The 115,343-nt window shown below is 60.1% G+C and carries 101 protein-coding genes and 1 riboswitch (1 of these 102 only partly in view); of the genes, 73 read left to right on the top strand and 28 right to left on the bottom strand.

Features of this window, described 5'->3' with window-relative positions:
- Positions 1-14: 14 nt before the first annotated feature.
- Positions 15-410, top strand: coding sequence for an oxidoreductase (locus CFAEC_RS09430; RefSeq protein ID WP_290276293.1), 396 nt, complete (start codon positions 15-17; stop codon positions 408-410).
- Positions 411-416: 6 nt separating this feature from the next.
- On the opposite strand, the gene CFAEC_RS09425 is transcribed toward CFAEC_RS09430, so the two are convergent.
- On the bottom strand, positions 417-1,970 hold the full coding sequence (locus CFAEC_RS09425; RefSeq protein ID WP_290276292.1) for a leucyl aminopeptidase: 1,554 nt from the start codon (positions 1,968-1,970) through the stop codon (positions 417-419).
- Between the two features lie 183 nt (positions 1,971-2,153).
- Here CFAEC_RS09425 and CFAEC_RS09420 point away from each other — a divergent pair, with 183 nt between their 5' ends.
- On the top strand, positions 2,154-3,257 hold the full coding sequence (locus CFAEC_RS09420; RefSeq protein ID WP_290276290.1) for a branched-chain amino acid aminotransferase: 1,104 nt from the start codon (positions 2,154-2,156) through the stop codon (positions 3,255-3,257).
- A gap of 221 nt (positions 3,258-3,478) precedes the next feature.
- A complete protein-coding gene (locus CFAEC_RS09415) occupies positions 3,479-4,219 on the top strand; it encodes an SDR family NAD(P)-dependent oxidoreductase (protein WP_290276288.1) in 741 nt (246 codons plus the stop codon).
- 8 nt (positions 4,220-4,227) lie between these two features.
- On the opposite strand, the gene CFAEC_RS09410 is transcribed toward CFAEC_RS09415, so the two are convergent.
- The 4 genes from CFAEC_RS09410 to CFAEC_RS09395 are packed head-to-tail and all read right to left on the bottom strand — an operon-like array spanning position 4,228 to position 7,492.
- Entirely contained in the window at positions 4,228-5,061 is an 834-nt protein-coding gene (locus CFAEC_RS09410) for an adenosylcobinamide-GDP ribazoletransferase (RefSeq protein ID WP_290276286.1), read from the bottom strand.
- Positions 5,062-6,189, bottom strand: coding sequence for a nicotinate-nucleotide--dimethylbenzimidazole phosphoribosyltransferase (cobT, locus tag CFAEC_RS09405; RefSeq protein WP_290276284.1), 1,128 nt, complete (start codon positions 6,187-6,189; stop codon positions 5,062-5,064).
- A gap of 28 nt (positions 6,190-6,217) precedes the next feature.
- A complete protein-coding gene (locus tag CFAEC_RS09400; protein ID WP_290276282.1) occupies positions 6,218-6,748 on the bottom strand; it encodes a bifunctional adenosylcobinamide kinase/adenosylcobinamide-phosphate guanylyltransferase in 531 nt (176 codons plus the stop codon).
- 3 nt (positions 6,749-6,751) lie between these two features.
- The gene (locus CFAEC_RS09395) at positions 6,752-7,492 is read right to left on the bottom strand and encodes a DUF3043 domain-containing protein (protein WP_435384227.1); all 741 of its coding nucleotides are present in this window, start codon (positions 7,490-7,492) and stop codon (positions 6,752-6,754) included.
- A gap of 343 nt (positions 7,493-7,835) precedes the next feature.
- On the opposite strand from CFAEC_RS09395, the gene erpA reads away from it, so the two are divergent.
- The gene (gene erpA / locus CFAEC_RS09390) at positions 7,836-8,180 is read left to right on the top strand and encodes an iron-sulfur cluster insertion protein ErpA (protein WP_290276279.1); all 345 of its coding nucleotides are present in this window, start codon (positions 7,836-7,838) and stop codon (positions 8,178-8,180) included.
- Between the two features lie 273 nt (positions 8,181-8,453).
- Here erpA and asnB read toward each other — a convergent pair whose 3' ends face one another.
- The gene (gene asnB, locus CFAEC_RS09385; protein WP_290276277.1) at positions 8,454-10,376 is read right to left on the bottom strand and encodes an asparagine synthase (glutamine-hydrolyzing); all 1,923 of its coding nucleotides are present in this window, start codon (positions 10,374-10,376) and stop codon (positions 8,454-8,456) included.
- A 629-nt stretch (positions 10,377-11,005) separates the two neighbouring features.
- Between asnB and ctaC the strand changes: the two genes are divergently transcribed.
- The 13 genes from ctaC (at position 11,006) to CFAEC_RS09320 (ending at position 25,764) form a co-directional block, all read left to right on the top strand.
- Complete coding sequence (gene ctaC, locus CFAEC_RS09380) at positions 11,006-12,085, top strand: aa3-type cytochrome oxidase subunit II (RefSeq protein WP_290276275.1); 1,080 nt, start codon at positions 11,006-11,008, stop codon at positions 12,083-12,085.
- Between the two features lie 18 nt (positions 12,086-12,103).
- The gene (gene ctaF / locus CFAEC_RS09375; protein WP_290276273.1) at positions 12,104-12,535 is read left to right on the top strand and encodes an aa3-type cytochrome oxidase subunit IV; all 432 of its coding nucleotides are present in this window, start codon (positions 12,104-12,106) and stop codon (positions 12,533-12,535) included.
- 747 nt (positions 12,536-13,282) lie between these two features.
- Positions 13,283-13,900, top strand: coding sequence for an aa3-type cytochrome oxidase subunit III (ctaE, locus tag CFAEC_RS09370; RefSeq protein WP_290276271.1), 618 nt, complete (start codon positions 13,283-13,285; stop codon positions 13,898-13,900).
- A gap of 86 nt (positions 13,901-13,986) precedes the next feature.
- The gene (gene qcrC, locus CFAEC_RS09365; RefSeq protein ID WP_290276270.1) at positions 13,987-14,877 is read left to right on the top strand and encodes a cytochrome bc1 complex diheme cytochrome c subunit; all 891 of its coding nucleotides are present in this window, start codon (positions 13,987-13,989) and stop codon (positions 14,875-14,877) included.
- Positions 14,874-16,100: a cytochrome bc1 complex Rieske iron-sulfur subunit gene (gene qcrA / locus CFAEC_RS09360; protein ID WP_290276268.1), complete on the top strand. Its 1,227-nt coding sequence runs from the start codon at positions 14,874-14,876 to the stop codon at positions 16,098-16,100. The genes qcrC and qcrA overlap by 4 nt, the downstream gene beginning before the upstream one ends.
- Positions 16,097-17,722, top strand: a complete 1,626-nt coding sequence (qcrB, locus tag CFAEC_RS09355; protein ID WP_290276267.1) for a cytochrome bc1 complex cytochrome b subunit — start codon at positions 16,097-16,099, stop codon at positions 17,720-17,722. Before qcrA ends, qcrB begins: the two co-directional genes overlap by 4 nt.
- Positions 17,723-18,881: 1,159 nt before the next feature.
- Positions 18,882-19,040, top strand: a riboswitch (cyclic di-AMP (ydaO/yuaA leader).
- Between the two features lie 12 nt (positions 19,041-19,052).
- Positions 19,053-19,685, top strand: coding sequence for a C40 family peptidase (locus CFAEC_RS09350; RefSeq protein ID WP_290276265.1), 633 nt, complete (start codon positions 19,053-19,055; stop codon positions 19,683-19,685).
- Between the two features lie 272 nt (positions 19,686-19,957).
- Positions 19,958-20,977, top strand: a complete 1,020-nt coding sequence (locus CFAEC_RS09345; RefSeq protein ID WP_290276262.1) for an NlpC/P60 family protein — start codon at positions 19,958-19,960, stop codon at positions 20,975-20,977.
- A 30-nt stretch (positions 20,978-21,007) separates the two neighbouring features.
- Positions 21,008-22,147: a glycosyltransferase family 4 protein gene (locus CFAEC_RS09340; protein ID WP_290276260.1), complete on the top strand. Its 1,140-nt coding sequence runs from the start codon at positions 21,008-21,010 to the stop codon at positions 22,145-22,147.
- A gap of 95 nt (positions 22,148-22,242) precedes the next feature.
- Complete coding sequence (locus CFAEC_RS09335) at positions 22,243-23,211, top strand: ROK family protein (protein WP_290276258.1); 969 nt, start codon at positions 22,243-22,245, stop codon at positions 23,209-23,211.
- Between the two features lie 154 nt (positions 23,212-23,365).
- On the top strand, positions 23,366-24,097 hold the full coding sequence (locus CFAEC_RS09330) for a lysophospholipid acyltransferase family protein (protein WP_290276256.1): 732 nt from the start codon (positions 23,366-23,368) through the stop codon (positions 24,095-24,097).
- 234 nt (positions 24,098-24,331) lie between these two features.
- Positions 24,332-25,519 (top strand): acyltransferase family protein, encoded by a 1,188-nt coding sequence (locus CFAEC_RS09325; protein WP_290279861.1) that lies wholly within the window; start codon positions 24,332-24,334, stop codon positions 25,517-25,519.
- A gap of 74 nt (positions 25,520-25,593) precedes the next feature.
- A complete protein-coding gene (locus CFAEC_RS09320) occupies positions 25,594-25,764 on the top strand; it encodes a hypothetical protein (protein WP_290276254.1) in 171 nt (56 codons plus the stop codon).
- 13 nt (positions 25,765-25,777) lie between these two features.
- Here CFAEC_RS09320 and CFAEC_RS09315 read toward each other — a convergent pair whose 3' ends face one another.
- Positions 25,778-28,099: a glycosyltransferase 87 family protein gene (locus CFAEC_RS09315; protein WP_290276252.1), complete on the bottom strand. Its 2,322-nt coding sequence runs from the start codon at positions 28,097-28,099 to the stop codon at positions 25,778-25,780.
- Between the two features lie 315 nt (positions 28,100-28,414).
- Between CFAEC_RS09315 and CFAEC_RS09310 the strand changes: the two genes are divergently transcribed.
- Positions 28,415-28,930, top strand: a complete 516-nt coding sequence (locus CFAEC_RS09310) for a polyadenylate-specific 3'-exoribonuclease AS (RefSeq protein WP_290276250.1) — start codon at positions 28,415-28,417, stop codon at positions 28,928-28,930.
- A gap of 158 nt (positions 28,931-29,088) precedes the next feature.
- On the top strand, positions 29,089-30,477 hold the full coding sequence (locus CFAEC_RS09305) for a class II 3-deoxy-7-phosphoheptulonate synthase (protein WP_290276249.1): 1,389 nt from the start codon (positions 29,089-29,091) through the stop codon (positions 30,475-30,477).
- Positions 30,478-30,570: 93 nt separating this feature from the next.
- Here the strand turns inward: CFAEC_RS09305 and CFAEC_RS09300 are convergent, their stop codons facing one another.
- Entirely contained in the window at positions 30,571-31,812 is a 1,242-nt protein-coding gene (locus CFAEC_RS09300; RefSeq protein WP_290276247.1) for a glycosyltransferase 87 family protein, read from the bottom strand.
- A gap of 6 nt (positions 31,813-31,818) precedes the next feature.
- A complete protein-coding gene (pknB, locus tag CFAEC_RS09295) occupies positions 31,819-34,044 on the bottom strand; it encodes a Stk1 family PASTA domain-containing Ser/Thr kinase (protein WP_290276244.1) in 2,226 nt (741 codons plus the stop codon).
- Positions 34,045-34,166: 122 nt separating this feature from the next.
- Here pknB and CFAEC_RS09290 point away from each other — a divergent pair, with 122 nt between their 5' ends.
- Complete coding sequence (locus CFAEC_RS09290; RefSeq protein ID WP_290276241.1) at positions 34,167-34,538, top strand: Rv2175c family DNA-binding protein; 372 nt, start codon at positions 34,167-34,169, stop codon at positions 34,536-34,538.
- A gap of 25 nt (positions 34,539-34,563) precedes the next feature.
- On the opposite strand, the gene CFAEC_RS09285 is transcribed toward CFAEC_RS09290, so the two are convergent.
- The gene (locus tag CFAEC_RS09285) at positions 34,564-36,102 is read right to left on the bottom strand and encodes an alpha-(1->6)-mannopyranosyltransferase A (RefSeq protein ID WP_290276238.1); all 1,539 of its coding nucleotides are present in this window, start codon (positions 36,100-36,102) and stop codon (positions 34,564-34,566) included.
- Between the two features lie 11 nt (positions 36,103-36,113).
- Positions 36,114-37,214 (bottom strand): polyprenyl synthetase family protein, encoded by a 1,101-nt coding sequence (locus tag CFAEC_RS09280; protein ID WP_290276236.1) that lies wholly within the window; start codon positions 37,212-37,214, stop codon positions 36,114-36,116.
- Between the two features lie 121 nt (positions 37,215-37,335).
- On the opposite strand from CFAEC_RS09280, the gene metF reads away from it, so the two are divergent.
- Entirely contained in the window at positions 37,336-38,316 is a 981-nt protein-coding gene (gene metF / locus CFAEC_RS09275; RefSeq protein WP_290276233.1) for a methylenetetrahydrofolate reductase [NAD(P)H], read from the top strand.
- 72 nt (positions 38,317-38,388) lie between these two features.
- On the opposite strand, the gene CFAEC_RS09270 is transcribed toward metF, so the two are convergent.
- The gene (locus tag CFAEC_RS09270; protein ID WP_290276231.1) at positions 38,389-38,994 is read right to left on the bottom strand and encodes a GNAT family N-acetyltransferase; all 606 of its coding nucleotides are present in this window, start codon (positions 38,992-38,994) and stop codon (positions 38,389-38,391) included.
- A 175-nt stretch (positions 38,995-39,169) separates the two neighbouring features.
- Here CFAEC_RS09270 and CFAEC_RS09265 point away from each other — a divergent pair, with 175 nt between their 5' ends.
- The 26 genes from CFAEC_RS09265 (at position 39,170) to CFAEC_RS09140 (ending at position 69,919) form a co-directional block, all read left to right on the top strand.
- Complete coding sequence (locus tag CFAEC_RS09265; RefSeq protein WP_290276230.1) at positions 39,170-39,595, top strand: SAV_6107 family HEPN domain-containing protein; 426 nt, start codon at positions 39,170-39,172, stop codon at positions 39,593-39,595.
- Between the two features lie 257 nt (positions 39,596-39,852).
- Complete coding sequence (locus CFAEC_RS09260; protein ID WP_290276228.1) at positions 39,853-40,242, top strand: DUF3040 domain-containing protein; 390 nt, start codon at positions 39,853-39,855, stop codon at positions 40,240-40,242.
- 524 nt (positions 40,243-40,766) lie between these two features.
- Positions 40,767-41,198, top strand: a complete 432-nt coding sequence (gene mraZ, locus CFAEC_RS09255; protein ID WP_290276226.1) for a division/cell wall cluster transcriptional repressor MraZ — start codon at positions 40,767-40,769, stop codon at positions 41,196-41,198.
- 249 nt (positions 41,199-41,447) lie between these two features.
- Positions 41,448-42,461 (top strand): 16S rRNA (cytosine(1402)-N(4))-methyltransferase RsmH, encoded by a 1,014-nt coding sequence (gene rsmH / locus CFAEC_RS09250; protein WP_290276224.1) that lies wholly within the window; start codon positions 41,448-41,450, stop codon positions 42,459-42,461.
- Positions 42,458-43,243 carry a cell division protein FtsL gene (gene ftsL / locus CFAEC_RS09245; RefSeq protein ID WP_290276222.1) on the top strand — a complete coding sequence of 262 codons (786 nt, stop codon included), beginning with the start codon at positions 42,458-42,460 and terminating at the stop codon, positions 43,241-43,243. The genes rsmH and ftsL overlap by 4 nt, the downstream gene beginning before the upstream one ends.
- Positions 43,240-45,369, top strand: a complete 2,130-nt coding sequence (locus CFAEC_RS09240) for a peptidoglycan D,D-transpeptidase FtsI family protein (RefSeq protein WP_435384226.1) — start codon at positions 43,240-43,242, stop codon at positions 45,367-45,369. Before ftsL ends, CFAEC_RS09240 begins: the two co-directional genes overlap by 4 nt.
- A 100-nt stretch (positions 45,370-45,469) precedes the next feature.
- A complete protein-coding gene (locus CFAEC_RS09235; protein ID WP_290276220.1) occupies positions 45,470-47,023 on the top strand; it encodes a UDP-N-acetylmuramoyl-L-alanyl-D-glutamate--2,6-diaminopimelate ligase in 1,554 nt (517 codons plus the stop codon).
- Between the two features lie 9 nt (positions 47,024-47,032).
- On the top strand, positions 47,033-48,547 hold the full coding sequence (locus tag CFAEC_RS09230; protein WP_290276219.1) for a UDP-N-acetylmuramoyl-tripeptide--D-alanyl-D-alanine ligase: 1,515 nt from the start codon (positions 47,033-47,035) through the stop codon (positions 48,545-48,547).
- Positions 48,548-48,553: 6 nt separating this feature from the next.
- Entirely contained in the window at positions 48,554-49,654 is a 1,101-nt protein-coding gene (mraY, locus tag CFAEC_RS09225) for a phospho-N-acetylmuramoyl-pentapeptide-transferase (RefSeq protein WP_290276216.1), read from the top strand.
- Positions 49,655-49,660: 6 nt separating this feature from the next.
- Complete coding sequence (gene murD / locus CFAEC_RS09220) at positions 49,661-51,079, top strand: UDP-N-acetylmuramoyl-L-alanine--D-glutamate ligase (RefSeq protein WP_290276214.1); 1,419 nt, start codon at positions 49,661-49,663, stop codon at positions 51,077-51,079.
- Between the two features lie 10 nt (positions 51,080-51,089).
- Positions 51,090-52,718 (top strand): peptidoglycan glycosyltransferase FtsW, encoded by a 1,629-nt coding sequence (locus tag CFAEC_RS09215; RefSeq protein WP_290276212.1) that lies wholly within the window; start codon positions 51,090-51,092, stop codon positions 52,716-52,718.
- A 30-nt stretch (positions 52,719-52,748) separates the two neighbouring features.
- Entirely contained in the window at positions 52,749-53,831 is a 1,083-nt protein-coding gene (murG, locus tag CFAEC_RS09210) for an undecaprenyldiphospho-muramoylpentapeptide beta-N-acetylglucosaminyltransferase (RefSeq protein WP_290276210.1), read from the top strand.
- A 135-nt stretch (positions 53,832-53,966) separates the two neighbouring features.
- A complete protein-coding gene (murC, locus tag CFAEC_RS09205) occupies positions 53,967-55,346 on the top strand; it encodes a UDP-N-acetylmuramate--L-alanine ligase (RefSeq protein WP_435384284.1) in 1,380 nt (459 codons plus the stop codon).
- Between the two features lie 5 nt (positions 55,347-55,351).
- Positions 55,352-56,020 (top strand): cell division protein FtsQ/DivIB, encoded by a 669-nt coding sequence (locus tag CFAEC_RS09200; protein ID WP_290276209.1) that lies wholly within the window; start codon positions 55,352-55,354, stop codon positions 56,018-56,020.
- A 230-nt stretch (positions 56,021-56,250) separates the two neighbouring features.
- On the top strand, positions 56,251-57,546 hold the full coding sequence (gene ftsZ, locus CFAEC_RS09195) for a cell division protein FtsZ (protein WP_290276207.1): 1,296 nt from the start codon (positions 56,251-56,253) through the stop codon (positions 57,544-57,546).
- 25 nt (positions 57,547-57,571) lie between these two features.
- Complete coding sequence (gene pgeF / locus CFAEC_RS09190) at positions 57,572-58,330, top strand: peptidoglycan editing factor PgeF (RefSeq protein WP_290276205.1); 759 nt, start codon at positions 57,572-57,574, stop codon at positions 58,328-58,330.
- Positions 58,327-59,031 (top strand): YggS family pyridoxal phosphate-dependent enzyme, encoded by a 705-nt coding sequence (locus tag CFAEC_RS09185; RefSeq protein WP_290276204.1) that lies wholly within the window; start codon positions 58,327-58,329, stop codon positions 59,029-59,031. The genes pgeF and CFAEC_RS09185 overlap by 4 nt, the downstream gene beginning before the upstream one ends.
- Positions 59,032-59,107: 76 nt before the next feature.
- Positions 59,108-59,572, top strand: coding sequence for a cell division protein SepF (locus CFAEC_RS09180; protein WP_290276202.1), 465 nt, complete (start codon positions 59,108-59,110; stop codon positions 59,570-59,572).
- 379 nt (positions 59,573-59,951) lie between these two features.
- Positions 59,952-60,242 carry a YggT family protein gene (locus CFAEC_RS09175; protein WP_290276200.1) on the top strand — a complete coding sequence of 97 codons (291 nt, stop codon included), beginning with the start codon at positions 59,952-59,954 and terminating at the stop codon, positions 60,240-60,242.
- A 562-nt stretch (positions 60,243-60,804) separates the two neighbouring features.
- The gene (locus tag CFAEC_RS09170; RefSeq protein WP_290276198.1) at positions 60,805-61,872 is read left to right on the top strand and encodes a DivIVA domain-containing protein; all 1,068 of its coding nucleotides are present in this window, start codon (positions 60,805-60,807) and stop codon (positions 61,870-61,872) included.
- Between the two features lie 193 nt (positions 61,873-62,065).
- Entirely contained in the window at positions 62,066-62,269 is a 204-nt protein-coding gene (locus CFAEC_RS09165) for a hypothetical protein (protein ID WP_290276197.1), read from the top strand.
- Positions 62,270-62,678: 409 nt separating this feature from the next.
- Entirely contained in the window at positions 62,679-65,843 is a 3,165-nt protein-coding gene (gene ileS, locus CFAEC_RS09160; RefSeq protein ID WP_290276196.1) for an isoleucine--tRNA ligase, read from the top strand.
- A 110-nt stretch (positions 65,844-65,953) separates the two neighbouring features.
- A complete protein-coding gene (locus CFAEC_RS09155) occupies positions 65,954-66,571 on the top strand; it encodes a HEAT repeat domain-containing protein (RefSeq protein ID WP_290276194.1) in 618 nt (205 codons plus the stop codon).
- Positions 66,572-66,575: 4 nt separating this feature from the next.
- Positions 66,576-67,559 carry a MerR family transcriptional regulator gene (locus tag CFAEC_RS09150; RefSeq protein ID WP_290276192.1) on the top strand — a complete coding sequence of 328 codons (984 nt, stop codon included), beginning with the start codon at positions 66,576-66,578 and terminating at the stop codon, positions 67,557-67,559.
- 69 nt (positions 67,560-67,628) lie between these two features.
- Positions 67,629-68,456 (top strand): EamA family transporter, encoded by an 828-nt coding sequence (locus CFAEC_RS09145; RefSeq protein ID WP_435384283.1) that lies wholly within the window; start codon positions 67,629-67,631, stop codon positions 68,454-68,456.
- A 56-nt stretch (positions 68,457-68,512) separates the two neighbouring features.
- Positions 68,513-69,919, top strand: coding sequence for a DNA polymerase IV (locus tag CFAEC_RS09140; protein ID WP_290276188.1), 1,407 nt, complete (start codon positions 68,513-68,515; stop codon positions 69,917-69,919).
- 29 nt (positions 69,920-69,948) lie between these two features.
- Here CFAEC_RS09140 and CFAEC_RS09135 read toward each other — a convergent pair whose 3' ends face one another.
- Entirely contained in the window at positions 69,949-70,902 is a 954-nt protein-coding gene (locus CFAEC_RS09135; RefSeq protein WP_290276187.1) for an asparaginase, read from the bottom strand.
- 414 nt (positions 70,903-71,316) lie between these two features.
- On the opposite strand from CFAEC_RS09135, the gene CFAEC_RS09130 reads away from it, so the two are divergent.
- Complete coding sequence (locus CFAEC_RS09130) at positions 71,317-71,913, top strand: WKL family lipoprotein (protein ID WP_290276185.1); 597 nt, start codon at positions 71,317-71,319, stop codon at positions 71,911-71,913.
- Positions 71,914-71,923: 10 nt separating this feature from the next.
- Here CFAEC_RS09130 and CFAEC_RS09125 read toward each other — a convergent pair whose 3' ends face one another.
- Together CFAEC_RS09125 and CFAEC_RS09120 are read right to left on the bottom strand one after the other, a co-directional pair.
- Positions 71,924-73,567 carry an ABC-F family ATP-binding cassette domain-containing protein gene (locus CFAEC_RS09125; RefSeq protein WP_290276183.1) on the bottom strand — a complete coding sequence of 548 codons (1,644 nt, stop codon included), beginning with the start codon at positions 73,565-73,567 and terminating at the stop codon, positions 71,924-71,926.
- Between the two features lie 132 nt (positions 73,568-73,699).
- Complete coding sequence (locus CFAEC_RS09120; RefSeq protein WP_290279858.1) at positions 73,700-74,767, bottom strand: hypothetical protein; 1,068 nt, start codon at positions 74,765-74,767, stop codon at positions 73,700-73,702.
- 105 nt (positions 74,768-74,872) lie between these two features.
- On the opposite strand from CFAEC_RS09120, the gene lspA reads away from it, so the two are divergent.
- Genes lspA through CFAEC_RS09105 form a run of 3 tightly spaced genes read left to right on the top strand, consistent with a single transcriptional unit; the run spans position 74,873 to position 76,995 of the window.
- Positions 74,873-75,469, top strand: a complete 597-nt coding sequence (gene lspA / locus CFAEC_RS09115) for a signal peptidase II (protein WP_290279857.1) — start codon at positions 74,873-74,875, stop codon at positions 75,467-75,469.
- Positions 75,470-76,399 carry an RluA family pseudouridine synthase gene (locus CFAEC_RS09110; RefSeq protein ID WP_290276182.1) on the top strand — a complete coding sequence of 310 codons (930 nt, stop codon included), beginning with the start codon at positions 75,470-75,472 and terminating at the stop codon, positions 76,397-76,399. It abuts the gene before it with no gap.
- Positions 76,396-76,995: a hypothetical protein gene (locus CFAEC_RS09105; RefSeq protein WP_290276181.1), complete on the top strand. Its 600-nt coding sequence runs from the start codon at positions 76,396-76,398 to the stop codon at positions 76,993-76,995. The genes CFAEC_RS09110 and CFAEC_RS09105 overlap by 4 nt, the downstream gene beginning before the upstream one ends.
- 33 nt (positions 76,996-77,028) lie before the next feature.
- Here the strand turns inward: CFAEC_RS09105 and rarD are convergent, their stop codons facing one another.
- A complete protein-coding gene (gene rarD / locus CFAEC_RS09100; RefSeq protein WP_290276179.1) occupies positions 77,029-77,922 on the bottom strand; it encodes an EamA family transporter RarD in 894 nt (297 codons plus the stop codon).
- A gap of 106 nt (positions 77,923-78,028) precedes the next feature.
- Between rarD and dnaE the strand changes: the two genes are divergently transcribed.
- Both dnaE and CFAEC_RS09090 read left to right on the top strand, forming a co-directional pair.
- Positions 78,029-81,595, top strand: a complete 3,567-nt coding sequence (gene dnaE / locus CFAEC_RS09095) for a DNA polymerase III subunit alpha (protein WP_290276177.1) — start codon at positions 78,029-78,031, stop codon at positions 81,593-81,595.
- Positions 81,596-81,710: 115 nt separating this feature from the next.
- Entirely contained in the window at positions 81,711-82,916 is a 1,206-nt protein-coding gene (locus CFAEC_RS09090; protein ID WP_290276174.1) for a cobalamin-independent methionine synthase II family protein, read from the top strand.
- Between the two features lie 90 nt (positions 82,917-83,006).
- On the opposite strand, the gene CFAEC_RS09085 is transcribed toward CFAEC_RS09090, so the two are convergent.
- Positions 83,007-83,486: a hypothetical protein gene (locus CFAEC_RS09085; protein WP_290276172.1), complete on the bottom strand. Its 480-nt coding sequence runs from the start codon at positions 83,484-83,486 to the stop codon at positions 83,007-83,009.
- 267 nt (positions 83,487-83,753) lie between these two features.
- On the opposite strand from CFAEC_RS09085, the gene ilvA reads away from it, so the two are divergent.
- Positions 83,754-85,064 carry a threonine ammonia-lyase IlvA gene (ilvA, locus tag CFAEC_RS09080; protein ID WP_290276170.1) on the top strand — a complete coding sequence of 437 codons (1,311 nt, stop codon included), beginning with the start codon at positions 83,754-83,756 and terminating at the stop codon, positions 85,062-85,064.
- Here ilvA and treZ read toward each other — a convergent pair.
- Positions 85,061-86,803 (bottom strand): malto-oligosyltrehalose trehalohydrolase, encoded by a 1,743-nt coding sequence (gene treZ / locus CFAEC_RS09075; RefSeq protein WP_290276168.1) that lies wholly within the window; start codon positions 86,801-86,803, stop codon positions 85,061-85,063. The genes ilvA and treZ overlap by 4 nt on opposite strands.
- Positions 86,804-86,907: 104 nt before the next feature.
- On the opposite strand from treZ, the gene CFAEC_RS09070 reads away from it, so the two are divergent.
- From CFAEC_RS09070 to CFAEC_RS09060, 3 genes are read left to right on the top strand one after another with little or no spacing between them, the layout of a single operon-like run.
- The gene (locus tag CFAEC_RS09070) at positions 86,908-87,558 is read left to right on the top strand and encodes a YigZ family protein (RefSeq protein ID WP_290279856.1); all 651 of its coding nucleotides are present in this window, start codon (positions 86,908-86,910) and stop codon (positions 87,556-87,558) included.
- A gap of 30 nt (positions 87,559-87,588) precedes the next feature.
- Positions 87,589-87,822 carry a hypothetical protein gene (locus CFAEC_RS09065; RefSeq protein ID WP_290276166.1) on the top strand — a complete coding sequence of 78 codons (234 nt, stop codon included), beginning with the start codon at positions 87,589-87,591 and terminating at the stop codon, positions 87,820-87,822.
- 13 nt (positions 87,823-87,835) lie between these two features.
- Positions 87,836-88,216: an RNA-binding S4 domain-containing protein gene (locus tag CFAEC_RS09060; protein ID WP_290276164.1), complete on the top strand. Its 381-nt coding sequence runs from the start codon at positions 87,836-87,838 to the stop codon at positions 88,214-88,216.
- 48 nt (positions 88,217-88,264) lie between these two features.
- Here the strand turns inward: CFAEC_RS09060 and CFAEC_RS09055 are convergent, their stop codons facing one another.
- The 6 genes from CFAEC_RS09055 to CFAEC_RS09030 all read right to left on the bottom strand — a co-directional run bounded on the left by CFAEC_RS09055 (position 88,265) and on the right by CFAEC_RS09030 (position 95,744).
- Complete coding sequence (locus CFAEC_RS09055; protein ID WP_290276162.1) at positions 88,265-89,341, bottom strand: LLM class flavin-dependent oxidoreductase; 1,077 nt, start codon at positions 89,339-89,341, stop codon at positions 88,265-88,267.
- Between the two features lie 247 nt (positions 89,342-89,588).
- Positions 89,589-89,720, bottom strand: coding sequence for a hypothetical protein (locus CFAEC_RS09050; protein WP_290276160.1), 132 nt, complete (start codon positions 89,718-89,720; stop codon positions 89,589-89,591).
- 70 nt (positions 89,721-89,790) lie between these two features.
- Positions 89,791-90,879: a GTP pyrophosphokinase gene (locus CFAEC_RS09045; RefSeq protein WP_290276158.1), complete on the bottom strand. Its 1,089-nt coding sequence runs from the start codon at positions 90,877-90,879 to the stop codon at positions 89,791-89,793.
- A 41-nt stretch (positions 90,880-90,920) separates the two neighbouring features.
- On the bottom strand, positions 90,921-93,362 hold the full coding sequence (gene treY, locus CFAEC_RS09040; RefSeq protein WP_290276156.1) for a malto-oligosyltrehalose synthase: 2,442 nt from the start codon (positions 93,360-93,362) through the stop codon (positions 90,921-90,923).
- Positions 93,363-93,457: 95 nt separating this feature from the next.
- Positions 93,458-94,165 (bottom strand): hypothetical protein, encoded by a 708-nt coding sequence (locus CFAEC_RS09035; RefSeq protein WP_290276154.1) that lies wholly within the window; start codon positions 94,163-94,165, stop codon positions 93,458-93,460.
- A 136-nt stretch (positions 94,166-94,301) separates the two neighbouring features.
- A complete protein-coding gene (locus tag CFAEC_RS09030; RefSeq protein ID WP_290276151.1) occupies positions 94,302-95,744 on the bottom strand; it encodes a 3'-5' exonuclease in 1,443 nt (480 codons plus the stop codon).
- A 283-nt stretch (positions 95,745-96,027) separates the two neighbouring features.
- Here CFAEC_RS09030 and CFAEC_RS09025 point away from each other — a divergent pair, with 283 nt between their 5' ends.
- Entirely contained in the window at positions 96,028-96,579 is a 552-nt protein-coding gene (locus CFAEC_RS09025) for a winged helix-turn-helix transcriptional regulator (protein ID WP_290276150.1), read from the top strand.
- Positions 96,580-96,598: 19 nt separating this feature from the next.
- On the opposite strand, the gene CFAEC_RS09020 is transcribed toward CFAEC_RS09025, so the two are convergent.
- Positions 96,599-97,447, bottom strand: a complete 849-nt coding sequence (locus CFAEC_RS09020) for an Ltp family lipoprotein (protein ID WP_290276147.1) — start codon at positions 97,445-97,447, stop codon at positions 96,599-96,601.
- A 504-nt stretch (positions 97,448-97,951) separates the two neighbouring features.
- Here CFAEC_RS09020 and CFAEC_RS09015 point away from each other — a divergent pair.
- From CFAEC_RS09015 to CFAEC_RS09005, 3 genes are all read left to right on the top strand, one after another.
- Complete coding sequence (locus tag CFAEC_RS09015) at positions 97,952-98,977, top strand: ABC transporter substrate-binding protein (RefSeq protein WP_290276145.1); 1,026 nt, start codon at positions 97,952-97,954, stop codon at positions 98,975-98,977.
- 78 nt (positions 98,978-99,055) lie between these two features.
- A complete protein-coding gene (locus CFAEC_RS09010; RefSeq protein WP_290279855.1) occupies positions 99,056-100,063 on the top strand; it encodes a FecCD family ABC transporter permease in 1,008 nt (335 codons plus the stop codon).
- A complete protein-coding gene (locus CFAEC_RS09005; protein ID WP_290276143.1) occupies positions 100,060-100,896 on the top strand; it encodes an ABC transporter ATP-binding protein in 837 nt (278 codons plus the stop codon). Before CFAEC_RS09010 ends, CFAEC_RS09005 begins: the two co-directional genes overlap by 4 nt.
- A gap of 7 nt (positions 100,897-100,903) precedes the next feature.
- Here the strand turns inward: CFAEC_RS09005 and glgX are convergent, their stop codons facing one another.
- Both glgX and CFAEC_RS08995 read right to left on the bottom strand, forming a co-directional pair.
- A complete protein-coding gene (gene glgX / locus CFAEC_RS09000) occupies positions 100,904-103,558 on the bottom strand; it encodes a glycogen debranching protein GlgX (RefSeq protein ID WP_290276142.1) in 2,655 nt (884 codons plus the stop codon).
- A 6-nt stretch (positions 103,559-103,564) separates the two neighbouring features.
- Entirely contained in the window at positions 103,565-104,116 is a 552-nt protein-coding gene (locus CFAEC_RS08995; protein ID WP_290276141.1) for a TetR family transcriptional regulator, read from the bottom strand.
- Between the two features lie 130 nt (positions 104,117-104,246).
- On the opposite strand from CFAEC_RS08995, the gene CFAEC_RS08990 reads away from it, so the two are divergent.
- Positions 104,247-104,933, top strand: coding sequence for a hypothetical protein (locus tag CFAEC_RS08990; protein ID WP_290276139.1), 687 nt, complete (start codon positions 104,247-104,249; stop codon positions 104,931-104,933).
- Between the two features lie 100 nt (positions 104,934-105,033).
- Positions 105,034-105,603 (top strand): hypothetical protein, encoded by a 570-nt coding sequence (locus CFAEC_RS08985; RefSeq protein WP_290276138.1) that lies wholly within the window; start codon positions 105,034-105,036, stop codon positions 105,601-105,603.
- A gap of 3 nt (positions 105,604-105,606) precedes the next feature.
- On the opposite strand, the gene CFAEC_RS08980 is transcribed toward CFAEC_RS08985, so the two are convergent.
- Entirely contained in the window at positions 105,607-107,160 is a 1,554-nt protein-coding gene (locus tag CFAEC_RS08980) for a YbjN domain-containing protein (protein WP_290276135.1), read from the bottom strand.
- 339 nt (positions 107,161-107,499) lie between these two features.
- Here CFAEC_RS08980 and hisD point away from each other — a divergent pair, with 339 nt between their 5' ends.
- The 10 genes in view from hisD to hisI are tightly spaced (at most 49 nt apart) and all read left to right on the top strand, a layout consistent with a single transcriptional unit that may run on beyond the window.
- Positions 107,500-108,831, top strand: coding sequence for a histidinol dehydrogenase (hisD, locus tag CFAEC_RS08975; protein ID WP_290276134.1), 1,332 nt, complete (start codon positions 107,500-107,502; stop codon positions 108,829-108,831).
- 21 nt (positions 108,832-108,852) lie between these two features.
- Positions 108,853-109,971, top strand: coding sequence for a histidinol-phosphate transaminase (locus CFAEC_RS08970; protein WP_290276132.1), 1,119 nt, complete (start codon positions 108,853-108,855; stop codon positions 109,969-109,971).
- Positions 109,972-110,017: 46 nt separating this feature from the next.
- Positions 110,018-110,626, top strand: a complete 609-nt coding sequence (hisB, locus tag CFAEC_RS08965; RefSeq protein WP_290276130.1) for an imidazoleglycerol-phosphate dehydratase HisB — start codon at positions 110,018-110,020, stop codon at positions 110,624-110,626.
- A 3-nt stretch (positions 110,627-110,629) separates the two neighbouring features.
- The gene (locus tag CFAEC_RS08960) at positions 110,630-110,857 is read left to right on the top strand and encodes a hypothetical protein (RefSeq protein WP_435384225.1); all 228 of its coding nucleotides are present in this window, start codon (positions 110,630-110,632) and stop codon (positions 110,855-110,857) included.
- Between the two features lie 49 nt (positions 110,858-110,906).
- Positions 110,907-112,268, top strand: a complete 1,362-nt coding sequence (locus CFAEC_RS08955) for an MFS transporter (RefSeq protein WP_290276128.1) — start codon at positions 110,907-110,909, stop codon at positions 112,266-112,268.
- Positions 112,269-112,312: 44 nt separating this feature from the next.
- On the top strand, positions 112,313-112,948 hold the full coding sequence (gene hisH / locus CFAEC_RS08950; protein WP_290276126.1) for an imidazole glycerol phosphate synthase subunit HisH: 636 nt from the start codon (positions 112,313-112,315) through the stop codon (positions 112,946-112,948).
- Positions 112,949-112,966: 18 nt separating this feature from the next.
- Entirely contained in the window at positions 112,967-113,707 is a 741-nt protein-coding gene (gene priA / locus CFAEC_RS08945; RefSeq protein WP_290276124.1) for a bifunctional 1-(5-phosphoribosyl)-5-((5-phosphoribosylamino)methylideneamino)imidazole-4-carboxamide isomerase/phosphoribosylanthranilate isomerase PriA, read from the top strand.
- Between the two features lie 5 nt (positions 113,708-113,712).
- On the top strand, positions 113,713-114,504 hold the full coding sequence (locus CFAEC_RS08940; RefSeq protein ID WP_290276122.1) for an inositol monophosphatase family protein: 792 nt from the start codon (positions 113,713-113,715) through the stop codon (positions 114,502-114,504).
- A gap of 29 nt (positions 114,505-114,533) precedes the next feature.
- Positions 114,534-115,310: an imidazole glycerol phosphate synthase subunit HisF gene (gene hisF, locus CFAEC_RS08935; protein WP_290276120.1), complete on the top strand. Its 777-nt coding sequence runs from the start codon at positions 114,534-114,536 to the stop codon at positions 115,308-115,310.
- A 17-nt stretch (positions 115,311-115,327) separates the two neighbouring features.
- Positions 115,328-115,343: the start of a phosphoribosyl-AMP cyclohydrolase gene (hisI, locus tag CFAEC_RS08930; protein WP_290279854.1), read on the top strand. The gene runs 353 nt beyond the window's last position; only the first 16 of its 369 coding nucleotides appear in the window; the start codon lies at positions 115,328-115,330; its stop codon lies off the right edge, out of view.

The raw sequence follows: 115,343 nt of genomic DNA, 5'->3' as shown, positions 1-115,343 counted from the left end.
CTACAATTGGATACGTGTTCAACTTATTCGGCCGGAAAAAGCCTCGTTCCAATCTTCGCCCCGCCCGCGGTCCCGGGGACACTGTCCGCCCTGAGGACCTTGCGTTCCTCCAGGAATGGCTCCGGGGCAGGCCGTTTGTGGAAGCCTTCGTTGAGCCAGAGACGCTGGTCAATGAAATGTCGGTAGTTTTGGTTGATGAAACAGGAAACTTTGTTCGTCGCCGCATCGGTGGACCGAAGGGTATCGATGTGATCATCAAGAAACTCGGCATTCCGGTGTACGACGTCGAAGAGACAGGTTACCCCCAACGGATGCGTGAAAGAATTGAGTATGAGCGCATCCTCCGCAAACGTGAAGAGCAGAAAGCCCGCCGCGAGAAGTTTGATCGCGGCGAGCATCCGGGCTTCTAAGGGAGTTTAGTTCTCCGCGATATCGCTGAGAACCTGAACAAAGGTGCGGACTGGTTGTCCGGTTGCCCTCTTGGGGGTGTAGCCATAGGGGGCAGCGGTGTTGAATGCTGGACCTGCAATATCGACGTGGGCCCACTCGATGCCCTCGCCGACGAACTCCTGAAGGTAGCGGCCTGCCGCGGACATGCCCGCGAAGCGGGAGTTGGTCACGTTTCGCAGGTCTGCAACGGGTGACTTGACCTCTTCATCAAGCTCCTCCGGCAGCGGCATGGCCCAGGCCTGTTCGCCGACGGCACGACCGGTGGCGGCCACCGAATCACGGAATTCTTCTGTACCCATGACACCGGAGGTGCGCCCTCCGAGTGCAACCAGCTGTGCACCTGTGAGGGTAGCGGCGTCGATGAGGTAATCCGGGTTGTCCTCCGACGCCAGGGCCATGGCATCAGCCAGGATCAGACGGCCCTCAGCATCGGTGTTGAGGATCTCAGAGGTGATGCCACCGTAGTGGGTGATCACGTCACCTGGTCGGAATGCATCACCGGATGGCATGTTCTCCGCCATGGGGACGGTGGCGGTGACATTGACCTTCAGGTTCAACCGGGCAGCGGCGATGATGGTGGCGATGACTGCGGCCGAACCACCCATGTCGGAGATCATGTTGTCCATGTTGGCACCCGGCTTGAGGGAGATACCACCGGTGTCAAAGGTGACACCCTTGCCCACCAGGGCGACATGCTTGGATGCCTTGCGGTGCTTCCAGGTCAGGCGCAGTAGTCGTGGTTTACGGGAGGATCCGTTGCCCACCGCGAGGATGCCGCCGAAGCCCTGGGCAAGAAGTTGCTTCTCATCGAGGATCTCAGTCTCCAGGCCGTAAGCGGCAGCCTCATTGGCAGCGATGACCGCGTAAGACTCTGGGTAGAGGTGGGAGGAAGGGGAGTTGACCAGATCGCGGGCCAGAACCACGGACTCAGCGATCACCTGGGCTGCGACGAACTGATCCTTGTCACCGCCCATGAAATGGATGGCCAGTGGCTTATCTGCGTTGTCGTCGCCGTTCTCCTCATCCTTAGCCTTGCGGAGGCCCTTGTAGGAATAGGAGCCGAGGGCGAAACCGGTGACAGCAGCCTCCAGGCCCAGGTCACCGACAGTGGTGGCGACGTTCTCGAAACCATTCAGTGCACGGGCTGAAGTTCCTGTGGCACGACGGAGCTTTTCGTCGTCAAGCTCCTCGGCCTTGCCGAGGCCGATTGCAACAACCGGCGCACTGTCCTCGGCACCGGGAATGCGGGTGACCTCGTTGGCTTTGCCTTTGGCGCCGATCGACTCCAGCTGCTTGAGGATGGCGGACTGCTGCTTGGTGTTGAAGATGGAGTCAAGCGCGGCACCCCCTGCGAGTTCGAGGGAACCACCTTCACCGGCGAACACAGCAACGATGACGGCATCGGTGTTCTTGGGGAGTTTCTTGGTCAGTTTGAGGTCGGCGACACGACCACGGACCGGAATGGTGGCATCCTTGGAAACCTTGGCAGGTGCTGCGGTGCTAACGGCGTTCTTTGCCATAAAAGTGTAAATCCTCTCAGATAAAGCGGAGAGCCGCGTGGGTGGCGGCCACTGATTCTATTCTCCCAGCCTAGCCATAATCCCAACTGTTGAGACGGCAGGGCAGGGGAGGAACCAGGGAATGGGCAAGGATTTAGAGACCATCTGCTGAAGCTCTTCAGACGGCGGTGTAACTTAAAGACCATGACGTCTATTGAGTTCACTGTGACCCGTACCGAAAATCCGACGTCACCCGATCGCCTGAAGGAAATTCTTGCCGCACCGACGTTTGGCAAGTTCTTCACCGACCACATGGTGACCATCGACTGGACTGAGGGAAAGGGCTGGCATGATGCCGAGGTAGTGCCTTATGCTCCGCTCCCGATGGATCCCGCCACCACGGTTTTCCACTACGGTCAGGCGATCTTCGAAGGCATCAAGGCCTACCGCCATGAGGATGGCTCCATCAAGACATTCCGTCCGGAGGAGAATGCGCTGCGCATGCAGCGTTCCGCAGCTCGGATGGCCATGCCTGAACTCCCGGTTGACACGTTCATCAAATCCCTGGAACTCCTGGTGGATATTGATCAGGACTGGGTCCCCGCTGCCGGCGGAGAGGCATCCCTCTACCTGCGGCCCTTCATGATCTCCACGGAGGTGTCACTGGGTGTCAGCCCGTCGAATGCCTACAAGTTCATCGTCATCGCCTCCCCGGTCGCCGCGTATTTCTCAGGTGGCATCAAGCCAGTCTCCGTCTGGCTGAGCGAGGATTATGTGCGCGCAGCTCCCGGTGGCACCGGTGCAGCTAAGTTCGCTGGCAACTACGCAGCCTCCCTTCTCGCGCAGGCCCAGGCCCAGGAGAAGGGCTGTGACCAGGTGGTCTGGCTCGATGCGATCGAACACCGCTACATCGAGGAAATGGGTGGCATGAACCTCGGGTTCATCTACCGCGACGGCGATAAGACCAAGCTGGTGACCCCGGAGCTGTCCGGATCTCTTCTTCCAGGTATCACCCGTGACTCCCTGCTCCAGGTTGCCCGCGACCTCGGATACGAGGTGGAGGAGCGTCGCATCAGCACCAAGGAGTGGGAGGAAGACGCCACCTCCGGTGCCATGATTGAAGCATTCGCCTGCGGCACGGCAGCTGTGATCACCCCGGTGGGTACCGTGAAGTCCAATCACGGTGATTTCACCGTGAACAATAACGAGGCTGGCGACGCCACCCTGACGCTGCGTGAAACCCTCACCGGTATCCAGCAGGGCAAGGTCGAGGATCAGCACGGCTGGTTGTACACCCTGGTTAAGTAGGTTTGGCTGAAACCTTCACCGGTTGCCTGCATCGGTGGGCCTGCATTGGTGGGCCTGAATAACCCCACCCAGGGGGTTTCTTGGAAACTCCCGGGTGGGGTTTCTTTAACCCTGTGAACTGGTGTTTTGTGGTTTCGAGGCCCCCTTGTCAGTCCTGTGAACAGGACCGATGCGGTTAAAATCTGTCAGCTGTGTCCACCCCTCATGGCATTGTGGTCAGCATGACTGAAAATGAAAGCAACTCTGTAGACGACTCTGCTCCCAAGACCGCACTGGTTACCGGTGCATCAAGTGGCATCGGTGCAGCGGCCGCCCGGGCCCTGGCCGCCGATGGATGGAACGTGATCGTGGCTGCCCGCCGCATGGACCGCCTGGAGGAGTTGGCCGCGGAGATCGGAGGGACCGCCCACGCGCTGGACGTGACATCAGATGAGTCGGTTTCTGACCTCGCACAAGCAGTCGGAACTCTGGATCTGCTGGTCAACAATGCTGGCGGGGCAAAGGGCCTGGACAGCATCAGAGATGCCACGCTGGAGGACTGGCAGTGGATGTATGACACCAATGTGCTGGGTACTTTGCGCGTGACACGGGCTTTTATGGATTCCCTCGCAGAGCGGGATGGTCTGATCATCAACATCGGATCAATCGCAGGCCACACCCCGTACGTGGGCGGTGCTGGTTATAACGCGGCCAAACACGGTGTGGCCGCCATGACCAGGGTTCTGCGTCTGGAAACCCACACCCAGCGTCTGCGTGTCACGGAGATCGATCCGGGACGTGTGGACACCGAGGAGTTCTCACTTGTCCGTTTCGGCGGAGATGAACAGCGCGCCCGGGCTGTGTACCAGGATGTCCTCAACCTCACTGCGGAGGATATCGCCGAAACCGTCCGATGGGTTGCCAGCCTGCCCGCACACATGAATATCGACACGATGAGGGTGGTGCCGCGCGATCAGGTGTAGCGCGCCGATCAGGTGAGCGCCAACCAGCCTGAGACCGCAACGGCAAAGAGCACAGCGCTGACGGCGGTGCCGAGGTGAATGCCCGCCCCGATGCAGTCACCGTTGATGCCCTGGAATCTACGGGAGAGGTGTCGCGCACCAACCTCGGTGATCAGACATGCCACCAGTCCTGTCATCCCGACCACCCAGGCCAACGAGGCAGCGCCTCCCGCCACGGCAGCCACCACGGCCAACACGGTGAAAATCAGCCACCACGCGATGATCCACCTTGGTTTGACCGTGCCCACGACCAGGGCCCCGAAACCGGTGGGGGACAGTGGAATTCTTCCTGAGCGTGCCACCACCTGGCCCGCCACCCGGCCCAGGGGCGGGAGGAAGAACACCAGCCAGGACACACCGTTGTCGATCAGGGACATCACGGCCGCAATCTGGAGCAGAAGAGAGAATGCCGCGGCGGAAAAGCCGAATAGCCCTGTGTGTGGATCGGCCAGAATCTCCCGTGCCCGCTCGGGGGCCGCGTAGGAGCCAAGCGCATCCGCCACGTCTGCTAAACCATCCAGGTGCATCAGACGGCTGAGCAACTCCCACATGATGACCACCAGCACCGCAGATAACAGCGGCGCCACACCCAACAGCCCCAGGAGCGATAACAACGCCACGGCGCAGAGCCCGAATACCACCCCCACGATGGGGGACGCGGCCATCATCCTCGCCCCGGTCACCCTGTCGAAAGCGGTGGCTCCGCGAAACGGCAACACGCTCAGCCAACTCAGGGCGGTAGTCACCCCTTCGATCACGGCCGGGCCGTGTTCACCCTCCTCAAAGGAGGCCTTACCCGACATCTAGGCGATCGGTGTTCCCGTGGCAGTGATGCTTGTCGACGCCCCGGCCTCTCCGATGGCCGCCGTCTCCCCGGTGTCATCTCCGGCATCAGTGCGGTCGTCGACGTTGGCGGATTCCATCGTGCTCATATCGATCATCAGATCAACAGCTGCCTTCACCAACGGCAGGGAGGCCGCAGCCCCTGACCCCTCACCGAGGCGCATGCCGAACTCCAGCAGGGGGGTCAGTCCGAGAGCGTCCAGTGCCACGCTATGCGAAGGCTCAGGGGAACGGTGGCCGGCGATGAACCAGCGGCGTGCTCCGGGGGCCAACTTGTTGGCCAGCAGTGCCGCAGAGGTGACCACCGCGCCGTCGAGGATGACAGGGGTCCGGCGGACAGCTGCCTGCGCGATGAAGGCAGCCATGGCGGCCAGGTCGGGGGAGGAGATCGTCCGGGCGACAGCAATCGGATCCTGACGCAGGTGGCGGGCACGGAACATGGCATCACGGATCGCGCTGACCTTCCGCTTCCATCCCTCATCGTCGATACCGGTGCCTCGACCAACCACCACCACCGGCTCAGCGAGGGTGAAGGTACCGATCAATGCTGCGGCCGGGGTGGTGTTGCCGATGCCGAGATCACCGGGAATGAGAAGATCAGCTCCGGAATCAATCTCCTGGTCCGCGATGCGCTTGCCGATCTCCAACGCATGGATGACCTGTTCTTCTGTCATCGCGTCCTCGACGTCGATGGAACCGCAGGAGCGGGAGACCCGTTCATCCCCGAAGGCCTCATGATCGAGTGAAATGTCTACAACACGCACCGAGGCACCCGCCGCCCGGGCAAGGACGTTGATCGCGGCGCCCCCGTTGTGCATGCTGTCCGCCATCTGCAGACTCACAGAGGACGGAAAGGCGGACACACCCCTGCTGGCCACACCATGATCACCGGCGAACACCACGATGCGTGCCCGTTCGATTCTCTTCGGTGGGACCTGCCCCTGACACGCCGCGATGAAACAACCGATCTCCTCCAGCCGCGACAGGGAACCCACCGGTTTGACCAGTGTGTTCTGATACTGCTGGGCCTCAGCAAGAACCTGCCGATCAGGGAACTCCACACGCGCAAAAAGTTCTGCCGGAACCATCACTAACTCCTCCACATCGGGCAAGATATTAAACCGTTTTCAACTCTAGTGGCAGGCCCGCTACCACGAGCACCACCCTCTCGCATACGGCCGCCAACCGCTGATTCAGGGTGCCGATCCGATCACGGAACACCCGCCCCGACCGGTGTTCCGGGATCACCGCCAGTCCGACCTCGGGACTGACGATCACGAGGTCCCCGCCGGAGTAGGTGGTAACCCGGTCCACCAGAGCGTCTATTCGGGCATCAAGCTCCGCGGAGTCCTGCTCCCAGGCTGCAGAGCCACAGTCATCCGTGGTGTGGGTCAGCCACGTGCCCAGGTCGTCGACAAGCATGGTTGTGGGCGTGGGAACGCCCAGAAGCGTGACCAGGTCGCGCCGGTCTTCGGTGATCCAGCTCGCCGGACGGCGGGCGGCGTGCAGGGCGATGCGTGCCGCGAAGTCCGCATCCCCCGGCCACGGTCGGGCTGTGGCCACATAAACGACGGGGCCGGGCCCGGCGATGTCTTCCGCGAAGACGGATTTTCCGGACCTGGCCCCACCGAGCACCAGTGTGCGCATTATCTAGACGTCAGCGCCCAGCTCAACACGCGGGCGCGGGGTGCGCCACTTGCGTGGCTGCACCGCGCGGGAATAGGAGTAGTAACCCAGGCCGAACCCGGTTTCCGTGGTGTCCGGGAACTTCGCACGCACCGCCTTATTCACACGACGGCCGATGTTGATGCCCTCGATGAGGAATACCAGCATCAGCAGCATCGCGAACATGGACGCCGTGGCGGCGAATTCTGGGAAGAAGTTTCCAACGAGCATGATCACCAGCAGGGCCAGCGCCACCGGCATCACGAAGTTGGCGACGAAACGACGCGCATCCACCCAGTCACGGGCGAAGCGACGTACCTCGCCCTTATCGCGGGCCATGAGGTAGGCATCTTCACCGCGGTCCATGGCCGCCTGGTGCTCACGCTGACGCTTGATCCGAGCGTCCTTTTCCTGCTGCTTATAGGCCTTGTATTCGTCCTTGGACATGGAGGCCTTGAACTCCTTGCGCTTCTGACGCGCCTGTCCGTAACTCTCTGCGGGGGCCAGCGACTGACCACCGATGATGCCGCGTTCCAACTCCACATCTCTACGCCTCGGAGTGGGACGTCCCTTGGGCGGGGTGTAGCCCTTGGGTAGCTTCTGCTCTCCGGCGCCCGGATCGGTGCCAGGACCGGTGGCTGCATCGACCTGGTCGGCTGAAGAAGCGGCGGAGGCATCGCCCTTCGTGCCTGATGACTGCTTGTTTTTATCCCACGGAAGTTTCACACACATCAGGCTACAAGGAAATGTGGTGAATCCGGGAATAGGGGTGTCATAAACGCTGTTGGAAGGAGACAAGGATCAAGGGATGCGCCGATCGAGGACATTATCCCCGACACCTATCGCAGTAATAATTAAATGCGGAGAAACTCTCATTTACTCTGCCCTGTGTGGTGGGTAGTCTGGGAGTCATCACAACTTCAATGGCCTGGTCTGCATGTTCTCAGCAGTCAACCTCGCCCACCGAAACGGTGGGCGGCGATGATACCCAGGCCGGGGGAGTAGACTGCATGCCAACAAAGATGTTCAGGCCCCGGAAGGGGTCAAAAAGTTTAAGGAGACTACAGCGATGACCGCTCCATCTACCAATACCGGCGTTATTATGACCGATGCTGCCGCTTCCAAGGCGAAGGCTCTCATCGACCAGGAGGGTCGCGATGATCTGGCTCTACGCATCGCCGTTCAGCCAGGTGGCTGCTCCGGTCTGCGTTACCAGCTCTACTTCGATGACCGTGCCCTTGATGGAGACAAGGAAGATGAGGTCGGTGGTGTCCGCCTGGTCGTAGACAAGATGAGCACCCCGTACCTGCTCGGTGCCCAGATCGATTTCTCCGACACGATCGAAGCACAGGGGTTCACCATTGACAACCCGAACGCCGGTTCCTCATGTGCCTGCGGTGACTCCTTCCACTAATTAAGAAGCCTCCCAGGTTCAGGTGGCTGCCTTCGCCGCCTGCCGGGAATGAAAAGACACTGCTCCTCCACCCAGTTTTCTCGACTATGGGTGGGGGAGCAGTGTCATTGGTACAGGGGCATTAGCGCAGTGTCATTGGTGCAGCGTCTGCCCGAGGTGTGCTGGGGTTGGTGCGCTGGGGTTGGTGCGCTGGGGTTGGTGCGCTGGGGTCGCCCCCGCGCGGTCCCAGCGGGCCGCGGGATTCGCGCACCACCTCAGGCGTGGGGCTGCGCGCTACAGCTCGACGGGGTAATCGCGTTCCTCGATCTGGGGATCGATACGGTTTTCCACGAAGATTCCATGCCAGACCATGAACGCCAGGACGGTCCACAGGCGGCGGGAATGGTCGGAGACGCCAGCACGGTGTTCGTTGAGCATCTCCAGGACAGCCTTCTTATTGAAGATGTCATCGGTCTGCGATTCATTGATGGTGTCCTGCGCCCAACCGAAGAGTTCATCACCGGCGAGCCAGTGACGCATCGGCACAGGGAAACCGAGCTTCTTACGGTGCAGAACATGTGGAGGGACGATCTGCTCAAGCGCCCGACGGAGAGCGTACTTGGTGGTTCCGTTGGCGATCTTCAGATCATGCGGGATGGTTTCGGCCACCTGGAACACTTCCTTGTCCAGGAAGGGAACACGCAACTCCAGGGAGTTGGCCATGTTGATCTTGTCAGCCTTGACCAGGATGTCACCGCGCATCCAGGTGAACAGATCCAGATGCTGCATGCGGGCGACAGGATCCATGTCCTTCGACTGGGCGTAGATCGGCGCAGTCACCTCACGGTGATCCCACTCCCTGCGCGCCCACGGAATGACCCGCTGCAGCTGCTCGAAGTTGAAGGAACGGGCATTGCCGTAATAGCGCTCCTCCATGGTCATGGATCCGCGCTCCAACAGTGATTTGCCCTTCATCCCATCAGGAAGAACACGTGAGAGGCGACCCAGGCCGCGACGCAACGGAGTGGGGATCTTCTCGAAAGGCGCGAGGGAGAGCGGTTCCTTGTAGATGGTGTAACCACCGAAGAGTTCATCTGCGCCTTCACCGGACAACACGACCTTGACGTGCTTGCGCGCTTCTGCTGCCACGAAATACAGCGGGACTAGTGAAGGGTCAGCTACCGGATCATCCAGATACCACATGATCTTCGGGATTGCGTCCGCGTATTCCTCGGGCGAGACAATCTTCACGATGTGCTCTGCGCCGATGGCCTCGGCGGACTCAGCGGCCACATCAACTTCCGAATAACCCTCGCGTTCGAAGCCTGTGGTGAAGGTGAGGAGGTTCGGGTTGTGCCGTTTGGCCAGGGCGGCGATGGCTGTGGAATCAATACCGCCTGACAGGAAGGAACCCACGGTGACATCTGCACGCATGTGCTTTTCTACAGAATCTTCAAGCACACGCGCGATCCGGTCGAAGAGATCCTGCTCCTTGCCCTTGGGGACAGCTTTCACTGGGAACCTGGGCTTGAAATAGCGCTTTTCGACGAGTTGCCCACCCGGAGTGATGGTGGCTGTACATCCCGACTCCAGCCGGCGGATTCCAGTGTGGAGGCTTTCAGGTTCAGGCACATACTGCAGATCCACATAATGCTCGATGGCCCGACGGTCAAGGCTCAGATCCAGACTCAGCTCTTCAGCCATCTCGAGGATGGACTTTTTTTCGGAGGCGAAGACGGTGCCGGCATCCGTTGTGGCATAAAACAAGGGCTTGATGCCAAACTGATCGCGCGCAAGGAAGAGCGAACGTTCCTTGGTGTCCCAGATGGCGATACCGAACATGCCACGGAGATGTTCAACAACATCTGGTCCCCAGTGGTGGAAACCAACCACGATTGGCTCTCCGTCACCTTCCGTGTTGAACGTATATCCCAGCTCCGTCAGGGTCTCACGCAGCTCAATGTAGTTGTAGATCTCACCGTTGAATGTCATCGCATATCGATCAGGCTCATCAACTGGACCCCAGCGAAGGGGCTGATGTGAATGCGCGATATCGATGATGGACAGCCGATTGAAACCAAATGCGGCATCGGCATCGTGCCAGGTGCCCGCATCGTCAGGCCCGCGATGACGCATGCACGGAAGTGCACGTTCGAGTGCGGGGACGAAGTCAGCTGCGTTCCCGTTAGCAGTCAGAATGCCTAAAAGGCCGCACATGTGTAAATGTCCTCCTGGGAGAGATAACGCACCGTATTTAATAGGGCGTGTCCGCGACTGCGAAACAGGGGCCGAGGGTGCATGGTGATCAACCTCTGCAACGATACTGGCGTGAGCGAGGTCCTGCGAAACCGGCTCGCCGGAAGTTTCTGCGAAATGGAAACGGGGAAGAACCCCGAACATTGACCTCAGGAAGAACTCGGGGCGCCGCAGCTGGCACGGTGGAGGGGCTGGCTGAGGGCCGGAACAGAGCCCGCACGGGTGGGTAAAGAGACCCCAGGTGGGGGCTGGGAAGCAGTTCCGGATGGGTAATGGACACTGAATATGCAGCTCATTCTCGAAACTCATGATGAAAGTGGGGGTAATGGCAGGCGGATTTCAAGGGCAACCAAAAGATTGATGGTGTGTGACGTGGGCAACAGGTGGGAAGGTGGCTTTGAGGCAAATGCTAGAAGAATCCCAGGTGTCCCTGCAGTTGAACGTCCTTTGAGACCCTTTCGTGAAGCTTTTCATCAGTAGGCTTCCGGGAAATGGAAGATATGGAAACGGCAGGCAAATAGGCTATTCTGCGTAGATAGAAATGACCGTAAGGTCTCTAGTTTTTGTGTGGACAGGAAGGCAGAACACACGTGGAACAGCAAAATAAGCGTGGTTTAAAGCGCAAGGCCCTGCTCGGCGGCGTCTTGGGCTTAGGTGGCCTCGCCATGGCAGGCTGTGATGTTGCCGCCCCAGGTGGCACTTTCGGCTATTTTCTCCGCATGGGTTGGCCAGACGGCATCACGCCCGAGGCGGTCTCCATGGGCAACTTCTGGTCATGGGTCTGGGTTGCTGCCTGGATCATCGGTATCATCATGTGGGCACTCATGCTCACCGCAATCTTCGCTTGGAATGCGAAGAAGGCCGAGAAGCGTGGAGACGGGGAATTCCCGAAGCAGCTCCAGTACAACGTTCCTCTCGAACTAGTCCTGACCATCGTGCCGATCTTCATCGTCATGATTCTGTTCTTCTTCACCATTCAGACCCAGGACAAGGTTACTGCCCTGGACAAGAACCCTGAGGTCACCGTTGACGTGACTGCGTATCAGTGGAACTGGAAGTTCGGTTACTCCACTGTTGCGGCAGACCTTTCTCCCGGCGGTCAGGAATACGTCGGTGTTGATGAGGCTCGTCAGGCGAATGCTGAAGCGTCCAAGGAAGACCCGGCTGGCAACAACCCGATTCACGGCAACTCCAAGTCGGACGTTTCCTACCTCCACTTCAACCAGATTGAAACCCTCGGTACCACCGACGAGGTGCCAGTCCTGGTTCTCCCAACCAACACCCCAATCGAGTTCAACCTGGCATCTGCTGACGTTGCGCACTCCTTCTGGGTTCCAGAGTTCCTGTTCAAGCGTGATGCATTTGCTCACCCTGAAGCGAACAAGTCTCAGCGTGTGTTCCAGATTGAAGAAATCTTCGAAGAAGGCGCCTTCGTCGGACGCTGTGCTGAAATGTGCGGTACCTACCACGCAATGATGAACTTCGAGATCCGCGCGGTTGACCGTGACTCTTTCGCTGAGTACCTCGACTTCCGTGACGCCAACCCTGAGGCAACCAACGCCCAGGCTCTTGAGCACATCGGTGAAGCTCCATATGCTACCTCCACCAGCCCGTTCGTCTCCGATCGCACCGGAACCCGCGACGGCGAGAACTTCCAGACTCCGGCATAAGAATAGGAAGAGCGAAAAATGAAGTCTTCATCAAAGGTCATGTACAGCCTGACCGTCTTCCTGGTGGCAATGGCAGTCATCTACATCGTCGCCACCATGCACGTGGATGACAGGGGCTCCGTCCCGGGACTCGAGTGGGCAGGTGCAACCGCATTGGTCCTTTCCGGCGGCCTCACCCTGATGCTCGGTGTCTATCTTCAGTTCACCGAACGACGCACCGATGTTCTCCCAGAGGATTGGGAAGAGGCAGAGGTTGCAGATAAGGCAGGAACCCTGGGTTTCTTCTCCCCAGGTTCCATCTGGCCGGCCGCTATGTCCGGTGCAGTCGGATTCCTCGCATTCGGTCTCATCTTCTTCCATTACTGGATGATTGCTGTTGGCGCTCTGCTCCTCATTTACACCGTGGCAAAGCTCAACTTCCAGTACGGTATTCCACGCGAAAAGCACTAGCCACTACTAGATAGTGCTGCCTGATTAAGCCGTGGGGCCGGGATGTTCATCATCCCGGCCCCACGGCTTTTCTTGTTCTCCAGCCGCACATGACTTAGTGGGGGAGCTGCCGCTTCCGGACAGGTGGTCAGGGACTCGGGGGCCTAAAGATCACTGTGACACTTCACGCGGCCACCCTGGGGGAGCGCGGTCCGGGGGACTCTGCGGGCTCGGTTAAGGGTGGGCTGTGGATATCCTGTGATGACTCGAGGGGCAGTGATGTCCGCGCCATAGGCGACTGGGACTGTCTCATCCGGTGATGTCGGTGGATGTGCCGAAAAGTTCCCGGCACTTCGAAGAAGTATGGAAACTGGGGGAGCGCGGTTTCAATTTGGGTCTGACACCATGCCGTTAAGCTGCAAAGACGCAGGATAACGGGGGTCAAACGAAAGTTGTAGTCAGTCAGGAAAGGGACTCAACCAAGCTGTGACTTGTCTCTCACAGGTTTTGCTGCGAAATGAAGAATCTTTGATCTCGCGACGTTGAATCCTGTGAAAAGCCGTGAAAAGGTGAAAATGTGGGCCAGCTGGGAGCCTAATGACCTGCGATTATGTACTAGTCGGATGCGACGCGGTTTAAGTTCCCGGAAAATTCAACAAATAAGTGAAATGTGGCAGCTGAAACCCCTAAAAAGACGGGGTTCAAACTTTCAATTGAAACGGGGGGCATGAAGTGACTTTGCCATTTCGACCGGCCATACTAGAGAGCGTGACGAGCGCAGTTGGAAATACAGGTATGGCAGCACCACAACGTGTTGCGGCACTGAACCGTCCGAATATGGTCAGTGTCGGCACCATTGTGTTCCTGTCTCAGGAATTAATGTTCTTCGCCGGACTTTTCGCGATGTACTTCGTGTCCCGGGCGAACGGACTGGCTAACGGATCTTGGGCTGAACAGACGGATTACCTCAATGTGCCTTATGCACTGGCAATCACGATCATTCTGGTCTCATCCTCCGTTACCTGCCAGTTCGGAGTTTTTGCGGCTGAAAGGGGTGACGTATACGGTCTCCGCAAGTGGTTCTTGATCACGACTATCCTTGGCTCAATCTTCGTGATTGGTCAGGCATATGAGTACATCACCCTGGTTGGACATGGACTGTCCATTCAGAGCAGTGTCTATGGCTCAGCTTTCTACATCACGACCGGCTTCCACGCCGCTCACGTTATCGCGGGTGTGATTGCATTCGTGGTTGTTCTCATGAGGATCCAGAAGGCGAAGTTTACGCCGGCGCAGGCAACAGCAGCAATGGTGGTGTCCTACTACTGGCACTTCGTTGACGTTGTCTGGATCGGCCTCTTCATCACGATCTATTTCATTCAGTAGGCCTCGGGATTGCCCGGTAGGTGAGAAATCATCTGCACACGGACAATCCAAAGCCCTTCACTTCCATAGTCGAGATTCAAAGGGAAATGATGGAAACCAATCCGCAGACCTCCGAGGCAGCCGGCAAGGCTCAAGCTTCGGCTAAGAAGGTCAAGAATCGCCGCAAAGTACGGCGCACTGTCGCTGGCGCGATGGCTCTCACCATCGGCTTGAGCGGTGCTGGAATCCTCGCTACCGCGATCACTCCAGATGCACAGATCGCTACAGCTCAGCGTGATGACCAGGCTCTCATCTCAGAGGGCAAGGACCTCTATGACGTTGCCTGCATCACCTGCCACGGAGTCAACCTCCAGGGTGTCCAGGACCGCGGTCCTTCACTCATCGGTGTTGGCGAAGGTGCAGTTTACTTCCAGGTTCACTCCGGTCGTATGCCAATGCTCCGTAACGAGGCACAGGCTTCTCGCAAGACCCCTCGCTACACCGAGGCACAGACTCTTGCAATCTCCGCCTATGTTGCCGCCAACGGCGGTGGACCAGGCCTCGTTTACAACGAGGACGGCACCCTCGCCATGGAAGAACTCCGTGGCGCCAACTTCGATGGCCAGATTGACCCGCTCGACGTCTCACGCGGTGGTGACCTCTTCCGCCTGAACTGCGCTTCCTGCCACAACTTCACCGGTCGTGGTGGCGCCCTGTCGTCCGGCAAGTACGCACCTGTCCTGGATCCTGCCAACGAGCAGGAGATCTACCAGGCAATGCTCACCGGTCCGCAGAACATGCCTAAGTTCTCCGATCGTCAGCTCTCCGCTGACGAGAAGAAGGACATCATCGCCTTCGTCAAGGCATCCAAAGAAACTCCGAGCCCCGGTGGTTACTCCCTCGGCGGCCTCGGCCCAGTTTCTGAAGGTCTCTTCATGTGGGGTATCGGCATCCTGGTTCTGATCGCTGCTGCTATGTGGATTGGATCGCGTTCATGAGTAACAATACGAATAAGCAGTACACCGCCCAGGAACTCAACTCGATGAGCAATGATGACCTCGCTCGTCTGGGTACTGAACTTGATGACGTTACCATTGCCTACCGCAAGGAACGTTTCCCAATTGAGAACGACCCAGCTGAGAAGCGTGCGGTTCGTGCAGTTGGAATCTGGGCAGCGCTCGGCATTATCGGTGGCATCGGTTTCCTCGCCACCTACCTGTTCTGGCCTTGGGAATACCAGGGTCACGGTGACGACGGCCTGATCTGGTACACCCTGTACACCCCGATGCTCGGCATCACCTCAGGTCTGTGCATTCTCGCTCTGGGAATCGCCGGCGTTCTCTATGTCAAGAAGTTCATCCCGGAAGAGATCGCAGTCCAGCGTCGTCACGACGGTCCTTCTGAGGAAGTTGATCGTCGTACCATCGTCGCCCTGCTGAATGATTCCTGGCAGACCTCCACCCTCGGCCGCCGCAAGGTGCTGCAGGGGCTGCTCGGCGGAGGCGCCGTGCTTGCAGGTCTGACGATCGTCGCTCCTCTCGGTGGCATGATCAAGAACCCTTGGAAGCCTAACGAAGGCCCAATGAGCGTCATGGGTGACGGCACCCTGTGGACCTCCGGCTGGACCCTTCAGGAGAGCGGTATCAAGCTCTACCTGGGGCGCGACACCGGTGCGATCGCTGAGTCCCACGTTGGCGAATCCGGTCAGCACTGGATCACCACTGGTGTGTCCCGTCTGGTCCGTATGCGTCCAGAGGACCTGGCTGCAGCGTCCATGGAAACCGTATTCCCACTGCCTGCTGAAGACGTCAACGATGGTGATCTCTACGATCCACAGCGCGATGTCTACACGAACCACATGCACTCTGTGCACGGCCCGCGTAACGCAGTTATGCTGATCCGTCTGCGTACTTCTGACGCAGAGAAGGTCATCGAACGTGAAGGCCAGGAGTCCTTCCACTACGGCGATTACTACGCATACTCCAAGATCTGCACGCACATTGGTTGCCCGACTTCACTGTACGAAGCTCAGACCAACCGAATCCTGTGCCCGTGCCACCAGTCGCAGTTCGATGCACTGCACTACGGTAAGCCAGTCTTCGGACCTGCCGCACGTGCTCTGCCACAGCTGCCGATCACTGTTGACGAAGAGGGTTACCTCGTCGCCGACGGCAACTTCATCGAGCCACTCGGCCCGGCATTCTGGGAGCGTAAGTCATGAGTAATAAAGCAGCAACAATCGGAAATAATCTCGATTCCCGCTACACCATGGCCGGCGGTATCCGCCGCCAGATCAATAAGGTTTTCCCTACCCACTGGTCATTCCTTCTCGGTGAAATCGCTCTCTACAGCTTCATCGTCCTGATCCTGACCGGTGTCTACCTGACCCTGTTCTTCGATCCTTCAATCACCAAGGTGATCTACGACGGCGCCTATCTGCCACTCAATGGTGTGGAGATGTCCCGTGCCTACGTGACCGCCCTGGATATTTCCTTCGAAGTTCGTGGTGGACTCTTCGTTCGCCAGATGCACCACTGGGCCGCACTGATGTTCATGGTTTCCATGATGGTCCACATGATGCGTATCTTCTTCACGGGTGCTTTCCGCCGCCCACGTGAGGCGAACTGGATCATCGGCTGTGTCCTTCTTATCCTCGGCATCGCCGAAGGCTTCATGGGTTACTCCCTCCCAGACGACCTGCTCTCCGGTGTGGGTCTGCGAATCATGTCCGCGATCATCGTTGGTCTCCCGATTATCGGAACCTGGATGCACTGGATGGTCTTCGGTGGCGACTTCCCATCCGAGATCATGCTGGATCGTTTCTACATCGCACACGTACTGATTCTGCCGGGCATCATCCTCGGCCTGGTTGCGGCTCACCTCGCTCTGGTCTGGTACCAGAAGCACACCCAGTTCCCGGGCGCAGGCCGAACTGAGAACAACGTCGTCGGTATCCGAATCATGCCGGTCTTCGCTGTGAAGTCCGTTGCATTCGGTGCGATCACCCTGGGCTTCCTGTCCCTGCTTGCCGGTGTCACCACCATTAACGCGATCTGGAACATTGGTCCTTATAACCCGTCGCAGGTCTCCGCTGGTTCCCAGCCGGATATCTACATGCTGTGGACAGACGGTGCAGCCCGTGTCATGCCGGCGTGGGAGCTGTACTTCGGTAACTACACAGTCCCGGCGGTATTCTGGGTAGCCATCATGCTCGGCGTTCTGGTTGTCCTACTGTTCGCATATCCGTTCATCGAAGCGAAACTGTCTGGAGATAAGGCACACCACAACCTCCTGCAGCGTCCTCGCGACGTTCCAGTGCGCACCTCTCTCGGTGTCATGGCGGTAGTGTTCTACATCCTGCTGACGGTTTCTGGTGGTAACGATATCTGGGCTTACCAGTTCGATGTCTCCCTGAACGCTATGACGTGGGTTGGACGTATCGGCCTGATCGTGCTCCCAGCGATCGCCTACTTCGTGACGTACCGTCTGTGCCTCGGCCTCCAGCGTTCCGATCGTGAAGTTCTGGAACATGGTATCGAGACCGGCGTGATCAAGCAGATGCCAAACGGCGCCTTCATTGAGGTTCACCAGCCACTCGGCCCAGTGGACGACCACGGTCACCCGATTCCACTGCCATACGGTGGTGCTGCAGTTCCTAAGCAGATGAATGAGCTTGGTTTCGCTGAAGTTGAGGCCCGTGGTGGATTCTTCGGTCCAGACCCGGATCACATTTCTGCAAAGGCTAAGCAGATCGCTCACGATAACCATGCTGAGGAGATCGCCACACTGGCTGCTCTTCAGGATGAGAACATCAAGCGCGATGAAGGACAGGGCAAGATCTAGAGTTTTTCCCTGAGCTTTCACAACCAGCCTTCCGCATCTGCGGAAGGCTTTTTGTGTCCTCTTTTTGAGTGGACTGATCTGTGTACAGCGAGGGAAACCCAGACGCTGGGCAACACCCACAGCAGGGGAGCGGTGTAACCGGTCCTTATCTACAGCGCCCCTCCAAGGGTGCTTCGACGGAGATGAGACCATGCGCCCAACCGCCAGGTTTGGTATCCATCTTCATGGTTATGCGTGCACGATGGCTCCACGGCCCGAAATCACGGCGCCTAATGCATAGAGTGCGATGTCTCCCTCCCGCCCGCGATAGGCATCAGAAGCATCCCCAATCCTCCGCCAGTCGGCTATGCTGCGCTGCGCGGGCCTTTAACCACAGCGCGTGAGATTGCTTGTCCTCTCAGCCCGAGGGGGACGCTACCGCGGACGAGGTGATCCCTTAAGTGTTCCCTCATGGTCTAAGCGCCCGGCAGGTATGCTTGTCCGCCCTCCTTGACTGTGGTTAAAGCTCTGAGCCTGTTCCCTCCGGAGTCGAAGGGGCACAACCCGATCAGCGGATCCAGAAGGGCAGGTATCAAGCCTTGTGGCTTCTGAGGATGCGCCTTTCCGGGGTGTTGGAGAATAAACAGGAGTATTTCCACGGTGAGGTCTAGGTAATCGTGGGTATCGCACTCTGTGGAGTCTCGGTTCCCGCCTGCGTGTTGAGACGCGGTGATGGAACCCTCCAAATTCGGGAAAACGCTATCGCTAGATGAAGAATTCGCCGGTGTTGAAGTGAATGTGAGCAACGTCATAACCGTGGTCCCGCGCTGAAGCGTCGACGGATTTCACGCCGGAACTTTTAACCTATCAATGGCTAAAGGTTAATCTTAAAACCTGTGGTGATAAGGGCTTTTTAAGCAATCATTCCGAAGGTCGCCCGGGGGTCTTTCCGCGGATGCCTCATTTGATTGCAGTAGTGATACCTGCCGATAACGGTTTAATAACGGCGTGCCCGTTCTTGCCGACTAGACATTCAATGATGCAGTTTCGTAACCTTATTGAGACCTTGCGGGGTCGGGGAGAACATTTCCAGAATGATCGCCTCGATCCACTGCAAAGAAACCAATAGAAAATGCTTAATCGCGAAGCAGCTTCTCGAACAAAGTCCCTCCCAAGGATTAAACACGAGAAGCTTCGCGAACCGGGGAACCACAGAGTTCCTGGGGTGAATTCTCCACAAGGGTCCGAACAGTTCAACGAATTGATCGGAAGGGAGTGGGGATAGGGGCCTTCCGCTCCGAATCCGACAGCTAACCCGGTAGGCCAACAGGAAGATTTGGAGTTTCATCACATGGGCAAGCACCGTCGCAGCAACACCCGCGTTACCCGCAATGCAGCTGCAGTTTCCGCAGCCGCACTCGGCGCCACCGCCGTCCTCACCAACCCGGCACAAGCTGCAGAGGTCTTCATCCCGAACACCGACATCTCTGTTGAGATCGCCGGAATTGAGAACACCCCGGGCCTGAACAACATCCCCGGCATTGACCAGTGGATCCCGGCTCTGTCCAGCCAGGCAGCTCCTGCGGCCTACGCTGCCGTCGTTGAGGCACCACCAGCTGTTGAGGCAGCTCCTGTTCAGAGCGGCGGACAGGCCATCGTGGACGCCGCGCGTTCCAAGATCGGTGCTCCATATGGCTGGGGTGCTGTCGGCCCTAACGCCTTTGACTGCTCCGGTCTGACTTCCTGGGCATACAGCCAGGTCGGCAAGTCCATCCCACGCACCTCGCAGGCACAGGCTTCCCAGGGAACTCCTGTTGCCTACTCCAACCTGCAGGCTGGTGACATCGTTGCGTTCTACTCCGGCGCCACCCACGTTGGCATCTACTCCGGTCACGGCACTGTCATCCACGCTCTGAACAGCTCCACCCCGCTGTCCGAGCATTCCCTCGATTACATGCCGTTCCACTCCGCGGTGCGTTTCTAGTTTCCAGGTTCTAGTTTCTGACGCATCACACCACGAGGTCCCCAGCAATATGCTGGGGACTTTTGTGATTCTGGGTCTCGCCGACCTCCGCCTCGACAGTCCTCGCGCATTTCCCTCCGGTCACAATCTCCAGCAGGGACGTGTGCCAAGGGAAACGACGGACCAGAACGAACCCCGACATGATTGACAATGATGCTGTTCGGGACGGTAAAGTTATCATTTCGTGAGGTTGTTCCTGGAGGTAGTGCGTCCGGGTGAAGAGGAGAGGTGCGATGGTTCTTCGACGTTGCTGCGCCAAAGTGGCATCAGTGATCCTGGGGGTGTCTATTCTCGGCACCCCGGCTGTCGCCACGGGGCAGGACATCGACGGCCTGATCGCTGAGATCGAGCAGGTGTCCCGTGAAGTTTCCGCACAGACCGAAGACGTCAAAGCCACCGAACTGGATATCCTCGAACGTGAATCCGCCATTGACCACATTCGTGATCAACAGGCTCATCACCGCCAGCTGGCCGACCAGGCGAAGATGACCGCGGATGCCCATCGGGGTGAAATCAATCAGATCGCGCAGGCCCGGTATCGTGGCACCGCGGTTGATCCGCTGACCGCAGCAATCTCCGGGGAGAATCCTCAGCATGTGATTGATCGCGTCAGCTATATCACCTCGCTGACTAAATCCACCGGTGAGGTGGTTGCAGGACTGCGCACGGCCACTGATCAAGCCGCGGAAAGTCTCGATGAAGCCAACCGGATGAAGGCTGAAGCCGAGTTCCAGCTCGGGCAGCTGCGTGTTCACCTCGGTGAGCAGCTCGGGGTGCAGGAGGACTTGGAGCGCCGGCAGGAAGAGATCAGGCGTCGGGTGGACAACCTGTCACCAGAACAGCGCCAGCTCTGGGTGGAGAAGAACGGCCCGCTGGATATTGATATCGCGAGTTTCCTCGGAGCATCCGGTGAAGCGGCCGGTGCCGTTCAGGCAGCACTAGGCAAGATCGGTTCGCCTTATGGCTGGGGTGCGGTCGGCCCGTCGGCCTTCGACTGTTCCGGGCTCATCTACTGGGCATTCCAGCAGCAGGGGAAAACGCTGCCCCGCACCTCCCAGGCACAGATGGCGGGTGGAACAACGGTCAGTCGTGATCAATTACAGCCCGGCGATGTCATTGGTTACTACCCAGGGGCAACCCATGTGGGGTTGTATATCGGCGATGGGATGATTGTGCACGCCTCAGATTACGGAATCCCGGTTCAGGTGGTATCTGTTGATTCGGCCCCTTTCTTCGGGGCACGCCGCTATTAATTCATCAGACTGATCACAGGAGGTCCTGCCGTGGGTACCGGTCGCAGACGCAGAACACTCGTTGTCACCAATGACTTTCCTCCAACGGTGGGTGGAATCCAGTCTTATGTCCGTGATTTTCTTGCCACACAGGATCCGGAATCAATCGTGGTGTTTGCCTCCACCCAGAACACCGCTGCGGCGAAATCTTATGATGCCACCCTGGACTATGAAGTGATCAGGTGGCCCCGGACCGTGATGCTGCCCACCCCGGCAACGGTTGATGCCATGACAGAGATCATCAGGGCGCGAGACATTGACAATGTCTGGTTTGGGGCGGCGGCGCCCTTGGCACTGATGGCTCCTCACGCCCGCAAAGCCGGCGCAACCCGGATCATCGCCTCCACCCACGGGCACGAGGTGGGGTGGTCGATGGTGCCGGGAGCACGCCAGGTGCTGCGCCGGATCGGTAATGAGGTGGATACCGTCACCTACATCTCCGACTACACGCTGGGGCGCTTCAGCGCGGCATTCGGGCCCCAGCCCACGTTCGCCCATCTCCCATCTGGTGTGGACACTGAGCTCTTCCAACCGGCAACCCAGGAGCAGCGTCACGCAACGCGTCAACGCTTCAGCCTGAGCCCCGGAGCTCCGGTGGTCTCCTGCATTTCCCGTCTTGTTCCCCGCAAAGGGCAGGACATGCTGATAGAGGCCATGCCCGGGGTGCTCCGTGAACACCCCGATGCCACCTTGCTGATCGTGGGATCCGGCAGGATCGAACAGCAACTGAAAAGAAGCGCCGCGCCTCTGGGTGAATCAGTCCGTTTCCTGGGCAGACTCGAGCACACAGACATGATTGATGTCCTGGCGGCGTCCGATATTTTTGCCATGCCGGCACGCACCCGCGGTGGGGGACTGGATGTGGAGGGGCTCGGCATTGTCTATCTCGAAGCACAGGCATGCGGGGTGCCGGTGATAGCCGGGGCGTCCGGCGGTGCGCCGGAGACCGTAACACCACGCACCGGTGTGGTGGTGGATGGCCGGGGCGTCGATAAGCTCACTGATGCAATAACCAGCCTGCTGGCGGACGCGGATAGACGTGAGCGAATGGGGGCGGCGGGGCGCCGTCATGCGGAGGATGCATGGTCCTGGGCCACGATGGGTGCGCGGTTGACGGAAATGCTCAACTGAGAAACCGTTAGGCCTGCACAATGATGGCCCGGTGCAGGTGGCTGGCTATACTTTGGGGGTTATTTCCAGTTTTCTAGATCGTGAGGCGTAAGCAGATGCCACAAGACCCGGGCCGGTTCACGGTCGGCTTCGACATCGGCGGAACCAATATGCGTGCCGGTCTGATCTCCGACACCGGCGAGATCGTGCGGCAGCTGTCCGCACCCACGCCCGGAACCGCTGAAGAACTGGAATCGGGAATTGCGGACCTCGTTGCGCGACTGGGTACCACCCACACCATCGATGCTGTCGGCCTCGCCGTGGCTGGTTTCCTGGATCCTGCCTGCGAAACGGTTCGTTTCGCCCCACATCTGCCGTGGCGTGATGCCCCTGTGCGCGACCGCCTCAGTGACCGCCTGGAACTCCCGATCCGTCTTGAGCATGATGCCAATTCAGCCGCCTGGGGCGAGCACCGGTTTGGTGCCGCGCAGGGTGTGGATAACTGGGTGCTGTTGGCGATCGGCACCGGCATCGGTGCGGCCCTGATCGCCGATGGTGAGATTTACCGCGGCGCACATGGGACCGCTCCGGAGTTTGGTCACCTGCGTGTGGTTCCGGATGGTCGGCCGTGCCCATGCGGAAAATCCGGTTGCCTGGAGCGTTATTGTTCGGGAACAGCGCTGGTGGATACCGCCCGGGAGATGGCGGCCTCCGGTAGTTTCCGCAACAGCAGCCTGCTGGATGAGATCCGCATCAACCCCCACGCACTGCGCGGTGATGTGATCACCAGTGCCGCCCGTGACCGGGATCCGCTCGGTGTCGCGGTGATGGAGGATTTCAGCCTGTGGTTGGGTGAATGCCTGTCCATGGTGGCAGACACCCTGGACCCGGAACTGATCGTCATCGGTGGCGGAGTGTCCCGTGACACTGACATCTACCTCGAAACCGCCGTCGCGCATTTCTCCACACGCATCGTCGGCGCAGGTTACAGGCCCCTCGCCGACGTCATCCCCGCCCGACTGGGCGGGGAGGCAGGCATGATCGGGGTAGCGGACCTCGCCCGACGCGCGGTTGCCGCGCGCTGAGCCTGACGCTTATCGACGCCCACCCCACCATCGGGGGTCAAGACGCGCGGACTCACTTCCACAGCATAAAGTGATTGGTGCAGTAGTCTGAAAGCTCGTTGGCTGAGGGAGTTGATCCCCAGTGATAATTGCGCGGAAAGGTACATCGGACACCATGAATAACAAGTGGTACTGGGTTTTCAAACATGTCATCGTTGGCCCATTCCTCCACGTGTACAACCGCCCTGAGATCACCGGCCTGGATAATATCCCCGCGACGGGTCCGGCAATCATGGCATCCAACCACCAGGCCGTCATGGATTCCTTCTACTTCCCACTGAAGTGTCCACGGCAGATGGTATTCCCCGCCAAGGCGGAATACTTCACAGCGCCAGGATTGAAAGGGGATTTCAAAAGGTGGTTCTTCAAGGCCCTCCGTCAGATCCCGCTTGACCGGGATGCCGGAAATGCACTGGACTCATTGCGCTCCACCGCAAAACAGGTCCTTGATGAAGGCACTCTGCTCAGTATCTACCCGGAGGGCACCAGATCCCCGGACGGACGGATCTACAAGGGCAAGGTGGGCATGGCCGTGGTGGCCCTTGAAACCGGTGTCCCAGTTATTCCCGTGGCTATGATCGGTAGCCGCGATGCGAATCCGATCGGCACCACCTTCCCGCGCCCGAAGAAAGTCAGGATGCAGGTGGGCGAGCCCATCGACCCGATCGCCTTCGCCGCCGAACGTGGCCTGGATCCAGAGAGCCGGGAGACCGCCCGTGCGCTCACGGACCACGTGATGCACACCTTGTCAGAACTCACCGGACAGCCTTATGTGGATGTCTATGCCAAGGAAGTCAAGGAATCCCTCGCCGCCGGCAAGGGATACCCGAAGGGCGCTGAGCCCTGAGGTCACCCCTTAAAATTATGTCCCGGTTTAAGTTTTGTTTACTGTCCGGGACGGTTGGGGTAACCTTTGTGTAGTTGTGTGGCCTTCATGGGCCACCTTTTTTATGTGGCACCGCCACCGCACCGCAGTAGAGTTTCATATGCAGCCCTTCCCTCGGTACGGCCCTAGCCATTGCCACCGAGGAGAGCATTGTAGTTTATGCAGACAGGGAACAGCACAAGCGCTGTGACACAGATGACACAGCAGTCAGAGAAGACCCGCATGGATTGGCCTGATGTGGCCAGGGGTCTGTCGATCCTGGGTGTGGTGCTTCTCCACGTCACTCTCGCCATCCCGGAAGCAGAGAATTCTTTCCTCGCTGAGTTGAACCACTTCCTGGATCCCCTCCGGATGCCGCTGTTCTTCCTTGTCTCGGGCTTCTTCTCGGTGAAGGTTCTCAGACTGACGTTTGAGCAACTGTTCAAGCGCAGATTGTGGTTCTTCCTCGTTCCTTACCTGGTGTGGACTCCGATCGAGCTGTCCACCAACCGCCTCCAGGGGCTGATCTACTTTGACCGTGCGATGCCGGAATGGACGTACTACGCCCAGAAGATCGTCGATGGCACCAACATGTACTGGTTCCTGTACTTCCTGGTGTGGTTCAACCTGTTGTTGTGGGCCACCCGGAAACTGCCGGCCTGGGCGATTGTCACAGTGGTGGCGGTTGGTCCGTGGCTGTTCATGCCCATGTTCAGTGAGCACGATTTTCTACGGAAAACACTGATCTACCTGCCGGCATTCTTCATTGGTGCGTATTTCCGACCGTTGATCATCAGGTTCGCCGATGCAGCTGCACGTCCGAAGGCAGTGGTGGTGGCCATGGCCTTCTACGTGGCAGGCATGGGCATTGCGGCGGCGGATGATATTCTCACCAGCCGTGAACCGGGGCCGACCCAGATGTGGTTCATCACCTGGAAGGATGAGATCGCAGCGCTACTCGGCGGGGAACTCGAACCGTTCGCCATGGGTCAGCTATCCGGAACCCTGATCCGGCTGCTGTCTCTTCCCGCCGGCGTGGTGTTGTCTGTCTGGCTGGCCAAGGCGCCACCGGTTGCGCGGGTGCTGAAGTTCTTCGGACGCCACACCCTGGTGATCTACATCGGACATGCTGTCGGACTGACGGTGCTGTTCAACTACACCCTCCGGTGGAACGTCATGGAGATCAACAATTCTTCCACTAATCCAATGAACTGGTCCTTCACCTGGATGGCCATTGCCTTCACCCTGGCCATGGTGGGCTCCTACCTGACGTATCTCATCTCCAGGCTCCCGGTGCTGGGCAGAACGCTCACGCCGCCCAAGCTTCCCGAGTCCGGCGTTGCCCCGGTCAAGGCCGTGACACCGCCGGTCGAGCAGCCCAGTGTGCTCCGCATCAGAAACTAGCATCGACCACAGGCGTAGACTGTCGCGGAGTTGATGTTCCATTGAGGTTTTACTGCAAGAAAGAGTGATGTGACATGGATAGGACTCTGCTGATCCGCTTAGGTCTGACAGCTCTGCTGATCCTGGCCTACGTGGTTGTCGCAGCCCTGGAGATTTCACCAGAGCTGATCGCCCCGATCATCGTCATCGCGATTGCCCTGATCCTTTTTGTGCCGATGGGCAGGAAGGGCGATCGTAAGCGATAGGCAGGTGCGCGGCCTACTGCGCAGGTGAGGTCGTGGTCTGTGGCAGGCGGGCTGCAGTCACCAGCAACAGCACCCCGATCAAGGCAGGTGCGGCCGCCAGCGGTTCGACCAGGGCATAACTTCCTGCCAGACCCACGTGGTCGAACATCTCCCGGTTGTTCAGAGGGAAGAATGCATCATAGGACACCTGTATGGGCACCCAGTTGACCAGGGAGATGAACAGCGCCAGGAACACCGCGAACACCCGGCCCGAGCGGATCAGGATGATGATCACCGGGATCAGTAACACCCACAGGTACGGATACACGGTGGGCAGCGCGATGGCGGGCCAGGCGATGGCCAGAGCCGTGGACAGTGTGGTGTTTCCGGAACTGTGCGTGCGGTGAACAGCCCAGATTCCCAGTGCTACTGCGAGGGCGAACCAGACAATGGAGGTGACGGGGGAGTCACTGATCCACCGGGCGAGGACACCTGCGACAGAGGAATTGTCGGCGCCATCATGGACAGTGGTCTGGGCGTCGATAAGCGTGACGCGCCCGGAAGCGGCGAACAGCCAGCCGACCACCCACAGCACCACCGCGGTCACGGTCGCCGTCACCGCGGTGGTCAGGCGACGCTGTAGGAACAGCGCGATGATGATGAACGCGGGCCAGCCGGTGATGCCGGCGGCGATGCCGGTGAGCAGACCACGGCGGCCGATGGCCCGCGGGCTGAGTAGATCGACCAGCACCAGGGCTAGCGCGACCAGGGTCAGTGAACCCATTTGCAGTGCTGACTGGACGGGGTAGGCGACCAGCGCGATGACCACCGCAAGCGCCACCGTGAAGGCGGTCGGTGTGCGGTCGACCAGGTGGCGCAGGATCAACACCGCGCACCAGACCAACGCCAGCACGTTCAGCACACCGATCACCCACAGGGCGGCTGTGTCATTGCCCCGGAGAGGCTCGGTGATCAGATATCCGAAACCGGTGACATCAACACCGTCGAGAACCGCTCGTGGGTGCTGGATGTTGAGGACATTGCCGTTCTCGCCCTTGTACCAGGCATTGACAGCGAGATAGATGGCGACGATCACCAGCGTCACGGTGAGTGCCGGATTGATGCGGGTGGTGGTGGAGGTGTACTGGTTGGAGGGCTGCTCCGTGGTTCCGAATACCCGCGGATTAATCAGGGCCACGATGACAATGGCGATGGCGATGACCACGTAGGAACTGCCGGAGGGGTGGAGAAGCAGTGGCCATGCAGGGGCGGCCTCGGAATCATAGGGCATGTTCCAGAATGTGGGCACCAGCATCGGAATGGTGGTGATCAGCGCCATCACCATAGAGGTTGCGGCGGTAGCGGGCGCGGAGTGCCGCTGGGACCACGCACCGGCGGCGAAACCGAGAGCGACTGGAATCAACCACACCCAGTGGTGGGACCAGGACACAGGGGAACACAGCAGGGCGATCAGAGAGTTCAACAGGACCGCGCCATGTGGGGAACCGGCTTTGAGGACCCGGAACATGGCCACGGCGACACCGATGAGGGTGAGGACGACACTTCCCATCCAGATCCACTCGACAACATCCTGATGATCGTGCATCAGACGGCTGATCATGCCCCGGACGGACTGGTTGGTGATGTAGGAGAGATTGCCGATACGGCTGGGGTCACTCAGCGTCTCTGTCCAGTACACCTTGGAACTGGACGGCAGGAGAATGAACGCCAGGAGGGTGAAGCCCAACCCTGACGCAATCGACGTGATGGCACCCTTCCAGTCCTTCTTGACCAGGAAATACAACCCGAACACGGCCGGAGTGAGCTTGATGGCCGCAGCCAGGCCGATCCAGAAACCACGCGGCAGCCACGGCTTCTTGGTGAAGGTGTCCATGAGGACCAGCGTCATCAGGATGATATTGATCTGGCCGAACTGCAGGGTTTGGTTCACCGGTTCAGTGAAGAGGGCAACCGGCAGGACGAACAGTGCGAACATCCGGGAATCCGCAATGGAGATCTTCTTGAACACACGGCGGATCACGATGGCGATGCACCACCACATCAGCGCCGCGGACATCAGTGTGAGCAGAACACCCATGGTGCTGCTCGGGACGAGCAGCAGGGGAGTGAACACCACGGTGGCGATCGGTGGATATGTGAAGGGAAGTTGGATGCCTCCGACCACATAGTCCTGCGCATAGAGGTTCAGTCCATCGAGAAAGGCCTGCGCCCCGGCCCGGTAGACATCAGAATCGATGTGATAGAAGAAAATGAAGGACTCAATGGCGCGCACGTTGAACACCACCGGCCACAGGGCCGCTGCGGTGGCGATGGCGGAAGCCCAAATCAGAGCCATCCGCAGACGCGAATTTCTGATCAGGGACGCATCCCGCCCCGAGGGAACTGAAACTGTACTGGTACCGGCCTTCACGCCGCTGGAATCCTGATCGCCTTGCATTCCTAGAGATCCTAGTCGGTGGGGTGCGGGGGCCCTAAGCCCCGGGGTGGCACCGGGAACCCCAGCGGGATCCAAGGCGGGAACCCCAGCGGCAACCAGGAGCTGACGCAGCGCGAGGGGGAAACGGCGGGCTGGATGCCGGACAGCTCTGCGGACCCCGTTAGTATTAGGGACTGAGACGACAACACCGACCAGTGAGGGATCACCGATACCGTGCGCTATTTTTATGACACTGAGTTCATCGAGGATGGACGCACGATTGAGCTGGTGTCCATCGGGATCATCGCCGAGGACGGCCGGGAATACTACGCGGTGTCCACGGACTTCGACGGCAGTAAGGCCAATGCCTGGGTGAAAGCCAATGTGCTCAACCAGTTGCCCAATCCCTCCTCCGGTGTGTGGAAATCACGTGACACCATCCGGGAGGATGTTTTGAGGTTCATCACCTCAGGTCCAGGAAAAACGGAACTGTGGGCCTGGGTGGGTGCCTATGATCATGTGCTCCTCGCTCAGCTGTGGGGCGACATGACCGGCCTGCCCCGTGATATCCCCCGCTATACCCGGGAGCTGAAACAGTATTGGGAGATGGCAGGATGCCCACCACTGCCGGATCTCCCGAATGGCAACCACGACGCCCTGGTTGATGCCCGCCACAATCTGGCTAAATTCAAGGTCTGTATGCAGGCCTTGCCCCTCGACCCGAAGAACCGGGTCCAACGTGGGGGATAAGTGGACCACGCCCGGGGCTGCTGTCCAGATCTAAAAGGGCAGGGTGTGCGTTGGCCACCTCGGGCCGGGGGCCTGCCACCGGCGTCCGGCGAATAATAAAGTGAGCTACTCAAACTTATATTCCTGCAAAAGGTACATGCCGTGCTATGAATAAGGGTGTGAGTTGGACAGTAGATATCCCCAAAGAAGTTCTCCCGGACCTGCCACCGTTGCCGGAAGGCATGCACGAGCGTTTCCAGGACACCATTTCCCGTGACGCCAAGCAGCAGCCCACCTGGGATCGCTCCCAGGCGGATAACGTGCGCCGAATCCTTGAATCCGTGCCACCGATCGTGGTTGCACCTGAGGTTCTTGAGCTGAGGAAGAAGCTCGCCGATGTAGCCAATGGCAAGGCGTTTCTCCTTCAGGGCGGTGACTGTGCTGAAACTTTCGAGTCCAACACCGAGCCCCATATCCGCGCCAATATCAAGACTCTCCTCCAGATGGCAGTGGTGCTCACCTACGGTGCGTCCACCCCTGTGATCAAGATGGCCCGTATCGCCGGCCAGTACGCCAAGCCGCGTTCCTCTGATCTGGATGGCAACGGTCTGCCCAATTACCGCGGCGATATCGTCAACGGCGTCGAAGCGACTCCTGAGGCACGTCGCCATGATCCGGCACGAATGATCCGCGCCTATGCAAACTCCTCCGCCGCGATGAACCTGGTGCGTGCCCTGACCAGCTCCGGAACCGCAGACCTCTACCGTCTGAGTGACTGGAACCGTCAGTTTGTGGCCAATTCACCAGCGGGTGCCCGCTATGAGGCGCTGGCGCGTGAGATCGATTCCGGTCTGCGCTTCATGGAGGCCTGTGGGGTCTCTGATGAGTCGCTGCGGGCAGCGGAGATCTACTGCTCCCATGAGGCACTCCTGGTGGACTACGAGCGTTCCATGTTGCGTCTGGCAGAGGGCGAAGACGGCGAGCAGGAACTTTATGATCTTTCCGCACACCAGCTGTGGATCGGCGAGCGCACCCGTGGTCTGGAAGACTTCCACGTCAACTTCGCCGCCATGATTTCCAACCCGATCGGCATCAAGATCGGCCCCGGTATCTCCCCGGAGGAAGCTGTCGCCTACGCAGACAAGCTGGATCCGGATTTTGAACCGGGACGCCTCACCATGGTCGCCCGCATGGGACATGACAAGGTCCGTTCGGTGCTTCCGGGTGTCATCCAGGCTGTTGAAGCCTCCGGCCACAAGGTCATCTGGCAGTCTGACCCGATGCACGGCAACACCTTCACGGCTTCCAATGGTTATAAGACCCGTCATTTTGACAAGGTCATCGATGAGGTTCAGGGCTTCTTCGAAGTTCACCGCGCACTGGGTACCCACCCGGGTGGTATCCACATCGAGTTCACCGGTGAAGATGTCACCGAGTGCCTCGGTGGAGCAGAGGACATCACCGATGTTGATCTGCCAGGCCGCTACGAGTCAGCGTGTGACCCACGGCTGAACACCCAGCAGTCCCTTGAGCTGTCCTTCCTGGTTGCGGAGATGCTGCGCAACTAGCATTCCAAGAACCGGTTCAACTCCGGACTGGGACGCGTCGCACGTGGACGGGGCGTACATCTTCAACATGAAGGTGTGCGCCCCGTCTGCTTTTCACCGATGAGCTTGAGCCTGTCCCGGAGGGTGAGAGTCTTTCCCGGGTGACAAGGGCCTGGCTGGAGGCCTCACCACCAGCCAGATCAATACGATCGCAGCGAACCACAGGTAGTGGGTGCCCAGGACATGTTCCAGGATGGTCCAGTCAAATTCCACCCGGTCATCACTGCGGATGAACATGTGGAAGGCACCGAAGGTCTGGGCGAAGAAAGCCCACCCTGCAAGAAACCGGTAGCCGGTGAACCAGAGACAGATGGCCAGGGGACCCAGCCATACCCAATGGTGGTGCCAGCTGACCGGGGAGCACAACAGGGAAATCAAGGACACCAGGGTGACAGCCAGGAGGTGATGCATGGGGGAATCCGCCCTTCGCAGCACCCGGTGGACCGCCCACGCCACGAGGCAGATGACCAGCACCACTCCGACTCCCCACAGCGCGGTTCCCGCCGTGGTTTCGGTCAACCCCGGGAACCTGGCCAACTCTCCTCTCAGGGAGACATTCTTGGCGTACCAGGGTTGCCCGATGCGGTCGGACGCCAGCAGTGTTTCTGTCCAGTACACCATGGAATTCTGTGGGTGCACCAGCCATGCGAGGGCGGTCGCCCCGAAGAAAGCAGACCCCATCCCGACCAGCCCGCCGGGCTTCTTCCTCACCACCCACAGCACGAGGAAATACAGGCCGAAGACCAGCGGTGTCAGTTTGATGGCGGCCGCGATGCCGGTGAGCACGCCGAGTGGGATCCGTGTGAACAACCGTCCGGCATCCGCGATCACCAGCGCCATCAGAACGGTATTGATCTGCCCCAGGTCCATGGTGCTCAACACCGGGAGGCTGCACATCAGGATGGCAAGCACCACCGGTACCTGCACACGGCTACCGATCTTCGCTGCGGATTTGGCCAGGGTCCGGGCGATCAACCAGAGCATGAATACCGACACCGCCGTGAACACCCGCTCGGTGGCGGTCTGCCCGATCAGTTCGGTGAGCAGCCACAAGGGGGTGAACACCAGGGCGCCGAACGGGGGATAGGTGAAGGGCAGGCCCTCATTCCGGGTGCTGAAGAAGGTGTCGTAGAGATCCGTTCCCGTCCAGAAGTGTTCAGCTCCCTGAATATAGACATGCATGTCCAACAGGTAGCGCCACCGCAGATCAGTGTCGAAGGACACCCCGATCACCGCCACGCAGATGAGGATCCACGACACCACCGATGGCCATACCCCATCGGTTTTCCATGTCACTGACACTTAAAAGGCTCTCACTTCTACTTCGCTGCCAGCCTCAACCACCGACCGCGCACGGGGAGTCTGGGTGAGCACACGATCATTGTCCTCATCGTCTGAGTCTGCAGCCAGGAATAATCCGGCATCTTCGAGGATCTCCCGGGCATCATCGATGCGTCGACCAATGATGCTCGGCACCTCAATCTGACCGGCCAACCCCAGGCTGACCTGGGGATTGGCCGGATCAACCAGGCCTCCGGCGCCCGGCGTGACCGCCACGACGGTGTCCGCGGACCGTGCGGTCTCATCAGGGATGACGCTTGTCGACGACACCCCCAACCCCGCCTCGGCCAACACCTCGAGTGCCTCAGCTTCCTGCATACCCAGCACATCCGGGATCTCAATCGCATTGGAGACAATCAACACCACGCTATCCCCGCGGTTGATCTCGGAGGAGATCTCCGGGGTGGTGCCGAACACCCGGCCACGGGAGGTCTCCGGATTGAAGGCTTCCTCCGTTCCCTCCACGGTGATCCCTGCGTTTTCGATGACCCTCGTTGCCTGATCCACATCCATTCCGGAGACATCAGGAATCATCACGGGAGCTGGCCCTCGGCTCAGGTGGACCTGGACATGGGATCCGATGTCCAGGTCAGTCCCCGGACGTGGGGTGGTGTTGACCACCTGCCCCTCCGGAATGTCATCGGAGTATTCACCCTGGGCATCCACCCAGACCAATGTCTGTTCCTCCAGAGCTGTACGAACAGTGTCCACGGATCGGTCCTCGCCGAGATCCGGTACTACAGGGCGCCCCTGAGAGACGAGGACTGTGACGTCCTCGCCGCGAGGAAGGCGCTCACCAAAAGATGGGTCGGTTCCGATGATCGATCCGGTGGGAACCTCGTTGTCATACCGGGTGTCGGTCACAGGGATGAATCCTGCGTCCTCCACGACGGCCACGGCCTGGACCTCATCCATGCCCAGAACCTGTGGGATCTCTCCATACCTACCTGAACCAAACCACCAGGCCCCGACTGCGACACCCGACACCAGCAGCGTGACGATGATGATCCACACTGTCAGTTTGACCTTTGAGCGGTTGCTCACCGGCACGACATCAGGGGTCTCCTCTGCCTCGTGGTACTGCTCGTCGAGTGAGGTTTCGGGTTGTCGTGCAGGCGGTGGTGCCGGGGAAGGAACAGGGATGGGTACCCCGCCCGGTGGGCCCGGATGCGCCGGCATGATGGAGGTCTCATTGGTGTTGGGTTCAGCATGCGCAGGGATCACCGAGGTCTGATCAGGGCTGTTGAGCTGTGGCAGATGCGTGGTGAACATCTCCGTGGGCTGCGCATCCGGTACGGCTGCGTGGGCGCGGTTCGCTGCGGAATTAACCGGGGCGGGCACCTTGAAGCCAGGCAGGCTCAGCTCCTGGGACACGTCCTCCAGGGCCGTGAGAAACTCAGTTGCATCATCAAACCGGTCCGCGGGGTTCAGCGACGTTGCCGTGGCAACAAGCGCGTCCACCAGCGACGGCACACCGTCGATAAGCGAACTGGGAGCCGGCACCACCTCGGTGAGGCGGGCATAGGCGTGGTCCATGTCGTCGGCGCCCTGGAAGGGCGTCGTGCCGGTCAGTAACTCGAAGAGGACGATGCCGGCGGAGTAGACATCACTGGCGGGGCCGATCTCAGTTCCCTCAACCTGCTCAGGGGAGAGATAGGCCACGGTGCCCACGATCTTGTCATCCCGGGATTGCCCGGCGGACGCTGCGCGCACCAGCCCGAAGTCCGATAACTTCACCCGGTGGTCATGGGTGATCAGCACGTTGTCCGGTTTGATATCCCGGTGCACCATTTCTGCGTGGTGCGCGGCGGCCAGGCCGGTGAGCACCCCGCGCATCACACCGGTTGCGGCATGTGGAGGCATCGGGCCCCGCTCGGCCAGCAGTTCGCGCAGTGTGCCCCCGGTGATGAGTTCCATCACGATGAATGCATGATCCCCCGAGGAGGAAAAATCGTACACATTGACCAGATTCGGGTGTGACAGCTGTGCCATTGACCGCGCCTCCCTACGGAAACGCTGCCTGAACACGGCATCATCCAGGTATGCCTCATCCATGACCTTCACAGCCACGGAACGCCCCAACCGAAGGTCAATGCAGCGGTACACAGTTGACATTCCACCCCTGGCAATAGGGGTTTCAATGCGGTACCTATCTTCCAGAACGTCACCGACCTTCAAGTTCACCATGGCAACCAGTATGAATGACCCGGCGGGAAAAGTGGTAGTGAGAGTACCCTCCGTGTGGCTTCCTCCGTTTTCCCCGTGGCCCCCGCTTCACTCAGAAGGGGTGGAGGCGCTAGATTGAACCTGTGAGTTCCAAATACGTATCCCATGATGTCCTGCCCGCTGACGAACCCCTGCTGAGCCTCCCTGAAGCTGCCGAACGCCTCGGCGTTGTGGTGACCAAGGTGATGGATCTGCTGAATGATCACAAGATCATCGCCGTTCAGCGTGACGGGGTCCGCTATGTCCCCGTGGCATTTTTCAGCACCAAGAAGGAAAACACCGCGCGGTTTATCCCCGGTGTGATCGCTTTGCTGTCCGATGGTGGCTATTCCGATGAAGAGATCCTGGCCTTCCTGTTCACCGAGGATGACACCCTTCCCGGACGTCCCATCGATGCTCTCCACGGCCAGTTGGCCCGTGAAGTCATGCGACGCGCCCAGGCCATGGCTGTCTGATATCGCCCCGCCTGGCGGTGTGATATCAACCCCTGGTGCTGGGTGCAGGCTCCGGGGCAGCAGCCTTCAACGGACTGCGTTCGAAGATGAACAGCACCGATATCCAGGCGAGGATGAAGCCGATGATCACCATCGGGATGTTATGCAGCTGATGGTTGCCGCTGCCGGTGAACATCAGGGCGATGAACACCGAGGCTCCCGCTGAAAACCTGATCAGCCACAGTGGCGGGCTGAATGTGCACACCAGTGTGATCAAGCTGGCGTAATACCACGGCAGGGTGACCGAGTTGAAGACGAACGCCACCGCATAAGCCGCCGTGGTGCCCATGACAGCACGCCGGGTATTCTGCCGGAACACCCACCAGCAGATCACCAGACCAATCAGCATCAGCACCATGGAGATATCCCGCATCACCGCGATCACGGAGTTGTAATCAAAATCCTCAGTGAACACGTTGGCCACCATGGATATCAAACCAGCGATGAGGGACGGCATGGCCAGAGGGTTGATCACCTTTGAGTTGCCGCTGATCTCGCTGATCCACCCCCACGAAGCACCTGACCCCCAGGTGACGAGGCTGACCACAACACCCGTGATGAACACACCCATCGTGCCATTAGCGAAGAACGCCACCAGATACTGTCCCCTGGACGGCGCGGGGGCCTCCGCGGTGTCTTGATGCTGGCGCGCCGCCAACAGCCCCGCCATGTGATGCATGCCGATCCAGACCACGAAGGGCAGGGCTATTGCGGCGGTCGCCTTGAGTGACACCGCCACCGCGATGATGGCCACACCCGTGGCGAATCGCTTCTTCAAGGCCAGCAGCAGACCCACGCTGACCAGACCCACCATCATCGATTCGTTGTGCATCCCGCCGATCATGTGGATGATCATCACCGGATTGGCCACACCCAGCCAAAGGGCGGTGGCGCGGTCCGCGCCGAAATGTGCTGCGATCCTGGGAATGCTCACCGCGATGGCCAGGAAGCCGACGGTGGACAGGATCTTGTAGGCAATAATGCCCGCGGTGACATTGTCACCCACCACGGTGGTGACCATCTCACCGATCCACAGGTGCAGCGGGCCGTACGGGGTGGTGGTGTTCCGCCAATCATGCGACACCTCCAGCAGCATCGGTCCGGGGTTGGCGGCCGCTCCCTCGGTGTAGGGATCAAAGCCATCGCGGAGCATCGCACCCTGCATCAGATACGAGTACACATCACGCGACATCATCGGCGCGGCGAACAGCAGCGGGATGATGGTTGCCAACAGGGTCCGTCTGACCAGAGGTAGACGCTCATTATGGCCCACGCGGTTCCGGAACAGGAGGCGGCCGAGGACCACCCACGCCCCGATCAGCAGTGCCGTGCCCACCCAGAGGACGACATTGGAGATTCCCTGGCCGTGCCCATAGGACAAAAAGCCCAGGCCCAGGGCATCAATGACACCACCGCGGTAGCGGATCGCTCCACCGCCGAAGGAACCCAGGGTGAGGGCGATGGCGGCCACAGCCGATAACGCCACCGGGTTGGCAATGGTTCGAGCGAGTCTGGTGTTAGTCATATCGGGGTGGGTTACATCCTGCGTTCTGTTGCCCGGATCGCCAGGTGTCGCAACTGCTTGCGGACGCCCTCGGGAATGCTGTCGAGGTCCAGATGGGCTAGACCCGATTCGGTGAGAGCGGTGATCCGTTGTTCCACCTGATCCTCCGCGCCGGTCTCACGGATCAACCCGGCAATCCTGGAAATCTCCACCGGGTCAGACACCTTGCCGATACCTGCCCGGATGACAGCCGACGCATCGGGATCAGAGATATCTGCCTGCTGCAGAGCAAGCGACAGGAGAACAGTCCGCTTGCCCTCACGGATATCATCCCCAGCTGGCTTACCGGTGATCGCAGGGTCACCGAACACACCCAACAGATCATCACGGAGCTGGAAGGCGATTCCGATATCGCGACCATAGTTACGGAGTGCGGTGATCAGCTCATCGTCTGCCCCGGCAATGGATGCACCCAGATGCAGAGGACGTTCAATGGTGTAAGCGGCGGTCTTAAAGCGGTTGACGGAGTCAGCCAGATCCACCGACTCATTGGCCTGAGCTTCAAGGAAGATATCCAGGAGCTGCCCACCGATGACCTCGGTGCGCATACCCCGCCACGCATCACGTGTGCGGGCGAGAGCTTCGGCCGATAGTCCGGAATCCTGCAGCATGTCTTCAGCCCAGACCAGAGCCATGTCACCCGCGAGAATGGCTACGGACTGACCAAAGTGGGCGGCATCGCCTTCGAGACCGGTTTCGCCATGCCGCTGTTCCACCGCGCGGTGGACTGTGGGTGCGCCTCGGCGGGTATCAGAAGAATCGATGATGTCATCATGTATCAGAGCACAGGCCTGAATGAATTCGAGGCTGGCGGCAGCATCCAGAACTGATTCGATGTTCTCCGCGCTTTCGTCCGGGCCCTGCGCCGCGACGAAACCAGCCCACACATACAGGGGTCGGATGCGTTTACCACCATTGAGCACGAAATTTCGAAGATACTCGACGGCTTCAGTCACCGGGGTTCCGATTGCGGCGACCTCAGCTGCGCGCGCATCCAGGAATCGGGTGAGCCGTTCGTGGACGAGAACCGGAATCTGATCGAGATCTGGATTATGGGCATCAACTGTGCTCAAAGGGAGTCCTTCCCCAGGTAGTGGTGAAATATGGATTTAGCTACGGGCGAATACCGGTGATGAATATATGCCAGGGGGCCATTCATTCCTGGAATGACTTCATAACATAAGATACCCAGTCATGTCCCCAACCAATATCTCAGCCTCGTCGCAATGGTCGATCAGTGAGGTACTCCAGCGTCCCGTTCCCGGAAGGGTGCCCTTCTCCGTGGAATTCATGCCTCCACGTGATGACGCTGCTGAGGACAGGCTGTACCGGGCTGCCGAGGTATTTCATGACCTCGGTGCATCATTTGTATCGGTTACCTACGGAGCAGGTGGTTCCACACGTGAGCGTACCGCCCGTGTTGCCCGTCGGCTGTCACGTCAGCCACTGACCACCCTCGTCCACCTCACCCTGGTGGACCACACCGTCGATGAGCTGAAAGACATTCTGCGTGGATACGCCGAACTCGGTCTGACCAATCTGTTGGCTTTACGCGGGGACCCCCCTGGGGACCCACTCGGGGACTGGGTGACCACTGAAGGGGGTTATGCTTTCGCCCTGGATCTGATCGAGATGATCAAGAACGATCCCGAGTTCGCACATTTTGATATCGGTATCGCCTCCTTCCCAGAGGGGCACCACCGTGCGGGGTCGGTGGAGAATGACACCAGGTTCACCCTGGCCAAGCTGCGCGCCGGGGCGGAATATTCCATCACACAGATGTTTTTCGATGTGGAGGACTTCCTGCGCCTGCGTGACCGTCTGGTCGCTGCTGATCCGGTCCACGGCGCCAAACCTCTGATTCCGGGTCTGATGCCCATCACGAGTTTGCGCTCGGTGCGCCGGCAGGTCGAACTATCGGGCTCATCCATCCCGGCGGCCCTGGAAGAGCGACTGCTCCGGGCTGCCAACGGTGATGAAGAGGCCAACCGCGACGAGATCCGCAAGGTGGGTATCGAGGTCACCTCAGAGATGGCGGAAAGACTCATTGCGGAAGGTGTTCCCGACCTGCACTTCATGACCCTGAATTTCACCCGGGCGACCCAGGAGGTACTGCATAACCTGGGGATGGCTCCCGCCTGGGGTGCCGAACATGGGCATGATGCCGTGCGTTAGGCAGATTTTAGACATCGACGGGATAGCAGAACAGGGTTCTGCTATCCCGTCCGTTGTTTATCAGGGAGAAATCTAGGAGTTTTCCTGGGAGTGGGGGTGCGCGGAGTTTGACGCGGAGGCCTCTCTTAACGGCAGGCTGGCGTGGAGCACCGCGAACTCACGTTGGTCTCCGTCGAAGCGGAATCGGCGTAACAGATCGCTGAATCCCAAAGACCGGTAGAGACTGAATGCGTGGTTGAGCTCATCCTCAACCTCCGGGGTGGACAGAACGGCGAATTTGGCGTGATTATCCCTGAGGAGTTCTCCCATCATCTTCCGGCCGATGCCATGGCCCTGCTGTCCGGGCAGGACATGGACTTCAGCGACCTCGAAATAGTCGCCGATGATCTCCAACTCCTGGTGCGTGGGCCCACCCTGATCCCTTAAACCGCGCCTCAGTTGATGCTGCCACCAGTGGTCCTGATCGCCCCGGAATCCGTAGGCAACTCCAACGACCCGGTCATCGAGCAGTGCGCATACCGCCTTGAAGCCAAGGTTCATGGAATTTCGACGCCAGACATTGATTCGGGTCTCCCGGATGGTGGGGTCATAGCCCATGGCGCGGAGGTAGATGTCCACGAGTACCGGAGCATTCACTGAAAATTCAGGGGTATTGAGTCTGCGGATCGTCAAGGTCACATCCCCATCCAACCACGTGCACCGACGGGTCGTGACAATGTGTGCAAAAACCATTGACCACATAGAAAGTATGTTCTAAAATTAAGTCATGATGTCCAGTGCTGCGTTTAGGGTTCAAACCAGTGCTAAAGCATCGGTAGAAAGTGGTGCCTGACTGATATAAGGAGTGGGCCTGATGGGTGAGATCATTTCCGCGACAACGCGTTTCTCCCGCATGGGCGGGAAGTCAACGGAGTTCCTCTCGAAAGCGAGGGTGCTCCTGGCTGAAGCTGCACGTCATCGGCACGAGGGTGACCTCGTTCTGGCGTTGGAGTTTTCCTATCAGGCCGCTCTGCGCATAGCGGGTGCGGTCTTCGCCGATAGTGCATCAGCCTCCCGCAAGCGCCTGCCCAAGGGGGCATGGGAGCGATTGCGTCTGGTGGATGATCGGGCTGCGGCGTGGGCTGATGAACTTTCGGCCTTCTCCAGACTTCGGTCACGAGCGGCCAGTGGCCTGGAAGTGCACCTGACCGTGGTCACGCTGGATAGCTTCATGTCCAGGGTGGAAGACTTCCTGGATGAAGCGGAAGGCGGCACCAGGTGGCTGCCGGCCGTTGCTTAGTTTGCGTGTTGGACTGCGGGAGAGTGTGATCCTTGCCCGCCGCCTGGGTCGGGTGAAACGCTGCGGGGTGGCACTTTCGCAGCCCTTCTCTGTCCCACCCGTCAAATAGGGGTGGCGGACATCACTGTCCCGTATGGGGGAGGGGATGGGGGTGATCTTCCCACTTTCGCCGTTATTGGCATTACCGGGAACAATCTGGATAATCTGGGCGTTAATAGGGCAGAAGGAAAAGATCTCTACAACCCCGGGAGGACATCATGTCACTTTCAGAGCAGGAGCAAAGGGCGCTGCGCGAAATTGAGCAGGCCCTCATGGCGGATGATCCGAAATTTGGAAAGTCCGTAGCGGGTGATAATGCCTTGGTGAGTGGTGGATTGACTCTCCGGGGAATTGCACTCTTCGTTGTAGGTCTAGTTCTGCTTGTTGCCGGAGTTGCACTCAGTCAGCAGACACTATGGTTCTCGGCGCTTGGCGTCATTGGGTTCCTGGTGATGTTTGGTTCCGGCGTATGGATGCTTCGTGGAGGTGGGTCGAACAAGATCCAGATCTCATCACGTGGGGACCGGGTCTCATCCGGTTCTGCGGGCGGATCATCGCTGGGCGATAAGATGGAAGAGAATTTCCGTCGTCGTTTCGAAGGTAAGTAACCTCTGATTCATCCCGGGTAGTGCAGGGCTGTAGGCTCAGGCAGATCTGAACCTATCAAAGGCCCGGCGGACCGATTATGGTCCGCCGGGCTTTTGGCGTTTCCGGAGCTTTCCCCGCCATTCCCCACGGCGCCCCACTCAGGTTTAATTCTGCCATCGACCTGACAATATCCTGACGTTGAATAAGGGTGAGTCCCAGCGTTTTACCAGCTAACAGGGGATTTCTATTGTGCTAACGGCCCTTGGGTGGCGGTCGAGAATTGTGGGACTGGAGGGGTTCAAGTTGAGCTTGAGACTATTTGTGGGGGCGACACGAAAATCTCCCCACTTTTCTTTTGAGCCCTTGACCTGTGGGTATTGATCAGTGGTGGGGGATGGTACCGGCAACACTTGATATGGGTGGGGGAAAGTGGGGTATTGTGGGGCTCAGCGGTGGACGGTGGCCCAGCATGAGGGGCCACCGAACGCCGTAGAGACAAACTGATACGACCTGGTTGGAAAGTTTGCGGGAAGGGGTCTTGGAGATGTTCCTCGGCACCTATACCCCGAAGCTCGATGACAAGGGAAGGTTGACACTTCCCGCTAAGTTCCGTGAGGAGCTGGCGGGGGGCCTGATGGTGACAAAAGGTCAAGACCACAGTCTCGCGGTTTTTCCGAAGGAGGAGTTTGCAGCACGTGCCCGCAAGGCAGCTGCAGTCTCCCGGACAAGCCCAGAGGCACGTGCGTTCATCCGTAATCTTGCGGCCAGCGCGGATGAGCAACGACCGGATGCCCAGGGACGCATCACTCTCTCGGCCGGGCATCGCAGTTATGCGGGCCTGACCAAGGAATGCGTGGTCATTGGATCAGTGGACTTTCTGGAAATCTGGGACGCACAGGCTTGGGCCACGTACCAGGAGGAGACGGAAGCTGCGTTTTCTGCGGCCGAGAACGAGGTTCTCGGCGGGTTCCTGTAGCAGACGCACTCCAGCGTATGAGGTATGGAGCGCGTGTATGGACTCCGTTCGAGGGGTCAGCTCTGGTGTACTTCCCCGACATCAGATCGAGACCTCGAGCGGGGCCCTGTACGCACTCCGTTGTTGTGAGTTGTTGTGAATAGTGGGACTGCGTGACTACCGGGCTTGATTGTCGCGCAGTTTTTTATCCACGCACGTGGGTACAAGTTGAGACATTCGAAACCCAGTCAGGGAGATAGGGGGCCAACAGTGGAGGACTTCTCCATTCAGGGAAACCATGGTCACGTTCCCGTGATGCGGGACCGGATGGCATCACTGATCGCTGACAAGGTCAGGGACATGGGCGACCGGGCAGTCATCGTCGATGCCACACTCGGCGCAGGGGGGCACTCTGAGTTCTTCCTCACGGTGTTCCCGGACGCCCGGGTCATCGGCCTGGACCGCGATGACAATGCACTCCGGGATGCTGGGCAGAGGCTCGCTCCCTTCGGGGAGCGTTTCATGGGCGTGAAGACCCGCTTCGACGGGTTGTCAGATGTGCTCGCGCATGGCGAGGGGGACATCCTTGATCTGGCTCGCAGCGAAGGGATCTCCGGTGCGCTCTTCGACCTGGGTGTGTCCTCCATGCAGCTGGACCAGGTGGAGCGTGGCTTCGCCTACCGCACTGATGCACCACTGGATATGCGTATGGATGCAACCCAGGGGATCACGGCAGCGGACATCCTCAACACCTACTCCCATGGCGATATCGCCCGGGTACTCAAAACCTACGGTGATGAACGCTTCGCAGGAAAGATTGCCTCAGCTGTACTGAAGGAACGTGAGAAGGAACCCTTCACCACATCGGCGCGTCTGGTTGAACTGCTCTATGACGCGATCCCGGCAGCCACGCGTCGAACCGGTGGACATCCGGCAAAACGAACTTTCCAGGCGCTGCGCGTTGAGGTGAACAATGAGCTGGACTCCCTGGTCAATGTCCTGCCACAGATCACTGACTCCCTGAACGTGGGGGGTCGTGCGGTGTTCATGAGTTATCAGTCCCATGAGGATCGCCTGGTGAAGAAGTTCTTCTCGGAGCTGACCACATCCAAAACCCCTCGGGGTCTGCCGGTGGATCTGCCTGGAACGGCACCACTGTTCACACAGGTCACCCGCGGAGCGGAGACCGCTTCCGAAGCTGAAATCGAAGAAAATCCCCGTGCTGCGCCAGTCAAGGTGCGCGCGATTGAGCGAATCGCCGCAAAACAAGGAGAGCAATCATGACCATGACTCGTGGCTCCCGTACCGAACCGGGTAGAAACCGATACTCCCGTCAATCAGGAAGCCGGGATTATTCCACGGCGGTGGGGGAGGCGTCGACAAGCACCGTTCCACGCCCGACCACTCTGCCACCTGAACGCCGACACACCACCCGTGGGCTGGTCAACCCCGGTGTGCAGCCGACGCATAAGCGTCGCTTCCAGCACCAGACCGGCTCCCAGCAGGTGCTGTCTGTCCGTGGACGGCGTGTTGTCGCCCCGCGCGCGAATCCCCGCATGATCCAGTTGTTCACCATCGTGGTGCTGCTCCTGTGCGTGGGTGTCGGTGCTTCCATGGGGCTTTCTGGTGTGTCCACGCAGCAGACCTATCAACTTCAGAACCTCAAGGCGGAGGAAACAGCTCTGTCCAATCGGATTGAATCACTGACCCGCGACGTTGAGGATGCCCGTTCCGCCGCCACCATCGCCGCCACCGCCAGTGGGCTGGGCATGGAGTCCCCGGTGCAGCCGGGTGTGCTCGCTGTTCAGGACAACGGAGAGGTGTGGGAGCAGCGTCCTGCCACCCCGGAGACCCGCCCTGTCATCGATATCAACAGTGGCACCCAGGCCCGTCCGAACCGTGCTTCCAGCAATCCGGAAGAAACTAACGAAGTGACTGAGAACCTCCAGGTCATCCCACCTCAGCAGGGTGCGGTGACGCCGCCGTACCAGGCCAACTCCGCACCCGCGCCCTATGCTGCAACGACCCGCGATGCCGGTGAGCAAGCAGGTGGCGTCGGGCGGTGAGTTTCCCCGGTGATCCACGCGGCCATGATGAAGGCCGGAAAGAACGAGCGGGACGTGATGGCGCGTCCCGCCGTTCGGCGTATCAGGATGAGAGCCGACGGGCCTCCCGTGAACGCGAATTGAAACGACGTGGCAGCGCAACCACCGCCACCTCTTCCGGCAGTCCCGCCGCCACCGCCGTTTCCGCAACCGGCACGGGTGCCGGGGCAGGGAAGAGGCGTGTCAATGTGGTGACCATCATCGCTCTCGTGCTGTCCGCGGTGTTGATCTTCAGGCTCGGTTGGGTCCAGTTGGTATGGGGGCCGGAGTTGGCGGTGTTCGCCTCCGACCAGCGCACACGCGTCTACACTGATCCGGCCCGTCGCGGTGAGATCCTCGACCGTGACGGGAACCAGCTCGCCTACACCATGCAGGCGAGGTCCCTGACCGTGTCCCCGAATATCCTCCGCCCTGAGATGCTGACCCAGACCGATTTGGCCCTGCGCCTGGCTGCGGAACAGACCGACCCGGATCTGGTGGCCAGCTATGTCACCATTGATGAGGGTGCGGAGTACGTGCGGATGGGGCAGAAGGATCGCCTGGTATTCCTCGAAGACAAGATGGACGAACGTCTGGAGTTCTCCGCTGAGCGCATCCCGGAGATCATGGAATCCCACGGCAAGGATGTCTCCAATATCCGATCCGAGGAGATCCTGGAGAAGTTCTACGCAGACAGCCACTATGAGGTGCTCGTGCGCAATGTGGATCCGGATATCGCAGCAGAGATCACCGATGAACTTTTCGGTATCGCCGCTGATCATCAGGACATCCGCCAGTACCCCAACGGCTCGGTTGCTGAAAACATCATCGGACGCATCAGCATGGACGGTGAAGGCCAGTTCGGTTTTGAGGCCTCCAATGATTCACTCCTGTCCGGCATCAACGGTCGCACCACCATGGACGTGTCCATCCGTGGGCAGTCCATTCCGGGCACCCTCCGGGATCAGGTCTCCGCGGTGGATGGTGCCAGTGTGGAACTGACCATTGATCTGGATCTGCAGACCTATGTGCAGCAGCTTCTGGAACAGGCCAAGGCCAATTCCGGGGCGGAAAGCGCCTCGGCGGTGGTGCTGGATGCCAAGACCGCTGAAGTGCTGGCCATGGCCAACTCGGACACCATCAACCCCAATGAGGACACCGCGAAGCAGATCGAACGCGGAAAGAGTTTTGATAACCCGTCCGTCACGCACCCGTTTGAACCCGGTTCCGTGGCCAAGATCATCACCGCCGCGGGTGTCATCCAGGAGGGACTATCCACCCCGGATGAGGTCCTGCAGGTACCGGGCAGCATTGAAATGGCCGGTGTGACTGTCAAGGATGCCTGGGCACACGATGTCCTTCCGTATACCACCGCGGGTGTCTTCGGAAAATCCTCCAACGTGGGAACACTGATGCTGGCGGAGCGTCTGGGTGAGGAGAAGTTCGCAGACTACCTCAACCGTTTCGGAGTGGGGCAGCCCACCGGAATTGAACTGCCCACCGAGTCGCAGGGACTGCTTCCAGCCTTGGAGCAGTGGTCAGGTGGCACCTTCGCCAACCTGCCGATCGGTCAGGGTATGTCCCTGACACTGCTGCAGATGGCAGGGGTATATCAGGCACTGGCCAATGACGGTGAACGCATCGAACCCCGCATCATCAAGCAGATCACGGACTCCGACGGCACCGTGTTGGAACAGCCGGAACCGGATACCGTCCAGGTGGTCAGCCCGGAAGCGGCCCGCACCACGGTGGACATGTTCCGTTCCGTCATCCAATCCGATCCCACCGGTGTGCAGCAGGGCACCGCAGCTGATGCCGCCATCGAGGGGTATCAACTCTCAGGCAAGACCGGAACGGCGCAGAAGGTGGATGAGAATACCGGTGCGTACTCCAACTCGCAGTATTGGATTACCTTCGCCGGTATCGCTCCGGCTGATGATCCCCGCTTCGTGGTGGCCATCATGCTCGACGAACCCGACCGGGGTGTCCACGGTGGTGCGGGCGGTACCGCAGCTCCATTGTTCAAGGACATCGCCGCCTGGTTGCTCAACCGGGATAACATCCCCCTGTCTCCACCTGCGGAGCCTATTCTCCTGCAGGCACCGTAGGTCACATAGACTTCTCCATTAATCAATCACCGGTGTCACCACCCACGTGTGCCGGCGTCCCCCTGTCCATCAACTTGAAGAACCCAATGGAGGCAGACCAATGGCCATCACCCTTCAGGCCCTGGCCCACACAATCGACGGCCACCTGATCAACGCACCGGACCCTGAGCTGGAGATCCGGAACATCGGGCTGGATTCCTCCACCCTGGCCAAGAAGGCTGCGATCTTCGCAGCGGTACCCGGTTCCCGCAAGCACGGCGCGGAGTTCGCTGCGCAGGACCGCGCCGGCGGTGCGCTGGCAGTGCTCACCGATGAAGAGGGCGCAGCCATCCTCGAAGGTGCCGGGGATGACCGCCCCGTCCTGGTCGTCGCCGACGTGCGGAAGGTGCTCGGCCGGGCGTCGTCAAGCGTGTACGGTGACCCATCCCGCGACCTGGTGCTCATCGGCGTGACCGGAACCTCCGGCAAGACCACCACCAGTTATCTCCTTGAGCGCGGTCTGATGGAAGCCGGATACAAGGTTGGTCTGATCGGTACCACCGGCACACGCATCGATGGGGAACCGGTGCCAACCAAGCTCACCACCCCTGAGGCGCCTACGCTGCAGAAGCTTTTCTACCGCATGCGCCAGCATGAGGTGACCCATGTGGTCATGGAGGTGTCCAGCCACGCACTGTCGCTGGGTCGGGTGTCCGGTTCACACTTTGATGTTGCCGCTTTTACCAACCTCTCCCAGGATCACCTGGACTTCCACGACACGATGGAAGAATACTTCGATGCCAAGGCACTGTTCTTCCAGCCGGATTCTGAACTCGCGGCCGCGCGTCAGGTTGTCTGCGTTGATGATGACTGGGGTTTCCGCATGGCGGGGATCTCCGGTGATGTCCAGACCGTGTCCAGCACTGGTGTGCAGGCAGATTTCACCGCCGGTGGGGTGACGGTGAACGAGGTCGGCGAGCAGAGCTTCTCCGTGACCGTGCCGGAGCATGGTGAGATCCCCGTGACCCTGGCGCTTCCGGGTGCCTTCAATGTGGCCAATGCCACGCTCGCCCTGGCCGCCGCGGTGCGCGCCGGTGTGGAACCCGTCGCGTTCGCCCGCGGCATGGCCGGCGTTGCCGTGCCCGGCCGCATGGAGCGTATCGACGAAGGACAGGACTTCCTCGCCGTGGTCGATTATGCCCACAAACCAGCCGCGGTAGCAGCGGTGCTGGACACCCTCCGCACCCAGATCGATGGTCGCCTCGGCGTGGTCATAGGTGCGGGAGGAGACCGTGATGCCACCAAACGAGCTCCGATGGGTGAGCTGTCAGCACAACGGGCGGATCTGGTCATCGTCACCGATGACAACCCCCGTTCCGAGGTGCCCGCCACCATCCGCGCAGCGGTCATGGACGGCGCACTCAGTGGCGCCGACAAGGCAGGCCACCGGGTGGAGGTTCGTGAAATCGGTGACCGCGCCGAGGCCATCCGTGCGCTGATCAGGTGGGCAGGCCCCGGGGATGGCATTGTTGTAGCTGGCAAGGGCCATGAGGTCGGCCAGCTGGTTGCCGGAGTCACCCATCACTTTGATGATCGTGAGCAGGTTCGTGAGCAGGTTCGTGAGCAGACCCGTGAGGCGCTGCGCGAAAAGCAGTCCGATAGGGAAGGGAAGTAATCCACACCCATGATTCAGCTGACACTTGGAGAGATCGCCACCATCGTCGGTGGTGAGCTCGCCGGAGGGGCTTCGGCGGACACACCGGTCACCGGCACCGTTGAGTTCGATTCCCGCAAGATAACCCCCGGGGGTCTCTTCCTCGCCCTGCCGGGTGCACAGGTGGACGGGCATGAATTCGCCGCCACCGCAGTCGGCAATGGGGCCGTGGCTGTACTGGCCGCCCGGGAGGTGGACGCACCGTCGGTGCTCGTTCCACCCGTGGGCAGGTCCGATTCCAATGCAGATATTTATGCCCATGACCCCGACGGCCACGGTGCCGCGGTCATCGAGGCGCTGTCCAGGCTGGCGCGCCATGTGGTGGACACATCTGTGTCAGACCATTCCCTGGCCGTGGTGGCACTGACCGGATCCGCTGGCAAGACCTCCACCAAGGATTTCATCGCCACCGTGCTGTCCATGGCCGGCGACACTGTCGCACCCCCCGGTTCCTTCAACAACGAGGTGGGGTTGCCGTACACCGCATTGCGCTGCACTGAAGGCACCCGGTATCTGGTGTCGGAGATGTCCGCGCGCGGTATCGGCCACATCGCCCACCTGGCGCGCATCACCCCACCACGCATCGGAGCCGTACTCAATGTCGGTTCCGCGCACCTCGGCGAGTTCGGTTCCCGCGCCAACATCGCCCAGGCCAAGGGTGAGCTGATCGAGGCACTACCAGCTGCCGCCGAGGGTGGTGTCGCTGTGCTCAACGCCGATGACCCCTTCGTGGCCAACATGGCGCCCCGGACCCGGGCACGCGTGGTCACCTTCTCCACGGCCACCCCACCGGCCAAGGGTGCTGATTACTGGGCCACCGACCTGATCCTTGATGATGTGGCACGTGCGAGTTTCACCCTGCACACCCGCAATGGGTCCTGGCCGGTGGCGCTCCAGGTCTTCGGTGAGCACCAGGTGTCCAACGCCCTGGCGGCCGCTGCCGTCACCATCGAAGCAGGAGTGGATGAATCCACCGTGGTCTCCGGGCTGTCCTCCCATGCTGCCGCCTCCGCGCACCGCATGGATGTGCGTACCCGGGCGGACGGTGTGACCATCATCAACGATGCCTACAACGCCAATCCGGACTCCATGCGTGCCGGTATCGCAGCCCTGGCCTACACAGCCAGCGCACGGCATGATTCCCAGAGCTGGGCGGTCCTCGGGCAGATGGGTGAACTCGGCGACGAAGCCACTGAGGAACACCGGGCGCTGGGCGCTGAACTGGCCAAGTATCATATTGAAAGACTCATCACGGTGGGGGACAACCCCAACTGCCGTGCCCTCGGTGAGGAGGCAGCCGCGCTGGGTGTGACCACCTCTGCTGTGCCGGATACGGATTCAGCGGTGGAGCTGCTGCGCCACCAGGTACGCAAAGGTGATGTGGTGCTGGTCAAGGCGTCCAATGCCGACCAGCTATGGCGTGTGGCCGAAGATCTGCACGCGAAGTTTGACGGCGAACCGCGCCGGAACGTGGAAGGAATCTAGAAACTCATGCAGCAGATCATCATCAGTGGAGCGGTGGCGTTCCTGGTATCGATCTTCCTCACCCCGATTCTGATCCGTTATTTCACCAACCGGCAGCTGGGCCAGGAAATCCGGGAGGATGGCCTCAAGTCACACCTGCGCAAACGCGGCACACCCACCATGGGCGGCATCGCGATCATCGTCGGCATCGTGGTGGCCTATGTGGTGACCAACATCTATTCCACCCTCGCCGGTTATGGCGGTTTCACAGCCTCCGGTCTGCTGGTGCTGGGCCTGATGCTGGGTCTGGGCGCCACAGGTTTCGCCGATGACTTCATCAAGCTGTACAAGGAACGCAACCTGGGGTTGAACAAGACCGCCAAGCTGATCTCCCAGCTGGTCATCGCCCTGGGCTTCGGCTACCTGGTGCTGCAGTTCCCGGACGAGAACGGCCTGACGCCGGCATCCACACATCTGTCCTTCATCCGGGACATCGACACCATTGATCTCGCCTTCGGCGGCGGCATCCTGGGCACGATCGTCTTCCTGATCTTCATCTATATCGTGGTCAGCGCATGGTCCAACGCCGTCAATATCACCGACGGTCTTGATGGGCTGGCAGCCGGCACCACCGCCTTCGTGATGGGTGCCTACACCCTCATCACCTTCTGGCAGTTCCGGAACTCCTGCGACACCGCCGTGGAAGCGGGATGCTACACCGTGCGTGATCCTCTGGACATCGCGGTCCTCGCGGCAGCTGGACTGGGAGCCACCCTGGGCTTCCTGTGGTGGAATGCTGCACCGGCGAAGATTTTCATGGGTGATACCGGTTCACTCGCTCTCGGCGGTCTGGTCGCGGGTATCTCCGTGGTCACGCGCACCGAGCTGCTGATGGTGATCATCGGCGCACTGTTCGTCATTGAGATCGCCTCCGTGGCCATCCAGATCGCGGTCTTCCAGACACGCAAGAAGCGGGTATTCCGCATGGCACCCATCCACCACCACTTCGAGGCCGTCGGCTGGGCGGAGACCACAGTGGTGGTCCGTTTCTGGCTGATCGCCATCATGGCGGTGCTGGCCGGTATGGCCGTGTTCTACAGTGACTGGCTCAGTCTGGCGGAGGTATAGGAAACCATGACCACCATTGACATCTCCGGACTCCCGGAACCCCTGCGCGGCCGCATCCTGGTTGCCGGCGCCGGGGTGTCCGGCCTCGGCATCGCCGGAATGCTGCATGACCTCGGACTGGAGGTGGTGGTGGCCGATGACAACGAAACATCCCGACACCGCCTCATCGAACTGATTGACGTCGGGGTGACCAGCACGGTTGACGCCCGCGCCCAGCTGGACAACTACTCCCTCGTGGTGACGTCACCGGGCTGGCGCCCGGATACACCCCTGCTTATCGACGCCGCGGCCCACGGTCTTGAGGTCATCGGCGACGTTGAGCTCGCCTGGCGCCTCGATCGCGCGGCCGTGTTCGGTGCCCCACGCACCTGGCTCGTGGTCACCGGCACCAACGGTAAAACCACCACCACGGCGATGCTCGCCGCGATGATGAAGCAGGGTGGACATGCCGCCGAGGCCGTGGGCAATATCGGTGTACCGGTGTCCGCGGCCCTGACCGCCCGCGATCGGGTGGATGTCATGGTGGTTGAGCTCTCCAGCTTCCAGCTGCACTGGGCCCCCACCCTGGTCCCCGATGCCGGTGTGGTGCTCAACCTGGCCGAGGACCACATCGACTGGCATGGTTCCTTCCGTGAGTATGCCCTGGCCAAAACCAGGGTGCTCGCCGCACCGGTTGCGGTCATCGGTGCTGACGATGGGTACCTGGTGGATCTGACCACGGAACTGGCACTGGATAACCTGATTGGTTTCACCCTGGGTCAACCGGCGAACCGCCAGCTCGGTGTGGACAATGGCCAGCTGGTGGACAATACCTTCGCCGCCAACCTGGTGATGGGACCCGCCCACGGGATCAACCCCTCCGGCCCGGCTGGTGTCCTCGATGCACTGGCGGCAGCAGCCATCGCCCGATCACAGGGCGTGTCGGCCGAAGCCATCGCGGACGCTCTGGCAACCTTTGAAGTATCAGGCCACCGTGGTCAGGTGGTGGCGGTGAACAACGGTGTGGAATTCATCGATAATTCCAAGGCCACCAATCCTCACGCCGCTGATTCCGCACTGGCGGGGAAGGAGTCCGTGATCTGGATCGTGGGTGGACAGCTCAAGGGAACGGATATTTCCGATCTGGTGAGCGCGCACGCCTCCCGACTCAAGGCTGCCCTCGTGCTGGGTGTGGATCGGGCCGAGATCGTCACCGCCCTGGACCAGCATGCACCGGCGGCGTCGGTGCACGTCACCGATCTCACCGACCCGGTGGGAGCGATGGAGGAACTCGTGGCACAGGCGTTCGCGCTCGCTACCCCGGGTGACTCCGTCCTCCTGGCTCCGGCTGCGGCCTCCCTGGACATGTACAAGGGGATGGGGCAACGTGGCGATATCTTCGCCGAGGCAGTACTGACAACAATCGAGGGACAGAAGGAAGAGTAGGTCGGGACCAATGACCACCAGCAGCGCATCAGGGAAACCCCGGGCTCCGAGAAAGTCCACAGGCACCGCGAGTCCCGCGGCAGGTTCCCGTGCGGGGCTGGGGCTCCGGGAACGGATCTCCAACGCCTGGAATGATGTTCTCTCACGCCCGCTGGCGGATTACATCATGATCCTGTTCACCGTCATTCTGCTCTCCAGCCTGGGCGTGGTGATGGTCTACTCATCATCGATGACCTGGTCCCTCCAGGAGGGCGGTCAGGTCTGGAGCACCGCGGTGCGTCAGGCGGTGATGATCGTCGCAGGTTTCGTCGCCATGTGGGTGGTGCTCCGACTGCGGCCCCAGACCATCAGAAATCTGGCTCCGCTGTTGCTGGTGGTCTCCATTCTCCTGCTGATCGCGGTGCAGATCCCCGGTATCGGAACGGGCCGGGAAGAAGTGGGTTCGCAGTCCTGGATCGCACTCGGGCCGATCAGGTTCCAGCCATCTGAGATCGCCAAGGTCGCCATCGCCGTCTGGGGTGCGCACTACCTGGCAGGTCGGGGACCCACCACACACTGGTTCAACAACCACTACTCCCGGTTCGCCGCGGTGGGAATCGGCATGGGCACACTGATCCTCCTGGAGGGTGATGCAGGCATGGCAATGTCCTTCATGGTGGTGGTGATGTTCATGCTGCTGTTCGCCGGAGTGGCACTGGGATGGCTGGTCCTGGCCGGCATCGCCGTCCTTGCTGGTCTGGCCGCCATGGCCCTGGGGGGTGGGTTCCGATCCAACCGTTTCAGCGTCTACTTCGATGCCCTCTTCGGCAACTTCCATGACACCCGCGGAACGGCCTTCCAGTCCTATCAGGGGTTCCTCTCCCTGGCGGACGGATCCGCGCTCGGGGTGGGGTTGGGGCAGTCCCGCGCCAAGTGGTTCTATCTCCCGGAGGCCAAGAATGACTTCATCTTCGCCATCATCGGCGAGGAACTGGGTCTGCTCGGTGGCGCTTTTGTCATCGGCCTCTTTGCCACCTTGTTGTATTTCGGACTGCGCACCGCACGCCGGAGCCGGGATCCCTTCCTCGGTCTTATGGCCGCCACCCTCACCGCGGCGGTGGTGTCCCAGGCGTTCATCAACATCGGTTATGTGGTGGGACTGCTGCCGGTCACGGGTATCCAGCTCCCGATGATCTCCGCCGGTGGTACCTCGGCGATCATCACGCTGGCATCCATGGGACTCCTGGCCAACTGTGCCCGGCATGAACCGGAATCCGTCTCCGCGATGGCCTCCTACGGACGGCCGGTGGTGGACAGGCTCCTCATGCTGCCTGAACCCCGCAGCAGCGTCACCACGGGGAACATCCGGGACCGCGGCCAACGCGGCCAGGGTGAATCCGGGGCACGGTCAGCAGGTCGACGCGGGGCGGATGCTCAGGAGCGTTTCGGTGCTCCGGTGACATCACGACGCTCCACAGCCACAGGTTCCCGATCCGCCTCCAGCTCAACTGGTAGCGTCAAGAAACGGGAAGGCGGTAGCAGAACCTCCCGTTCATCCACTACAGATCCCCGCCGGAGGAGAGACTCCGCCAGGGGTGGTTCCGGAACCGGTGATCCCCGCCGGGATGGTTCCGGTCGAGATTCACGCTACCGCCGATAATCGTTCGTACAGGTAGGAGACAATGCTCAGATGAGCTCATCCAATGCGCCCTTTTCCGTGGTGGTTGCAGGCGGTGGCACCGCCGGACACATTGAACCCGCTCTTGCGGTGGCAGAAGCACTGCGGGACACCCACGGGGCTTCCGTATCAGCACTTGGCACCGCCCGGGGACTGGAGACCTCGCTGGTTCCTGAACGTGGCTTCGAACTCCACCTGATTGAACCGGTACCCATGCCACGCAAGCCCAACATGGATCTGGTGAAACTGCCCTTCCGGGTGTTCAAGGCTCTGCAGCAGACCCGTCGGATTCTGAAGGAGACCGGTGCGCAGGCAGTCGCTGGTTTCGGCGGGTATGTCTCCGCTCCGGCCTACATGGCGGCGCGGTCCCTGGGTATCCCGTTTTTTGTCCACGAAGCCAACGCCAGGGCGGGAATGGCCAACAAACTGGGTGCGAAGCTGGGTGGAACCGGACTCAATGCCGTGGCGGAATCCGGGATGCCCGGTGAGGTGGTGGGCATTCCGATCCGGGCGGAACTCGGCGGGGGCCACGATGAAACAGCGGTTGAGCGTGCCCGTGCGCAGTGGAACCTGGAGGCTGATCGCCGCACCATTTTGATCACCGGAGGTTCGCAGGGGGCAGTGAGTGTGAACGCCACGGTGGTGGCATCCCTGGATGAGCTCCTGGGTGATGGTTACCAGGTGGTTCACGCTGTGGGTAAGAAGAATCCTCTTCCCGAGGCGCGTCCGGGATACACCCCGGTGCCCTTCATCGAGGACATGCAGGCCGCCTATGCTGCGGCCGATCTCATCGTCTGTCGCTCCGGTGCGATGACCGTGGCGGAAGTGACGGCCTCCGGAATTCCGGCCATCTATGTTCCGCTGCCCCACGGAAATGGTGAACAGGCGCTGAATGCGCGTGCTGTCATCGATGCTGGTGCCGCCATCCTGGTGGAAGACGCCGAGCTGACCCCGCAGCGGTTCGTGTCCGAGGTCCGCAGGATCCTCGGTGATTCCACCACCTACGATGAGATGGCGCGCGCAGCCAGGTCATCCACAGTGGGAAACGCCGCCGGGGTTATCGCTCAACTCATTGCGGACGCCGTCGGACAATAAGCTTTAATCAAGTATCACTACACTTCATGAGTTCATTGATGAAAGACGAGGATTGACCAGGTGACCAACACCAATTCCGCACACCAAGCCATTGACCTCTCCAGGGTCCACCTCATCGGTATCGGCGGTGCGGGGATGTCAGGCGTCGCGCGGATCCTGCTCGCCCGGGGCAAAACAGTCACCGGATCCGATGCCAAGGATTCCCGCACCCTGCTGCCACTGCGTGCGGTGGGGGCCAAGATCGCCGTCGGCCATGCTCCGGAGAACCTGGAGCTCTCCGGGGAACTCCCCACCGTCGTGGTCACCTCGTTTGCGGCCATCCCGCAGGACAACCCGGAACTCATCCGCGCCCGCGAGGAAAACATCCCGGTCATCCGTCGTTCGGATCTGCTCGGTGAGCTGCTTGAAGGCCACCGCCAGGTCCTGATCGCCGGAACGCATGGCAAGACCTCCACCACATCAATGGCCGTGGTGGCACTCCAGGCCGCTGCCATGGACCCCAGCTTCGCCATCGGCGGTCAGCTGAACAAGGCGGGAACCAACGCGCACCAGGGCACCGGTGATGTTTTCGTGGCAGAGGCTGATGAATCCGATGCATCACTGCTCAGGTACAGCCCGGAGATCGCCGTGGTGACCAATATCGAGCCGGATCACCTCGACTTCTTCAAGACCCATGAGGCCTATTTCCAGGTCTTTGATGATTTCGCGGCACGCATCATTCCCGGTGGCACCCTCGTGGTCTGCCTGGACGATGCCCACGCTGCGGCACTGGGGGAGCGCGCCGCTGCACGGGGTATCAATGTCGTGGGATACGGCACCACCGGAGCAGCTGCAGCCCACCCCACCGTCCCTTCCAAAGCAACTGTGCTCAAGACCTGGGTGGTTGCTGAAGGCACCCGCGCCCTCATCAACCTGGATGGTCATGACCTTGAGGTCACCCTGCAGATCCCCGGTGATCACATGGTGCTCAACGGCGCAGCTGCGCTTCTGTCCGGTTATCTGGTCGGTGCGGACGTGGAGAAACTCGCCGGAGGTTTGAGTGATTTCTCCGGTGTCCGCCGCCGATTTGAATACCACGGCACCATCGCCGAGGGTAACTACCGTGATGTGACCATCTATGACGACTACGCCCATCACCCGACCGAGGTGGAGGCGGTTGTACGTGCGGCGCGTGAGCGCGTGGAGGCAGCGGGGACAGGCCGTGTGATCGTGGTATTCCAGCCACACCTGTACTCCCGCACCCTGGAATTCACCGCAGAGTTCGCGGAGGCGCTCTCCCTTGCGGATTCGGCTGTGGTGCTGGATATCTTCGCCGCCCGGGAGACGCCGGTGGAGGGGGTCACCTCCCGCGTGGTCACTGACAAGATGACCATTCCCGTGGTCTACGAGGCGAACTTCAGTGCTGTTCCAGACCGCGTCGCGGAGATCGCCGGCCCGGGTGATCTCATCCTCACCATGGGTGCGGGGTCCGTGACCATGCTCGCCCCGGAGATCCTCGCCCGGTTGCAGGGATAACCACGATGTCGAAGAAAGTCATCACCTTGGTAACCCTGGGGGTAGTGGCACTGGTGGCGATTGCAGTGGCTGTCGCGTGGTTGGTTCCGGTGTTCAAGGTCAACTCCATTGAATTCACCGGTGCCGTCCGCACCGATACTGAGGTGGCGGAGGAGGTCTCCGGGATTGGCAGCGGTGATAATCTCCTCCGGATTGATGTCGCCGGCGCGGCACAAGCCATAGCCGATCTGCCGTGGGTCAAATCTGTCACCGTCAACCGGAATCCTCCATCCTCCGTGGAGATCATCCTGACCGAACGCGAAGCGGTGGTGTTTGTCAGCCGGGTTGATGGTGATCACATCATCGATTCCGATGGCCTGCCGATCATCATCGGAGAACCCCCCTTCGGAACGGTGGAGGTCACCGGCACCAGTGAGGATGACCCCGATGTACTTCCTGCGGTGATCGACATCGTCACCACCCTCGGTGATTATGATCCCCCGCTGAAGGATGCGGTGGCGTCCATCGACGCTCCGGACCAGTTTGACGTGATGCTGCGCCTCACCGACGGGCGTGAAATCTACTGGGGCTCATCGGAGGATAATTATGCCAAGGCGGTGGCGATGTCCACCGTGATCAACCGTGGAGGGCAGCAGTGGAACATCAGCTCACCGTCGATGGTGACTGTCCGCTAGAGTGGCGGGGCGGGAACGTTTCCGCACCTCATCAACCCTAAAGTAGTGGTTGAGGGTGGCGACACGCCGCCGCCGAATGTCCGACATTTCTGAGCCGTTTTCACTCATTATGTAAGACAGTCGGATTTCGTCCGGGGATCAAGCATGATCCGCGGCGAAGGCCAGAGAAATTTAGAATAAAAAAATTGTGACTGACAAGCACCAACCCCTCGAAAGGCGAGACATCGACCATGACCTCACCGAACAACTACCTCGCCAAGATTAAGGTCGTCGGCGTGGGCGGCGGCGGAGTCAACGCCGTCAACCGCATGATTGAAGAAGGCCTCAAGGGCGTGGAGTTCATCGCGGTGAACACCGATTCACAGGCCCTCATGTTCTCCGACGCCGATGTGAAACTGGACATCGGACGCGAGGCCACCCGTGGCCTTGGTGCGGGTGCCAACCCAGAGGTGGGACGCACCTCCGCGGAGGACCACAAGAATGAGATCGAGGAGACGATCAAGGGCGCGGACATGGTCTTCGTCACCGCCGGCGAGGGTGGCGGCACCGGAACCGGTGCTGCTCCGGTCGTGGCGGGTATCGCCAAGAAGATGGGCGCACTGACCATCGGTGTGGTGACCAAGCCTTTCGAATTCGAGGGCCGTCGTCGTACCCGCCAGGCGGAAGAGGGCATCGAGGCGCTCAAGGAAGTCTGTGACACCCTCATCGTCATTCCGAACGATCGACTCCTGGAACTGGGCGATTCCAGCCTGTCCATGATGGAGGCCTTCCGCGCCGCCGATGAGGTTCTGCACAACGGTGTGCAGGGTATCACCAACCTCATCACCATCCCGGGTGTGATCAACGTGGACTTCGCCGACGTCCGCTCTGTCATGTCCGAAGCCGGATCCGCCCTCATGGGTGTGGGTTCCTCACGCGGTGACAACCGGGTGGTCACGGCCACCGAACAGGCCATCAACTCTCCACTTCTGGAAGCCACCATGGACGGCGCCACCGGTGTCCTGCTCTCCTTCGCAGGCGGTTCTGACCTCGGCCTGATGGAAGTCAACCAGGCTGCCTCCATGGTCCGCGAACGCTCCGATGAGGACGTCAACCTGATCTTCGGCACCATCATCGATGACAACCTGGGTGATGAGGTCCGCGTCACCGTCATCGCCACCGGATTCGATGCCGCACGCGCCAGCGCATCCCATGAGCGCCGCTCTGTCGAGGCATCCGCTCCCTCGAACCAGGACGCCACCCCGGCGCCGGCTCCAGGTAACCAGGAGGCCACCCCGGCACCGTCCAACGAATCCATCTTCGGTGGTGCCCGCGAGTCTGATCCCTATGAGTCCCGGTCCGCCGGTGCCCGTCACCGCATTGATGACAGCCGTTCCGGCGGCCTGTTCACCCGCGGCGGTGACGACCGCGATTACCGTCGTGATGAGCGTCGTGACGAGCACCGCGACGACCGCCGTGATGATCGCCGCGAGCCACGCCGCGACGACGGCGATGATGATCTGGATGTCCCCAGCTTCCTTCGTTAGAACATGGGGGAATAGACTGTAGGTCATGGACAGTCTTGACCCACGCACACGCCCCGTCCGCAAGGTCTTCACGACCCGCGCTGGCGGGGTTTCGCCATCCCCGTTCGACTCTTTCAACCTGGGTGACCATGTGGGTGATGATCCCGGTCATGTAGCCACCAACCGGCAGCGCCTTGCAGGCATCATCGGGTTGGATACCAGCCGCGTGATCTACATGGAGCAGATCCACTCGAACACGGTGACCGTGGTGGACGGCCCCACCGCGGACGGCGGCCCGATCGAGGCGACCGACGCGCTGGTGACCACCCAGCGGGAACTCGCCTTGGCGGTTCTGGTGGCGGATTGTGTCCCCGTTCTACTGTCTGATACTCACGCAGGTGTCATCGCCGCCGTCCATGCCGGTCGGATGGGCGCGCGCAACGGCATTGTGAAGAAGACCGTGGAGAAGATGGTGGAACTCGGTGCCACCCCGGCAAATATCCATGCCCTCATGGGAGCTGCTGCTTCAGGTAAGAACTATGAAGTGCCCGAGGAGATGGCCCGCGACGTGGAGACGAAACTCCCGGGATCCCTCGCCCGCACCACCAAGGGCACCACCGGGATCGATGTGCGGGCAGGTCTGCTCCGCCAGCTACTCAGCCTGGGGGTCCAGATGATCGACTCGGATCCACGCTGCACCATTGAGGATGAGGATTTCTTCTCCTACCGCAGGCAGGGCACCACCGGGCGCCAGGCCGGCGTTGTCTGGCTCCCAGCCAACCCTCAGGAGGCAGAACACCAGTGACACGGATCGATGAGCTCAGGTCCAGCCTGAACAAGGTTAAAGCGCGTATCGACGACGCGACCGCCGACGCTGGTCGCCCTCCCGGGAGCGTGTCACTGTTGCCCGTGACCAAGTTCCATCCGGTGACCGACATCCGGATTCTCCACGAACTGGGCGTGACCGCGGTGGGGGAGAATCGGGAACAGGAGGCCAGGGCCAAACAGGCTGAGTTCCCGGACATGGATTTCCACATGATCGGCCAGATCCAGACGAAGAAGGCCAACTCGGTTGCCCGGTGGGCTTCCGCTGTCCACGGAGTGGACAGCCCCCGGTTGGCCGATGCCCTCGATCGGGGTGTCGGACTTGCCCTGGAGCGTGGCGACCGGAGCGTCGACAAGCTTCCCTGCCTGATTCAGCTGAGCCTGGACGGTGACACGGCGCGTGGCGGGGTTGCTGCGGCGGGTGTTGTTGAGGTTGCGGAGAACATTGAATCCGCGACACATCTCGAACTCGCGGGGTTGATGTGTGTACCCCCGCTCGGGTGGGATGTGGAGGCGGCATTTTCCCAGGCCAGGGGAGTGTTAGCAGGTATGGAACACCACTTTGACAGGCGCCTGGAATTTTCTGCAGGTATGTCTGGTGATCTACGTGAAGCAATTCTCCACGGCGCCACAATCGTGCGTGTCGGAACAGAAATTCTGGGAAGCCGACCGTTACCGTAAGAACACAAAGTTAGTGGGTGTGGGAACACCCAGGCTGCACATGAATAATCGACATTCCAGGTGAAGGGAAACCGTCATGTCCATGATCAAGAAGACCAAAGAGTTCTTCGGGCTCGCACCATATGAGACCGATGCTGATGAGGCGTACTACCAGGACGAACCACGCTATGAAGGTACCGCAGCATATGCGCCCGACTACCGTGACTCCGAGTACGGTTACACCCGCCCGCAGCCTGCTGTCGCATCGCCCCAGGCGGCACCGGCACCGCGCGCTTACCAGCCGACCATTGTCACCGTCGGGCTGAACTCCTTCGAAGATGCCCAGGAAATCGGCGCAGCCTTCCGTGACGGAGATGCAGTGATTTTCGACATGTCCCGTCTGACACGGGAGGAGGCGCGTCGCATCGTTGATTTTGCAGCAGGTCTGTGCTTCGCCCTCCGCGGCAAGATGCAGAAGCTGGACAGTGAAAACTTCGCCATCACCCCGGAGACCTCCAACATCAGCATCTCGGAACTCGAACGCGCAGCCCGGATCCGCTAATTCACGGCTCCTCCACCCTCGGCGGTATCAGAGGGTGACTGGTCTTCCACGGTCAGCAGGTGACGTCGCGCCGGCTCTTTGAGCTGCGTGCCGTCATCCCTCAAGACCGGATCTCTCATGTGCAGCGTGATCAGCGACCCCACAGAACATCCCGCCCTCTGGCGCCCCACTCATCTCCACTGGTTCTCCGGAACCGATGGTGGTGTGGGTGCAACCAGTGGGCGGGTTTTCTGTCTGGCGGCTTAGCGCGTTATCGTGCGGACACCTTCACCCTCCAGCGGTACCACTGCCGTGACCTCAAGCGGTTTCCCGGTAGGGGAGCAGTTGTGAGAAACTCCCTTATACCGTCCAAGTCAAAGTTCAGTTAGGCTATTTCCCCGTGGGTACCTTTGCATACTTGATCTCCTGGATCATCGACATCTACATGTACGTGCTGATCGCACGCATCGTCATTGAGATGATCCAGTCATTTTCCCGATCCTTCTCTCCACCGAAGTGGTTCTACGTGGTGGCGGAGCCGATCTTCATGGTGACAGATCCGCCGGTGAGAATGCTGCGTCGGTTCATTCCGCCCCTGCCCCTGGGAAATATCCGCCTGGACATCTCGGTGATCGTCCTGTTCTTCATCCTGTCGATCCTGCGAATAATGGTCACTTTCATTCCCTTCTAAAGGATTCTGTGAGTCTCCCACCGCGGGGATGAGGGGGCTGAGGGGGCTGAGGAGCCCGGGGGTCCACGACTCCCCTCACCACTTCCGTCTGTGAAACAGCACCTCCCGGCGCCCGTTACCCAGGCGGTTTTTCGCTCTCATCACCCCCTTTGTGCACACCCGTTGTCTTCGGTGCTGCGGAGTTTTTGTAGGACTGCTCGGTGTCGCCCGGTGCACGCCCGGGTTTTATCCCGTCGGGTACCGGCGGACTATGCCGCGTGGTGATGAGATGCAGCGGAATGGTGTTAAACCGCCATTCAAATGACATTTCTGTAACTGTAAGGGGTAGGGTAAGCCCTCGGTCGTGTTTGTTTCTTTTTTGAGTGGCTTCCGGTTGGTTATGCGTCAGCCGGTTGGTGAAACGGCGGTGTATTCCGGCGCGTATACCGACGAAAAATGGGTTGCTGGATACAATCACGTGTGAAGGACAGTAAGATAAATGGAAATTCCGGTCGTGGGAGATTCCTGTGACCGAGTCCCGGCCCATGCCTGGGGCCACCGTTAAATCGAAGGGAATCCGCTAATGCCGTTGACTCCAGCTGATGTGCATAACGTCGCTTTCAGTAAGCCGCCGATCGGCAAGCGTGGCTACAACGAGGATGAGGTTGATCAGTTCCTGGATCTTGTCGAGGACACCCTCGCTCAGCTCCAGGAAGAAAATGATGACCTTGGTCAGCGCGTTGAGGAGCTCGAGGCTCAGCTGAAGGATGGTTCTTCCGCTGGGGCAGCTACCACCACCGGTGCTGCTTCCAAGAGCGTCGACGAGTCTGCACTGCGCCGCGAGATCGAAGAGAAGATCCGCTCCGAGTACAAGACCAAGCTTGAGGATGCCCAGAAGGCCGCCACCAAGGCACAGAACGACGCCAAGGCCACGCAGGATCAGCTGACCAAGGCGCAGGCTGAGGCCAAGGCTGCCCGTGAAGAGGCCACCAAGGCGCAGGCTGCATCCAAGTCAGGTTCCGCCGCTCCTGCCGCAGCAGCTGCCGCACCGGCCGTCAGTAGTGTTGCCACCGCTGACACCCACATGCAGGCAGCCAAGGTCCTCGGCCTTGCACAGGAGATGGCAGACCGCCTGACCTCCGATGCCCAGGCAGAGTCCCGGTCCATGCTGGATGAGGCACGTGAGGCAGCCGAGACTCAGATCTCCGAAGCCAACGAAACCTCCAACAAGACTCTCGAGGAAGCACGTCAGCGCGCAGAGAAGCAGCTGTCGGAGGCGGACGCACGCGCCAAGAAGCAGATCTCCGAGGCCGACGCTCACGCCAAGAGCCTGGTCGCAGAAGCCGAGAAGAAGTCCGCAGCCACCATCGCCGACTCCACCTCCCGCGCCGAAGCCCAGATCCGTCAGGCAGAGGACAAGGCCAACGCCCTGCAGGCCGACGCTGAGCGTAAGCACACCGAGACCATGGCGGCGGTCAAGGAACAGCAGAATGCGCTGGAGATCCGCATCGCGGAACTGCAGACCTTCGAGCGTGAGTACCGCACCCGCCTGAAGTCCCTTCTGGAGGGCCAGCTCGAGGAGCTCAACGCACGTGGATCCTCCGCGCCGATGGGTAACTCCAACAACAACTCCGGAGATCAGAACTCATAAGGCACAGCCCTTAACAGTTCATATCACAGCAGTATCCGGACTCCCGGGCCCTCGTTTTTCAAGAAACGAGGTGGCCCGGGAGTACTGGTTTCTCAAGCCACCCGGCTGCGTCTTTTCTTCTGCCTCGCGTTACCTTCCCCAAGACCAACCTCAAGCTCAAGCCCACACCCACTCTCATCCCCACCAGGAAGCCATGTTCATCGCCGCCATCGTTCTCTCCGCTATCGGCTTCATCCTGCTGGTGGTGACGGTTCTGTCTGATTCCCAGATCTGGACCTGGCTGTTGATTCTCACGGTGAGTGCCGGGCTCCTCTGCTTCGGTATCGACGAGTGGCGGACGCGCCAGGCGGGGCGGTCGGGAAAGAGTCAGCGTGTCAAAGGATCCCGGCAGGACTGACGCGTAATGCTCTCGGTGCATGGGTGGGGTTGTGCGTCAGGCCATGCTCTGCTCGAGAAGGTAATCCGGTGGGGGTGCGCTATACTGAGCCACAGTCGCTCCACCGTTTCTGCCGTCAACACTGCAGTCGCGGGGGAGTGAAGATTATGATCCGGCCATCACCGGGGAGTCTCACCGGAAGAACAGTCTCATCATCCAGCATCGTTGCAGGAATGAGAGGACCCAGTAGAACCGGTCGGGTGGGACCGTGACAGACCTTCTTGAAATTAAGTGGAATTGCCCCTCACCCGGCTCAAGGCGTGGTTGATGGCGATTCAAGCAGGGTGGTACCGCGTTCCCAGTTTGGGTGCGTCCCCGCAAGTAGTAGAACCACACAGACACTTGCGCGAAGGATAAGGGACCGACACTCATGACTGAAGCCGTTGGCGGAGTTTACCCACAGATCGACATGACCGGTGGATCCTCCCGTTTTCCAGAGATGGAAGAAAACGTACTCAAGTACTGGAAGAAGGACGACACCTTCCAGGCCAGCATCGACCAGCGCGACGACGCCGAGGACTACGTCTTCTATGACGGACCTCCGTTTGCGAATGGTCTGCCACACTACGGTCATCTGCTGACCGGTTACGTCAAGGACATTGTCCCGCGTTACCAGACCATGCGCGGCTACCGTGTCCCACGTGTCTTCGGTTGGGATACCCACGGACTGCCGGCGGAGCTGGAGGCGGAGAAGCAGCTCGGCATCAAGGACAAGGGCGAGATTGAGGCCATGGGCCTGGCTCAGTTCAATGACTACTGCGCCAAGTCCGTCCTCCAGTACACCAAGGAGTGGGAGGAGTACGTCACCCGCCAGGCCCGCTGGGTGGACTTCGAGAACGGCTACAAGACCATGGATCTCTCCTACATGGAGTCCGTGATCTGGGCGTTCAAGGAACTGTATGACAAGGGTCTGATCTACCAGGGCTTCCGTGTCCTGCCGTATTCCTGGGCTGAGCACACCCCGCTGTCCAACCAGGAAACCCGCCTGGATGATTCCTATAAGCTGCGTCAGGATCCCACCCTGACTGTCACCATGCCGATCACCGGCAAGCTTGACGGCACCGACGCCAACGCTGACCTCATCGGCACCAAGGCCATCGCCTGGACCACCACCCCGTGGACCCTGCCTTCCAACCTGGCGCTCGCGGTCAACCCGGCTGTCACCTACGCACTCGTTGAGGTCGCAGAAGACGGGGAGAATGGTTTCGCAGGTCAGAAGCTCCTATTGGCCAAGGACCTGGTTGGTGCCTACGCCAAGGAACTGGGAACAGATGCCCAGATCATTTCCGAGCACCCGGGCACTGAGCTCATCGGACTGACCTATGATCCGGTCTTTGATTATTTCCGTGACCAGCCCAATGCCTTCCAGATCCTCGGCGCGGACTATGTCACCACCGAAGACGGCACCGGTATCGTCCACCAGGCACCTGCCTTCGGTGAGGACGATATGTTCGTGTGTAACGCCGCCAACATCGATCCGGTTATCCCGGTCGACATGGATGGCAAGTTCACCTCCCTGACCCCGGAGTACGAAGGCCAGCTGGTTTTTGATGCCAACAAGGACATCATCAAGGATCTCAAGGCGAAGGGCCGGGTGCTCCGCCATCAGACCATCGAGCACTCCTACCCGCACTCCTGGCGCTCCGGCGAACCGCTGATCTACATGGCGTTGCCTTCCTGGTTCGTCAACGTCACCGAGATCCGCGACCGCATGGTCGAGGTCAATCAGGACATCGAATGGATGCCGGCACACATCCGTGACGGACAGTTCGGCAAGTGGCTGGAGGGTGCCCGCGACTGGAACATCTCCCGTTCCCGCTACTGGGGTTCACCATTGCCGGTGTGGGTATCGGACAGCGAAGAGTACCCACGCACGGATGTCTATGGATCCCTAGATGAGCTTGAGGCTGATTTCGGCGTCCGCCCGGAGTCCCTGCACCGCCCCTACATTGATGAGCTGACCCGCCCGAACCCGGATGACCCGACCGGTAAGTCCACCATGCGCCGTGTGCCGGATGTGCTGGATGTCTGGTTTGATTCCGGTTCCATGCCGTTCGCCCAGGTTCACTACCCATTCGAGAACAAGGACTGGTTTGATACCCACTCACCAGCCGACTTCATCGTGGAGTACATCGGCCAGACCCGCGGCTGGTTCTACCTGCTGCATGTGCTGTCTGTCGGTCTGTTTGACCGTCCCGCGTTCAAGAAGGTTGTCGCCCACGGCATCGTTCTGGGTGATGATGGATTGAAGATGTCCAAGTCCAAGGGCAACTACCCGAACGTGAATGAGGTCTTTGACCGCGATGGTTCCGATGCCATGCGCTGGTTCCTCATGAGTTCCCCGATTCTGCGTGGCGGCAACCTGATCGTCACGGAGAAGGGCATCCGTGAGGGTGTGCGTCAGGCGCAGCTTCCGATGTGGAATGCCTACTCCTTCCTCCAGCTGTATGCCTCCAAGAAGGCCACCTGGTCCGTGGATTCCACTGACGTGCTGGACCGCTATATCCTGGCCAAGCTGCATGAGCTGGTGGCCGATGTCACCGCAGCGCTTGACGCCACCGATATCGCCCGTGCCTGCGACATGGTCCGCTGGTTCTGTGACGCACTGACCAACTGGTACGTGCGTCGCTCCCGCGACCGTTTCTGGGCTGGTGACCAGGCACACCCTGAGGCCTTCAACACCCTCTACACCGTGCTGGAGACCCTGACCCGCGTGGCAGCGCCCCTGCTGCCGATGACCACTGAGGTCATCTGGCGTGGTCTGACCGGCGAGCGTTCCATCCACCTGACGGACTTCCCATCCGCAGACAGCTTCCCGGCTGATCCGGAACTGGTCCGCACCATGGATGAGATCCGTGGCGTCTGCTCCGCCGCGTCCTCCATCCGCAAGTCCCACAAGCTGCGTAACCGTCTGCCACTGCCGAACCTGACCGTGGCTCTGCCGGACTCCGAGCGCCTGAATGATTTCCTGTCCATCATCCGTGATGAAGTCAACGTCAAGAATGTGGAACTGACCTCTGACGTGGATTCCGTGGGCACCTTCGAGGTTGTGGTGAACGCCAAGGTGGCGGGCCCACGTCTGGGCAAGGACGTGCAGCGTGTGATCAAGGCCGTGAAGGCTGGCAACTACGAGCGAGTTGGTGCTGCAGTGGTGGCTGATGGCATTGAGCTGCAGGAGGGTGAGTTCACCGAGCGTCTGGTGGCTGCGAACCCTGATTCCACCGCCCAGATCGATGACGTGGACGGCCTGGTTGTCCTCGACATGGAGCTCACCCCTGAGCTTGAGGCTGAAGGTTGGGCAGCAGATGTCATCCGTGGTCTGCAGGATGCCCGCAAGTCCTCCGGCTTCGAGGTCTCTGACCGCATCAGCGTGACCTTGTCTGTTCCGGCTGAGAAGCTGGAGTGGGCCGGACGTCATGCCGAGCACATTGCCGGCGAGGTGCTGGCCACCTCATTCGAGGTCGTTGAGAGCGATCTCGGTGACGGCGCCCACGAGGTGCTGAAGGGCGTGACCGCCAGCGTCGTCAAGGCTTAAACCAAGGCCTGAGCCAAGGCTCAACCCGGTTTTAAGCAACCCCGCTGTGTATTCAGCGGGGTTTTCTTGCCCCTTGACCTTGACACAGTGTCAGGTGGTGGAGTGGAGACATGAATATCACGCGAGCTTTTCAGGCAGCCGATCCGTCCCTCCGCCTCCACGCAGCCCTGGCTGCCGGTACCGATGCCGATCCTGCGTACCTTGTCCCGCTTATGGAACGAATGGGAGATGAGCCGGACTTCTTTGTCCGTGACATGCTCACCTGGGCGATCACCCGTTATCCCGTATCGGAGACATTCCCGCTGCTCATAGAGGTTCTGAATGATCCACAGGCACGGAGTCAGGCACGAAGCCAGGCACTGCACACGTTGTCCAAAATTCAGGCCCCGGGCACCTGGGAGGTGCTGACAACACCGATGCTGCACCACCCCGATGTGGCCTTCCGCACGGCTGCCTGGCGGGTTGCGGTGGCTGTTGTGCCCCATGCGGAACGTGCAGCCCTGGCTGTGGAACTGGTGGCGGAGCTGGGGCGGGGTGATGAGGATACCCAGCGCAGCCTGAGCCGTGCGCTGGCTGAATTGGATGATGAGGTGAGACCTCTGTTGGCCACGGTCATCGCCCATGCTCAGGCCACCCAGGCGTATCTGGACGATCCCGAAGGTGGCATCGCGGGGCACCTGCATGAAGCCCGCAGGGTTGCCGCCCTGGGGCCCTTTGCGCAGAATTAGACCTATGCGTATCGGTGAGTTCTCGGCGGCAACGGGGGTCAGCGCCCGGATGCTGCGTCACTATGAGGCACTCGGGTTGTTTCCGCCTGCAGGGCGCAGTGCAGCTGGCTACCGGGAGTACACCGGGGATCATCTCCGGCGGATTCTCCACATTGAAAGTCTTCGTTCCCTCGGGCTCGGACTCAAAGAGGTGGGGCAGGCGCTGGCTGATCCGGATTTCTCCTTCGATGCGGTGATTGGTGAGTTGATTGCTGAATCCAGGGAGCGCCTGAGACAGGAACGAAACCTCCTCGCGCGCCTGCAGGCGGTCCATACCGCCGGTGCCACCACCTGGGATGAAGCCCTGGCCATTACCGCGATGCTGCGTGGTCTGCGCTCACGGGATCCAGCTGTACGGCAGGCCTCTGCGTTGTCCCCGGACGTTGGTGCCCAGCCGAAACTTCTTGCCCGGGCTGCTCTTGATGAACAAAACGTCAACGTCGCCGGAAGTCTGTCCTGGGCGGTGCTCCGCGCCGGGCGGGACGCGGTGGATGAGGTGGCACGGGGATTGGGATCCACGGATGTGGAGGTGCGGCGCCGTGCCGTGCGGATCCTGGCTGATGCCCCGGGTGCTGTTGATCATCTCCTCGCAGCCCTTAATGATGATGACTCAGACGTGCGAGCCCTGACCGCCCTGTCACTGGGTAGACAACACCAGCAGGAAGCGATCCCGGAACTGATGGAGATGATTCTTGACGGGCGACAGGATGTGGATGCGGCAGACACCCTGGCCGCCCAACCCCAGTGGGAGGAGGAGATCCTCACCGCGTTCGCCCATCTCCTCGCCCAGTTGCCCGCGGATGAACCCGCCAGGGCCCGGATCACCCAGGCGCTTGCGGAGTTCGGTGGTTCCGATCAGCTCCTGCAGCAGCTGGTGGGGGACCGGTCACCGCAGGTGGATATGACAGCCCGGGCGATCCTGACCACCCGGCGGGCAACTGGTCGGTGAGGGTGTGCAGGTTCTCGGGTACGATCCCTCTTCGTGAATAGGTTTGGTCGCATCAAGCCCGGGAGCCGTATGCTGGCACCCCTGCTGATGATCATCAACGGATTATCGCTCTACGCAGGCGCGGCCATCGCCGTCGGTCTCTTCGAGACCCTCCCGCCGGTGTTGGTGGCATGGTTCCGGATCTCCACGGCAGCGGTGATGTTGGTAGTGCTGTTTCGGCCCAGGGTACGGGATTTTCTTGGCCGCACCGGCTTCAATGCGGCGGTTTACGGTATCTCAACGCTGGCCATGAACATGACCTTCTATGAAGCGATCGCACGGCTGCCCATGGGAACCGCGGTGGCCATTGAATTCCTCGGTCCCATCACCGTGGCTGCGTTGGGCAGCCGGACCCTGCGCGACTGGACGGCGCTGTTGCTGGCAGGGGTGGGTGTGGTGGTCATTTCCGGTGCACAGTGGTCCGCAAACAGTGTTGGTGTCCTTTTCGCGCTGGGTGCTGCGGCGTTGTGGGCGCTGTATATCATCGCGGGCAACCGGATCGCCGGTTCCGCCGAGGACAGTCGCACGGGTATGACCGTCGGGTTCTTCTGGGCGGCCCTGCTCGCGGCACCCCTGGCCTGGTGGCTGTGGCCCGGGATGTCCGAGTTGGCGCTGGCCCCGGTGGAGCTGCTGGGTCTGGCTTTCGGCCTGGGTGTGCTGAGTGCGGTGATTCCCTACGGGCTTGATCTCATCGTGCTGCGCATGGCCGGGCGCGCCTACTTCGCCCTGCTGCTGGCGATGTTGCCGCTCACCGCCGCGGTAATGGGCGCGGTGGCGCTCGGGCAGCTGCTCACCGTTGCTGAGATGTTCGGCATTGCGCTGGTCATTGTCGCTGTTGCTTTACGACGACCAACCTGACCTTCATCCACCCGGAAATTTTCGGCTATCTGTTCGGTTTGCCTTAGACTATGGCTATGCAACGCTGGGTTCTGCACATCGACATGGATGCTTTTTTCGCATCTGTCGAACAACTGACCCGGCCCACCCTGCGGGGCCGTCCTGTCCTGGTGGGTGGTGCTTCAGGCAGGGGAGTGGTCGCCGGGGCTTCTTATGAAGCCAGGAAATTCGGAGCCCGTTCAGCTATGCCCATGCACCAGGCAAAAGCCCGTGTCGGTTTCGGCGCGGTGGTGGTCACACCGCGCCATCAGGTGTACTCCGTGGCGTCGAAACGCGTTTTTCAGATCATCGAACGCCGCGCAGGTCTGGTCGAACAGCTCTCCATCGATGAGGGCTTCATGGAACCGGAGGAACTGGTCGGTGCCACACCGGAGCAGGTCCGCGACTGGGCTGAGGCCCTGCGCGCCCAGATCAGGGAGCAAACGGGACTGCCGGCCTCGGTGGGTGCTGGATCGGGTAAACAGATTGCCAAGATCTCCTCCGGGGAGGCCAAACCCGATGGGGTGTTCGTGGTGCCGGAAGAAAAACAACATGAGCTGCTCGATCCGCTGCCGGTGAACGTGTTGTGGGGTGTTGGGCCGGTCACCGGGGCGAAACTGACCACCATGGGCGTGGAGACCATCGCGGATCTGGCAGCACTGACCGTCAGAGAGGTGGAGATCAGCCTCGGCCCAACCCTGGGTGTGGGCCTGTGGAACCTGGCCCGCGGTATTGATGACCGCCCGGTGGAACCCCGTGCGGAAGCCAAACAGATCTCCCAGGAACACACCTATGAACATGATCTGACCACACGATCCCAGGTGGATGCCGCTCTGCGTCGAGCCGCGGAGGGGGCACACCGCCGCCTGCTCAGGGATGGCCGGGGTGCCCGCACCATCAGCGTGAAACTGCGCATGAGTGATTTCCGGATCGAATCCCGGTCGTTGACCCTGCCCTATGTCACCGATGATCTGGCAACGCTGGAGGCCACCGCCTTCCGCCTGATACGTTACCCCGAGGAAACCGGACCGATCCGACTGGTGGGCGTGGGTTTCTCCGGGCTGGAGGAAAACCGCCAGGATGTCCTCTTCCCAGAGCTGGATCAACAGATCGTGATTCCTGCGCCGGCGGATACGGACTATGAATCAGGTGTGCGCGCCAACGACACCATCACCCGGCCCACGGTTGATGACCTGACAGAGCACCCTGGTCACCGGATCTGGAAAGCCACCCAGGATGTCCATCATCCGGAGTTCGGACACGGTTGGGTTCAGGGAGCAGGCCACGGGGTGGTGTCGGTGCGATTTGAAACCAGAACCACCGCCAGGGGTGTTACACGCAGCTTCGCCGTGGATGACCCGGTGCTGCACCCTGCCGATCCACTCGACAGCCTGGACTGGGCAGACTGGCTGGCTGAAAACGGCCACGGTTTAGACGGTGACTGAAGAAACCGGGATCAGGAGCGGAACCCCAGCTAGAACAATGTCGCCGGGTGCTGGCCGGTAGCCAGTGCAATCGCGAGCAGGACTCGTGACTGGCCTGCGCGGAAATAACGTGAACCAATGGCACCCTTGGCTGCCAGGGTGGCACCGCCACCGGCACCACCATAGGCACCGGCGACATCACCTCGGGGGACACGCGTGGTCATTATTACCGGCACGCCCGATTCAAGTGCCTTGCCCAGTGCCGCACCCATGGCTGATCCGACGTTGCCGGAACCCATAGCTTCCACCACCAGGCCCTGCGCACCGGCATCAAGAGCGGCCTGGACAGAGGCTCCGGAGGCGCCGGGGTAGGCGGGGATGATCTCCACAGCAATATCAGCGAGCGCGGCCAGCTCAAGTGGGTCTGGGCGTTCCGGCTCCTCCGGGCCATTGGTGGCGAAGGCCAGTTCGTCGCTGGTGTGCCACTTGGTGCATCCACGCGCCGGGATCACGGCGTGGCCGAAGACAATGAGGGTGCCGATGTTGCGGGCGGAGGCATCGGAGGCGATGAGGCAGGCCTCGAAGAGGTTGCCCGGGCCATCAGCCTCCGGGTGATCGGCGGGCTTCTGGGCACCGGTGAAGATTACGGGACGGTGATCAGTGTGGAAGGTGTCCACCGCAATGGCGGTCTCCTCCATGGAATCAGTACCGTGAGTGACCACGATGCCCACCACGTCAGGATCCTCGAGGATCCGGTGGATCGCGGTGTTGATCTCGTCATAGTCCGCGAAGGTCATGGAGGAGGAATCCAGGCGGTTGAGTTCATGGATCTCGAAGACGAACTGGGAGGAATCAAAACGGGCGGCGATGGGACGGAGCAATTCCTCGCCACTGACTGTGGGCAGGAGATGGCCATCCGCATCGGAAGTGCACGCGATGGTTCCTCCCGTGGTGATCACAGCTACTTTGGACACGGTGGCAGGGGCGGGTGTGGTCTCGGACATGCGGATAACAGTATCAACTGACAGTGATCAGGTGTCCGTGGGCCGGATATCTCCGGATGTATGGCACGGAAACCAGCGGGGTAACCAGTGGGGTAACCAGTGGGGTGGTGATTCACAGTATTTTCTCATACTGGGGATATGGGCAGCCATGGAAAAGCGTGTAGCCTTTGTTGGGAAAGTTGTCGTCGCCTGCCATGCATATGTGTGGCCGGATTCACGGAGTGGGTGGCCTGTCCCCTGGCAGGAGCTTGATTTGTGTATCTGCTGGCTGCGGAGAGGTTTCCAGATACCGGTTTCCTCGGGGACACGAAGGTGCCCCGCGGTGTGAGGTGTCCTTCCGCAGCTGCCATGGTGGTGGCGGAACCCTGCATCACCGGTGACGACGATGACACAATATGCAAAGGATTTTTCAACGTGAAGTTTTTCAAGGCAACCGCAGTCACCTTCACCATGGTCGGCGCCCTCGCCCTCGGCGCGTGCTCCAGCGATGATGAGGCAGCAGACACCGATACCACCACCGCCGCCGCTGACACCACCACCTCCGAGTCCCCGGGCACTGCTGCCGAGTACCCGACCGCTGATGAACTGAACCAGGTCCTGGCCGTGGCCACTGATCCGGAAGCCAGCCTCGAGGAGAAGGTCAACACCGTCCAGGGTTCCGAGAACGCCCCTGAGCTGTTCGAGACCATGACCCAGGCCAAGGTGGAATCCGGCGCGGAGTTCCAGGTTGTCGGTTCCGTCCTTCCGGGCTATGACCCACAGTCTGAGGTGCTGACCACCGTCATGTTCACCCTCCCGGATCGCCCGGATCAGGAAGCTGAAGGCGTGGAGTTCGTCAACGTCGACGGCAACTGGAAGCTGTCCCAGGACTGGGCCTGCATCCTGATCACCAACACCGTTGCACCTGAGCAGGTCCCTGACATGTGTGTGGGTGCTGACACCGGTGCGGTTGCCCCAGCTGAGGGCGCTGAGGTTGAAGCGCCAGCTGAAGAGCCGGTCGCCGTTCAGTAATCCCTGAAGATCAGTCTGGCAGACCCAGACTGATTCTCTTCCCCGTCCATCGTTTCCTGATCCACCTGTCATGGCTGGCCAGGATCACACGGCCGGGGAATTTTTTAATGGCCTCCTCAAGTTCCTCACTCAGGGCGAGGGAGAGGTGGTTGGTCGGTTCGTCGAGAAGCAGCAAGTCCGGCGGACTTGCCAGGATGAGGCCGAGTGACACGCGCCGGCGCTGCCCCAGGGACAGCGCCTCCATCGGCATGCTTTGCGACGCCTGACTCAACAGGCCCATATCCACCAGGCTGGGAGAATTCGCCACTCTGAGCTGGTTGAAAACCTCCTCCGCGGTGGCAACCATCTGCGCATCTGTCCATGAATCATCCTGTTTGAGGCGCTTGACGCGGAGATCCTCCGGCATGATCACTTCACCCTCGGTAGGCTCCAGCACACCCTCCAACACGGAGAGCAGCGTGGATTTCCCTGTGCCGTTGGCACCCTCGACCAGGATGTGATCACCCGGGTCGATGCGGAATTTCACCGGCGCCAGGCGGTCAGCAACCCCAATGGACCGGATCTCCACTGATTCACCCGCCGCATGGCGTTGAAAATCCGGGATGCCCTGGAACTCCAGAGGTTTGGGTGGGGCGGGCAGGGCGTACCGCTCCAGGGCCTCCAGACGATTGCGTGCAGACCGCACCCGGTTGCCCTGGGTTTTGGCCGCGCGGTCGGCGTGGAACTTCTGGGAGATCTTGGATTCCGACTTGGATACCGAGCGGTGGAAGATGTCCTCCTCGCCGATCTCGGAGGTGGCCTCGAGCTTCTCCCGTTCGGATTCCTGAGCCACGTAGAGCTGGGACCAGCGTTCCCTCCGCCGCTCCCGTTCCTTGATGTAGTCGGTGAAGCCACCGCCGAAGGACACAGCCTGCTTCACTTCTTCACCGGCTCCACCCTCCGGGCCCAGCGCGGGGTCCAGATCAACCAGCTCAGTGGCCACCGCGTCTAGGAAGAAGCGGTCGTGGCTGGCGATGAGGACCGGGCCCTTGAAGGATTTCAGATCCTTGATGAGGAAGTCGACAGCGTTGTCATCCAGGTGGTTGGTGGGCTCATCCAGGATCATGGCTGTCGCCGGTTCCAGCAGCATGGCGGCCAGCGCGAACCTTCTGCGCTGCCCGCCGGATAATTCGCGGATCGGGGTGGAACGGTCAATGTCGGCCAGACCAAGACCGGCGACAATTTCCTCGATGCGGGACTCCAATGTCCAGACACCCATCTCCTCAGCCTGGCTCAGCGCGCGGTCAAACTGCTCGGCGACATCACCGGGTGGATTATCACTACCCATGGCCACGGTCAGTTCGGCGATGGCGGATTCCACAGCCCGAACCGGTGCCACCGACGCATCAATCAATGATTGGACGGGAAGCTCGAACGGGAGCTCTGTCTCCTGGGCGATGAACCCGGTGTCCGCGGGGAGATAGATGCGTCCCTGATCAGGTTCCAGCACACCCGCGATGAGGGCGAGAAGCGTGGACTTACCGGAACCGTTTTCGCCGATGAGGCCCACGATCTCACCCTTATTCACAGTCAGGGAGATGTCAGCGAGTACGCGTCTGGCAGGGTAGGAGAAGCTAAGGCCATCAACAGAGATATAGGTGGCGTGGGAGCGCATGTGAAAATCCTTCGATGTCGTTCTTTAACGAATCCGCCCACGTGACCGTGCAAGCTGGGGGATCCGTACTGATGTTGTTTCAGGGTGAGAAGACTATCGAGGAATGAACATGCCTAAATTATGCACGCAGAATCATGGAATGGCAACCATATTCGAATCATCAAATTTCAAGCCGGTGGTGGAATCCTGGATCACCCGGAGATCATCCTCAGAACCACCGTAAACCACGCGGGTGGTCCAGGACACCTCCCCGGCGGTGGGGGCGGGAAGATTGAGATCCACCGAGAGAGCACCGTTGGACGTGGTGTTGGAATTCAACACCGTGAGTTGTCCCGGGGTGTCCTCGTTGACACCGGTGGTGTCCGGGTTGATTTCAAGCGCGCCGAGGCTTGGGCGCTGGGCTACCGAGATATCCAGATCAACCACATCTCCCCTGATTCCGGTGATGGTGTAGGTCACCGTCTGCAGCAGAGCTGATTCGCCCGAGACCCTGCTGTCCACGGACCACCGGGCTCCCATTCCGATCTCATCCTCAGGGAAGACAACGGGGAGGGAGGCGAATTTGAGGAGGTACTGCTCCATGATGAGGCGTCCGGTGTCAGTGGCGTCGATGGGTGCCGCGAATGTCAGCGCAGATTGTTGTCCCCGGTCATCGGTTCGGGTGCCCATGGTGAAGCCCGCGGTGGAGTTGATGTCCTCAGCCAGATCCAGATCGGTGAACGTCGGTTGGCCCACCGTGTAGGAGACTGCCCTGGTGGCCTCCAATGTCTCCTCTTCCACAGACTCCGCGGCGGTCAGATCAGCGGTCAGTGGAAGACGCATGGTGCTGACATCCCCACCTTCTAGTTCAGGGGAGGGATCAACTTCGGCGGCAGGCATAACCGACTGGGTGAAACCATCTGACACCGAGAGAGTGAGGGTCTGCCTGGTGGTGCCTTCATCGGCAGTGGATTCCGTTGCAGTGTCCGCTGAATAGCGCAACTGTCTCAGCTCGCCGGTGCCCGGGTCCAAGACCGTGACCCGGGGTACATCCACGGTGAGACCCACGGCCTGCTCAACCTCCGGGCCGTCCGTGGGGGAATCCGCCTCCACGCAGGCGGACAACACCAGCGCGGTGGAGGATGCCACCACCAGGGCAGTGATGCGGAGACCGCGCCTGTTTCGGTGGGAACGGCGGAGACGGTGGGGCAGTTTATTCATACGCACGTATTCAAATCTAGCTTCTCACCCACCATTCACCCCATCACGGGTGGAATTCGGCAGTGAAGGTGGCCAGGTGGAACTTTGACCTGCTGATGGGGAATGATGGTTCACGTGACCTCAAATGATGCAGGGGCGACAACAGTCCCCACAAGCCCAGGGGAGAAGAGGACAACCGGAAAGCGAATGGCCGCGATGATGGCGGTCATCATCGTGGTGATCGCAGCCATTGATCAGGTTGTGAAGCAGATCATGCTGAATTGGTTGGAACCGGGTGAACCGGTCTCCGTCATCGGCGACTGGCTCCGCTTCTACCTGTTGTTCAATCCCGGCGCGGCATTTTCCATGGGGGAGAACAGCACCTGGCTTTTCACCAGCATCCAGTTGGCCTTCGTGGTTGGCATCAGTATCTACGCACCCAGGGTGAAACACCGATGGGTGGGTATCGGGCTGGCCATGGTTGCCGGTGGCGCACTGGGCAATCTGGTTGACCGGCTGTTCCGTGACCCGGGGTTCTACGTCGGGCATGTGGTTGATTATATTTCCGTGGGCAGTTTCGCGGTTTTCAATATCGCAGACGCTTCCATCACCACGGGTGTGGTGGTGTTTCTCATCGGCATGTTCCTGGAGGACCGCGACGCCGCACGGGCAGAGAAGGCCCGGGCAGTAACCACTGGTCCATCAGAAGCGGAGGACGTATAGATGACTAGACAAAATAGAACCCTTCCGGTCCCCGAGGGGCTGGCAGGCATGCGCGTTGACGCAGCCTTGTCCAAACTTCTGGGTATTTCCCGGACCACTGCGGCCGATCTCGCAGAGGCGGGGGATGTCTTCGTTGATGGTGTCACTGTCCGTAAGAGTGATCGCCTGGTGCCGGATTCGATGCTGGATGTCCTCCTCCCCGAACCAGCTCAACCGTTGATGCCGAAGGAGGAGATCGTACCCGGCCTGGACATCCTCTATGCCGACGATGATCTCATCGCGGTGAATAAACCTGTCGGTGTCGCAGCACACCCCACTGTGGGTTGGGAGGGGCCGACCGTCGTCGGGGGCCTGGCGGCGGCAGGTTTCCGGATCTCCACCTCCGGTCCACCGGAGCGCAAGGGCATTGTCCAGCGACTGGACGTGGGCACCTCGGGTGTCATGGTGGTGGCCGCATCCGAACGGGGTTATACCGTGCTGAAACGCGCATTCCGGGACCGCACCGTGGAGAAGACCTACCACGCCCTGGTGCAGGGCCACCCGGATCCGACTGAAGGAACCATCGAGGCCCCGATCGGACGGCATCCGTCAGCTGGATGGCGTTTTGCCGTCACCACCGACGGTAAGCATGCGGTCACCCATTATGAAACCCTCGAGGCATTCCAGGAGGCCACCCTCCTCAAAATCCATCTGGAAACAGGCCGCACCCACCAGATCCGTGTCCATTTCTCGGCCCTTCACCACCCGTGTTGTGGCGACCCGATGTACGGTTCGGATCCAGCCCTATCCGCACGCCTCGGTTTGATCCGTCAGTGGCTGCATGCCGTATCTCTCGGTTTCCATCATCCGGCGGATGGTCGATGGATGGAGATCAGCTCCCCTTACCCGGATGATCTCAGCCATGCTCTCGAGCTCCTGCGTGAACAATGACGGACCAGAAACTGGATCGGACCCGCAAACTGGTGGCGCTCCTGGCGCTGCTCATTCTGGTTATCGCCGTGGTGGCGCTGAGCTTCAGCGACCGGACGAATAAACCGATGGCCATCAACGGCGACATGCTGGGCCAGGACACTGCAGAATCCCTGGAACAGTATGTGGATCGGGCGGCGGCGTCGGTCACCCAGACACCAGCGGATGACAACGCCTTCGCCCTGGTGACGTTCTCCCCTGCGTTGGTGCCTGCGGATGCGGCTGGGGCGGTGGACGATATTGAGCGGGTCAACGCCATGGTGATGTTATCCGCTGCTCCGATGGGTTTGCCGGAACCGGTGGCGGGGGAGACTCGCGCCGATGTGTTTGATCGTCAGCTGGATCGTCTCCAGGGCAGCGTGGACGGGATCGGTAACGTGCAGGTCCCGGATGTGATCAACGGCGTGATCGTGTGGGATGACGGCGAGGCCCTCCGTGCGCTTGCTCAGGCCCCGGGTGTCCTGGCTGTTGAGGCCCTTCCCGTGGATGCGGGGTGGGGTCACTTCGGGGTGCGTCCCGTGTACGTCGATGACACCAGGAACCGTCCCGCGGCGTGATGAGAGCTGACCACCCAGGGGTGGGAACCGTCTTCAGGAAGGTTCAGCGGGATGTTTATGGCGATCCCGTCTGTTCAGGGCACGTCTCTTCTGGCGGAGAATGTCCCACAGATAAAGTGTGACCGCGACCCAGATGATGATGAATCCCACCCAGCGGGTCTGCTCCATGTATTCGTTGACCACCACCACGGCCCAGAGCATCTGCATGGTGGGTGTGATGTATTGAAGCATGCCCACCGTGGACAGCGGGATGGCCTTGGCCGCGTAGCCGAACAGCAGCAGTGGCAGAGCAGTGACCAGACCCGCACTGATCAATAGTGCCGCGTGCGAGGGACCATTGTTGAAGAAGGTGCCGTCTCCACTTGATTCGAGCCAGATGAGATAACCCAGGGCGACCGGCAGCAGCACCAGGGTCTCAGCGGTGAGGGAGGTGATGGCGGACATATTCACCTTCTTCTTGATGGCACCGTAGATACCGAAGGTGAACGCCAGCGTCAGTGCCAGGATCGGTGGCTGGCCACCGAGCACCGCGAGGAAGAGGACAGCGGCGACGGCGATCAGGACGGACAGCACCTGGAGTCGGCGTAGCTGCTCCCTGAACAGGACGACACCGAACAAGACGCTCACTAAAGGGTTGATGAAGTAGCCGAGTGCGGCTTCGGTGACATTTCCTGAATTGACGGTGATCACGTAGAACAGCCAGTTCAGCGCGATGAATATGGCGGCAGCGATCACCCTGATCCAGGTGATGCGGTCGACCCCACGAAACTCCTGCCAGCCTTTCCGGATCGTGACCACGATGGCCATTATCACAGCTGTCCACACGATGCGGTGGGCCAGGATCTCGAGGGGACCGGCTGGCATCAGCAGGGGAAAGAACGCCGGGAAGAGACCCCAGAGCAGGTAGGCGAGCAAGCCGTAAATCATAAAGGATCACCTTATACCCAACTGTGGGTGAGGAGGGACCGCGACGTTATTTTTCTCTGTGACCTGCAGGTTTACCCAGGATGTCCGGCGGGCTAGACTGTCCATCATGGCCAAGAAATCCTCATTTGTTCATCTGCACAATCACACCGAGTATTCGATGTTGGATGGTATGGCCAAGATCGACATGCTCGCGGATGAGGTGAACCGCCAGCAGATGCCGGCGGTGGGAATCACCGACCACGGCAATATGTACGGCTCCAATGCGTTCTATCGCAAGATGACGGAAGCTGGCGTCAAACCGATCATCGGCATTGAGTCCTATATGGCCCCCGAATCCCGTTTCAACAAGGACCGCATCCGCTGGGGTGATCCACACCAGAAGAGGGATGACGTTTCTGGCTCCGGTGCCTATCTTCACCAGACCATGCTGGCAGAGAATGCCGCCGGTCTGCGTAATCTGTTCTATCTCTCCTCCATGGCGTCCTATGAGGGGCAGCTGGGTAAATGGCCGCGCATGGACGCGGAGATTATCGCGGAACACGCCGAAGGCATCATCGCCACCACCGGTTGCCCCTCGGGTGATGTTCAGACGCGCCTGCGGTTGGGGCAGTTTGATGAGGCACTCGAGGCTGCCGCCATGTGGCAGGACATCTATGGGCGCGATAATTATTTCCTTGAGCTCATGGACCATGGGCTGGATATTGAGACCCGTGTCCGCAGTGAACTGCTGGAGATCGGTCGCAAGCTCAACCTGCCACCCCTCGTCACCAATGACTGCCACTATGTTCTGGAATCGCAGGCGCAGGCGCACGAGGCCATGTTGTGTGTGCAGACCGGAAAAACGCTTCACGACGAAGACCGTTTCAAATTCGACGGCACTGGTTATTACATCAAGACTGCTGAGCAGATGCGTGCTCTCTGGGACGATACCGTTCCTGATGGCTGCGACAACACCCTCTGGATTGCTGAGCGGGTCCAGGATTACGGGGAGATCTGGAAGGAGCAGCCCCATGAGCGCATGCCGGTGGCTGATGTTCCAGAAGGTTACACCCCAACTTCCTGGCTGCACCATGAAGTGATGGCGGGGCTGGAAGACCGCTTCCCGGGGCAGGAGGTTCCGAGGGAATATATTGAGCGGGCCGAGTACGAGATCTCCGTCATTGATATGAAGGGATACCCCTCCTACTTCCTCATCGTGGCGGAGATCATTAAACATGCCCGTTCCATCGGAATCTGGGTTGGTCCGGGCCGTGGTTCCGCAGCAGGTGCCCTGGTCGCCTATGCGTTGACCGTGACCAACATCGACCCAATCGAACATGGTCTGCTTTTTGAGAGATTCCTCAATCCGGAACGCCCCTCTGCACCCGATATCGATATTGACTTCGATGACCGTCGGCGTGGTGAGATGATCCGTTATGCCGCTGACCGTTGGGGTGAGGACAAGATCGCCCAGGTGATCACTTTCGGCACGGTGAAGACGAAACAGGCTCTCAAGGATTCAGCGAGGGTTCAGTTTGGCCAGCCTGGTTACCAGATTGCTGACCGCATCGCCAAGGTGCTCCCGCCTCCGATCATGGCCAAGGATATTTCCCTCAAGGGCATCACCGATCCGGATCACGAGCGTTATAACGAAGCCGGTGAGGTCCGTGCGCTCATTGAAACCGACCCCGATGTCAGGCGGATCTATGACACTGCCCGGGGGCTGGAAGGCGTGGTCCGCCAGGCGGGTGTTCATGCCTGCGCGGTGATCATGTCCTCCCAGCCACTTCTGGATATTATTCCGATGTGGAAACGTCCCGCTGACGGGGCTCTCATCACTGGCTGGGACTATCCCGCATGTGAAGCCATCGGTCTGCTGAAGATGGACTTTCTGGGTCTGCGTAACCTCACTGTCATTGGCGACGCCATCGAGAACATCAAGGCCAATCGTGATGGCAAGGTCATCGACCTGGAAAACCTCGCTATCGAGGATGAGGAAACCTACAAGCTGCTCAGCCGCGGTGAAACCCTCGGTGTGTTCCAGCTTGATGGTGGTGGCATGCAGGAATTGCTGAAACGCATGCAGCCAACAGGCTTCAATGACATTGTTGCGGCACTCGCGCTGTACCGGCCGGGACCGATGGGCGTGAATGCCCACTGGGATTACGCGGACCGTAAAAATGGACGCAAACCGATCACCCCGATCCACCCGGAGCTGGAGGAGCCACTCGCGGAGATCCTCGGTGAGACATACGGTTTGATTGTCTATCAGGAGCAGATCATGAAGATCTCCCAGAAGGTGGCCAATTACACCGCCGGTCAGGCCGATGGTTTCCGTAAGGCGATGGGTAAGAAGAAGCCCGAGGTGCTGGAGAAGGAATTTGTCGCCTTCGAAGCCGGTATGAAATCCAATGGTTTCTCCAAGGAGGCAATTACTACACTTTGGGATACTATTCTTCCGTTCGCGGGTTATGCGTTCAACAAATCCCACGCCGCAGGTTATGGGCTGGTGTCCTTCTGGACGGCTTATCTCAAGGCTCACTTTGCACCGGAGTACATGGCGGCCCTGCTGACCTCCGTGGGTGATAACAAGGACAAATCCGCCATCTACCTCGCGGACTGCCGTCACCTGGGTATCCGCGTGCTGTCCCCGGATATCAATGAGTCCGTGCTCAACTTCCTTCCCGTGGGCACGGATATCCGTTATGGACTGGGGGCCATCAGAAACGTCGGTTCAGAAGTGGTGGACTCCATCATCGATACCAGGGATGAGAAGGGGTTGTTCAAGGACTTCTCGGATTATCTCGACAAAATTGATACCCTCCCGTGTAATAAACGCATCACGGAATCTCTGATCAAGGGTGGTGCCTTCGATTCCCTGGGTCATTCCCGCAAGGGTTTGATGTTGGTGTTCGAGGACGCCGTTGATTCGGTGATCGCGACCAAGAAGGCTGCGGACAAGGGGCAGTTCGATCTGTTTGCAGCCCTGGGCGGGGAAGCGGAGGAGGAGGTGGGCAACTTCTTCCAGATCACCGTCCCGGAGGATAAGTGGGATCGTAAACACGAGCTGGCCCTGGAGAGGGAGATGCTCGGCCTGTATGTTTCAGGTCATCCACTGGATGGTTATGAGGATGCCATCGGCGCCCAGGTGGATACCGCCTTGACCACCATCGTGGCGGGTGAGCTCCGCCATGGTGCGGAGGTGACGGTGGGTGGCATCATCTCAGGTGTGGACCGACGCTTCTCCAAGAAGGATGGCTCCCCGTGGGCGATCGTGACCCTGGAAGATCATAACGGTGCTTCCGTGGAACTCCTGGTGTTCAACAAGGTCTATTCCATCGTGGGCTCCATGATCGTGGAGGACAATATCATCCTGGCCAAGGCTCATGTCTCTATCAGGGATGACCGCATGAGCCTGTTCTGTGATGATTTGCGGGTGCCTGAATTGGGCCCTGGAAACGGGTCAGGACTGCCACTGCGACTATCCATGCGCACCGATCAGTGCACCATGACCAATATCTCCAAGCTCAAGCAGGTACTTGTTGATAACCGTGGTGAATCGGATGTTTATCTGAACCTGGTTGATGGCGATAACTCCACCGTGATGATTCTCGGCGATCACCTGCGGGTTTCTCGATCTGCCAGCCTCATGGGTGACCTCAAGGCCACCATGGGGCCTGGGATCCTCGGATAACTTCAGCACTTTTGATAGAGTTTATGAATAAATATCCACCCCAGTGGGGTGGATATTTTCATATCGGGGTTAGCATCGAACCATCAGGCCTTTTCCCGATCGAAGTGGAGATCATATGACCATCAACCATATCCGGACCAGTCACGTTGGATCCTTGCCCCGCACCCCGGAGCTTCTCGACGCCAACACCAGGCGTGCGAGTGGAGACATCGATGACACCGAGTTTTTCGACATTCTCCAGACCTCCGTGGATGAGGTGGTCAAGCGTCAGGTGGATCTGGGCCTGGACATCATCAACGAGGGTGAATACGGCCATGTCACCTCCGGCGCCGTGGACTATGGTGCCTGGTGGAACTACTCCTTCACCCGCCTGGGCGGCCTCACCATGACTGATGAGGATCGCTGGGCCAATGCTGAACAGATCCGCTCCACACCGGGAAATATCAAGCTGACCAGCTTCGCGGACCGCCGTGACCGGAACCTGTTCCATGAAGCCTATGAGGACCCGGACTCCGGCATCTTCCAGGGTCGTGCGAGCGTGGGGAACCCCGCATTCACCGGTCCGATCACCTATATCGGGCAGGAAGAAACCACCACCGATGTCAATCTTCTGAAGAAGGCCATGGGTAAGGCGGGCGCCGAGCACGGTTTTGTCGCCGCCCTTTCCCCGGGATCCGCGGCCCGGTTGAAGAATGAGTTTTACGCCACCGATAACGAGGTTGTGGCTGCCTGCGCTGACGCCATGAGCCAGGAATACAAGATCATCACCGACGCAGGTCTGACCGTGCAGCTTGATGCACCGGATCTTGCGGAGGCCTGGGACCAGATCAACCCCGAGCCATCCCTGAAGGATTACCGTGAGTGGATCCGCATCCGCATCGATGCGATCAACTCCGCCGTCCGGGAACTTCCCAAGGAACAGACCCGCCTGCACATCTGCTGGGGTTCCTGGCACGGGCCGCACTCCACAGACATCCCTTTCGGCGACATCATCGAAGAGATCCTCCGCGCAGAGGTAGGTGGTTTCTCCTTCGAGGGAGCATCCCCACGCCATGCACATGAGTGGCGGGTCTGGGAGGACCATGCCCTTCCTGAGGGCTCGGTGATCTACCCGGGTGTGGTTTCCCACGCCATGAACATGATCGAACACCCACGCCTGGTCGCCGACCGGATTCTCAAGTTCGCCGAGCTCGTGGGGCCGGAGAATGTCATCGCCTCCACTGACTGTGGCCTGGGTGGCCGCCTGCATCACCAGATCGCCTGGGCGAAGCTGGAGTCCTTGGTGGAGGGTGCGCGCATCGCAACCAAGGAGCTGTTCTAAGCTGTAGGACGAGGGTTGCACACAGCAACATAACAATGATGGCCGCCACGGAGTTTTCCGTGGCGGCCATCATTGTCATCTCAGGAGATATTAGGCATCAGGGTTGATGCCCACGCTGCGCAGCCAGTCGCGCAGCATCTCGGTGCCGTTCGGCATCAGGGGGAGAATGGCATACGCGGCCTGGGCCATGAAAGAAGTGATGGCGAGGAAGGCCTGGGCGATGCCGAGCGGGATAGCTACCCAGCCGGGCAGACTGACGGAACCGACCACGGGGATGTTGCCGTCGTCATCGACAAGACCGGTGTCTTCATCTTCGTCGTCTTCCGCATCCTTCTCCTCGCTGCTGGAACCGAACTGGGAGGATCCGAATTCGGGGGCGGGAGGTAGATCGCCGTCGAGAAGCATGGAGCTGCCCTCGGCACTACCCGGCCACTGATCGGCGGGCTTCTCCACGGTGGTGGTCACCGTTGGGGTGGCGGTATCCTCCTGCGCTCCGGCGACAGCAGGCAGGAGGGACAGGGCTACTGCGCTGGCGGTGACGATCGCGAGGGGGATGCGGTGCGGTTTCAAGAAAAACTCCTAGCAGAGGTGCTGGGTGGAAGACAGGTGCAGGTGACTATGTCCATGGCATCCAAAGGAAGATCACAATGTGGTCACAGCTTCTGGAGAGTCTAATACGAGCACAGGGAGAACGCCTAGTGAAAGTCAACGATTGCCGGACTCCTGCCTGCAGGAGGCAATCGGGTCTGCCCTGATAACGGGCGACAACGTTTGGACTGAGAATATTTCGCCTACCCAAGTCGATTGCATATCGCCCGGGGATTACACTGACTAAACATGAGTGAAACAAACGTGTCTGAGAAAAGTCCAGGAGTGATGGCGGGCGTGGCAGCGCAGATTCGTGCCGCTGACATTCAAATGGCGCAGGCGCGAATTTCCTCCGTGATCGCACCCACCCCGCTGGAGTACTGCCCGCGTCTCTCCGAGGAATCGGGCGCTGAGGTCTACCTCAAGCGGGAGGATCTCCAGGATGTCCGTTCCTATAAGATCCGCGGGGCCCTGAACTCCGGTTCGCAGCTGACCCAGGAGCAACGGGATGCCGGCATCGTCGCGGCTTCGGCCGGTAACCACGCACAGGGTGTGGCGTTTGTCTGCAAATCACTCGGTGTCCACGGCAGGATCTATGTTCCGGTGCAGACCCCGAAGCAGAAGCGCGACCGGATCGCTGTTCATGGTGGAGATTTTGTCACCCTGGTGGTCACGGGTCATAACTTCGATGAGGCCTCCGCAGCGGCGCATGAGGATGCTGAACGCACCGGAGCCACCCTCATCGAACCCTTCGACGCACGCGATACCATCGTCGGACAGGGCACGGTCGCCGCAGAGCTTCTGTCACAGTTGACGGCTCTGGGCAAGACCCCGGATCATGTCATGGTCCCGGTTGGCGGCGGTGGATTGTTGTCCGGTGTCGTCAGTTATATGGCGGACATGGCACCGCGCACCGCCATCGTTGGTATCGAACCGGCTGGAGCGGCGTCTATGCAGGCGGCTCTCAAGGCTGACGGCCCGGTGACCTTGCAGGATGCTGACCCATTTGTTGATGGTGCCGCCGTCAAGCGGGTCGGAGACCTCAACTATCACATCGTGGAGAAGAACCTCGGCCGCGTGCACATGATGAGTGCCAGTGAGGGATCGGTCTGCACCGAGATGCTCGAGCTGTACCAGAATGAGGGCATCATTACCGAGCCTGCCGGTGCACTGTCGGTGGCGGGCCTGCGGGAGATGAAATTCGCCAGGGGCTCGGTCGTGGTGTGCATCATTTCCGGTGGCAACAATGATGTTCTCCGTTATGGCGAGATCGTGGAGCGCTCCCTTGTACACCGCGGTTTGAAGCATTACTTCCTGGTGAACTTCCCACAGAAACCGGGCCAGCTGAGAAGCTTCCTCGAGGACATCCTCGGCCCGGAGGATGACATTACTCTCTTCGAGTACCTCAAGCGGAACAACCGGGAGACGGGTACTGCACTCGTGGGCCTGCAGCTGGGCGAAGCCAGTGGCCTGGATCCGCTCCTGGAGCGCATGGAGGAGTCGGCCATTGACTGCCGACGCCTCGAACCGGGCACTCCGGAGTATGATTTCCTGACTTAAACGGTCTCTATCTCATTGGGCCGCCAGAGGATCGCGAATCCGAAGGCATCCAGCACGGTTGAGGTTTCCCGGACTTCTGGTGAGGTGAAACTGTAGATCAGTTCTCCACCATGAGGGACCTCAACGTCCGTGTCGTTGAAGTTGGCAATGAGCAGCCCCTCGCCGTTGGCCATGGCGATCCACTCCGGACCGTGGGACACCTCCAGTGCCATCAGGTCGGGCTGGGACATGCCCAGCTCGCGGCGCAGGCGCAGCAGCGTCTGATAACCGTGGAGGATGTTCTCCTGAGCCTGGGTGAAATTCCAGTCAAGCTTGGACACCTCAAATGTGGATTCCTCCGATGGGGTGGGGATCACCTCAGGATCCCATCCCAGGCGCGCGAATTCCCGCTTGCGCCCCTCAGAGGTGAGGCGGTTGAGTTCCTCATCGGTGTGGGAGCAGAAGAAGGTGAAGGGTGTGGTTGCCCCGTATTCCTCACCCATGAACAGCATCGGAGTATAGGGGCTGCAGTAGATCACCGCTGCCTTGAGCAGCTGCTGGGCGGGGGAGAGGTTCATCGAGGGGCGGTCGCCGATGGCGCGGTTGCCGGTCTGATCATGGGTGGTGGTGTAGGTGACGAACCGGGAAGCGGGGGTCACATCACGACGAACCTCGCGTCCGTGCCTGCGTCCACGGAAGGTGGAGAGCTGACCGGTGTGGTGGAAAACCCTTTCCAGGGTGGAGGCCAACGTGGCGGTATCTCCGAAGTCGGAGTAGTAACCGTTGCGTTCCCCGGACACCAGGGCATGGAGCGCATGGTGGATGTCATCGACCCACTGACCGTGGAGACCATATCCGCCACCCTCACGGGAAGTGATCACGCGCGGATCGTTGAGATCGGATTCTGCGATCAGGGACCGCGGGGTGCCGGTGGTGGCGGAGATTGAATCGGCCAGGACAGCCATCTGTTCGAGCAGTGGAATCGCCCCGGAGTCATCGAGGGAGTGAACAGCGTCCAGGCGCAGACCGTCGATGTGGAACTCCTGGAACCACTGCTCCACAGAATCAAGGATGTAGCTGCGGACCTCGTCGGAATCAGGGCCATTGACGTTGACCACCTCGCCCCAGCCTGTGGATCCGCCGGAGGTGTAGGGGGCGAACATGCCGTTGTAATTGCCGTCCGGGCCGAAGTGGTTGTACACCACATCCAGGTAGACCGCGATGCCGGCATTGTGGCAGGCATCCACCAGACGCTTCAAACCCTCGGGGCCGCCATAACCCGCGTGGACCGCGTGCCACAGCACGCCGTCATATCCCCAGTTCCGGTCACCGCCGAAGGGTTGGACAGGCATCAGTTCAATGGCGTTCACACCCAGTTCACGAAGATAATCCAGACGGCCGATCACTCCATCGAAATCACCCTCGGGGCTGAAGGTGCCCACATGAAGCTCGTAGATCACTGAACCCGGCAAAATGCGGCCGGTCCAGGCCTCGTCTGTCCATGCGAAATCCGCAGAGAGCACCCCGCTGAGACCGTGGACACCGTCTGGTTGGAATCGGGAACGGGGATCGGCGATGGTCTTGGACCAGTCTTGGCCGTCGAAAAGCTCAAAACCGTAACGGTCGCCCACCGCCGGGCGCTGCTCGGCGGTCCACCAACTGCCGTCCTGCCGGGTCATGGGAAAGGTCTCACCGTTGAGGTGAAGTCGGACATTTTCCGGGCGTGGCGCCCACACGCGATAATTCCTGGTTGTCAGCATGGCACCAGGCTAACCAAAATATGCGCAGATGGTGCGGGGTAGAATCAGGATCCAATATGACTGCCAAGAATCCGGAATCCATCCCGCCCGCCATCCGTGAACCCCTGGGTGGTCTCACCTATCAGCTTCCCGTGGCTGATCAGGTTTTTGAATCCGAGATGGAAATCAAACGATCCCGCTTTCTCACCTATATCACCCGGGTGCAGTCGGAGCAGGAAGCCCGCGACTTCATCACGCTGGTCCGCGAGATGTACCCCGATGCGCGCCACCACTGCAGCGCCTACATCTATCACGTGGATGATTCCAATGATGTCGAGCGTTCCTCCGATGACGGTGAACCCTCAGGCACCGCTGGTAAACCCATGCTGGAGGCACTCCGCGGATCCGGAATGAAAGATATCGCGGCGGTGGTCGTGCGCTATTTCGGTGGCATCAAGCTGGGCACCGGTGGCCTGGTCAACGCCTATACCAACGCGGTGACCAGCACGCTTGTCCACGTCCCCCGCACCAGGAGGTCGGTCCGTGACCTCTACACGGTGCACTTTTCCCACAACGATGCCGGACGCATCGAAGCCACTCTCCGGGGTACCGGTGTGGTGATCACTGATACTGATTATGGGGCAGATGTGCGGTTCACACTGGCCTTGAAGCTCGGTGAGCACCAGCAGATGGAGTCCCAGCTGAGCTCCATGGCAGGCGCGGAGGTCGAATTGAAAGACGCCGGGAAAATGTGGGTGGAATCCCCGAGTGACTGACAGGTGGGTCGGGCACTAGACTGGATCACCATGAGCATGCAACAGTACCCACGAAACCCCATTGAGAAGCGTAAACAAGAGGTTCGGAAGAACTCCCGCAACGCTGCAGTCAGCGTCGTCGGCGGTGTAGGCGGTGGTGTCCTGCTGTGGATCCTGACCAGTTCCGCCACCTTCATGGTGCTGGGGCTGATCATTGCTGTGGTTGGTGGACTCTACTACTACAACCAGATCAAGAAGACGATCAACCACCGGGACAACTACTAGTTGTTGATCAGTGATGAGTGAGCAGGACGGTAAACCGGTACGCATCGATGCCTGGGTCTGGGCGGTGCGCCTCTACAAGACCCGATCTGATGCTGCCACCGCATGTCGCGCCGGGCATGTGAAACTGAATGGAAACGCGGTGAAGCCGGCGCAGCAGGTGGTTCCGGGTGATCGCGTGCGCGTGTGGGTGAACCACCGTGAATTCGATGTTGAGGTGCTGCGGACCATCAGCAAGCGGGTGGGCGCCCCGATCGCCCGGACCTGCTATATCGACCACACCCCACCTCCACCACCGATGGAGGTGTTCGGCTCTGTCCCACGCCGGGACCGGGGCACTGGCCGGCCCACCAAGAAGGAACGCCGCGAGATGGACCGCTTCAGGGGCGCGGATTAGACCGCCCCTGGAGGTGTGAGGGCCTTTTCGGGCGGTGTTATTTCCTGGTTACTTCTTGGCGGCCCGCTCCGCCAGGATCTCACGCACGCGTGGGATCACCTTCGTGCCATAGAGCTCGATGGATTTCATCAGATGCTCGTGAGGAGTGGGTCCGCTGACATATTTGAGGGTGAAGCGGTTCAACTCCAGGGTGTCAATGGTGCTCGCGATGCGCTGTGCAACGGTTTCCGGGGAGCCGACATACATGGAACCGTGGTCCACCTCGTGCTCGAACTGACGGGCATTGGCCGGTGCCCAGCCGCGCTCCTGGCCGATCTTGTGCTGCAATGCAAGCCAGTTGTCCAGGGACAGTTCACGTGCCTCCTCATCGGTGTCTGCGATGAAGCCGGGGGAGTGGACGCCGATCGGCAGCTGGGGCAGGCCCATCTGTTCATTGGCACGCTTGTACAGCTCCACATAGGGGCGGAAGCGGGAGGGGGCGCCGCCAATGATGGCGAGCATCAGGGGGAAGCGGTATTTGGATGCGCGGATCACAGACTCAGGGCTGCCTCCCACCGCGACCCATGAGGTGATGCCATTCTCTGTGGCGGGATAGAGCTTCTGGTCCTCCAGGCTGGAACGGGTTGTCCCCGACCAGGTGACACCCCTGCCCGAGGAATCAGCATCAAGGATGGTGCGGTAGAGGTCAAGTCGTTCATTGAACAGCGCCTCATAGTCCTGCAGATCAAAACCGAAGAGTGGGAAAGACTCGATGAAGGAACCACGACCCAGGGTGATCTCCGCACGGCCACCTGACAGTGCGTTCATGGTGGACCATCGCTCGAAGATACGGACCGGATCATCGGAGGAGAGCACGGTGACAGAGGAGGTGACCTTGAGGCGTTCAGTCTTGGCCAGGATGGCTGCCATCACGATATCTGGTGCGGAGACAGCGTAGTCCTCGCGGTGATGTTCTCCCAGGCCGATGATGTCCACGCCGACCTCCTCCGCCAGGACGGCTTGATCCACGATGTCACGCAGGGTCTGTGCGTGGGAGACCGGGTTGCCATTGAGGTCAGTGGCGCTGTCGCCGAAAGTGTCGAGGCCGAAGGAGAGGTTCCGGGTGGTCGGGGTGTGGTCGGTCATGAGAGGTGAAGGCCTTCCTGGATCAGATCGATTGTAGATATATCAACAATATCATCTTCGACGGGGTCGGTGTAACTCTTCAGTGTCCCGCTGCGTGACCCTGCTGTGCGATCCTCAGAGGACAACAACGGGCATGGGGTGCAGGGGTGGGTTTTTCGTCGACAAGCATCGGGGGCGCGCGGGGGAGAAGAAAACGGGAACACCGAGGAGGTGTTCCCGTTGGAGCCGAGGGGGCTGGAGAGGCCGGCTAGATGGAGCCCAGGCTCCAGTCAGCCGGCGGGAAATCGATGCCCATCGGGCGGAAGAAGTTGGCGATGGTCAGACCCCACACGTGGAGGAAGTCTGCGAGCATCGGGAAGTCCAGGATGGATAGCCCCATTGGTGTTAGCTCCTTGATCTGCAGGTTCATATTTCGTTACACAGCGTACTCGGTGCGTTGAGGGTTTGTATTATTCGGTGTCCCCTGAATCCTCCCGGGTTACCTCCGCTGTGTCTGTGTCCACGGGGTCCGCGATATGTGACTGCTGCATGAGATCCAGTTTCCGCTTCAGTTGCCGCCTGCGTTTAGCCTGAGAGGGTTGAGCATCCTTCGGCGCGGTGGCCTCGATGTGATCCTTGCCGAACTTCTTGAGCAGCAGGTCATCGATGATACGGATCTGGCCTGGGTGGAAACGGTAGCGCATGACCTTGATCAGCAGCTCAATGTCACCCACGTTGAGCAAATCACGCAACGCCCCCACCGAGGTGACACCGTTGGCGATGAGAATATCCTCCAGGAAGCGGTAGGTTTCAGACCTGGGGCGTGGGAATCTGCCGCCGATCAACATGGCCAACACGCCCGGGAGGGTCTCGGCGGTGAGCTCCACCGTCTCATCCGTATCCCGGCCTGTCTCCTTCAGTGCCGCGATCTGGTCGAACTGCTGATCCGCCAGCTCGATCAGGCCGGCGGCGAGGGTGAACATGCGGTCCACCTCGGGGTTGAGATCCCCTGCGTCTAAACCTTCGCCGCCGACGGACACACCGGTGCGCTTATAGCGGATATCGTGTTCGAATTCTGCCCAGGCATGCTGCAGCACGGTGCGGACCTGCACCTCGAAGACCATCCCCACATAGTCCTGTAGGTCCTCGTTGTTCTCATCCACTTCCAGGTTCAGGTGGTGTGAACCATAACCGAATCCACCGGAGATCCGGGTCTCCGCGGCCTTGTCCACGGATTTGTGCACCGTGAAGGAATCCCGCAGCACCTTCAGGGCCACCGGGATCTCCGTGGAGTTATAGGTGGTGATCCGCACGCCCATCATGTCGTGGATGTCATGGCGGGGATCCGGGTACAGGAGTGTGCCATCAGGGTGCTTCTTCCGGGCCTTGGCCTTGAGGCTGGACCAATCCTTCAACCGGGTACTGACCCGGTCATAGGTGACACCGCCATCGGTGAGGAGCTCCTCGATGGCGGTGCGGAAATCTGACGCGACCTCAGGATGGGCGCGCCGGAATTCATGGTAATAACTGCCGAACCTGGCCAGTGTGTTGTCTTGCATCACAGCTACCTATCGTAGCCCGGTGCGATGCGTGGGGCTGATCAGACCTCGGTCTCTGGCAGGAGCACTAGAAGCGCGGTGGGCAGATCAGCGAAGATCCCTTCCGCCGCTACTGATCCGGTATAGATACGGCCGGTCAGACGATCTTTCCAACGCCCGGAGGGCAGCGTTACGGTGGTATCAAACCAACCACCCTTCTCCACCAGAAGCAGTGGCCTGCGCACAGCCAAACCGATGATGCTGAGATGCTGACGGTCACTTCCGCGGGCAATGCCCACGATGTGGGACTCCGCACGACCCTCTGCGAACACCGCCTGGTGGTCACCTCCGACGAAGCAGGCCGGGTACTCACTGCGCACGGCCAGAGCGTGTTTCACCACAGCCATCTTGGCCAGGTTGTGGTGCTCCTCCAGGTGCCCGAAATCAGGCTGCGACACCTCCGACCAATCCCAGTCCTCCAGCTGGTCAAGAGCCTGGGAACGGGCGGTGTAGTCCACGAACCGGCGGTTGTCGGGATCCACCAGTGAGTCCTCGAAGAACTCCGCTCCCTGGTAGGTATCCGGGATGCCAGAACCCACCAACTGCAGCATCTTCCTGCCCAGGGAGATCTGGATGGCACCCCTGTTCAGTTTCACCACGAACTCGGTGATCAGGGAGGTGGCCGGGCCATCGAACAGCGCATCGATCCAATCCGATATCGCTATTTCAAAACTCTCATTCGGATCCACCCAGGTGGTTTTCACTGAGGCTTCCCGAACCGCCTTCTGAGCGTAATCATGGAAACGGGTCCGCAGGGATTCCGTGATCACCCCATCGGCGGGCCAGACTCCCAGGAGATTCTGGAACAGGAAGAAACCGGTGGCACCATCGGGTGACGGCAGGATGGCACTGACGCGGTTGACCAGCTCGGAGAACTCCGAGGGACTCTCGGTGAGCTCAATGATCCGGGCCCGCACGTCCTCACCACGTTTGGTGTCGTGGGTGGACAGCGTGGTCATGGCGCGGGGCCACAGCATGCTGCGCTCCTCCTGCAGCAGGTGGAACTCCGCTGCGGAGACACCGAATCGGCCCGGTGCGCCACCCACCTCCTGCAGAGCCACCAGACGGGCCGCGCGGTAGAAGGTGGTGTCCTCCACACCCTTCGCCATGACAGCACCACAGACCTGGGCGAAGCGTATCTTCGCCTCACCATTGCCCAGCAGGGCTGCCGCGATGAGATCCAGGGCGTTGCGGCGGGAAGGGAAACGCTTGGACATATCCGCGATGATGGCAGCTGTGGTGCGTGACAGGGAGATATAGTCCGCGCGGTACACAGGCATGGCTGCGATGAGCTCCTCGATGGTCTCGTGGAGCTTCTCCTCGGAGACATTGCTGCCCGCGGTGGAGAAGTTGTCCCGGCGCATGGCGCGGGCGAGTCGACGGACCTCCGCATGCAGTTCAGTCTGTGCGATCTCCCGCTTCAGCGTGGCCTCGGTGGAGTGGAGGGCCACATCATCCCAGGTGGATCCGGTTCGCTGGAGCGCCAACATGGAGAAATGATCCTCCTCCTCGCGGGAGATGAACACCCCATCGAGTTCACGCAGGGCGTCATAACCGGTGGTGCCATCCACGGACAGACGCGGATCAAGTGGCTCCTCCACACCGAGGATCTTCTCAATGAGCAGCCAACGATCCTTCCCGATCACTTCACGCAGGCGGTGAAGGTAACCGAAGGGATCCGATAATCCATCCGGATGATCCACACGGACTCCGTCAATGAGGTCCTCAGCCACCAGTTCACGCAAGATACGGTGGGTGTGTTCGAACACCATGGCATCTTCCTGACGGACACCGGCGAGGGTGTTCACAGAGAAGAAACGGCGGTAGTTGATCACACCGTCACGCCAGTAATTCAAACTGTAGTGCTGACGTGCATACACCTCCTGGGCGGTGCCGCTACCAGTGCCGGGAGTGATGGGGAAGATGTGCTCGTAGTAGCGGAGAACCTTTTCATCGTTGAACTCATCCAGCTCGAGCTTGTCGGTGTCCCCTTCGGATCCCAGGATCGGGATACCGAGTTTGCCACCTGAACCGTTATCTTCATGCCAGTCGATATCAAAGTAGTACTCAAACTCGGATTCCTGCCCGAATTTAAGGACATCCCACCACCATTTGTTCAGGTGGGGAACCGCAATGCCCAGGTGGTTCGGCACAATGTCGATGATGATGCCCATCCCGTACTCATGGGTCGCCTCCGCCAGTGCGCGGAACCCCTCGATACCACCGAGCTCCTCATTGATGGTGGTGGGGTCGATCACGTCATAACCGTGGTTGGAATCCGGCATGGAGGTCAGGATGGGGGAGAGATACAGGTGGCTGGTGCCCAGCTTCTTCAGGTAGGGCAGGAGTGCCTTGGCCTCGGCGAAACCGAATGATCGCCCCGATTCGTCTGCCTGTGGTCCTCGGAGCTGAAGCCGGTAGGTGGCTGTGATCGGACGTGCCATGGGAGTTCCTCCTGTAATCACACTGCATAAAAGTGTTGTGATAAATGCCGCGATATCTGTCGCTCACCGATCCTAATGACAACCCACCGACTGCGTCAGGCAACCTGAGGCTGGGGAACCCGGATATCGGCCACCCGGGGTGCCGGAAAACCCAACCGGTAATTCAGGGCCACCGTGCTGATCAGCTCCCCAGCTGATCGGCCCGGTCCAGACACCGTGTCTGATAACTCCTTCGCTGATGGCTCAGGATCTGCTCCGTCATCAGCGGGAAGGACGATGAGCAGGTCTGGCTGTGGGGCCAGATAGGTCAGATCGGAACCAAGACGGTCCTCAAGATGGCGGTTGAGGATGGTGAAGGTCCGGGGATGGGCTAACCACGCGGTGACTGGCGCGCCGGGAACCTTGACCTGGATTGCGGCGGGGACGGAGATCAGCCCGGTATCCATTGCCTGGCGGAGGTAGAACCGTGTCCCGAGCGGGGAACGGGCCGACACGACGAGATTATCTGCCGCCAGATCCCAGGCCTGCCGGGTTCCCAGCCTGAGTTCTGCAAGCGCGCGGTGGCTCAACGTTGATGAGCCTGCCACCAGCCCCATGGCCAGGGTGCGGGAAAGATTGATACTGACAGGGCAGTCGCAGAATCCGTCATCGCTCAACCGGATCCGTTCCCGCCAGGCCCGGGGATGCAACCGCGGCTGCAGCATGGAGACATCAAGGTGGATGGACGCGGGCCCCGCTGGATCCGGGAAGGGCTCCAGCGGATGAAGTGATAACAAGTGGTGGGAAGGAGTGGTGGTGATCATGCGGTGGAGTCCCCCTAGCTTTGCGGCCTGAGCCGACTGATTGATCAGTTGTGTCAATCAGGTTGGACTGCTCGGGTCTCCGTCCGGTTCCCTCCCTGCGATGAATGCATTCACCTGGTCACCATAGAGGTGTTTCCTAGAACGGTGGTTGATCGTCCAAACCGAGGGCGGTGAACAGCTGCTTGTCGTCCCAGATCTGAATGTCCTGGCCCTTTTCCTGCAATTCTTCGGCGCGTTTCTGCTTGCTGGTGATGGTCGCCCACGGACCAGCCACCAGAATGGTGGTTTTCTTGGTTACGTTCTTTCCCACCTGCCCGCCCTGATCGGCGATACGCTGCCAGAGCGCACCCTTTTCATAGGGTTCGAAGTCACCGGTCAGGGTGACATGCTGGCCGTAGAGCAGCGAAGATGGATCAGCATCGGGGTTGGGGTCAGGAATGACCTCCGGGGTGGCCACCTTGTCCCACGGTGCCCGACCCCGCGCCTTCTTCGGCGCAGCCTTCTCCACATCGGGCTCCACGCTTTGCGACGCCCCACCAGCTGCCCTTCCGCCGGCCGCCGGTGGCACCCGGCCCTCCGCGGCGGAACCCAGGTGATCCAGTCCCAACCGACGACGCTGGACCACCACATTTGCACCTGACCGGTCGCGCAGGATCGGGTAGACCCTCTCCTCATCCAGGGAACCGACCGTGAAGCCCTGGCTGTGGAAGAAGTCGATGAAACCACCTTCAAAGTTCTGACGCCGTGCCAACTCAATGGTGATGCCGGCGCAGGCGCGGGCGTCCTCAGCCGCGTCGTGGTGCTTCTTCAGCTCCACACCCAGTTCCCGGGCCACGGTGGGGAGCTTGTGGTTGGCAAATTTGATGCTGGAGAACCGGGACAACGCCAGGGAGCACCCGAAGTTGAAGTTCGGTGCCGTGATCCCCGCCGCATCACACGCACGGGACAGTGCGGTGAAATCAAACTGTGCATTGTGGGCGACCAGGGGGAGATCCCCCACGAAATCGACCATCTTGGGCAGCATCTCGGCAAATCCCGGTTGGTCCGCGACCTGCTCAGGGGTGATGCCGTGGATGCTGATGTTGATGGGTTGGAAGAAGTTGAAGGGTTCTGGAGGTGTGCACAGCCAGGACACCGATTCTGTCTCCACGCCGTCCTGGTAGCGGACCAGGCCGATCTGACAGATGGATCCCCAGTCATCATTGGCGGTCTCCACATCAAAACCGACGAAGTCCAGGCCGGGGACCGGGGTGGCGGCAGCGGTGGCGTTTCCGCCCCCACCGGAGGTCAGCGTCGGGGTTTCACCGCGCAGGACGGCGTTGATACCTGCAGCCAGGGACTCCGCCTGCTCCACCTGGTTGGGGGAGAACGTGATCACCGTGGGTCCGGCTTGACCTGTGAGCTCAATGGAACCGCAGGACAACGATCCGGGAGGGTGCACCTCAACCCCGCTCACTGAGCTGAGATCAACCGTCTGCGTATGCTCCCCGGACCGCGAAAGAGCGGTCAGGAGAGGGGAATGGGTAATGGTGAGTGTGGAGCCATCCAGAGTGATGGTTGCGCCATGTGCCGCGATCACAGGTGGTGTCCTTTCGATGTGAATCAGTGCTCACCACCCTACTAGGCGGGGTGGACATGACATTCACGGACCATCGCGGGTGCTCGAACAGGTGATACCTCCACAGAACCACGGGCAGTAAATACACAGCAAACAGGGACGGTACTGGTAGGCGGGAACACGTAACAGTTCCTTCACCGCGGGCGACGCAATGGGTAGGACACTAGAACACCAGGACATCTGCGAGTATCCGCAGTCCTGAACGTGAGAGAAGGATGAGTGAATGAGAATGAGGAGTAGAACAATGCGGCTTCTCAATGAAACTCCCCGGGCCACCGTCGGCGTTGACGCGGCAGGCCGGGGTGTGACCGCCGCGGAAACCCGCACGCGTCAACCTGTGCAGCTCGTTCCCTCACCCCATGACACGCAGGAGAACACCCCGCCCCGGACATCCGCGGATCCGGAGCTGCGGACATCAGCCGGAGCCAATGATCCGGGTCTTTCCTGGGATCCATTCAATAAAAGCTGCCTCAGTCGCGACCTCTTCGACACGATTGGAGATAAGTGGGCGATGCTCATCCTCCTCAGCATCGAGGATGGCCCCCTGCGCAACGGCGAGATCAAAGACCGGGTTGAGGGGATCTCCCCGAAGGTCCTCACCCAACGACTCAGCGTGCTGGTCGAGGATGGATTAGTAACCCGCACCTCCCACCACCAGATTCCGCCACGGGTGGATTATGAACTCACCGAATTGGGAGAGTCTGTCGTTGAGCCCGTTAAGGGGGTCTATGCGTGGACCGTGGCTCATATGGATAAGGTCATGGCCTCACGGACACGGCATCCTAAGGCTTCTTAGGTATTTTAAGCGGACCTGATCAAAGGTTGGCCAGTGCGTAATCGGCTTCGGCGACGGTGAATTTCTCACCGTACTCTGAGGTCAATTGGCTGTGGATGCGATCAGGGGACATGTTTTGGCGGTCTTGGTAGTTGCGTGCCTTAGCCAAAGCATTGGCATTCCAATCCGCTTCGACGTTGTCCACTGCATATTGTGCAGCCTCCGGACTGAACCTCTCTCCATACTCGGAAGTTAGCTGGTCATAAAGCCGGCTCTTGGACATGTTCTGCCGATTGGCATAGGAATCAGCCTTGTTAAGAGCGGATGTGAATTCCGTCGACACCCCGTCAGCAACAGTCTCCGCTGTGTTAGCGGTGCCGAGGTTGGCCAGTGCGTAATCGGCTTCGGCGACGGTGAATTTCTCACCGTACTCTGAGGTCAATTGGCTGTGGATGCGATCAGGGGACATGTTTTGGCGGTCTTGGTAGTTGCGTGCCTTAGCCAAAGCATTGGCATTCCAATCCGCTTCGACGTTGTCCACTGCATATTGTGCAGCCTCCGGACTGAACCTCTCTCCATACTCGGAAGTTAGCTGGTCATAAAGCCGGCTCTTGGACATGTTCTGCCGATTGGCATAGGAATCAGCCTTGTTAAGAGCAGAACGGAACTCGGTTGGAATTTCGTTGCTCTCCCGGACAGGGTCTTCAGTAGCGGCTTCAGTTGCTGCGGCGACAATCGCAGCGGTGGACGAAGTGGTGGACGTACTGGTAGCCACGGTGGTTGGAGCTGTTGATGCGCGAACCGGTGTTTCCTCGCTGGGTGAATCTCCGAGACTGGAGATGAAACTGATGGTAATGCCGACCGCGACGACACCGCCAGCCCATTTCATACAGCCGCCCTTTTTCTTCTTCGGGTTTTCACTTGCCGACGGGAAGCTGGTTGGAATCTGGGGATCAACCCCGGGGTGTGTCATAAGAGCTCCTGTTCATCAATGCGGGAAAGGGTAATTCTCACGCTATCAACCTCGGTGGACATGGAAGCACAGGGAAATATCATCATCCATACAGGTGTTCGAGGGCTCATTGTGGCGTGGTGTTAGTTCACCCAGGAGCGTGGAGAGATTTTGTCTGTCTGTAGATCCATTCCCTCAATTGCGTCGTTCTAAGTTACGTTGTGGATTTCTCACCTCTTGAAACCAGCCCCAATAAGTGGTGCGGACGATGCTGCCTTGGCTGAAGGGATTAGAGTATTAGGTAAACTTCCTCCACCCGCCGGCCGGCACGAACCCCGCTCCCATGTCAGCGTGTCTCTTGAGCCCGTGTGTGGATGATGTTGGTCTTCATCGTTGCTGAATCGGGGCAGCGAACCTCAGAGATACGAAGGATTCCCACACATGGCCTCACGTTCAGTTTCCGGACTACGCACCAGACGTCGCACGCTGCCTGCTCTCCTTGCCTCCGTGCTCTTGGCTGGCACCGCCTTGGTGGGGTGTTCCACAACAGAGGATGCGGCTTCCCCAGGCACCACCACTGCGGTTGAATCCGCTGAGGTGGCCGAAGGGTTCCCGGTAACCATCACCTTTGATCCCTATGACCCGGTGACCATCGAGGATCAGCCGGAGCGCATTGTCAGTCTTTCACCGACCACCACGGAGATGTTGTTCGCGGTGGGTGCCGGCGACCAGGTCGTCGCGGTGGATGAATACTCCAACTATCCGGAGGACGCACCCTTGGTGGAGGGCCTGTCAGGTTTCACTCCCAATGTGGAATCCGTGCTGGAACATGATCCAGATCTGGTGCTCATCATGAACAAGGCGGAGGGAATCGTCGAAGGGCTCACTGCGGCTGGGGTTCCGGTCCTGATCGTGCCGGCCTCAGTGGACCTGGAGGACACCTACGAGCAGATCGCGCTTGTCGGTGAAGCCAGCGGTCATGCCGATGCCGCAGATGAACTGGTGGAGGAGATGAAGCGCGATGTGGAGGACGCCCTGGCCTCCGTTTCCCAGGAGTTCAAGGACGCGGGTCTGACCTACTATCACGAGCTGAGCAGCACTTATCACTCCGTCTCCGGCCTGACCTACATCGGACAGATCTACTCCGAGTTCGGCCTGACCTCCATCGCACCGGATAATGATGATTACCCGCAGCTGACCAGCGAGGCCATTGTGGCAGCCAACCCGGACATCATCTTCCTCGCCAACACCAGGGCGGAGGATATGGACGCCGATGTCATCGCCTCCCGCCCCGGTTGGGAGACCATTGATGCCGTGGTCAATGATCAGGTGATCGGTCTTGATGATGATCTGGCTTCCCGCTGGGGCCCACGCGTGTCTGAGCTGGTGGAATCCATCGCCGATGAGCTCAATGAGCAGGTCGTTCCCAACTGGGAGAATAGCGAAGCACCGGCAACCGTCGGTTAACACCACCCACACCCGATCAGAGTCAGGCCACACCAGGTAACAGTGAACAAAATCAGGAAAGCGGCCTCCAACCCGTTTATCGCCACCGCCGCATCACTTGTGGTGTTGCTCGTGGTGGTGGTGTATTCAGGGTTCTCCGGAGTCATTGATCTCAGTCCCTCCCAGGTGATGGCACACCTCATTGGTGGGGAAACCCTCAGCGCCCGTGAGCAGGCGGTGTTTTTTGATATCCGTCTGCCCCGCATTGTGACAGCGATGATCGTTGGTTCCATGCTCGCGCTGTCCGGTGCCGCCTACCAGGCGGTGTTCCGGAATCCACTCGCCGATCCCTACCTCTTGGGTGTATCTGCCGGTGCGGGTCTGGGGGTCACCGTTGTCATCGTCGGCGGCACCGTTCTGGGTCTGAGTGCCGGCGGGTTCAGTATCATCGGGGCGGCCTTCATCGGTGGTATCACCGCGGTGTCCGCCACCGTGATGGTGAGCAGGGGAGTGGGACAGGGATCCTCCGCCACGGTGGTGATCCTGGCGGGAGTGGCGGTGGCTGCCTTTGCCAGTTCCATCCAGACCTACATCCAGCAGCGCAATATTGATACCGTCGCCCGCATCTATGTCTGGATGCTGGGCAGCCTGAACGTCTCCCGCTGGGAATCTGTGGTCAGCGTGGCGCTTCCTGCCATGATCTGTGCGGCGTTGATCCTCGCCTCAGCCCGGGTGCTTGATGTCATGACCGTCGGTGATGTGGAGGCCCGCACCCTGGGTATTGATCCCACCGTGGTCCGCCTGTCACTGGTGGCGGTGGCCACCCTGGGCACCGCATCTGTGGTGGCCATCTCCGGACTCATCGGGTTCGTGGGCATCATCGTGCCACATGCAATCCGTCTCATCTGCGGTCCGGGACATCGCATGCTGTTGCCGCTGACACTGGTGTGGGGTGCCATTTTCCTGGTGACTGCCGACACCATCGGTCGCACCATCCTGGCGCCACAGGAACTGCCCGTGGGCGTGGTCACCGCAGCGGTTGGCGCACCGTTCTTCCTGTTCATCCTGCGCCGATCCAGCAGACCCCGCAAGGAGGCCGCAGTATGATGCCCCCGGAGGAAAAGGTCATCGCTGTTGAATGTGAACAGGTGGTGGTCCGCTACCCGGGTGTCGGTCGGACGGCGGTGTCCGGGATCAGCACCCGGGTGGTGCAGGGTGAATGGCTCAACATCGTCGGCCCGAATGGCTGTGGCAAAACCTCACTCCTTCATGCCCTGGCGCAGGTGCTCCCTGTGGAAGCCGGGTTGATCACCCTGGCAGGCATCGACGTGAGCCGTTCGTCGAAAATCAGCTCCCTCGGGCTGGCGGCGGCACGCCGACGGCGGCACCTGGCGCGCACCGTGGCACTCATGCCGCAGCACCCCACCATTCCGGTGGGGTTGGATGTCCATGACTATGTGCTGCTGGGCAGGCACCCGCATAACCGTGTGCCCGGGCGCCATGATGCTGAGGTGGTCGAGCGTTGTCTCGATGAACTCAACCTCGCCAGCTACTCCCACCGCCTGGTTTCTTCGCTTTCCGGGGGTGAGCGGCAGCGCGCGAGCCTTGCGCGCGCCCTCGCACAGGAGCCGGAGGTGCTGCTCCTTGACGAGCCGACGTCGGCGCTCGACATCGGACATGCGCAGGAAACCCTGGAGCTTATCGACGCCGTCCGTGCCCGACGTGGGTTGACGGTGATCGCAGCCATGCATGATCTGACCCTCACCGCGCAATACGGCGACCGGGTGATGATGATTGCGGCGGGTGAGAAGATCGCCGAAGGTACCGCAGCGGATGTCCTCACAGCCCAACGGATCCATGAGGTCTACAGGGCGAATGTGGTTGTGGAAACAGATCAGGGGCGCCCGGTGGTCATCCCCAGGCGCCCCTCATGTGCTTGACCGCTACTTAGTACTCGTCCACAGCTGAGTCATAATCATCATCCTGCGCTGCAGTCTGGCGCTTACGGTGCAGCTCCTGCGCGGGGGTCTCCTCACCTGAGGTGTCGTCGGTGTCCTCCGTCGACTCCTCGGCAGGCTCATCAGCCTGGTCCTCAACCTGCTCCGGGGTGGAATCGTCCACCTCGTCGGGTTCAGCATCCTCAGGTGCCTCGGTGTCACTGTCAGGCCCCTGGTCCTTGGCTGCCGTGAGTTCACGAACCTTGGCAGGCGCGTCGAGCGAGACGGTCGTGGAGGGTGTGACCGGAGAAGGATGGGTGTCCTGCTTCTCCTCTGCTTCTCCAGCTGATTCCTCAGCGTGCGCCACCCGGCTCTTCGCAGCGGCTTCCTCAGCGTCGGCGGCTGCCTTAGCGGAGGCACGCAGGGCTGCATCGGACTCAGCGGCCTCGCGGTTCACTGCATCACTGATCTCCTGCTTCTCACGGGCGATCCGGGCATCCAGCTTGGTGTAGTCCGGTGCCTCGATCTGACGCAGCAGCATGCTGGAACGCGCAGGCACGGTGAGGGTCCCCTCCGCATCAATGGTGAGTTCCTCCAGGGGGTAACCGATGGCTTCGGTGGAATCCACCAGCAGCTTCCACTTCATACCGAAGTGCTCAGGTGGGAGGGTGAACTCAATCTCCTCGTGGTGGGCGTTGAACATCAGGATGAAGGAATCATCGCGGACCTTCTGGCCACGATCATCCGGTTCCACGATGGCGTCACCGTTGAGGAAGACCATGAGGGACTTGCCGAAGGCGAAGTCCCAGTCATCCTGGGTCATCAGCTTGCCGTCGGGAACCAACCAGGCGATGTCACGGTCGCGGACATCTGTACCCAGTGGGCCACCGGCGAGGAAACGACGGCGACGGAACACCGGGTGGTTGGAGCGGATCCGCAGCAGTCGGCGGGTGAAACTCAGCAGATCGGCGTGCTCAGTTGCCTGATCCCAGTTGATCCACGCCAGTTCATTGTCCTGGCAGTAGACATTGTTGTTGCCGTTCTGGGTGCGTGCCATCTCATCACCGTGGGAGATCATCGGCGTGCCCTGGGACAGCAACAAGGTGGTGAGGAAGTTGCGTCGCTGCTGCGCACGCAGCTGCATGATCTCCGGGTCATCGGATGGACCTTCCACACCACAGTTCCAGGAACGGTTGTGGGATTCACCATCACGGTTGTCTTCACCATTGGCCATGTTGTACTTCTCGTTGTAACTGACCAGGTCATTGAGGGTGAAGCCATCATGGGCGGTGACGAAGTTGATGGATGCGGTGGGGCGGCGACCATTGTGTGCGTACAGGTCGGAGGAACCGGTCAGGCGGGAGGCGAATTCACCGAGGGTGGCAGGCTCACCACGCCAGAAATCACGGACGGTATCGCGGTACTTACCGTTCCATTCAGTCCACAGTGGCGGGAAATTACCCACCTGGTATCCACCTTCACCAATGTCCCATGGCTCGGCGATCAGCTTCGTCTGGGATACCACCGGATCCTGCTGCACCAGGTCGAAGAAGGTGGCCAGACGGTCAACATCATGGAGCTCACGTGCCAGGGTGGAGGCGAGGTCGAAGCGGAAGCCATCAACGTGCATTTCAGAGACCCAATAACGCAGGGAGTCCATGAGCAGCTGCAGTGAGTGCGGGTCGCGGACGTTGAGGGAGTTACCGGTGCCGGTGTAGTCCATGTAGTGGCGCTTGTCGCCATCGACCAGACGGTAGTAGGCCTCATTGTCAATGCCACGGAACGCGATCGTCGGGCCCATGTGGTTACCTTCGGCGGTGTGGTTGTACACCACATCCAGGATCACCTCGATGCCGGCCTCATGGAAGGAACGCACCATGGCCTTGAACTCCGCCACAGCACTGCCCGGGAGGTCGGAGGACGAATACTCGTTGTGGGGAGCGAAGAAGCCGAAGGTGTTATAACCCCAGTAATTACTCAGGCCGAGTTCGCGCAGTCTGTCATCCTGCATGAACTGGTGGACCGGCATCAGTTCGATGGCGGTGATACCAAGATCCTGCAGGTATTCAATGATCTTGGGATGCGCCAGACCCGCGTAGGTGCCGCGTAGCTCCTCCGGGATATCCGGGTGCGTCATCGTCATGCCCTTCACATGAGCTTCATAGATGACGGTCTCGTGGTACGGGGTGCGCGGTGCGCGGTCATTGCCCCAGTCGAAGAACGGGTTGACCACGACGGACTTCATCGAGTGCTCAATGCTGTCCTCGGTGTTCCGGCCGTGGGGGTTCTCCGGATCGGTGATGTCATAGCTGAACAGGGAGGCATCGCCGTCATATTCGCCGGTGAAGGCACGGGCATAGGGATCCACGAGGAACTTGGTGGGATCGCAACGCTTGCCGTTGTCCGGGTCCCAGGGACCGTGGACGCGGTAGCCATAGCACTGACCTGGCTGTACGCCGGGGATGTAGCAGTGCCAGACGTTATTGTCTTTCTCATCGAGAGTGATTCTGGTTTCCTGCCCATTGTTGTCAATGAGGCAGAGTTCAACGCTTTCAGCGACGTCGGAGAACAGTGCGAAGTTGGTGCCCGCACCGTCGTATTTCGAACCGAGCGGGTATGCCTCGCCTGGCCATACGGAGTAGCTGTGTTCACTGCTTGATGTCATGGATGCTTATCTTATCGTGCCGAGCGCATCTAGACCGGCAAGGACGATTTTTATGCCTGTCGAGAACCGCTCGCGGTAGATCTCATCCTCTGTATTTTCCTCGTCTCCGGTGAATTCCTGCAGCTGGTGCTGTGTTTGCTCTGCAAGAACTGCCCCGATGACAAAATGAAGGAGAGTGAAGGCCCCGACCTCATCGGCCACATCCAGTGAGTCGGAAACTTTGCGTTCCAATTCCGCGCGTAGCGCGGCGTCGCTAAGCGCCGCACTGACCACCTCTGAACCGTCACGGTGGCTGATCATCAGGTCACGTAACTGCGCGCAGGTGGCCGCCGCGCCCTGCTTGTCGACGCCGTCCGCACCGGTCCCGTCAAGCAACGGGGCGAGTATCCGTCGGGCGGTCGCGCCGATCAGCTCCTGCTTGTTCTTAAAATGCCAGTAGAGGGCCCCGGGGGCCACGTCCAGCTGTTTGGCGACACGACGCATCGTCATATCAGCCAATCCATAGGAGTTGAGGATGGATATGGCGGCATCGATGATTGTTTCGCGGTTTAGTTGCACAATTGCCAGCATAATAACAGCAACTTATTCCTCGTTACTACGCACTCGCTTGATAGGGTGATCGCAGTGAATTCGCGTCTCCGTATCCCTCGGGGGCGCGAAACTGATGATGAACTACAGGAGAAGAAACTTGTCGATCCGTACTTCCGCGAAAAAGGTCGCCATTGCCGCCGTCATGGTGGCACCGCTGTTGTTGGCAGCCTGTGGCAGTGATAATGATGAGGACACCGCAACATCATCGACCACCACAACCAGTACATCCCCATCCACCACCACGTCGGATGAGGAGACCACCGAGGAAGTGACCGAAGAGGTCACTGAGGAAGAAACGGTGGAGGAGACCGTCGAGGATGCTGCTGCCGAACCTGCCGGACAGCCTGCACCTGAGGCAACCGTGGCCAGTGAACCTGCTCCACAGCAGGTGATGCCCAGTGAAGTGATCACGTATGAGGAACTCCCTCCGGTTCAGGGTGGCCAGCCTGCCAGCCCTGAGGACTCCGCCGCCATTGAGTCTCTGATCCGTGGTTCCCTGGCGCCGACCACCGTGCGATCCATGCTGCAGTACGTTCCACAGAACACCTGCAACCGGGTCATCGAGGCAGCTGGAGGGGCCGCCGCCCTGGACTTCAGCCAGATCCCTGACATCCCGCTGAACCAGATTCCCGGTGCCAACACTGGAACCGTGGACTCTATCTCCGACATTGTGGTTCAGGGTGACACCGCTTCCGCATGGGTGGTTGCCAGCGGCAATGGCCAGACAGATTCCGCCACCCAGCGGTTCCTCCGTGAGGATGGGCGCTGGAAGTTCTGCGATTAAACACTTGAGTGATTAAACACTGAGTGCCAGGCACCCCACCCCCTTGGGTGGGGTGCCTTCTTTAGATTCCGGGACCGTGGGGGCGGTATCCTGGCAACCCATGAGCAATCCGTATCAGGGCTATACCGAAGCCGACGTTGACACCCCGGGTCGCACCATGCGGAAGCCTCGCCGGAATCGCACGGGCGGCACCTATGCGGGAGTGCTGGCGCTATCGCTCGCGGTCCATGCAATAGCGGGCGTGGTGTGGGGGTTCCTGCGTCCGACGTACACGGCCTATGTTGAGGATCCGGAGACAGCATCCGTGGCGGTATCTGCCAATGTGGAATTCACCGCCTTCATCTGGTTCGCCATTGCCACCGGGGTCATCGGGGCGGGCATCGCACTGGTGGTGTTCCTGCGCTCGGAAACCACTCGCGGACCCCTCATGCTGCTCTGGCTGGGCGTGGTGGCTTTCCTCGGGGCGGTAGCCTTCATTGTCTTTGGCGATGCAGTGGCGACATTCATCCATCCCAGCCCAGGTGATTATGCCGGCGCAGTGGGCGAGAGCTTCCAGGTGGTTCCCGGGATGTCACCGGGCAGCGCGTTGTTCACAGCTCCATTCTTGGCGGTCCTCATGTACTGGTGTGCCACCTTCGTCACACCACCTGAGGAACCTGAAGAGGATTAGAAGCTAGGTTGACTCCGGCCAGTCGACGATGGAGGAACCGGTGGCTTCGATGCTCAGGGAATCCACCGCCTGCAGCAGATGGTGGATGGACAGGGCAATATTGTGACGCAGCTGGTCATCGGTGAGTCCCTCCGCGGTGGGTACCGCGAATTCCACCCTGACCTGCAACCCCTGGGAGTTCTTGTGACAGAACGCCTTCGTGGTCAGTGAGCGTTCATTCCACTGGTTGCACATCATGAACAGTTTCATGAAGTCACGGTCAGGATCCATATCCGGATCCCAGTGGCCCTTGACCAGGAAGGTCGGGCCGTTATCAATGAAGAAACCGATGAACACCTCATTGATCCACGCGACGAGGAAATCCTCCTCACTGCTGGTTTTCACCACTCCGATATCAGCCAGATGATCCCGGACACGGTCGAGGGTGACTTCACGGGGGTATTCCGGGCGCTCGCTGTCACCATCCCGGATGTGGAACGATTCAGAAAAAGAGTCTGAACCGGGCGTATCCAGTGAATGATCTGCGATCACAGGTATATCCGTCGAAGGATCTTTGGCGCCATCTTCCAAGAGGGCGAGAAGGTCCAGAAGATCATCATCCCCGGGTGGGGCATCGTGATCACCGGAGTTGGCGTGATTCAGCTCAACATCTTCGTCATCTTTGTCGTTTTTGTCAGCGCCTTCGGCGTTTCCCGTGAACTGGGAGAAGATCGGAAGGAAGGGCTCCTCCCGGCTCTCTCGGACGATGGTGCTCTCAGAATCCTCCTCGGTCGGATCCTCGGTCTGATCCTCGAGGGAGTCATCGGTGGTGTCACCCATCCCCCCGGCGGGGGTGGGGCCATCGGGTTGGTCGGCGGAGGCGTCCCAGATGTCGTCGTATTTACCGGAATCCTCCGCATCGCGGAAGAACTCATCGGAAAACCCATTGTCGGAATCATCGTCGTTTCCAAAGGATGGGTGGCGGGGAACGTCCATGCCTCTCCTTTCACGGCCGCTGTCAAACCCATTAGCAGACAGAGATGGGGGAACGAACAGACCTGAGATCTCCTCCAAGAGGTCACTCTCGTCCTGTTCCGTACACAGTTCTTCGCTGCCCGCCCCCTCGATGTTCAGATCGGAGAAGAGCTCGAGAACGGTGTCCACCGCCATCTCCACGGTGTTGATGGTCAACTGGATGAACTGCATGAGCTGATCCGTGGACACTCCCTCATCCACGCTGAGGGAGGAGCGGAACTGGATCTCCACGTCGCCGAGATCTCCCACGCGCAGAAGAGCAGTGGGCCCGATGCGTTCGGTGTTCCAACTGGTCAGAGCCTGCGCTACTTCATTGATCGTGGACAGATCCAGGGTCATGCGCATGCGGGCCAACATGGTCAGGTGTAGTCCTGATTCCTGACCGAAGTACAGGGAGACCCGATGGTTGGGCCACGGCATGATCAACCGGTCATCCGCAGCCAGGAACTGGTAGCCCAGTGCATCCACGGCATCCTCAACCCTGTCCAGATCAACTGGCAGGGGAAGAAGCGTGTCCGGCATTTTGAAATCGCGATCAGTCAACGTGTGACGCCCGGTCCTTTCTGGAAAATGGTGCTGGTCAGTGTCTTCTACGGCGGAACTTCCCGGGGGAGGAGCAGCTGTTGGTCAGCAGCCGAGGGGTGGAAAGATGCCACCTGGCCCCTCTGTGAGAGGGTGATCAGGGTACATTACCAACCTTTGGAGAATTATGGAGCCTGGGTTATCAGTGTAAGGGAAACGGCTAGTTCTGTACCCGAATCCGTTTTTGTCTGGGCGGGGAATACAATGAGACACCGTGTGGTGTGCAGCCCTGCCAACGGGGATGCTTGTCACCACCGGCCTTTTGCAGAAGCCCATACTCTTTAGGGAGAAATTCTCGCCATGCTGACTGTCACTGACCTCCGTGGTCAAACTCCATCCAAGAGCGATATCCGCCGTGCTCTGCCCCGTGGAGGTACTGATGTTGTGTCGGTGCTGCCCATCGTGGAGCCCGTGGTGGACAACGTCAGGGACCGCGGTGCTGAAGCCGCCCTGGAGTACGGCGAGAAATTCGACCATATCCGTCCCGCTTCAGTGCGGGTGCCGGCAGACGTTCTCAAGGCCGCTGAGGATTCCCTGGCGCCTGAGGTCCGTGAGGCCATCGAGGAATCCATTCGCCGGGTCCGCAAGGTCCACGCAGATCAGAAACCTGAGGAACACACCACTGAGTTGTATCCGGGCGGTACCGTGACTGAGCGGTTCCTCCCCATTGACCGTGTGGGACTGTATGTCCCCGGTGGCAACGCGGTGTACCCCTCCAGCGTCATCATGAATGTCGTGCCCGCCCAGGAAGCCGGGGTGAACACTCTCGTGGTGGCCTCACCTCCACAGGCCGACCACGGTGGCTGGCCGCACCCGACCATCATGGCGGCCTGCTCCATCCTCGGTGTGGATGAGGTCTGGGCGGTGGGCGGCGCACAGGCCGTTGCACTCCTGGCTTATGGCGATGAGGAGGAAGGGCTGGAACCGGTGGACATCATCACGGGGCCGGGCAACATCTTCGTCACCGCGGCCAAGCGACTGGTCCGGGGTGTGGTGGGAACCGATGCCGAGGCCGGCCCGACGGAGATCGCCGTGCTCGCTGATGACACCGCCAATGCCGTCAATGTCGCCTATGACCTCATCAGCCAGGCAGAACACGATGTGATGGCCGCATCCGTCCTCATCACCGACTCCGAGCAGTTGGCGCTGGATGTCAACCGTGAGATCGAGGCGCGCTACTCCATCACCCGCAACTCTGACAGGGTGGCAGAAGCCCTGCGCGGTAAGCAGAGCGGCATCGTCCTGGTGGACAACCTTGACATCGGTATCGCCGTGGCGGACCAGTACGCGGCGGAACACCTCGAGGTGCACACCGTGAACGCCCGTGCTGTCTCCGAACGGATTTCCAATGCCGGTGCCATCTTCGTGGGCGATTTCTCCCCGGTGCCACTGGGTGACTATTCCGCAGGTTCCAACCATGTTCTTCCAACGTCGGGAACAGCGCGTTTCTCCGCAGGCCTGTCCACCCATACTTTCCTGCGTCCGGTCAACCTCATTGAATACGACGAGGCTGCACTGAAGGACATCTCCGAAGTTGTGATCAACTTCGCTGATGCCGAGGATCTGCCTGCCCACGGGGAAGCCATCCGCGCCCGCTTTGAAAACCTGCCCACATCAGAAGACACCGTCTAGAGCACAAGGCACAACCCAACCATGACTGATAAGACCCTCGCCTCCGAAACCGCCCTGTCCCAGCTTCCCCTGCGTGAGGAACTGCGCGGCGAAAGCGCCTACGGTGCACCGCAGCTGAACGTGGCCGTGCGTCTCAACACCAATGAGAATCCGTATCCTCCCTCCGATGCCCTCATCGCAGACCTCGTGGAGACAGTGCGTGAGCAGGCATCCGAGCTCAACCGCTATCCGGAGCGGGACTCCGTGGAACTGCGTGACGCACTCGCGGACTACATCACCCATCAGACCGGCGTGACAGTATCCCGTGACAACCTGTGGGCAGCCAATGGATCCAACGAAGTTCTCCAACAGCTGCTTCAGGCTTTCGGTGGCCCGGGGAGGACGGCGCTTGGTTTCCAACCGAGCTATTCCATGCACCCCATCCTGTCCACCGGAACCCAGACCGAGTTCATCGGCATTCCCCGCGGTGCAGATTTCCGAATCGACATGGACGTGGCGCTGCAGGCGATCGCGGAGCACACACCCGATATCGTGTTCGTGACCACCCCGAACAACCCCACCGGTGATGTGACCAGCCTGGAGGATATTGAACGCATCATCCAGGCCGCCCCCGGCATCGTGATCGTGGATGAGGCTTATGCCGAATTCTCACCATCGCCTTCCGCCACCACCCTGCTGGCGCAGTACCCCGCGAAGCTCGTGGTGTCCCGCACCATGTCCAAGGCCTTCGACTTCGCTGGTGGCCGCCTCGGATACTTCGTGGCGGCGCCTGCCTTCATCGAGGCGGTCATGCTCGTCCGGCTGCCGTACCACCTGTCTTCCCTGAGCCAGGCGGCGGCGATCGTCGCGTTGCGCCACCGGGAGGATACGCTGGCCACCGTGGCCACATTATCTGCAGAACGTGAACGCGTTGCAGCCCGCCTGGAGAAATTCGGCTACAGCCAGGTACCGAGTGAATCCAATTTCATCTTCTTCGGCGATTTCACAGACCAGCATGCAGCCTGGGAGGCTTTCCTGGACAGGGGAGTGCTCATCCGCGATGTGGGTGTAGCCGGGTACCTGCGTGTCACCATCGGTCTTCCTGAAGAAAATGATGCCTTCCTGGATGCAGCGGCAGGCATCGTCAGTCTCAACCTCTAAACCCACTTCCTGATCCCCACCATCACCCACCACGGAGAGAAGCGTCATGACCACCGAGTCCCGAATCGGTCGTTCCACCCGCACTACCAGCGAATCCGACATCACCGTCGAGATCAACCTTGACGGCACCGGCCAGGTGGACATTGACACCGGCCTGCCATTCTTTGACCACATGCTCACCGCCTTCGGTGTGCATGGAAGTTTTGACCTGAAGGTCCACGCCAAGGGGGACATCGAGATCGATGCCCACCACACCGTGGAGGACACCGCCATCGTCCTCGGCCAGGCACTCCTGGACGCCATCGGGGACAAGAAGGGTATCCGCCGTTTCGCGTCCTGCCAGCTGCCCATGGATGAGGCATTGGTTGAAGCTGTCGTGGATATCTCCGGCCGCCCGTACTTCGTGATCAACGGGGAGCCTGATCAGATGATCACCGCGGTCATCGGCGGGCACTACGCCACCGTGATCAATGAGCATTTCTTCGAAACCCTGGCACTGAATTCCCGCATCACCCTCCATGTGATCTGCCACCATGGACGCGACCCCCACCACATCACCGAGGCTGAGTACAAGGCCGTGGCCAGGGCCCTGCGTGCCGCCGTGGAGATGGATCCCCGCCAGACCGGAATCCCGTCCACGAAGGGTGCGCTGTAAAAGGTGAGCCCATTGCATGTTTCTGATATTGTCCTTGCGACTGCCACCACGAACGCGGATGCCGGCAACCGGTGGATGATCTACGGGTTGTTCATCATCGCCGGTCTGTTCATCGGTGGTGCGTGGTCCGCCTATAAGGCAGAGAACAAACTGGGCATGATCGTGGCCGGTGGAATCGGTGCCATCGCCGCTGTCGGTGGCATTCTGTGGATGATCGGAGAGATGACTTAATTTGGAGAACAGGGCTTTAACCCGCGCTGAGATCGAACAATTATCCAGCATGTGGAAAAGTCCTGGTTTCGTGGCTGTCCTCGTGGCGGTCGCAGCTGCGTTCGGTAGCTGGTCACTCCTTTTGCCGGTGGTTCCCCTGGCTGTTCTTGAGTCAGGTGGATCGAGCACCCTCGCTGGTGCCACCACCGGTATTTTCATGGCCGCCACCGTGCTCACCCAGATTTTCACTCCCGCGGCGCTCCGGAAGATCGGCTATAACCCGGTGATGGTGTTCTCCGCGATAATGCTCGGAGTACCGGCCATCGGGTACATGATCGGCATGGAACCACTGCCGGTGTTGCTCGTTTCCGCGCTGCGCGGCATCGGTTTCGGGGCTCTCACCGTGGCCGAATCAGCACTGGTGGCAGAACTTGTCCCGGTCAGGTTCCTGGGCAAGGCCTCCGGCATGCTGGGCGTGTTCATCGGGTTGTCCCAGATGGTCTTCCTCCCGATCGGCCTGGCCATCGGTAACCGATGGAGCTATGACATCGTCTACGTCCTCGGCGCTGTGATCGCCCTCGTGGCCGCCCTGATGTGCCTGCGCATCCCGAACTTGAAGGCGGCGCCGAAACAGGAACCCAGCAGGTATGACTACCCCGAGGAGAAGAAGACGCCCCGGGTCGCGGCCTGGAAGCTCGTGCTCATCCCGGCGCTCGCCGTCACCTCGTTGTCCATGACCTTCGGCGCGGTCTCCTCGTTCCTCCCCGCGGCGGTGATCCAGCTTGATCCGGTCCTGGGTGCTGTCATCGGTGGTCTGATCCTGTCGGTCACCGGTGGTTCCGCAATGGTGTTCCGTTACCTGGCGGGTGCGATCGCGGATCGCCGGGGAATCCCTGGGGTCACCATGATCCCGGCGCAGTTATTCGCGCTCATTGGTGTGGTGCTCATCGCGGTCACCATCTACCAGGGTTGGTCCGTGTGGCTGCTGATGATCGGCGCCATCATGTTCGGCGGTGGCTTCGGAATGGTGCAGAATGAGGCCCTGCTGTCCATGTTCTTCCGCCTGCCGCGCTCACGGGTGTCCGAGGCGTCAGCGGTGTGGAATATCTCCTATGACGCCGGCACCGGGCTGGGTAGTTTCCTGCTGGGGATCATCGCGGCGAGTTTGGCCTATCACGGTGCCTTCGCCGCCGGGGCGGGTGTGATCCTGGTGGGAATCCTCCTGACGGTAGCCGACCGGGTCGTGGGCAGGCACCGGCTCACCGAATATGACAACACCCGCGCCAGGTTGCGTCAGATCCCCGTGGCCAGGCGTGCGGTGCGGACGGTCAGGTCGGTGCGCCACCGGGTGGCGGCCAAGCCGGTGCTTGTCGACGAACTACTGACCCGTCCCACCGAAAAACCGGGTTGGAAAGATACCGACGAAAAATAGACTGCGGTGATGGTCACCGAAGCACGGTGCCCTAAACTGATCGCATGACCAAAACCGTCGCTTTACTCGACTATGGATCAGGTAATCTCCGTTCCGCCCACCGCGCTCTCGAACGCGTCGGCGCGGAGGTCATCGTGACCAGTGACCCCGAGATCTGTACCAATGCCGATGGGCTGCTCGTTCCCGGTGTGGGTGCCTACGCAGCCTGCATGAACGGGCTCAAGCAGGTGTTTGGCCAGCGCATCATCGGCACACGCCTGGCAGGTGGACGTCCGGTCATGGGCATTTGCGTAGGCATGCAGATCCTCTTCGATGAGGGGATCGAACACGGTATCCGGACTGAAGGCTGTGGCGAATGGTCAGGCAAGGTTGAACGCCTCCAGGCTGATATCCTGCCGCACATGGGCTGGAACACCGTGGAGATGCAGACCGGCAGTGATATGTTCGCTGGCCTGGATGACGATGAGCGTTTTTACTTCGTCCACACCTATGGAGTTCGCGATTGGACTCTGGCCACCGATGATCTGACCACCCCTCCACTGGTGACCTGGGCTAAACACGAGGATGACCGGTTCGTGGCCGCTGTGGAAAACGGTGCCCTCTGGGCCACCCAGTTCCACCCCGAGAAGTCCGGCGACGCTGGCGCCCAGTTGCTCAGCAACTGGATCAAGCACCTTTAATAGTTAGGATCAATGTTCATGACCTTTAATATTCTTCCCGCTGTTGATGTGGTCAACGGCCAGGCTGTCCGACTCGACCAGGGTGAGGCCGGAACTGAGAAGTCCTACGGCACCCCACTGGAATCCGCTCTCAAATGGCAGGAACAGGGGGCGGAGTGGCTGCACTTCGTTGACCTGGACGCCGCCTTCAACCGTGGTTCCAACCATGAACTGATGGCTGAGATCACCGGCAAGCTGGATATCAAGGTGGAGCTGACCGGTGGAATCCGTGATGATGCCTCCCTCGAGCGGGCCCTGTCCACCGGTGCGACCCGCGTGAATATCGGCACCGCAGCCCTGGAGAATCCGGCATGGATCGCCGATGTGATCCAGCGTTATGGCGACAAGGTGGCCGTGGATATCGCCGTCCGTCTCGAGGACGGTCAGTGGCGCACCAAGGGCAATGGATGGGTCTCTGACGGTGGTGATCTCTGGGAGGTTCTGGAGCGTCTGGATTCCCAGGGGTGTGCACGTTTCGTGGTCACTGACGTGTCCAAGGACGGTACCCTGACCGGGCCGAATGTGGATCTGCTGCGGGAGGTCGCCGCTGCCACCGATGCCCCGATTGTTGCTTCCGGCGGGATTTCCACGCTGGAGGACGTGCTGGAACTGGCCCGTTACCAGGATGAGGGTATTGATTCTGTCATCATCGGCAAGGCGCTCTACGAGCACAGGTTCACGCTGACGGAAGCGCTGGAAGCCGTCGAAAAGCTAGGGTAGTTCCCATGGATGCCCGTGAGCTGCTCGCCATCGCCGAGGCGGTGATGGATGATGCCGAAGCCATGTTCGTCAATGGCTTCGGTGCCGCACCGTCATCGATGAAATCAGCCGGTGACTTCGCCACCGAGGTGGACTATGCCATCGAATCCCACCTGCGGGCGATGTTGGGAACGCTCACCGGAATCCCTGTGATCGGGGAAGAAAGTGGTGGCGCGAATTCCGGCACCCGGTGGGTGATCGATCCGATTGACGGCACCGCCAACTTTTCCGCCAATAATCCGATGTCCTCAATTCTGCTGTCACTGCTGGAGGATGATCAACCGATCCTGGGTATCACCTCCATGCCCATGCTGGGTAAGCGGTTGACCGCCTATGACGGATCACCGCTGATGATCAACGGCGCACCCGTGCCACCGTTGGAGGAGAAATCCCACCTGGTGGCCCATGTGGGTTTCAGTTCCATGGCCACGCCAAAGAACACGGAGTTCCCCATGGATATGCGTCGGGATCTGCTTTCTGAGCTGGCGGAGTCCTATCTGCGTCCCCGGATCACCGGTTCCATCGGGGTGGACCTGGCATTCACCGCCGAGGGGGTGTTCGGCACCTGCGTTTCCTTCAGCCCGCATGTGTGGGATAACGCCGCCGGGGTCATGCTCGTGCGTGCCGCCGGGGGAGTGGTGACCAATACAGAGGGCAATGACTGGGTTCCCGGTAACGGCGTTATCGCGGGAACAAAGAAGGCCCATGAAGTACTGATGGGTACGATAACTAAAGTCCGCGAACAGCACGGACAATAATGAAGAAACCTCAGAAAAGAGCGAGAAACATGGGTGTGGCAATCAGGGTTATCCCTTGCCTGGATGTTGACAACGGACGAGTGGTCAAGGGGGTCAACTTTGAGAACCTCCGCGATGCCGGTGATCCGGTTGAACTGGCCCGACGTTATGGGGAGGAGGGCGCTGACGAACTGACCTTCCTCGATGTCTCCGCCTCCAAGGACGGACGCGGCACCATGCTGGAGGTGGTGCGTCGCACCGCCGAGCAGATCTTCATCCCCCTGACTGTGGGTGGCGGTGTACGCAGTGTCGAGGACGTGGACCAGTTGCTGCGCGCCGGTGCTGACAAGGTCAGCGTGAACACCTCCGCCATCGCGCGTCCCGAGTTGCTCTCTGAGCTGTCCCAGCGTTTCGGCGCCCAGTGCATCGTGTTGTCGGTGGATGCCCGTCGCGTGCCGGAAGGCGGTGCGCCGCAACCGTCTGGTTTCGAGGTGACCACCCACGGTGGCACCAGGTCAGCAGGCCTGGATGCCATCGACTGGGCCCGACGCGGTGAGGAGCTCGGTGTGGGGGAGATCCTGCTGAACTCCATGGATGGTGACGGTACCAAGAATGGTTTTGATATCGAGCTGCTGGAGAAGGTCCGCGCCGCCGTCTCCATCCCGGTGATCGCCTCCGGAGGAGCAGGCACTGCTGAGCACTTCCCGCCCGCGGTCGAGGCTGGCGCCAATGCCGTCCTCGCCGCCACCATCTTCCACTTCGGTGAGGTGTCCATCGTTGAGGTCAAGGATGCCATCGAGGGCGCAGGATTCGAGGTCCGCAGGTGACCGGGCCTGCGGCACAGGTGAGTGACAATCCGG

This window comes from Corynebacterium faecale, from assembly GCF_030408735.1.
Classification (GTDB): domain Bacteria; phylum Actinomycetota; class Actinomycetes; order Mycobacteriales; family Mycobacteriaceae; genus Corynebacterium; species Corynebacterium faecale.
Note: the sequence above shows the minus strand (reverse complement) of the source record. Positions and strands in the feature narration are given on the sequence as shown.

Bases quoted from the DNA above. Each gene is read 5' to 3' on its own strand.
- CFAEC_RS09425 (WP_290276292.1), bottom strand. From the start codon at position 1,970: ATGGCAAAGAACGCCGTTAGCACCGCAGCACCTGCCAAGGTTTCCAAG.
- CFAEC_RS09420 (WP_290276290.1), top strand. From the start codon at position 2,154: ATGACGTCTATTGAGTTCACTGTGACCCGTACCGAAAATCCGACGTCA.
- CFAEC_RS09415 (WP_290276288.1), top strand. From the start codon at position 3,479: ATGACTGAAAATGAAAGCAACTCTGTAGACGACTCTGCTCCCAAGACC.
- CFAEC_RS09410 (WP_290276286.1), bottom strand. From the start codon at position 5,061: ATGTCGGGTAAGGCCTCCTTTGAGGAGGGTGAACACGGCCCGGCCGTG.
- cobT (WP_290276284.1), bottom strand. From the start codon at position 6,189: ATGGTTCCGGCAGAACTTTTTGCGCGTGTGGAGTTCCCTGATCGGCAG.
- CFAEC_RS09400 (WP_290276282.1), bottom strand. From the start codon at position 6,748: ATGCGCACACTGGTGCTCGGTGGGGCCAGGTCCGGAAAATCCGTCTTC.
- erpA (WP_290276279.1), top strand. From the start codon at position 7,836: ATGACCGCTCCATCTACCAATACCGGCGTTATTATGACCGATGCTGCC.
- asnB (WP_290276277.1), bottom strand. From the start codon at position 10,376: ATGTGCGGCCTTTTAGGCATTCTGACTGCTAACGGGAACGCAGCTGAC.
- ctaF (WP_290276273.1), top strand. From the start codon at position 12,104: ATGAAGTCTTCATCAAAGGTCATGTACAGCCTGACCGTCTTCCTGGTG.
- qcrC (WP_290276270.1), top strand. From the start codon at position 13,987: ATGATGGAAACCAATCCGCAGACCTCCGAGGCAGCCGGCAAGGCTCAA.
- qcrA (WP_290276268.1), top strand. From the start codon at position 14,874: ATGAGTAACAATACGAATAAGCAGTACACCGCCCAGGAACTCAACTCG.
- qcrB (WP_290276267.1), top strand. From the start codon at position 16,097: ATGAGTAATAAAGCAGCAACAATCGGAAATAATCTCGATTCCCGCTAC.
- CFAEC_RS09350 (WP_290276265.1), top strand. From the start codon at position 19,053: ATGGGCAAGCACCGTCGCAGCAACACCCGCGTTACCCGCAATGCAGCT.
- CFAEC_RS09345 (WP_290276262.1), top strand. From the start codon at position 19,958: ATGGTTCTTCGACGTTGCTGCGCCAAAGTGGCATCAGTGATCCTGGGG.
- CFAEC_RS09335 (WP_290276258.1), top strand. From the start codon at position 22,243: ATGCCACAAGACCCGGGCCGGTTCACGGTCGGCTTCGACATCGGCGGA.
- CFAEC_RS09330 (WP_290276256.1), top strand. From the start codon at position 23,366: ATGAATAACAAGTGGTACTGGGTTTTCAAACATGTCATCGTTGGCCCA.
- CFAEC_RS09325 (WP_290279861.1), top strand. From the start codon at position 24,332: ATGACACAGCAGTCAGAGAAGACCCGCATGGATTGGCCTGATGTGGCC.
- CFAEC_RS09320 (WP_290276254.1), top strand. From the start codon at position 25,594: ATGGATAGGACTCTGCTGATCCGCTTAGGTCTGACAGCTCTGCTGATC.
- CFAEC_RS09315 (WP_290276252.1), bottom strand. From the start codon at position 28,099: ATGGCTCTGATTTGGGCTTCCGCCATCGCCACCGCAGCGGCCCTGTGG.
- pknB (WP_290276244.1), bottom strand. From the start codon at position 34,044: ATGGTGAACTTGAAGGTCGGTGACGTTCTGGAAGATAGGTACCGCATT.
- CFAEC_RS09285 (WP_290276238.1), bottom strand. From the start codon at position 36,102: ATGACTAACACCAGACTCGCTCGAACCATTGCCAACCCGGTGGCGTTA.
- metF (WP_290276233.1), top strand. From the start codon at position 37,336: ATGTCCCCAACCAATATCTCAGCCTCGTCGCAATGGTCGATCAGTGAG.
- CFAEC_RS09265 (WP_290276230.1), top strand. From the start codon at position 39,170: ATGGGTGAGATCATTTCCGCGACAACGCGTTTCTCCCGCATGGGCGGG.
- CFAEC_RS09260 (WP_290276228.1), top strand. From the start codon at position 39,853: ATGTCACTTTCAGAGCAGGAGCAAAGGGCGCTGCGCGAAATTGAGCAG.
- mraZ (WP_290276226.1), top strand. From the start codon at position 40,767: ATGTTCCTCGGCACCTATACCCCGAAGCTCGATGACAAGGGAAGGTTG.
- ftsL (WP_290276222.1), top strand. From the start codon at position 42,458: ATGACCATGACTCGTGGCTCCCGTACCGAACCGGGTAGAAACCGATAC.
- CFAEC_RS09235 (WP_290276220.1), top strand. From the start codon at position 45,470: ATGGCCATCACCCTTCAGGCCCTGGCCCACACAATCGACGGCCACCTG.
- CFAEC_RS09230 (WP_290276219.1), top strand. From the start codon at position 47,033: ATGATTCAGCTGACACTTGGAGAGATCGCCACCATCGTCGGTGGTGAG.
- mraY (WP_290276216.1), top strand. From the start codon at position 48,554: ATGCAGCAGATCATCATCAGTGGAGCGGTGGCGTTCCTGGTATCGATC.
- murD (WP_290276214.1), top strand. From the start codon at position 49,661: ATGACCACCATTGACATCTCCGGACTCCCGGAACCCCTGCGCGGCCGC.
- CFAEC_RS09215 (WP_290276212.1), top strand. From the start codon at position 51,090: ATGACCACCAGCAGCGCATCAGGGAAACCCCGGGCTCCGAGAAAGTCC.
- murG (WP_290276210.1), top strand. From the start codon at position 52,749: ATGAGCTCATCCAATGCGCCCTTTTCCGTGGTGGTTGCAGGCGGTGGC.
- murC (WP_435384284.1), top strand. From the start codon at position 53,967: ATGTCAGGCGTCGCGCGGATCCTGCTCGCCCGGGGCAAAACAGTCACC.
- CFAEC_RS09200 (WP_290276209.1), top strand. From the start codon at position 55,352: ATGTCGAAGAAAGTCATCACCTTGGTAACCCTGGGGGTAGTGGCACTG.
- ftsZ (WP_290276207.1), top strand. From the start codon at position 56,251: ATGACCTCACCGAACAACTACCTCGCCAAGATTAAGGTCGTCGGCGTG.
- pgeF (WP_290276205.1), top strand. From the start codon at position 57,572: ATGGACAGTCTTGACCCACGCACACGCCCCGTCCGCAAGGTCTTCACG.
- CFAEC_RS09180 (WP_290276202.1), top strand. From the start codon at position 59,108: ATGTCCATGATCAAGAAGACCAAAGAGTTCTTCGGGCTCGCACCATAT.
- CFAEC_RS09170 (WP_290276198.1), top strand. From the start codon at position 60,805: ATGCCGTTGACTCCAGCTGATGTGCATAACGTCGCTTTCAGTAAGCCG.
- CFAEC_RS09165 (WP_290276197.1), top strand. From the start codon at position 62,066: ATGTTCATCGCCGCCATCGTTCTCTCCGCTATCGGCTTCATCCTGCTG.
- ileS (WP_290276196.1), top strand. From the start codon at position 62,679: ATGACTGAAGCCGTTGGCGGAGTTTACCCACAGATCGACATGACCGGT.
- CFAEC_RS09155 (WP_290276194.1), top strand. From the start codon at position 65,954: ATGAATATCACGCGAGCTTTTCAGGCAGCCGATCCGTCCCTCCGCCTC.
- CFAEC_RS09150 (WP_290276192.1), top strand. From the start codon at position 66,576: ATGCGTATCGGTGAGTTCTCGGCGGCAACGGGGGTCAGCGCCCGGATG.
- CFAEC_RS09145 (WP_435384283.1), top strand. From the start codon at position 67,629: ATGCTGGCACCCCTGCTGATGATCATCAACGGATTATCGCTCTACGCA.
- CFAEC_RS09140 (WP_290276188.1), top strand. From the start codon at position 68,513: ATGCAACGCTGGGTTCTGCACATCGACATGGATGCTTTTTTCGCATCT.
- CFAEC_RS09135 (WP_290276187.1), bottom strand. From the start codon at position 70,902: ATGTCCGAGACCACACCCGCCCCTGCCACCGTGTCCAAAGTAGCTGTG.
- CFAEC_RS09125 (WP_290276183.1), bottom strand. From the start codon at position 73,567: ATGCGCTCCCACGCCACCTATATCTCTGTTGATGGCCTTAGCTTCTCC.
- CFAEC_RS09120 (WP_290279858.1), bottom strand. From the start codon at position 74,767: ATGAATAAACTGCCCCACCGTCTCCGCCGTTCCCACCGAAACAGGCGC.
- lspA (WP_290279857.1), top strand. From the start codon at position 74,873: ATGGTTCACGTGACCTCAAATGATGCAGGGGCGACAACAGTCCCCACA.
- CFAEC_RS09110 (WP_290276182.1), top strand. From the start codon at position 75,470: ATGACTAGACAAAATAGAACCCTTCCGGTCCCCGAGGGGCTGGCAGGC.
- CFAEC_RS09105 (WP_290276181.1), top strand. From the start codon at position 76,396: ATGACGGACCAGAAACTGGATCGGACCCGCAAACTGGTGGCGCTCCTG.
- rarD (WP_290276179.1), bottom strand. From the start codon at position 77,922: ATGATTTACGGCTTGCTCGCCTACCTGCTCTGGGGTCTCTTCCCGGCG.
- dnaE (WP_290276177.1), top strand. From the start codon at position 78,029: ATGGCCAAGAAATCCTCATTTGTTCATCTGCACAATCACACCGAGTAT.
- CFAEC_RS09090 (WP_290276174.1), top strand. From the start codon at position 81,711: ATGACCATCAACCATATCCGGACCAGTCACGTTGGATCCTTGCCCCGC.
- ilvA (WP_290276170.1), top strand. From the start codon at position 83,754: ATGAGTGAAACAAACGTGTCTGAGAAAAGTCCAGGAGTGATGGCGGGC.
- treZ (WP_290276168.1), bottom strand. From the start codon at position 86,803: ATGCTGACAACCAGGAATTATCGCGTGTGGGCGCCACGCCCGGAAAAT.
- CFAEC_RS09065 (WP_290276166.1), top strand. From the start codon at position 87,589: ATGAGCATGCAACAGTACCCACGAAACCCCATTGAGAAGCGTAAACAA.
- CFAEC_RS09060 (WP_290276164.1), top strand. From the start codon at position 87,836: ATGAGTGAGCAGGACGGTAAACCGGTACGCATCGATGCCTGGGTCTGG.
- CFAEC_RS09055 (WP_290276162.1), bottom strand. From the start codon at position 89,341: ATGACCGACCACACCCCGACCACCCGGAACCTCTCCTTCGGCCTCGAC.
- CFAEC_RS09050 (WP_290276160.1), bottom strand. From the start codon at position 89,720: ATGGGGCTATCCATCCTGGACTTCCCGATGCTCGCAGACTTCCTCCAC.
- CFAEC_RS09045 (WP_290276158.1), bottom strand. From the start codon at position 90,879: ATGCAAGACAACACACTGGCCAGGTTCGGCAGTTATTACCATGAATTC.
- treY (WP_290276156.1), bottom strand. From the start codon at position 93,362: ATGGCACGTCCGATCACAGCCACCTACCGGCTTCAGCTCCGAGGACCA.
- CFAEC_RS09035 (WP_290276154.1), bottom strand. From the start codon at position 94,165: ATGATCACCACCACTCCTTCCCACCACTTGTTATCACTTCATCCGCTG.
- CFAEC_RS09025 (WP_290276150.1), top strand. From the start codon at position 96,028: ATGCGGCTTCTCAATGAAACTCCCCGGGCCACCGTCGGCGTTGACGCG.
- CFAEC_RS09020 (WP_290276147.1), bottom strand. From the start codon at position 97,447: ATGAAATGGGCTGGCGGTGTCGTCGCGGTCGGCATTACCATCAGTTTC.
- CFAEC_RS09015 (WP_290276145.1), top strand. From the start codon at position 97,952: ATGGCCTCACGTTCAGTTTCCGGACTACGCACCAGACGTCGCACGCTG.
- CFAEC_RS09005 (WP_290276143.1), top strand. From the start codon at position 100,060: ATGATGCCCCCGGAGGAAAAGGTCATCGCTGTTGAATGTGAACAGGTG.
- glgX (WP_290276142.1), bottom strand. From the start codon at position 103,558: ATGACATCAAGCAGTGAACACAGCTACTCCGTATGGCCAGGCGAGGCA.
- CFAEC_RS08985 (WP_290276138.1), top strand. From the start codon at position 105,034: ATGAGCAATCCGTATCAGGGCTATACCGAAGCCGACGTTGACACCCCG.
- hisD (WP_290276134.1), top strand. From the start codon at position 107,500: ATGCTGACTGTCACTGACCTCCGTGGTCAAACTCCATCCAAGAGCGAT.
- CFAEC_RS08970 (WP_290276132.1), top strand. From the start codon at position 108,853: ATGACTGATAAGACCCTCGCCTCCGAAACCGCCCTGTCCCAGCTTCCC.
- hisB (WP_290276130.1), top strand. From the start codon at position 110,018: ATGACCACCGAGTCCCGAATCGGTCGTTCCACCCGCACTACCAGCGAA.
- CFAEC_RS08955 (WP_290276128.1), top strand. From the start codon at position 110,907: ATGTGGAAAAGTCCTGGTTTCGTGGCTGTCCTCGTGGCGGTCGCAGCT.
- hisH (WP_290276126.1), top strand. From the start codon at position 112,313: ATGACCAAAACCGTCGCTTTACTCGACTATGGATCAGGTAATCTCCGT.
- priA (WP_290276124.1), top strand. From the start codon at position 112,967: ATGACCTTTAATATTCTTCCCGCTGTTGATGTGGTCAACGGCCAGGCT.
- CFAEC_RS08940 (WP_290276122.1), top strand. From the start codon at position 113,713: ATGGATGCCCGTGAGCTGCTCGCCATCGCCGAGGCGGTGATGGATGAT.
- hisF (WP_290276120.1), top strand. From the start codon at position 114,534: ATGGGTGTGGCAATCAGGGTTATCCCTTGCCTGGATGTTGACAACGGA.